Genomic DNA, 89159 nt, shown 5'->3' with positions numbered 1-89159 from the left:
GTAGCTCGTCAGGCTCATAACCTGAAGGTCAGAGGTTCAAATCCTCTCCCCGCTCCCAATAACTTCCACTCAAAATTGCTGTATCATCACGGACAATATCCTGTCGATCCCGTGTTGGCGCATCATCCTTGTTGCCGATCCTGCTTTTGCAGGCCAGTGGCTGATCCATGTGATCTGCCACTTTGGAACCGAAAAAGTCTTTTATACATGAAACCGTGAAAAAATGCGTCCTGTATGGCAATCTTGGCAAACAACATGGCCACCTAGCGCTCTTTATTCCCGAGGCCGGCGTATCACTTGAAAATATCATGAATTGTTGCAAACACTAACCTGCAAAACCAACATGAAATCCAGCGCCAAGTCCCTCCCATCCCTCTTATGCAAAAAATGAATAAACCACTTGTGAATATCGCATGCCCACCTCTCATATACCGTAAAAAAACAAATAAATATCATAACTTAATAAATATAAAAATTTTTTATAGAATAATTAATGTTGGAAACAAAATATAAGCAATATATTTGGTTCTGTATTTTTTTGTTTTTATATCAAAAATATTTTGTTTATTAAAAATTTAAAAAAAAATATTTAATATCATTTTCTGTATTTAGTAAATAATTCAAAATGAAGTGTATTATAAAATACACAAATTTAAAGATTTTAACCAATTTTTCATTTTTTATCTAAGGTAACAATAAATTTATATTTTAATATATTAATCTAATGATTAACTAATATTGAAATTTTCAATTTAGAGAAAATATATCCTCTGATTGAATGTACTTTATGAGGAAAGGTTAAGTTATGGATAGTCTAATTGCTTTTTATAGTCCTATAAATTTCCTGAAAAAGTATATTATATTGGGTTTAAACGTAATGATTTTGCTTATGCCAATTAACAAATTAATGGCGCTTGATCTTTCCAATAATGGTAAACCTCCTCAAAATATTGATGATGCTTCAGTACCAGAGACGAATCGGAATGTTGCACTTGGTGAGATGAATAAATTCAATACACGTGAAGTAAACCCGTCCAGTCTTGATCCAACAAAAAGTATTTTTTCTAAACCGATAAATGACTATCTTGATAAATATGGTATTCAGCTTGGATTAAACTGGGTGACAGAAACAGCTGGTGTGGTTCATGGTGGACGGAGAAACGGTGCTGATTTTACACAACAAATAACATTTTCAGTTGATATGGATTGGGAAAAAATCGCCGGCTTAAAGGGATTTTCAACTCATATGATTGTTATGAATCGTTCAGGTCGTAATGCCAGTGCTGATTATGTTGGGGATACGCAGATTCAGGCCCAGGAAGTATACGGGGGTGGCTATTCTCGCTTATTTCATATTTATGATGTTTATGGTGAACAAAAATTATGGAATGGTCGGGTCGATATTAAAGTCGGTCGTATGAGTGTAGGAGATGATTTTGCCCATAGTCCCATGGCATGTCAATTTATGATTCTTTCAACTTGTGGCCATCCAAGAAGTACTCAGTCTCAACAGGGATTTTCAGATTGGCCTGGTGCAGTTTGGGGGGGAAGAATTCTTGTTAATATGACACCTAATAGTTATTTTGAAGTGGGTGCATATCAAAGTACACCTTGGCCACAAGGAGGAGCAACTGGATTTTATTGGGGAACCAAGGGAACAACTGGTGCTTTCGTTCCTGTTGAATTTGGTTATAATCCTGATATCGGAAAACATCATTTAGTGGGTAGCATTCATATTGGTGCAGGTATAGATAGCAGTCATTTTCAAACCTGGTCTTCACAAGTTTTAAATAACAATAAAAAAGATTACCGTACCCAATTCTGGATTCAATCCTACCAAATGATTTATCGTCATGATGCAATTGATGATCATGGATTATTTGTTTTGGCAAATTATGGGCATGATTCTACAACAACATCAACATTTAAGGACTTTTACAATTTCGGGTTTTTGGATCGTGGATTTTGGAAAGGCAGAGCCTATGATCAAATTGGGGTGATGTTTACATATTATACGATTCCTCATACTCTTCGGCATGCACAGCAATTTCAAGTTGCACATGGAGCACCATTAAATGGTAATGGAGTTTTCGCTCTATTGAATGGTGCCCCTGGAGTTCAGGGAGATTCAATTTTATTTGAAGCTAATTATGGTTTTGCTGCCTATCGTGGAATCATGATTATGCCAGTATTTGAATATTTTCATCATGTTGCCGCGACGAAGGCCTATAAAGATGCAACGATTGTTGGTTTGAAAACCAACGTAACTTTTTAAAAAACTATATTGCTTGTCACTGTAAAAAGAATAAATTAACGATAATAGCTATTCTCATTATAATCAAAAATCTTATTAAAGATTTCAGGGTTGAATACAGTGATAAACTATAAATCGATTTTAATTTTATTTACTGGATTACTGCTTAATGCCTGTAATCCAGAAATGGGGCGTTTACCCTTGGAAAGTGATGTTGGCTGCCTACGTAAAGAATTATCTTCTCCTGATCATCCTTCATTTCATATGGCGGCCAATTTTTGTCAAAAGACAAAGAATCATATATTACAACCCTTGAATTTAAAAAATGCCCCTGATCTGCAAAAAAAAGCTGAAAAAGCAGGAATTGCTCATTGTTCATAGTTGAAAAATAATTTTTTTAGAATTTATAATAGCTTTATTGAAGTCAATAAAACAATTTTTTGTTTTATGACATTATAAAAACAAAATTTATAATGTGTTTTTAAGCGGATTTAGCTTTATATTATTGTCTACTATAACGTCAGATTATTAAGTCAAGTCGGATCACGTTAAATTATATTTAGAAAATGATTTTATTATGTTCATGGTGCCGACACTCGGAATTGAACCGAGGGCCTACTGATTACGAATCAGTTGCTCTACCCCTGAGCTATGTCGGCATGGTTTTTGTTTTATATAGGAGCTTTATTTATTCTTCAAGAGTGGAGGGTGAAATTTATTAAGAAATATGAAAATGAAGCTTATTATAGAAATTTTTTGGATATAAGATTTGTTTTATTAGGCTTATTGATCAATCACTATTATAAAAAAAGAGATTTTGTCTCAATGGATCTTGTTTAAGTTTTATGAAAAAAAATCAGAATTTAGTAAAAATGGTTCTGAATATTTGGATAAGTCAATAAGGATGCAAAAAATGATAATGGGAAACGAAAAGCTGTTTTATATTGTTTTGCATCCAGTATTTAAGGGACTAAAGTTTTTCTACCTGATTATATTCCAGATCAACAGGTGTAGAACGTCCAAAAATGGAAACACTGACTTTTAGTCGACCTTTTTCAGTATCTATTTCTTCAATAACACCATTAAATGAAGTGAATGGCCCGTCGGAAACGCGAATTTGCTCGCCAACCTCAAAGTCTACAGAAGGACGCGGACTATTTGCACCTTCTTTGGCTTGATTAATGATATATTCGGCCTCTGCATTGGAAATTGGGGATGGATGCATTCTGTTTCCAAGAAAACCCGTAACCTTGGGAGTATCCTTGATTAAATGCCATGCCTCATCAGTCATCTCCATTTTGACCAGAACATAACCGGGGAAGAATTTACGTTCTGTTTGGACTTTCTGGCCACGTTTAACCTCTATGACTTCTTCTGAAGGGACAAGGATTTCTTCCACTTGGTCAGTTAAACCTTTTTGTTCAATCTGTTCTTTAATCTGTTGAACAACCTTTTTTTCAAAACCAGAATAGACATGAATGACGTACCACCGTTTTGCCATAACTGGTTTACCCTCCTAGGCCAAATAAAATCCGTATTCCAAAGCCGATAGCCTGGTCCACGATGAAAAAGAATGCAGAAGCACCCGCAGCCATTGCCAGAACAGCGGCGGTTGTGACTAATGTTGTACGACGTGAAGGCCAAGTTACCTTTTTGGCTTCAGCACGAACCTCATTTAGAAATTTCGTGGGATTGACCGGCACGAAATACCTTCCCTACATAAAATGATCCTAAAATACTATGTTAAATTTTTATAATATATCAGGATGGGTTGAAAACAAAATGAATGTTTGTCATTCATATTTAATTTGGCAGGGGTGGAGGGTCTCGAACCCGCAACCTCCGGTTTTGGAGACCGGCACTCTAGCCAATTGAGCTACACCCCTGCAAAAAATTTGATATGAATAGATCAGAACCATCATATCTATTGATACAAGAAAAAGCAATGGAATGGACAGAAAGTCAAGTAAAAAATGAATAAAAATTATTTTTTATAAAAATGATAAAAAAAAGCTTGATTTGGGAAGAAAAATCATTAAAAGTTTTTTTCAGACTCAATCGAGCATTATCAAGCGGGCGTAGCATAGTGGTAATGCAGTAGCCTTCCAAGCTACCGAGGAGGGTTCGATTCCCTTCGCCCGCTCCATTTTCAAATTTCCAGAATTTTACTGAATTTAGCTGCATTCAACCGTATCATTATGTGCTCACATCTAAAATTGGTTGGGAAATGTAAAATGAATTCATTTTCGAGGATTTTCCTCTGCGACTGGTAATTGTTACCGGCTTCTGGATGGTTATTGATAGACATAAGCTGGCTGTGAGTGATACTGAGACGATAATTGGGTTATATCGCTACTTTACTGTCATGCTCATTATCTGGACATTCAAAATAAAATCAGCGTTAAAAACTTATGCTCAAATGAGTTTAATTTAAACTGAAAATGAATCCATTCTGCATATTTATTTTTGGTATTATATTGTATATTGCAATAACGGTATGGAATCAGAGCTATAAAAATTAATATTATTCATAGTCAGAAAATAGCTGGATATGATGCTAGAATTTTTTGGAGGTTCAATATCCTACGTTCCAGGCGGTTTGCGAACCTGATCCTTTGATTGCAGCATTAGATGCGCTTTGCGCATACGCATTTCTAATAACATTTTTTGGGGTGTCGTATTAGATAAATAACTAAATTCTTTTCTGAATTTCGTCTTACGATAGTTTCTTTTCGGCTGCGGGGATTAATGACAATTAGTTCGGATAAAAGGCAAAGGCTATGGATATGCAAAATTAATTGGTCTATACCAGCTGAAGAAGAATTGAGATGGCGTATTAATTAATATCGAGGTGTGAGACAGACTGGCGTGTGATGTTTTCTGATGCAGCAGCTGATTTAATTGTTCATTTCCTAACAGTGAGTTGGTGCCTTTTTCGCCGAGATATACTGGTACATGTGCTAATAATAATCCGTAAAATCAAGTTTCAGAGCAATAAAGCAGATTTCAATCTGTGGTGAGATGACCTTGGCACTTCAAGTGTTGAGCATCATGATTTATATACAGTTGACTTGAGTATAGTGAATAATTGTGAGGTGTTCTTAACAACGTTAAACTTGATGAAAGTGAATGAATAGGTGAAGAAGGACGTGGTTTTATCCAGATGATGAAAAATTTGATCCTGACCGTTTGGTAGTTGTCATTTTTATTTAGTTCACTAGATAAAAATTCAACGGGCTTAATTAATTGTGCGGGGATTTTTAATGCCAACGTATGAATATATGGAAAATAATATAGCATAGAAAATGTTTTTATTATAAATATAGCCAGATTTTGTATTATCGGACTTATTATTTTCACACTGGTTATGATGACACGGTGATTATCGTGATAGCAGATAAAACCGAATAGCAATTTGAGTATTATCTTATATTCTCGTAGTATGGCGTGTTAAATACAGAGGTTTAATAATAGCTGATAACTATTTTGTTTAGCGGTAATCACCATCTAGTGCCTGTGACGATTAAAGATTGCGGCAGTGTTTAGGTAGAATGTTCCCGCATTACGATTTGTTTCTCTTATCCCGTTCAGGCCCTATGAAAAGCTTATCGGAGTATTTATCGAAACGCGCATGTTCTGCCAATTTGGATGCATTATCCGATCAGTCGGGATTGAGCGGGTCAAGATCAGTTGTAATTTTATCGTGCTGCCCTGTGTCCAAACTGGCTGAGACAATAATGTTTATCGGAACAGGCTTTTATTCGTCGGCATTGCATAGACTTGCCAATAACGGGTAAGAAAGTGATTTACTTATATCTTTGTCGACGCACCAAAATTGATATCCAATAATTGTTATTTTTCCTTAAATAAAAATATTTTTTACTAAAAATTATATTAAATCGAATTGATCGTTTGAATGATTGTCGGTATAACAATCATTCTGTATGACTTGAGACAAATTTATTTTTTAAAAATATTTTTGTTTTTATTATTGATTTACTTTAAAATATAGGCTTTTAATAATATCATTTTGGACTGTAAAACCTTTGCTGAAGAGGTAAAATGAAGCGGGTGAAATTTCAATTGCATTTTAGTGAACGATGAGAGAACAAGCGAAGTGAATACCGATGCAACACATGCTGCGCTTGCAGCTTCCGCCTTTACGGCAAATAATCTTAAGGGGCGATATGCTACCGCGTTATATGAATTTGCTGAGGAACAGCATGCTTTAAATGAGGTGATTGCAGAGGCCGAGGGTTTGTTAAAAATTATTTCTGAAAATGAAACATTGAGAAATGTTTTAAATAACCCTTCTTTGGATACTGTACAAAGCAAAGCAATAATGGCTGAGTTAATGAATCATTGTGGATTCAGTCAGATTTTGCAGAATTTTGTAGGTGTGGTTGCAAATAATCGAAGACTTGCTGATTTAAAATCTTTTTTAATGGCATTTTTTGCTTTGGTTAATCTTCGTCGTGGCATTACTGCTGCTGAAGTCATTACAGCTTCTCCTTTAACGGATATGCAACGTGCCCAATTAAAGGATCGTTTTTCCCAAGCAGGGTACAATAAAGTAGATATTCAAGAGCGTATTGATTCAAAGATACTAGGTGGAATTATCGTGCGTATTGGGTCAAAGCTCTACGATGCTAGTCTTCAATCACGTCTTAATCGCCTATACAATGTTATGAAGGGAGCCGCGTGATGGAAATCCGTCCCGCAGAAATTTCGGACATCCTTAAAAAACAAATTGCGTCCTTTGATAAAGAATCTGACATTGAGGAAACAGGAATTGTTCTGTCTGTTGGTGACGGTATTGCATTGGTTTATGGCCTGCAAAACGTTATGGCGGGGGAATTGGTTTCTTTTGTCAACAGCAATTTGACCGGGATGGTTTTAAATCTGTCAATCGACCATGTTGGTGTTGTTATTTTTGGTGACGACAGTCAAGTTCGTGAAGGGGACAACGTTACTCGTACAAATCGGGTTGTGGATGTGCCTGTTGGTAAGGGATTGTTGGGTCGTGTCGTTGACGGATTGGGAAATCCGATTGATGGAAAGGGGCCCTTGAAAGATGTCGAACGTCGTTTGGCAGATGTTAAGGCTCCCGGAATTATTCCGCGTCAATCCGTATGTGAATCAATGTTGACCGGGATCAAGGCTATTGATGCTCTGGTTCCAATCGGGCGTGGACAGCGTGAATTAATCATCGGTGACCGTCAAACTGGCAAATCAACAATCTTGGTTGATACGATGATTGCCCAAAAAACCATGAATGCTTTAAAGGATCCTAAGCAGACTCTTTATTGTATATATGTGGCTATCGGTCAAAAACGCTCCACCGTTGCACAGGTTGTTCGCACGTTGGAGGAACAGGGTGTAATGGATTACTGCATTGTGGTGGCCGCAACCGCTTCAGATGCTGCGCCAATGCAATATATTGCACCTTATGCCGCCACGGCAATGGGTGAATATTTTCGTGACAATGGTATGCATGCATTGATTAGTTATGATGATCTGTCAAAACAGGCTGTAGCTTATCGTCAAATGTCCCTTTTATTGCGTCGTCCTCCTGGACGTGAGGCTTATCCTGGCGATGTATTCTATTTGCATTCTCGTCTCTTGGAACGTTCTGCAAAAATGTCCGATGAACGTGGTGCAGGTTCATTAACTGCCTTGCCTGTTATTGAAACACAGGCTGGTGATGTTTCTGCATATATTCCTACCAACGTTATTTCCATTACAGATGGTCAGGTTTTCTTGGAAACAGAATTATTTTATCGCGGTATTCGTCCTGCGGTTAATGTGGGGACTTCAGTTTCCCGTGTTGGATCTGCGGCACAAAGCAAAGCAATGAAACAGGTTGCCGGCAGTATTAAGCTGGAGCTTGCCCAATATCGTGAAATGGAAGCGTTTTCTCAATTTGCTTCCGATCTTGATGCATCGACCCGTAAGTTGCTTGAACGTGGCTCAAGATTAACAGAATTGTTAAAACAGCCCCAAAATTCTCCCTATACCATGGAAGAAGAGGTCGTTGTTTTATATGCGGGTACCCGTGGTTACACTGATGAAATTCCAGTAAACAAGATTCAGGAATTTGAGCATCAATATATTGAATCCATGCGTTCTACCGGTATCGAAATTCTTAATGGAATTCGTGATGCACGCCAGATCACTAAGGAATTGGAAGAAAAATTGGCAGCATTCCTGAAAAATTTTGTTGCACAATTCAAACAGGCTTAGGGAACTTTGTGAATGGCTTCTTTAAAAGAATTGCGTGCTCGTATAAATAGTGTCAAATCGACAAAAAAAATAACGAGTGCTATGAAAATGGTTGCGGCAGCCAAAATGCATCGTGCTGAGCGACGTTCTCGTCAGGCTCAGCCTTTCGCTATGGCGATGCAGCGTATTCTGGTTAGTTTGAAGCAGTCTTTGGATGGTCGTCCTGGTTTGCCTGCATTGTTAACAGGTACTGGTAAAGACAAGGTTCATCTTATTATTCCAATGAGCAGTGATCGGGGTTTGGCAGGTGGATTTAACAGTAATATAAATCGTACATTACGCAATATGGTCAAACGTCTACAAGAACAGGGAAAGACTGTTAAGATTTTTCCTGTTGGCTTGAAAACGTATGTATATTGCCGTAGTGAGTTTCCCAATCTTATTATTGGACCTGAACATGTCGATTATCGTTTGGGTAACGTTGAATATCAGTCCGCAGACCAGATCGCTGCCTATATCGAGTCTTTATTAGAAGAACAGCGATTTGATGTTTGTACTGTCATTTACAATAAATTTAAAAATGTGATGGTTCAAACACCAACGGAGTTGCAGCTTATTCCATTGGAGCTTGCCGTAAAGGATACGGACCGTAAAGACGGTGCTGATCAAAAAAACAGTTCAGGATTGCAAGATCAGGCAGATTATCTGTTTGAGCCTGAGGCGGAAGATGTATTGCATCGTTTGCTTCCGGAAAATTTGAGAGTTCAGATTTTTGCGGCAATGCTTGAAACAAATGCTGGTGAACAGGGCGCTCGAATGACTGCAATGGACAGTGCGACACGCAATGCCGGAAAGGCTATTGATAAGTTGAGTTTATATTATAATCGGACGCGTCAGGCTAATATTACTAATGAACTTACTGAAGTTATATCGGGTGCGAATGCTGCCTGATTGTTATTATAAATTATACTATACTGCTAGGAGCTGATCTTATTATGTCGGATACAGCAATTAATGAAAGTAATGCAACAATGGGTGATTCAGAAGCGGGGAATCAAGAAAATCAGGCATCTAAAAGTAATTCTGTGGGAAAAGTTACAGAAATCAAGGGTGCTGTTGTTGATGTGCAGTTTACAGGGGAGCTTCCTTATATTTTAAATGCGTTAACATGTAAGGTCGGGGATCGTACGCTTGTATTGGAAGTTGCACAGGAAATCGGTGATAACCAGGTGCGCTGTATCGCCATGGATTCAACAGATGGTATGGTTCGTGGAATGGAAGTGATTAATACGGGTAGCCAGATTTCCGTTCCTGTCGGGCCTGAAACACTGGGTCGTATTTTGAATGTTATTGGTGAACCGATTGATGAAATGGGTCCTGTTCATTCTGCCAAGCGGATGCCAATTCATCGCCAGGCCCCTTCATTCGAGGAACAGGGTGTAACAACTGAAATCCTGCAAACCGGTATCAAGGTTGTTGACCTTCTTTGCCCTTATTTACGGGGTGGTAAAATTGGTCTGTTCGGGGGTGCCGGTGTTGGTAAAACTGTTTTGATTCAGGAATTGATCAATAATATTGCGATGGGTCACGGTGGTGTTTCAGTTTTTGCTGGCGTTGGTGAACGAACCCGTGAAGGAAATGACCTGTATCATGAAATGATTGATGCAGGTGTTATCAAGATTAATGAGGGTAAAACTGACGGCTCAAAAGTTGCTCTTGTTTATGGCCAGATGAATGAGCCACCTGGAGCCCGTGCGCGTGTGGCGTTATCCGGTCTGACGGTTGCAGAATATTTTCGTGATGAAGCTGGACAGGACGTATTATTCTTTGTTGATAATATTTTCCGTTTTACCCAGGCTGGTTCTGAAGTGTCTGCCTTGTTGGGTCGTATTCCTTCCGCCGTGGGGTATCAACCGACATTGGCAACTGAAATGGGTGCATTGCAAGAACGCATTACCTCTACGCAAAAAGGTTCTATCACTTCTGTTCAGGCTATCTACGTGCCTGCGGATGACTTGACGGATCCTGCGCCAGCAACAACATTTGCTCACTTGGATGCGACAACAGTTTTAAACCGCTCAATTGCTGAATTGGGTATTTATCCTGCTGTAGATCCTCTGGATTCAACTTCACGTTCCTTGGATCCTCGTATCGTTGGTGAAGAACACTATGAGGTTGCGCGACGGGTACAGGAAATTCTGCAAAACTATAAATCTTTACAGGATATTATTGCAATTCTTGGTATGGATGAGCTTTCCGAAGAAGACAAAAAGATTGTTGCACGGGCACGACGTATTCAACGTTTTCTGTCTCAGCCTTTTCATGTTGCTGAAATCTTTACCGGAATGCCAGGTAAATTGGTGGCAGTAAAGGATACAGTTCGTTCCTTTAAAGAAATTGTCGATGGAAAACATGATGATTTGCCAGAAGCTGCTTTTTATATGGTAGGCACTATTGAAGAGGCAGTTGCAAAAGCTGAAAAAATGAAACAAGAAGAAAAATAAACGGTTAAAAGCCATAAAGGAAAATAATAATGTCAATCAAACTTGAAATTATTAGTCCCGAGAAAGTTGTTCTTTCTCAGGCAGTGGATATGGCTGTTTTACCTGCTTTAGAGGGGGATATTGCCGCAATGGAAGGTCATGTCCCAATGATTTTTCTTCTTCGTGCTGGAGTGATTGATCTTTATCAGGACAATAAGGTTATCCATCGTCTGTTTGTTGAAGACGGGTTTGCCGAAATGCAAGAAAATTGTTGTACTGTTCTTGCCAAACAAGTCAGAAAATTGAATGAACTTTCTGAAGAGGAAGGGATCAAGCGTTTGGCAAAATTGCAGGAAGAGTATAATAGGGTTTCAGGTACCAATGATACTGATAAGCAACGTGAGTTGATTGACAGAATGCAGGGAGCCAATGCTATTATTGATTTGGCTGTTTCAGATAAACATAACCAAACCCTTTAGTAATGAAAGATATTATCTGCCACGATAGGCAGGAACATCTTGTGAAGGAATCCATACATTTTCGGGAGGTGTGCTGGTTTGCCAAAAAACATCTATAGGCATTCCTCCTCTTGGATACCAATATCCACCAATTCGTAACCATATTGGGTCAAGTAATTTTGTCAGTGTGGTTGCGATTTCAACTGTACAAGCTTCATGAAAAGCTCTATGGTTTCTAAAACTTGCCAAATATAATTTTAGTGATTTGCTTTCGACAATCCATTTATCTGGAATATAGTCGATTACAAGATGAGCAAAATCTGGCTGTCCGGTAATTGGGCATAATGATGTGAATTCTGGTGCGGTAAAACGAATAGTATAATCATATTCCGGATAAGGGGCAGGCACTTTTTCAAGTTTTGCTTCGGATGGAGATTGAGGTAAAGAGGTATTTGCCCCAAGCTGGGTCAGGTAGTTTTTAAGTTCTTTGGTATTATTCATTGTTTTACCTTTTACTGTAAGGTTGAATATAACATTTTTGAATTCATAATATCGATTAAGTTTATATTGGATTTACTTTAATCATATTTTATGAAAACGGAAACAGGATTTAGTGACGTTGGTATTACAATAGGATAGAAAAAACAAGATGTTTACAGAGGAAGAAAAACAGGCGGCAAAATTTAAAATATTGTTACACGCCAATGTCGGAATTGCCAAAATATTTGAAAGCCCAATATTTTAATATAGTTGATGATCAGAATGGCGTTCAGGCAGATCAAAATTGCCTGTGGAAAAAAGATTATATTTTTTGGCGCGATTATCATTTGCAAGCCAACATGGGGGAATCTGTTCAGAAAATAAACAAAATGCAATAACGATTACGTGGTTACTTTTTTTGATTTTGATCAATCTTATGATTTTATAAAGCAATATTATCTTTTTGAATTTGCTAATTTATTTCAGGGTTGCTGTATTTATCCAGTAATGCAATCAGACATTTTTCGTTTCTGTTATCTATTGCAAATATATTGATGTTGAAATTGATTGTTATGCAAATCTGGATAATATTTTTGTATTTTTGTCTATCAGGAATTTGATTGTTTTTTATTATATGTTCAGGGAAATGATTCCTATATTGAAAATGGTTTGATCGTATCAAAAATGGAAAATAAAATAAAAAATCTGACTGAAACCAAAGCATTTGCCAATATAGGGGAAGCGTACTGGACCAGGTCTCTTATCAACGAGTGTTTTGGAATTGTTAATGGATACAATTTTGTTAAATTAATCTTTTTTGTCTATTGATACTTTGAGATTAATGTCAAATTATTTTATAAATCGTGCTTATAATCATGCAGAGTTATCTTGTAAAAACACAGAAATAGGAAATTGGAGGAAATTTAAATTACCTTGAAAATCATATTATTTATAACGATTTTCAGTGTAACTAATTTAATTGTTTATGAAATCATTTAAGGAATTTCCTGCTCCTCAATTAATATCAGACAGTCATTCTCTGAGACAAATGGTTGATTCATTGTTGGTAGAAAACTATGTAACAATGGACACTGAGTTTGTAAGAGAATCGACTTATTGGCCGGAATTATGTTTAATTCAAATTGCAGGTAGTTATCAGGTTTATTTGGTTGACGCTCTTTCCAAGACAATTGATTTATCCTTATTAACCCCTCTATTGCTTGAACCAAAGATTGTTAAGGTTTTTCACGCCGCTCAGCAGGATTTGGAAATTTTTTTGCATTTATTTGGCTTTTTGCCTGTGTCGATATTTGATACGCAGATTGCTGCAATGGTTGCAGGGTTTGGAAATCAAATCGGTTATGGTTCATTGATTGAATCGTTACTGAACCATAAGGTTGATAAATCCTATCGGTTTAGTGACTGGTCAATACGTCCCTTAACAAAAGCACAACAGGATTATGCAGTTGCAGATGTAACCTATCTGTGGAGTGCTTTTCCAATTTTATATGAAAAATTACGATTGGATAATCGCTTAAGTTGGGTTGCTTCTGAAATGGAACTTTTGTCCAATCCGGATTTTTATTTACCTCCTATTGAAAAAATCTGTAAAAAATTAGGGGCAAAAATTCGTAATGGTCGATCATTGGCCTGTTTATCTTATTTAATACAATGGCGTGAAGAGAAAGCTCAAAAGGTGAATATCCCAAGGCATCATTTCATTAGGGATGAAAGTCTTATTGCTATTGCCGTGGCTTTACCCGATACTGTAAAAACCTTGGAAAAAATAAGAGGTATTAATAGAGATTTTGCCAACGGCCAAGATGGTCAATCTGTCTTAGAAATTATAAAAAAAACGAAAACGATTGATTCTGAATCATTGCCAACCCCTTTTATCTATAAAAATCCTGTAGAAAAACCATCAGAAGCTCTGGTTTCGTTGTTAAAGGTAATGTTATTGGCCAAATGTGAAATTTATAAAGTGGCCCCTAAGCTGGTTGCCAGTAGTAAGGATATTGAAAAAATAGCTTTGGGTTATCGAGATTTGGAAATATTTACAGGTTGGCGTCATGAGGTTTTTGGAAAAGATGCCATTGATCTATGTGAAGGGAAACTCATGATATCCGTTCAAGATAAAACATTAAAATTTGTAAAAGTTTGAATTTTGTTTTTAAAAAATTATTTGTTATTTATAAAGTGAAGTAATTAAGGTGAAAATGTATGGAATGGACTGATGAAATCGTTGCCCGCCTACGGGAATTATGGGCACAAGGTCTTTCAACAGCGGAAATTGGCAGACAGCTTAATGTAACGAAAAACGCTGTTGTTGGTAAAGCGCATCGATTGGGACTTGAGGGAAGACCTTCCCCGATTCGCAAGGCGAGTGTAACAAAAGATAAAGTGGGTGAAACAAAATCTCAAAAAAATGCTATATCAAAAAAGGATGAGTCTAAAAAAAATAAAACCGTTACACAGACTGTTATAGAATCAAAAGAGATTAATGCTGTCAAAGATGAATCAGTTAAAGAGAAGCTTGAGGTTAGGACTAAAAAACCTAAAAAGCTTGAATTTATATCACCAAAAGAGCTGCCTTCTTATCGAAAATCAAATTCAGAATGCTGTTGGCCGATAGGTGATCCAGGCGAAAAAGACTTTCATTTTTGCAAGGCGCCGATCGTTCCGGGTAAACCCTATTGTTTGGAACATGTTCAGATCGCCTATGTAAAATTGAAAGATCGTAAGAATAACGTTGCCTAATAAATCTATCTTTTCTCATAAAATTAAATTTTGATGAGAGAAGATATGGTTATATAAATATTTGTTTATTATTTCGACTAAGTTGCTGAAGATTTAACTTCTTCTGTCACCACTTCCTCTTTATCGTTGCTATAATCGACAGCTGACGTTTGTTTCAGTTTGTCCGTGGTAATCATTTCAACCTGTCCGGTGATTTGTCCACCATCTTCAACTTTAAGGCGTCGGCATTTCGCCTTGCCAAGGAGCTTGCCACTTGCAGTGACTGTAAGATTCCCTTGAGCGGTAATATTGCCTTCCAGTATACCGGTTATTTCAATATCCTGGGATTCAACAGTTCCACGGAAAACTCCAGATTGCTGAATGACAAGTTTTTTCAACTTGATTGAAGAGGTTTCAATCGTTCCTTCAACTATGAGTGTTTCAACGTCATTAAACGTACCTTGTATGTGTATACCCTGACCAACGACAAGAGCCCTGCGATTTAGGGATGCGTCATTTGAATATGTATGTTCTGTATTGTTTAAAAGCGTATTTCGGTTAATAAGTTTTTTTTCAAGAATAGGGGTTAGATTATTCATTGTAAGATAAGACTTTCGTTTAAAGAACAAAGTAAAATTGGGTAACGTTGGGTTACGGGTTATTTTTGTTGTTTAATAATGGCTTCTTGTATAGTTTGTAAAGCAAAGTATAACAGACCTGCTAGGGAAAAATGACATTTAGTCAAAACAGATTGAAGATTTTTGAAAAATTAGTAAATGTTTTAAATATATTAATTACTTTTTAAGTATGCTGGCAAGAAAAAGAAATAACATCATTTAAGATTAGTGAATATAATTTTTATAATTATATGGAAAGGAAATAGTTTTTTATGCGTGGTTTTAAAAATTTACTTGGTCGGAAGAAAGAGGATGATGTTGAATTTGATATTGCAGGAATAGGGAATGCCATTGTTGATATATTGACACGAGTTAATGATGATTTTCTCGAAAAACAGGAAATGATACCCGGAAGTATGAGTTTGATTGATGCAAAACGGGTCAAGGCCTTGAAAAGCCTGATAAAGCCGGAAAAACAAATGAGTGGGGGATCAGTGGCAAATACCTGTTTTGTTGCGGCCCTGATGGGGGCAAAAACGGCTTATTTGGGAAAAGTTGCGGATGACACCGTCGGAAAACGCTTTGCAGAAGATATTCAGCAGGGTGGTGTTTATTTTCCATCGACCCCTTTAAAATCATCCCTGCATCCAAATCTATATACAGCTCGGTCAATTATTTTTGTAACGCCCGATGGACAAAGAACCATGAATACTTATTTGGGGGCTTGCACTCAATTTACACCAGATGATGTTGATGAAGAGGTCATAAGTCATGCCAAAATAACTTTATTGGAGGGATATTTATTTGATGGTGAACTTGCACAAAAGGCATTCTATCAGGCTGCAGATATTTCGCACAAAGCAGGAAGGAAAATCGCGTTGAGTTTGTCCGATCCTTTTTGTGTAAAGCGACATCTGGTACAGTTTAAGGATTTTGTATCAAATCACGTGGATATGGTTTTCGCAAACCAATTTGAAATTTGTGCACTATACGAAACGGAAGATTTGGAAAAAGCCATTCACAATGCTTCGCAGGATATTCCAATCGCTGTTATAACCTGTGGTGAAAAGGGCAGTGTTATTCTTGCCAATTCAGAGCGGATAGAGGTTGCCAGTGTTCCAACGGTTGTTGTGGATACGACAGGGGCAGGTGATGCTTATGTCGCTGGATTTTTGGCTGGCTGGACTACTGACAGGACTTATGCCGAATGTGGTCGCCTGGGAAGTGTTGTGGCTGCGGAAGTTATTTCCCATGTGGGTGCCAGACCATTACCGGAATTGAAAGAAGTCATGAATTTCTAATTTTTTGGCTTTTTTGATAAAAATAACTTTTGTTATTAATTTACGTAACTATTGAAAAGAAGAATAATATGTATGTTTTGTAGATAATGCGAAACATACATATTTTGTATTGTTGGAGAATGAAAAACATCATGGAGATCCGAAATATTGCCATCATTGCACATGTTGACCATGGCAAGACAACGTTGGTTGATCAGTTATTACAACAGTCCGGAACTTTTCGTGAAAATCAGCATGTGGTTGAACGTGCAATGGATAGTAATGATTTGGAACGTGAACGAGGAATTACGATTCTTGCCAAATGTACCTCTGTTGTATGGAATAATGTAAGAATTAATATTATTGACACCCCAGGTCATGCGGATTTTGGGGGGGAGGTTGAACGTATCTTATCAATGGTTGATGGGGCGGTTGTCTTGGTTGATGCAGCCGAGGGAGCTTTGCCACAAACTAAATTCGTAGTTGGAAAAGCTTTGAATCGTGGTTTGCGCCCCATTGTTGTGGTGAACAAGGTTGACCGTTCAGATTCTCGTGCGGATGAAGTGCATAATGAAATTTTTGACCTGTTTGCAGCGATGGGTGCCAATGATGAGCAGCTGGATTTTCCAATGCTTTATGCGTCAGGGCGTCAGGGATGGGCTGATTATACAATTGAAAACCATAAAGAGGATTTAAGTGCGTTGTTTGATCTTATCGTCAAACATGTTCCTGCACCAACGGTTAACCTTGATGCGCCTTTTGCAATGGTTGCTTCTATCCTTGAATATGACAATTTCCTTGGACGTATATTAACCGGACGGGTAGAACAGGGAACGGCAAGGGTAAATATGCCTGTTCGTGTTTTGCAACATGATGGTAAAATTATTGAGACAGGCCGTCTAACAAAATTGCTAGCCTTCAGAGGCCTGGAACGTGTTCCTGTTGAGGAGGTCCAGGCTGGTGATATCGTGGCTGTGGCAGGTTTATCCAATACAACGGTTTCAGAAACCATTGCTTCTCCAGAAATAACGGAACCCTTACATGCTACCCCGATTGATCCTCCAACCCTATCTATGACCTTTCGCATTAATGACGGTCCTTTGGGTGGACGTGAAGGAAAAAAGGTGACCTCTCGTCAAATTCGTGAACGCCTGTATCGCGAGGTTGAGGGTAATGTTGCTATTCGTGTTACGGATAGTGCTGAAAATGATGCTTTTGAAGTGGCTGGACGTGGAGAGCTACAGCTCGGTGTTTTGATTGAAACGATGCGTCGGGAAGGATTTGAACTGACTATTGGCCGTCCAAAAGTTCTAACCCGCATTAACGAGGAAACAAGTGAAAAAGAAGAACCCTATGAAGAGGTTCTTATTGATGTTGATGAACCTTATTCTGGGGTTGTTGTTGAAAAAATGTCCCTACGAAAAGGTATAATGCAGGATATGAATCCATCTGGTGGCGGAAAAGTGAGATTGACTTTCTCAATTCCTTCCCGGGGTTTGATTGGATATCATAGCGAGTTCTTGACGGATACGCGGGGAACCGGGATCATGAACCGACTTTTTTCAGGTTATGGTCCCTGGGCTGGACCCATTGCTGGGCGTCGTAATGGTTCGTTGATTTCTGCCGAAAATGGTGTTGCCGTTCAATATTCCCTTTTCTCTTTACAGGATCGAGGGGTTTTGTTTGTAGAACCTTCTGACAAGGTTTATGTCGGAATGATTATTGGTGAACATTCTCGTGAAAATGATCTGGATGTTAATCCAATTAAAGAAAAAAAATTAACCAATATGCGTGCTGCGGGTAAAGATGAGGCACTTTTATTGACTCCGGCAAGAAAAATGTCATTGGAACAGGCTATTGCTTATATTGAGGATGATGAATTGGTGGAAGTTACACCGTCAGCCATTCGTCTTCGCAAATTATATCTTGATCCACATGAGCGGAAACGTCACGTCAGACAAAGAGCTGAAAGCTGATTATACATAAATTTATACAGGATTATAATAGGATATGATCCTGTATGTAACAATTTGTAACTTGATTTTAAAACAGGTCATTTTATAATTAACACGATTGCAAGGATTGCTGATTTTCTGTTTTCTTTTAAGAAATAAAATAAGACCAAATTAAGGCATAATTGTAAAAAATAGCAAAAATAATGCAATTATAATGTAAGACAAACCCATCAGGTTATGCTAACTTTTTCACATATCGGATATAGATTTTCGATACGATTTTAATTGATAATTTTGATTGGGAATAAAATGAAATTATTAGCTCGTCGTCTTTCTTTCGCTCTATCAACAGCAGCTGTATTAGGTTTTGCAGCTCCAGCTTTCGCTCAAGAAGCTGCACCAGCATCTCCTGCTCCTGCCGCTGTTGCACCAGCAGCTCAAACACCAGCATCTGCTCCAGCAGCAGCTTCTGAAGCTCCAGCAACAGACGCAGCAGCTCCAGCTACTCATCATGGTAAAAGAGCGCATCACGGTAAAAAAGCGCATCATGGTAAAAAAGCACACCATGCTAAAAAAGCAGCAGCTTCTGAAGCTCCAGCAACAGACGCAGCAGCTCCAGCTGCTAACTAATTATTCCGTTTAATTAGTTGTTCAAGACAGGGTTGTATCGTACCACCCTGTCTTTTTTATTTAATTGTAAATACGCCGATAACGGTTTCCCAAGGCAGTAAGAATTTCGTAACCAATTGTATCTGCTGCGTTGGCTATTGTTTCAATTGGACAGTTGAGGCCAATAATTTCTATTTCATCGTCAATCATAACTTTTTTGTTGGCAAGGGGTGATATATTGATACATAAACAATCCATCGAAATTCGCCCAATTACGGGCAAGGGAATGTCAGGGTGATCAATATGTTTGACGCAGATTTTATTGCTGAGCGATCGAAAAAAACCATCTGCATAGCCCGTTGAAACGATAGCCAGTTTTAACGCTTTGTCTGCCGTGAACGTTGCACCATAACCGACAGTGGCCCCTTTGGGAATTTGCCTCAATTGTAAGATTTTACTTCGTAATGTCACAACAGGATACATGGGATTCTTGTGTCCAGGAACAGGGTTGATCCCATATAATGCCCCTCCTGGACGTGTTAGATCGAAATGCCAATCTTCACCTAGAAAAATACCACTTGAAGCGGATAAACTGGCCGGTACGGAAGGAAAGTGATGGATAAAAGCCTTAAACCGTTGCAATTGAATAAGATTTAATGAATGATTTGGATCATCGGCACAGGCTAGATGGCTGATGGTCAGGGTAGGAATGAAAGGTGATATAGATTCATCCTGGATGATTCTTAAATCGTTTATGTCAAGACCGAAACGAGACATGCCTGTATCAAATTGCAAGGCAGCAGGATAATTAAAATTGGCATCTTTACATATTTGTACCCATAACTTTACCTGTTTTAGGTCATTTAGAACTGGGGTCAGATTGTAATTGATAAATGTTTTGGCATCATATGGATAAAAACCGTTCAGGACATAGATTGCGTATTCATTTCCCAATATTGATCTAAGTGCAATTCCTTCATCTAGATAAGCAACAAAAAAATTCTTGCATTCTGTTTTTTGTAATGCCCTTGCCACCGGTAACATTCCCAGTCCATAAGCATTTGCCTTGACGACAGCCCCACATCGTGCCATTTTTGTTTTGTTATTGAGCAAATCATAATTTTTTATAATCGCATTTAAATCAATAGATAAAGTTGCCCCCGCATTTTTGGTAAAAAGATCAGGGTTTATGGAAATATAGGGTTGCATCATTATAAAGACCTTGGAAACTGGGATCTATGGCTTTACTGGAATTCCGTGTGTTGTTGAGTGTTCAAAATGCAGTGGTGTTTCTGGATTAACAATATTATATAACGCATAAGCAGCCATAGAGGCCTCGCTGAATCCTTGTAATATAAGTTTTAATTTTCCTGGATAAAAAGCGATATCTCCGATGGCAAATGTTCCTTCCAGACTTGTTTCACAGGTCGATGGAGTTACCGGAATTCTCCCTTGAATAATGTCAATATCCCAGGATTGTAAAGGGCCAAGATCAGTGGTCAGGCCAAAAAAGGCCAGTAAATGATCGGCTGGAAGAGATCTAATCTGTTTGTCTAGTGAAATAACATCAACTGATTCTAGAAAGCCTTGTTTTCCATGCAGCTTATGAAGCTGGTAGGGGACAAGTTTATTGATTTTTTTTTCTGAAATTGCCGTTTCAAGACGTGCAAGACTTTCCGGTGAAGCCCGGAAACGGTCTCTTCTATGAATCAAAGTGATGGATTTGGCCTTATCTTTTAAAGCCAGTGCCCAGTCAACCGCTGAATCTCCACCACCGGCAATTACAATATTTTTGTCTATAAATAAATCACTTTTTCGGATGTAATAATGAACGGTTTTGGTCTGTTCATAAGCTTCTATGTTTTCCAACGGTGGACGATTCGGACCGAAAGACCCTGCACCAATGGCAATGATTATGCCTTTGGCATGAATGATATTGTTTTTATCGGTTTTTAAAGTGAAATTTCCTTTCTGACCTTCCATTTCTACAACCTTGTTTGATAAAAGGCGTGGAATATCAAAAGGTTCAATTTGTTTTTCTAGAGAATCAATAAGAGATTGTGCGGTAATACTTGGATGAGCGGGAATATCATAAATTGGTTTTTCTGGATATAGGGCTGAACACTGTCCCCCCACTATATTCAGTGTGTCAATCAAGATAGACTTCATTTTTAGCATACTGCATTCAAAAGCGGCAAATAAGCCGGCCGGACCCGAACCAATTATGGCAATATCAGTCGTGATAGAGGTTCCAATCATTATATTGACCTTTAATATAAGAAAAAAATAGAATTATAAGGATGATTGCAAAGAGTTTACATATTAAAATAAGCATAAAATAATAGTTTGAAAAAAAATTGTTATAAAATGAATTTTATTGAATATATTTATTATCAAGACATATCTGTAATCTAGAAATGTTAACTTTCTGTAAGTTATTATTAAATCGTTTTATTACCAGTTAAGTTTTATGTAATCATGATTATAAAAATGTATGATTTACCAAATTTGCAAGCAACAAATGATTTGGCTGTAAAAATTTCCCGTTTAATACAGACAGGTGACGCCATTTTATTATCAGGTCCTTTGGGTATTGGTAAAACTGCTTTTGCTCGGTCATTCTTGCGATCTATTTGTGATGATTCTGAAATGGAAGTTCCCAGTCCCTCTTTTACCTTGGTACAACATTATGAAAGCCCAAAATTTCATTTATATCACTATGATTTGTGGCGGTTGGAAAATGAACAGGATTTAATCGAGTTGGATTGGGATGATGCAATGGAGGGTGTTGTCTTGGTCGAATGGCCAGAGCGTTTGCAGAATTTTGTTCCTGACGGGGCTTTGCATATTGATTTTTTCCTACATTCTGATTCCGGGCGTCGTGTTGTCCTTTCAGGCTGGGATGAACGGCTAAACTTGTTTGAATAATAAAATGACCTTCATGATTATTTGAAAATGTCTAAATATATCACGATCCCCTTTAATGCAGTATTTTTGGATACGATTGCTCAAAAATGGATGGAGGAGATGCATTCTCAAGGGAGTTACCCGTGTGGAATGGTTATTGTTCCCAATCAGAGAACCGTAAAAGCGTTAATTAATAGTTTTATTAAAGTTAATAAAGGGAAACCGCTGCTTTTACCCAAAATTATTTCCATTGGCACTATAGATGAGGCAGGATTATCTTTTAATAGCAAAGAGGAACTGACACTTTTTCCCGCAGTTCATCCTGTAAAAAGATTATCAATTCTGACATCGTTAATTATACAAATGAATCATGAGCTTGGTAATCAAATTCAGGCTGGTGAAGCTTGGAATTTGGCCAAATCCCTGGCTGATTTAATGGATGAGGCGGAATGGATTGGATGCGATTTAAAGACAGCTTTATCAAAAGCGGTTGAGGATGAATATGCACAGCACTGGCAAAATATTCTAAAATTTCTATCAATTATAACCGAGATATGGCCTCAATGGTTACAGGATAATCAATTGATGAATCCCGTAGCAAGGGTAATAGCTCTTTTAAAAGCCCAGGCTAAAAGTTGGCGGAATTCTGGGTGCCAGGATCCAGTTTGGGTGGTCGGATTTGCAGATGCAAGACCCGTTATTGTTGAATTTCTGTCCACAGTTGTTCAATTGCCACGCGGACGTTTGATTGTTTCCGGGTTACAGGAGGATTTGTCAGAGGAAAGCTGGAATGCTTTGCCTATCACGCATCCTTATGCCGAACTTGTCAAAATGTTTTCGGCATTAGGTATTAAGCGTTCTGATTTTCAATACTGGGATTATACATGTGTTCAACCAATTGGTAAGGAGCGTGTATCAGCATTTCAGCAAATTTTATTACCTGCGGACCGTTTGGAAAGCTGGTTAATAAATCGGCGTCCTGTACAATTGGATCAATGTTTTTTAATTGAACCGCTCAATCAACAGCAAGAGGCAATAGCCATTGCGTTAATGATTCGAGATGCTTTGGAAATTCCACAGAAAAGAATTGCACTTGTTACGCCTGATCGTAATTTGGCAATGCGTGTTTCTCTGGAACTGGGACGGTGGGGGGTTATCGCGGATGATAGTGCTGGTGAACCACTTTATAAAACGGCCGGCGCAGTCTTTTTAAATTTGATTTTGCAAACTTGTGTCGAGGATTTTACCCCTTTATCTTTATTATCCTTACTTAAACATCCATTTGCTTGTTGTGGATTGCCTGCCAGTTTATGCCGTGATTATAGCCGTTTGCTGGAGATCTTTATTCTAAGACAATTTGCAGCCTCTGGTTTATCAGTCATTCAAGCGGCATTGAAGCGGAAAATCGAAGAAATTAAGCTGTTGGATAAGGATACCCTAAGAACCGATATCGCATATTTTTTTTTCAACTCATCTGAATTGGTCAGCTTGCTGGATCGATTGAAACAGAATGTGCAAACTTTGTTGGGAAAAACTACAAAATATACGGTTGGCGAATGGGTGACGTATTTGGCAAGAGCTGCGGAACAGCTTGCCTCTAATCAAGAACAGAATGGAGAGGATATTCTATGGAAAGCTGAAGAAGGAAATGCACTTGCCGAGCATTTAAGAGATCTTATTGTTGAAACTGAATATATAAAGGTGGTTACTTTATCTGAATTTGCCAGTATTTTCAGGGCATCATTTCAAGGATTAATTGTTCATACGCGCCGTGCCCTACAAGGGAGAGAAGTTAGACAGCTTCATCCAAGGGTATATATCTGGGGATTGCTTGAAGCACGGTTGCAGAATGTTGATATGGTAATTTTAGGGGGATTATCCGAAGGGGTATGGCCACCCTCCATTGATTCTGGTTCTTGGCTAAGCCGCCCGATGCGTGAAAAAATGGGGATGGGATTGCCGGATATTGAAATAGGTCGTACAGCATATGCTTTTATGGCTTTGTGTTGTTCGATACCAGAAGTGATTTTGTCTTCACCGTTAAGACAGGAAAATGCGCCAGTTGTGCAATCGCGTTGGATTGTCCGTCTTAAGGCGTGGTTGAAGGGGCGTAAGAGTGTAATTCAGCAGCATCCGGCTTTGTTGTGGACAAAATATCTTGATCAACCAGATGGATCTCCAACCCCAATGGAATGTCCTTCTCCGAAACCTTTGCCAGCGTTGCGTCCAAAATCCATTTCCATAACTGATGTTGAGCGATGGATAAAGGATCCTTATGAGATTTATGCGAAAAAAATACTTAATTTAAGAAAAATTGTTGGTTTGGAAGAAGATCGATCAACCAGTATTTTTGGGTTGATAGTTCATGAAGGGTTAAAGAATGTTTATGAAAATTATAGCAAACAATGGACGCTAAGCGGAATAGAGCAGACTCTTTTGGATGTACTGGATAAACGTCAGGATATCTTAATTTCTTATAAGAAATGGTGGCATGCACGGTTATTAAAAATTGCCCATTGGGTTTACCAACAGGAAAAGTCACGTCGTAATAGTCGAATGCTTCCTCAGTTTTATCTTGAAAAAGAAGGCCATCATTATTTTCAGTTGTCCGCAGGAATTGACTTTACCTTACGGGGTGTTGCGGATCGAATACAGCTAAACACGGATGGAACTGTAGAAATATATGATTACAAAACAGGTGTTACCCCTGCGTGTATAAATGTGAAGAACGGATTGTTTCCACAGTTACCCTTGGAAGCGGCAATGGCTTATTATGGCGGGTTTGATAAAAGTCTGGCTGAACATGAAATTTCAAAATTTACATATTGGGAGTTAAAGGGGGGAATAGAGGAAGGTAAGGAAATCCATATAGATAATATTCAAAAAGAAGGGGATGCCACAAATTTAAGCGAAAGATACTGGCAAGTTCTTCAAAAGCTGATTATTGCCTATTGTGACCAGGAACAGCCTTATTTATCCCGTCCACGTCCTCATTTAATAAAAGAATATGTACAAACCCTGCCTGTTTTTGGAGATTATAAGCATTTGGCTCGTTTTCTTGAATGGGGATTGGGAACTGGGGGATCATGATGCAGCGGCAGTTTTCTTTTTCAGATCCTGTTGAAGAAGCGAACAGGCAACAAAGAGATGCCTCTAATCCGCATTATTCAGTTTTTGTATCCGCATCGGCAGGAAGCGGTAAAACAAAACTTCTTGTTGATCGTTTATTACGGTTAATGATGCCCTGGACTGATAAAAAGGGTAAAATTCATCCCGGTATACAACCGCAGCGGATCCAATGTTTAACCTATTCCAAATCCGCGGCTGCCGAAATGGCAATTCGGTTGCAAAAAAAATTAAGTGAATGGGTTGGCTATACGAATCAAGAACTGGATAGGGCTTTGCTCGATTTACAAATCAATCCGTGCGATAAGATGCGCAAAGCGGCTCGGGCATTGTTTGCAGAAATTTTGGATTTACCAGGGGGTATGCGGATTGAAACTAATCATGCATTTTGTCAATCTATCCTGCAGCGTTTCCCTTTGGAGGCCAGAATTATTCCTCAGTTCAAGGTTATTGAGGAGGGTGATAATTTATTAACCTTCAAAAGGGCTTTTAACGAAAAAATTGATGAAATTTCTGATCATGATATTCAGGTCTTAAGCCCATTAATCAATAATAATCATTTTTTGGAGCTTTTACAGGAACTACAACAAAATCAGCAATATTTACAGCCAGTTTTACGTTTGATTCAACAGCGACAATTTTCCGCTTATTTACGGTCATGTTTAAAGCTGGATTTTTCCAATAAACAGGATTATTTAGCTCGTGTATGTGAAATCTGGCCAGCAGAAAAGGACATTAGAAAATGTCTGGAACTGAATCGGGATATTAAAAATAAAAAATCTAGAGCGGCAATAGAATCCTGTATTCGATGGTTTGATCTTTCGAGCGATCAACGAATTGTCCAATGGAATATAATGCAGGAGACCTTGCTTAAAAAAAATGGTCAAGTTAAAAATTTTACTGTCAATAAGGGGGAAAATAACGCGATTGCAGTTTTGTTGAATGAACAGGCTGACTATATGTATCAGATTGCTGAAACAATCAATCGCTATGACATTTATGAATATACAGGGGCTCTTTTGAATGTCTTTTCATTAATTTGGCAACATTATCAAGATATTAAACGTGCCCAAGGGGTTTTGCATTACAGTGATTTGATTAATTACACTTTGGATTTGCTTGATAATCCTGGTGCCGCTTGGGTTTTGTTCAAGCTCGATGGCGGTTTGGAACATATTTTGTTGGATGAAGTACAGGATAATTCGGCTGAACAATGGCGGATTGCAGATAATATTTCGTCTGAATTTTTTGCGGGATTGGGTAAGGATCCTGTTTCGTATCATTCCAGAACGATTTTTGCCGTTGGAGATTACAAACAATCCATCTATTCTTTTCAGGGGGCAAAGCCACAGGAATTTTTTAATTTTCGTGAAAAAATATCAAAAAAGGTAAAAGAGGCAGGTGAATTATGGGCGGATCCCCAATTACGGGTTTCCTTTCGTTCCAGTCAGATTATTCTTGATTTCGTAGATCAGGTCTTTTCGCCTGAAAATGGATTAACAGGCGTCTGGGATAATTTATCAATGGATCAGTTTCGCCAGCATCGTTCGGCGAAGATATTTGCTCCCGGGCGGGTTGATATATGGCCATTAGCGATGATGGATGATATGGAAAAGGAGGATTTGGAAACCTTATGGAAACCATTGAGGAAAAATCAGTATCATTCAACACCTGACATGGTTTTGGCTGAATGTCTTGCCGATTGGATTAAGGGACAGATCGGCAGGGTACCACCTTATGGTGGGCGTCCCATCAGGGCAGGTGATATTCTTATTTTAATCCGGAAACGATCTGATTTTTCACGGGCCTTGATCCGGGCTCTGAAAATGAAAAATATTCCATTGGTCAATCTGGTTAAAACACAATTGCTTGATCAAATAGCCGTACAGGATCTATTGGTACTTTGTGAGGTGCTTTTATTGCCGCAGGATGATTTGACCTTGGCATGTGTCTTAAAATCACCTTTGGGGGGATTGGATGAAGAAAGTCTTATGGAGCTTGCCGGATCAAGAATAAAAGGCCAGACTTTGTGGAATGCCTTGTTTATTCGGCATTTGGAAAGGAAAGACTGGCAGGAGGCATGGTTAATGCTCTCAAAATTGTTTGCCAGAGTGGATTATGTTACGCCCTATGCCTTGTTGGTTGAGATTTTGGGGGAACATCGTGGACGGGAAAGATTTCTCGCCCGTTTGGGGGAAGAGGCACTTGAGGCGATTGATGAATTACTTTTCCAGGCAATGCAATATGAAGATAATCATATCCCATCTTTACAGGGTTTTTTATATTGGTTGAAACAATCCGAACGTACCATAAAAAACGAGGCGGAAGCAGACCTTGATATGGTTAGGATTATGACGGTACATGGTGCGAAAGGACTGCAGGGGCGTTTAGTCATTTTACCTGATACCGTGAATCCCGCATCTAAACAGGGCGGATTTCAATCTGATCAGGTTCTGGTTTGGAAAGAGGATGCGGAAAAGAATATCAAAATCCCATTATATGTTCCAAATAAAAATTGCGATATTAGGGAAAGTAAAGAATATAGGTCATTTAAATTGCAATTGGATACCGAAGAAAGCAATCGTCTGCTTTATGTTGCTTTAACGCGTGCAAGTGAATGGTTATTGGTTTGTGGCTGGCAAAAATCCAAAAATAAAAAAACTGAAAACACTTGGTATGATTATTGTGAAAAGGCGATGAAGCAGTTGCCTGATTTGCAGGCCTGTTTTTTCCAAGAAATTTGGGAAGGAACACATTATTTTATAGAAAATAAAAGTAATTCCCTTTCATACAATACGAATTGTTCACCGGATGATTTTGGAAATCAATCCAGCAAATCAATAATTTTGCCCAAATGGTTGCAACAAAAAGGAAAGGCTGTTGCGTTACCTGATGAAAATGTCATATTACCCCATTATATTCCAAGTCGACCAGACGGGATAATATTTGGTGAGGTTCCTTCTAAAATATCACCGGTTAAAACAAGAAAGAAAAAAGATCCTTTTTATCGTGGTCGAATCATTCATGCCTTATTACAATATTTGCCAAATTACCCTTGTGAAAAGCGTTATGACTTGGCATATCAATGGTTCAAGCGAGAAAATGTTAAACTATCCGGTCAGGAATTGGATAAAATTGTTCATCAAGTTATCCAGTTGATTAATAATCCAGAATTACAAAAATTGTTTGATTCTGATAGTTTGGTTGAACAACCTGTAACAGGTATTGTCAATGATCTTGTCATTACGGGTCAGATTGATCGTATGCGTATTTTACCGGATAAAATTTTACTATGTGATTTTAAATCCGGTCAAAAAGTGCCGGATACTGTTGAAATGGTATCCAAAATTTATTTAAGGCAGATGGCATCTTATTGGATCTTATTAAAGGAAATTTATCCATATCATCAAATTGAGTCGTTACTGATTTGGACAGATGCTCTAAAAATAATGAAATTGCCCATTGCTTTACTTGAAAAATATTTGCCGGCACAGATATAGACAATCTTAATAATATTTGACATCAAGGACAGTCATCTATTTAGTAGATATGAAGATTATTTTAAAAGTTGTGAGGTAGAAATGAGCGAATTTACTAAAAAAGTAACAGATCAAAGTTTTGAACAGGATGTATTGAAATCCGATCAAATCGTCCTGGTTGATTTTTGGGCGGAATGGTGCGGACCTTGCAAAATGATTTCTCCAGTTTTGGAAGAATTAGCAAAGGAAATGCAGGGTAAATTAGTTGTTGCCAAGGTTAATGTCGAGGAAAACCCTGAGGTGCCAACAAATTATGGAGTTAGGGGAATTCCAACCCTTATCTTGTTCAAAGATGGACAGCCTTTATCAACCAAGGTAGGAGCCTTACCAAAAGAAAAATTGAAAGGCTGGATTGAAACAGCTATCCGTTGAGATATTTTAAATGTTTTTCCAAGTAATTAGATGAATGCCATGTTCCTGAAGCAGCTTGGGGAAGTCTGGGTGACAGAGGGTCTCCAGCTCCATTTCAGGTTCATATTGAGGCATAAGTTGATTATATAATCCCGTTTTTGTGGTTGCAGGATGGAAAAACAATTCAGAATTACCTTGTGGTAGGGACGGGATTAATTTCTGGATACGGTCAAATGTCATATGTCCACACCAGGATAAGCCAAAGCACCAATCAAAATATTTCATCCCGGCTTTTTTGATCTGTTCTTCAAGAAGTTTGCACCAATAATAAACCAGCAAGTTATTTGTATTATTTAGATTGGTTGTCTGATCAATGGATCTGAGAATCTTAACGGGTTCTTTGGGAAGTCTTATTCGTTGCAACCGATAATCATGACTGATTTTTATAATAAGCTGAGCAATGGTTGGGTGAAGATGCATATGTTTATGCACATCGACATGATCAAGAGCCAGTCCTGTTTTTCTAAAGGTTTCAAATTGAGCCCTGATTTCCTTTTCCAGTTGTCTACGGATGTGTTGATTGAAAAAGTAGTTGATTCCCATTTTAAGTTGTTGTGAGGGGAAAAGACGATTTTCATCGACAAGAAGTGGAATTTCACTTTTTGGCAAAATCGATTTTCCCTCAATGACAACAACATGTAATCCAACCTGCAAATTTGGCATTCTTTTGGCTCTTATGATTGCATCCTCAGCTGCATCGCCTGCAATCATAAGATTCGCAGTACTCAGGACTCCTTGCCGATGTGCAATTTCAATTGCCTCATTGACCTCGACAGATAAACCGAAATCATCTGCTGAAATAAGAATTTTTCTTGTCACAAAATTTCTTTATCGTTTATTATGATGTATGGCGATCTCGTAGAAATTGGAAAAATTCGACGCCTTCACGTAAGCGACGTTTCATCATTTGTGGGCTGGTGATCATCTCTCCTACAATAGATGCTATTTTGGGAGCGCGAAAGTAAAATTTCTTGTAAAATGTTTCAACGCTATCAAAAATTTCCGTATGAGATAAATGAGGATAATGCAAAGGGGCGATCTGAACGCCATGTTCATCAATCAATTCCGCATTATTTTCATCCAGCCATCCATTTTCAAGTGCCTGCTGATGCAGAAATGTTCCTGGATATGGAGCGGCTAGGGAAACCTGTAAAGTATGAGGGTTGATTTCAGTGGCGAATTTGATTGTTTCCTGGATTGTTTCCTTGGTCTCTCCTGGTAAACCGAGAATAAAGGTGCCGTGGATTTTAATTCCAAGTTCATGACAGTTTTTTGTGAATTCACGTGCAACCTCGATTCGCATTCCCTTTTTAATGTTATGCAGGATTTGCTGATTTCCGCTTTCATAACCAACCAGCAATAGGCGCAACCCATTATCCTTTAACACTTTCAAGGTGCTACGGGGAACATTTGCCTTGGCGTTACAGGACCAGGTCACCCCTAATTTTCCTAATTCACGAGCGATTGCCTCCGCACGAGGAAGATCATCTGTAAATGTATCATCATCAAAGAAAAATTCTTTAACTTGTGGAAAATATTGTTGAGCCAAACGAATTTCTGCCGCGACATGTTCTGGACTTCGTGTACGATAACGATGTCCACCTACTGTTTGTGGCCACAGGCAGAACGTGCAGCGTGATTTGCATCCACGGCCAGTATATAGGGAAAGATATGGATGTTTTAAATATCCAATGAAATAATCTTCAATATGAAGATCTCTTTTGTAAACCTCGGTAACAAAAGGCAAGGAATCCATATTTTCAATTATTGCCCTGTTTTTATTATGAACAATTTTGCCATTTGCATCCCGCCAGGATATGCCGTCAATATCTTTGAAATCGCGACCTTCTGCGACTTCTTTCAATGTAAAGTCAAATTCATTCCGGGCTACAAAATCAATAACATCGCTCTTTTCGAGACTTTCCTGGGGTTGAACAGCAACCTTTGCACCGACCATGCCAATTTTGAGGGAAGGATTTGCATCCTTGAGCATTTTTGCAACCTTGACATCCGATGAAAAGGATGGGGTAGAAGTATGCATGATCACCAGATCACGGTTTTTCACATCAGCAAGAATGGGTTCCATCGTCATTCTTGCAGGGGGTGCATCAATCAGGCGACTGTTCGGGATAAGGGCTGCCGGTTGGGCCAACCAAGTTGGATACCAGAATGATTTAATTTCGCGCTTGGCTTGGTAGCGGGAACCTGCACCTCCATCAAAACCTTCAAAGGAGGGAGGTTGTAGAAACAGAGTCTTCATCATAATGGAACTAATCCTTTGATTTTTTCTATTTTATTATGGTTGTTTAAAAATACTTAATTGGTTCAATTATCTATCACTATCGTTTAACTATTGGAACCTTGGTTTTTTTTAAAAGTCATTTTTTGTCCACGCCATTCAATATCTTCTTTGAAAATACTTCTCATCATAATAGAAGCCGAGGTCCAGTCCCTTAAGGGTAACAGGAAAGGAATTAACTTAAGGTCAAGTTTAATCTTTTTATTGATTACTAAACAACAAATAGATTGAAAAATCCAGCAGCTTAAAAAATTAATCCATGATTTTTTTTTCAGAGGGTTCAGTAAAACAGCAAGAGAAATCCAGAATAGGGGAAGCTGGATGAAAGAGCATGTAAAACCAAGGGGTTCCACCGTAAAAACGGTACGATTCCAGCGCAACTCATGTTTATATAAAGCTTGAAAAGTATTTTCAGAAACAGTTGTCTTAACGATGGAAGGTGAAAGAACAACCTCTAAATTTTGTTTTCTGATAAGCTCTCCAAGTTTTGCATCGTCTGCAATATAGGGTAATAGAGCTTTTAATCCGCCAATTTTCATAAGTATGGATCGTTTGATTGCAACACAGGCACCAAAACAATCCTGACGGCCCAGATAGCGTGAAAGTATCACGCCCGGCATAAAGTTATAATTGATATGAGCACTGGCCAGCATTTGGACAATAGAGGATTCATAAGGTAATCCACTATATAAAGAGGTTATCAGTCCAGCATTGTCATTATCCAATAAGGGAATGGTTTCTCTTAAATAATTCTGATGCGGTGTGTGAATATCGGAATCTGAAATAAGCAGACAGTCATGGATTGCGTAGGCAAACATGTTTATTAAATTTGATACTTTGCGGTTTACCCCGTGAATCTCTGGATTGATAACCAGTTTAATATCACGATTGGGATATTGATTCTGTAGATGATGAACAATTTCAATTGCAGGGTCTTTTCTATCTTGAACGCCAAAAATTAATTGAAAATCTGGATAATCCTGTTCGCAGAAACTTTGTAAAGCCTCATAAAGGAGGGGTTCTGCATTAGCCAAAGGCTTTAAGATTGTTACTGGGGGAAGGGAAGAGGGGGCTGTATATTTTTTTTGTTTTTTGATTTTTTTTTTAAAGAAATAGATAAGCAGACAGCTGATTCCAGATTGAATGCACCCCAGTAATGTACAAATGGATAAAATTCGTGTTAATTTAATTTTCGTTTGTAAGGACCAAAACATATAGACTGTTAGATTAGGAGTTGTTTTTTGACATGAAGGATTGTGTTTTCTTGTTTAACATTTCAATCAATCCTTGACTGCCACCTTTTGCCAGCGTCGAACTAAAGTCACCATGTTGAATGGCGATTTGACTGATATGACCATTCAGCAACACATCGACAATTTTCCATCCTTGTGGGGTTTTACGCAACAGATAGTTGATTTCTGTTGCTGATCCCATATCACTTGCGTCCCCAACCCTGGTTTTAATAATTTTATCATCGTTTGTCATTGCATTTTTAACATTTGGTAAAATTTTAAATCCCGTACCTTTTTCTTTGGCAAAACTGGAATAATACCGTGCAACTGTATAATTAGTGAAAGCTTGCAAAAGCTGCTCTTTTTCAGCTTCGGAATATGAATCGTAACGATAGCCAACCGTACTGCTTAAAATTGAAGAGAAATCATAGGAATCATTTAAAACTTTTCTAAGAGCGGTCATGCCTTTTTCAGCAGGGGTTTGCTTGGACTGTTGAAGTTGGCTTAGGATGCGATACAGATTGACAACAGGTGTTTTAATGGAATTTTCTGTATCAGATCCGGTTACAGAAACAGGACGGACGGCAGTATCATTTGCATGAATTGCGATTGGAGAATTAAAGCCTATAAAGGCTGTAACACTGCATAACAGGATATAACGATGAAATTTCATAGTTGAATCTACCTAAACTTTTTATATTTAAATTTCTAAAGGTACATCTAAAGCTTTTAAAGCGGTTTTGACAATAGATGGAGCATCTAAACCTGCCTCAATATATTGCGCGGTTTGGTTATTATGGTTAATGAAATAATCAGGTAGAACCATTGGCCTGAACCTTACATGATCTAAAAGACCGTTCTGGGCAAGATGTTGCATGACAAATGCTCCAAATCCGCCTGTTGATCCCTCTTCAATAGTGATAAGAACCTTATGGTTTCTAGCCAGCTGATCAATTAATCCTTTGTCAAGAGGCTTAGCAAAACGAGCGTCGACAATTGTAGGGGGCAATCCATATTGTTTAAGGGTTTCGGCAGCTTTTAAACATTCTGCCAAACGGGCTCCGAAAGACAAGATGGCAATTCCCCCCTTTTCATCACCGGTCTGCTCTCCCATTTCCTGAATGATTTTTCCTTTACCAATTGGAAGAATTTGACTTTTTGCCGGTAAAGAAAGACCAATACCAGGACCACGCGGATATCTGAAAGCGATTGGACCTTCATCAAAAGCTGCTGCGGTTGCTGTCATATGAGCTAATTCAACTTCATTGCTGGGAGCCATGATAACAATATTTGGTAGACATCCCAAATATGCAATATCAAAGGTACCAGCGTGGGTTGCCCCATCAGCTCCAACCAGTCCAGCGCGATCAATGGCGAAACGAACAGGTAAATTCTGCAGGACAACGTCATGCATGACTTGATCATAGGCACGTTGCAGAAAAGAGGAATATATAGCACAGAAAGGTCTTAATCCCTCGGTTGCCAGACCTGCGGCAAATGTAACCGCATGTTGTTCAGCAATGCCGACGTCAAAATAACGTTCAGGAAATTTCTGTTCAAATTTGTCTAATCCTGTACCAGATGGCATCGCAGCGGTTATGGCAATAATTTTGTCATCTTTTTCAGCGCATTTTAGCAGTTCATTACTGAAAACTGAGGTATACGATGGTGGTCCGGGCGGTCCTTTATTCTGTTTTCCTGTTATGACATTGAATTTGGAGACAGCATGATATTTATCGCCTGAAGATTCAGCCGGTTTATATCCATGTCCCTTTTGGGTTACGACATGTAAAAGTACTGGACCGATATGTTCGGCATCGCGCAGATTTCTTAAGACAGGAACCAGTTGTTGTAAATTATGTCCATCAATTGGTCCCACATAATAGAAACCTAGTTCCTCAAATAATGTCCCGCCCGTCATTAAAGCGCGGGCATATTCTTCGGCCCGTTTTGCCTTTTTTTCAAGACTCTCGGGTAATTTGCTGGCAACTCTGGCGGCAAGATCTCTTAGCCCCAAGAAATGACGTGACGAGAGAAGCTGCGATAGATAAACGGACATTGAACCGACAGGTGGAGCAATGGACATTTCATTATCGTTCAGGATGACAATTAATCGTTCTGCACCTGGCCCAGCAACGGCAGCATTATTCATAGCTTCGTAGGCCATACCAGCTGAAATGGATCCGTCACCGATTACTGCTATAACACTGCGTTCATCATATGTTGGATCTTTTTTGGCCTTAAAATGGTTTGCAACAGCTATACCCAATCCTGCCGAGATCGAGGTTGAGGAATGGGCGGCTCCGAAAGGGTCGTATATACTTTCTGAACGTTTTGTAAAGCCTGATAATCCTCCAGGTTGACGTAATGTACGAATAAATTCACGACGACCAGTTAATATTTTGTGGGGATAAGCTTGATGACCAACATCCCATATTAGTGAATCATTTGGTGTATCAAAAACGGCATGTAATGCAACAGTAAGTTCAACCACACCCAAAGAGGCCCCTAAATGTCCACCTGTTGTGGAAACGACATCAATTGTTTCGGCACGTAATTCCTTGGCTAATTGTTCTAGCTGTTCAATGGAAAGGTTTTTGAGATCTGTTGGGGTATGAACGCGGTCTAATAAAGGGAAACGTCCATAAGTAGGAATGGATTTTAAATGATTAGCCGATTCATTTTCCATAAGATTTTCTTTGTTCTTAGGCGTTTCGGTTTGTTCATCCATGTTATATTTCGTCCGTAACTGTTACATAATAGCTTAATATAAATGTTAAGTTTTTTAGCTTATACTCGAGTTTAGATGATATTCAAATACACGTTATGTAAAATCTATCACCTTTCATGAATAAAAAAGGATAAAAAGCGAACAATATATTACACTTTATTTATTAAGCTTTTATGGCTGATTTTATCTTTTTTTTCAAATGAGATATTAAATTTGTTGCTTGAGGAACACATCTATAAAGTAAATTGTTAATTTACAGAAGGAAAAAGAGAGACGACAAGGCTTTTGAAATTTAAAATAAAACGTTTTTGTCGTAAAGTACATTTTTTACTAATAATATTTTTTTCTTGTTGTTAAGGGTCATTTATCTTATGAATGACGCATTTATTATATGTTAATATCGGTTAAACCGGTTTGGGAGCTTAGATAAATGGCTGTTCCTCTGATGCAGGCAGTACGAGTCGGTAGCTACGTTGTTAAACAACATCTAAAAAGACGTGAAAAATATCCACTCGTTTTGATGTTGGAGCCTTTATTACGTTGTAACTTGGCCTGTTCTGGTTGCGGAAAGATTGATTATCCTGCTGAGATATTGAATCAGCGATTGAGTGTGCAGGAATGTTTGGATGCTGATGCTGAATGTGGCGCCCCTGTCGTGGCAGTTGCAGGGGGTGAACCCTTGTTGCATAAGGAAATGCCACAGATTATTGAGGGATTGATCGCTCGTAAACGGTATGTATATCTGTGTACTAATGGATTGTTGCTTGAAAAAAAGATTGACGATTATAAACCATCTCCATTCTTTTCATGGGATATTCATTTGGATGGTGACAAGTCCATGCATGACGCTTCTGTCTGTCAGCAGGGTGTTTACGATCGTGCCGTTTCAGCAATAAAACTTGCCAAGTCTAAAGGGTTCAGGGTTTCAATCAACTGCACCCTGTTTGATAATGCCGATCCATATCGTGTAGCGGCATTTTTTGACAGTGTTATGGAGTTGGGGGTTGATGGTATTATGACTGCTCCTGGCTATGCCTATGAAAGGGCGCCAGATCAAGAACATTTCCTGAACCGTCAAAATACCAAAAAATTATTTCGTGAAATTTTCAGATTGGGAAAGGGACATAAATGGCGTTTCACGCAATCTCCATTATTCCTGAATTTTCTGGCTGGAAATGAGCAATATCACTGTACTCCTTGGGGTAAGCCTTTAAGAACAGTTTTTGGATGGCAACGTCCATGCTATCTGTTGGGAGAAGGCTATGCACCGACGTTTGAAGCATTGATGAATGAAACTCAATGGGATCAGTACGGTACGGGCAATTACGAAAAATGCGCCAATTGCATGGTTCATTCCGGATATGAAGCTACCGCTGTTAAGGATGCGATCAAACGTCCATGGCATATTGCTCAGGTTGCTTTAACAGGACCCAAGGTTGAAGGTGTGATGGCACCCGAAATAGATTTGTCACAACAGAGACAGGCAAAATATGATTATAATGAACAGGTGGCGGAATTAATGAAGAAACTGCCTAAGGATTCAGTTAAAAAACGGACAGCAGTTCGTCGTGTTAAAAAGGTGGCTGTTCAGGAAGCCTGATTATACATTGGTATCTTTTGTGGAATAAAAGGAAAGGCAAGCTTAGTTTTTCAAGCTTGCCTTTTTTAATAGTTGTGTAAGGAACAAATTTATTACAGAAATAAAAATAAAAATGTTAAATCATACTCAAAGTAAAAATAAGTATAACAGATTTATTATTTTTTATTAGTAACAATTTTGTTAGATTATTTTTGTAATTTCTGTTTTTTATTATGATTACATTTATTGGATTTAAGTAAATGCTTGTTTCAATTATTGTTATTTTATGCTTGATTTTTTTGAATGGTATTTTCGCTATGGGCGAACTTGCTTTAATATCAAGCCGAAAAGCCCGGCTGGTTGCGATGCAACATCAAGGGGTGAAGGGTGTTGAAGGGGCTTTACGATTAATTGATAAACCACAAAGTTTTTTACCCACTATTCAGGTTGGTATTACGCTTGTTTCAATATTTGAGGGAGCCTTTGGGGGATCCCGTATTGAAAATTGTCTAAGGCATTGGCTTGAACAATTTTCGTTAATCAAAATCTGGGCAGATGACTTATCGATTCTTATCGTTGTTTTGGTTATTACTTTTTTTATGCTAATTTTTGGGGAACTGGTTCCAAAGCAGTTGGCGTTACTAGAGCCTGAGGTCATTGCTGTCCGCCTGTCCTGGCTATTTATAATTATATCAAAGATTGCCTCTCCTGCAGTTTGGGTCCTCAGTAAATCCTCTGAATGCGTTTTGAAATTACTAAGAAGACATAATAAAGTTTCTGTCTCTGTAACAGAAGAGGAATTAAGGGCCTACATTGCCGAGGGGGCCAAGGTTGGTGTGCTGGAAGTTGAAGAACGGGATATGATTGAACGTTTGCTACGACTGGCTGACCGACCTGTCAGGGCTGTTATGCGTCCAAGGAATGAAATTATATGGATTGATCGTTCTATTTCAGGGGACAAATTGAAACAGGCTTTGTACAATATTTCACATACACGATTGGTTGTTTGTGAAAATGGAATTGATAATCCTGTTGGTGTGGTTTTGGTTAATGATTTGTTCAGCCAGCTTTTACATAAAAACAGCTTGTCAATTAATGCCTGTTTACAGCGTCCTCTTGTTGTTCCGGATAGTATGTCTGCCTTGGACGCTCTGGAACGATTGCGGGGTGATTTATTAGGAATATTACTGGTTCTTGATGAATATGGCTCATTTGAGGGAATTGTAACGGTTTCGGATATTTTTAAAATAATTGTAGGTGAAATCAATCAGTCTCTGGATGCCCCCCGTCTTGAGTCAGGGATAAGTAATGAATATTTACTGGAAGGGACGACCCAGGTCGATGAAGTCAGGGATCAGCTGGATTTAGGAGATTTACCTGCGGAAGGAAGTTATCATACGGTCGCCGGATTGATTTTGGCACTTTTACGAAGAGTCCCGGTTACAGGTGACAAGGTTGTTTTTTCAGGTTGGCTTTTTGAGGTTTTGGAGATGGAAAATCGTCGGGTTACTCGTGTAAAGGCAAGCCGACAACCTGTGGCAAAAAACTAGTAGGTATTTAAAAAGCCCTTTTCTTAAAAAAAGAAAAGGGCTTTTTTTAATGTAATGTAATGACTTGGGCCAATTTTACTTCATTTGTAAATTTAGGCCATTTGTTTTGAGCCAGAGCCTTTAAGGAAGGAGAAGGTAAATCAAGCTTATCAGAATAAATCCAAAGAAAAGTCAGTGCTTTATGCAAATAGTTTTTTGTTTCCTTGATGGGAATTGTTTCCATGAACAGTAATGGATCTTGGTTATTCTCAGCTGAATTCAACCATTTTGATGTTATTACAGGTCCGGCATTATAACTGGCCAGCATATGAATAAGGCTTCCCCCTTTTGGAAGCATATCATAGTTTTTCTTGTTATAAAGTCCTGATAAATGGATAAGGTATAATTGACCGATTTCCAAATTTAAAGCGGAATTTTGCAGTTCATCCAAACGATGAATCGATACGTTATTTTTTTGCTTTGCAATATATTTTGCTGTCATAGGCATGATTTGCATTAAGCCACGTGCCCCTGTATTCGAAACAGCCTTGCTATTGAAATTTGATTCTAAACGGATCAAGGCATAGATAAGGGCCGGATTAATTTTGTAGCCATTCCTTGGATGTAAATTGGGTAAGGGTAAGCTTTTATTGTGGTCGAGAAGATTTTCATTTTGTGCAATTATCTCAACAAGCTGTTTAGATAAATCGTTTGCGCCTATGGTTTTTGCAATCAATTGAATGGAATGCAAAAGGGCAAGATTCTTTCTATTTTTTATCCATATCTGTTTTAAAATAATCTCAGCCCGTTTTTTTTCGTCCACTTGTAGTAAGGCAAAAAACCTTTTTCCCTCAGCAGTGGCTTCAATAGTGTTGATATCCACTTGAGAAAGTGTTGTAGAAGAAAATTTAAGGAAATTTAGTAAAGGATGAAAATCAGTCTTCTCTGTTGAAGTATCATGATCGTTTTCTTTTAGAATCTGGTTGGCCAAAATACCATAAAAGGTATGCACAAACGAAGCCGATCTGCGCAACCAGATAATATATTCCTGTTTATTTTCCTTTCTTAGACATGAACGTGCAGCCCAGAAATAAGTACCTGCTCTAACATTGGTAGTGATAATATCTGCCTTTGAAGCCTGTGCAAAAAATTTCAAGGATTGATCAATATCATTATTTTTCCAGGCAATTAATCCAGCGACATATCCAGCCAAACCAATGCGGTAATTGGATGATTTAAACGCATTTTTAGCCAGTTGATAGGCATGATCTGAATAATTCATTGCAAAGAGCTGTTGAGCTATTTCTGCCTGTAATTGTGCGGCATATAGATTATTCATTCCGCGTGTCTGTTGAATAAGCTGCAAGGCACTTTTCGCTCCTTGCCAACCTAATGCGCTGCGTTCACGAACAGTTTGATCCAACAAAGGATTTCTTTTGAAGGAATTGGTTTCGAAATTAAGATGATCAAGGCTTTGCAAATAAGCCATGACATTATTGTTGTTATCAATAGGTAGATTCTGATTGACGGGAATTGATACTTTAATAGCGCCAAGATTGTTCAGACGCTTTTGAATATCAGGTGAATCAGGATAAGATGCAAAATTTTTCAGCCATAACTTTAATTGTCCTGTATTTGGTAAAAAATGTGGGTTTAGGTAACGCTCGGCAAGAATATCGCCGAGCAACAAATTGTCTGAAATCTGAATTGTTTCAGATTGAGCCGTTGTGAAATCCCCTTTGCGTTGTAGATCAAATATATAGCGAATACGCTGTTCATCCATTGAATTTAACGGACGAGGAAAGCTGACACGACCATTACCATTTCGAATAATATTTCTAGCTTGTGTAATGATTGTTTCTTCACGCTGATCTAACTGTTTTGGCGTAGTTGCCCGTATGGATACAGTTGATACGCCTGCAAACAAGGCTGCGCTTGCCAATAAAGCCCGGACAGCCAAAGGGGAAAGAATGTTTGTCCCTTGCATAATACATATTAATTAGGAAAGAGTGTCATGTAATTCAAGAGTTATTTATTTTAGGTAATTAAATATTATCGCTGAAATATATATAATGTTTCAATCAAGTGTTTTTATCTATGGTGGCACGAATGTAAAGGAGATTTTTCCAGGTTACCTGGCGAATCTTGGCATTAATGTTAATTTGGGAAAGATGGTGTAATGGAAAAAGTTGGATGGGGTTAGGAATTCCAGAGTATGTGAATGAATGCCATTGATTTTTTAGCTGGTTAAAATTGACTGGGGTTTTTAGTAAGGTCTTAGCAGGTAATTGTCCAATTGTCAGGATATATCTGGGTTGATACAGGATTAGTAATTTATATAAAAAAGGTAGGCAAAGTTCTAATTCATTCGTTGATATTTGTCGTCCACCTGGGGGGCGCCATGGAACAAGCGGAATACGAAAACAAGCATCAAGAGAAATATCGATGTTATCAAGCATCTGTTCAAGCCAGAAATTTCCCGTATCTGCGAAAACCCTTCCGCTACGATCTTCATCGGCATCGGGAACATCCCCGATAATGTAAATATGGGATTTTGGATCTCCAACAGAAAGTATTGTATTCATGGCTGTGTTTTTAAGCGAACAGTCTTTGAATTCCAGGATAGCCTGGTTTATTTCTTGTAAACTATTGGTTTGAAAAGCGGAGTGTCGATTTGTTTTTGTTATAATTTTCGTTGAAACAGATTGTTTTTTAGGTAAAGGAAGAGTAGGAATAGGTTTTCTATTTTCTAAATGGTTGATACTTACTGAAGTTAAATTTTCATCTATACCCCATTCAGAATATAGCTGTAACAATGATAAATGGTCATACATTTTAGATTACGATGAATATAATGATGGTTAACGAAACCTTATATACTAAGATTTCAGTTTATTGAGAAGATAGTGATTATGCAATGCCCACGCTTTCTACGCACCATGCTTTTATCTTTTTCTCTAATTGCTGGGATGAGCTCGATATCTAAAGCGTCCGTAATTGTAAAGGATCCAGAGCCTGTTGTTCCCCTGGTGCATCAAAGGGGCGGGTACGGGGATTATCTGTCTGCCTATTATGCGGCGCAGACCGATGATAATGTGACCGCTGCAAAATTTTATAATAATGTGTTTAATCATGATCTAAAAAACACGGATGCACGTGAAAGGGCATTTTACTATAGTGTGATCGCCGGCAATCCAGCCGCAGTAAATTTGGCAAAACAAGAAGATAAAGATCCAATTTCCGCCCTGGTATTAAGAAATGATGCAATTGTTAAGGGAAACTGGAAAGAGGCATTAAAATATTTTACTTCTCCTCCTGGTGATCCATTGGGTCAGATGACGTTTTTATTGTTGCAAGCATGGTGCCTATATGGTGCTGGTCAGATTGATCAGGCAAACGCTCTGTTTGAAAAAGGAATTAATACGCCTATTAGTGGGGTCTTTCTAATTCATTATGGCGTTGCGGAAACTTTATCACATCATGATAAAAAAGCTGGCATTTTATTTGAAAAAGCCTATCGGGTTTTTCCCGGGGCGGATCTGCTGTTAATGCGGGCTTATGGAAATTGGCTTTATCAGCATCATCGGGCTGGAAAAGCGGAGGCAATGGTCGATAATTTGACTGATATTTTGCCTTTTTTATCCATTTCAAAAAATAATTTACGTCGCAATCTTTCTCAGTTTCCAGTGCATGATGCTCAAGAAGCGGTTGCTCAGGTTTACTTGGCAATGGCCTCCCTGATTCAGCAGGATTTGGCCAATCAGACTGTTGATGAAAATGACAGGGAGGCTAAAATTTCGTATAAGGTTGCCCTTCATACTGAACAGATATTTTTACGGTTTGCTTTACAGTTCAATCCAAATCTTTCTGAAGCCAAAATTATGTTATCGGGCATTCTTGCGGAACAAAAACACCCTGAACAGGCCCGTAAAATCTTATTTCCTGTTAATCCGGATGATCCGTTAAAGACCAATATACAGTTACAACTTGCCCGTTATGATGCATTATTAAAACATTATTCTCGGGCGGAAAAATCCTTGGAAGAATTGTTAAAGGATTACCCGCAAGAAATTAGTTTATGGCAAACGTTGGGTGATATTTATTTTGATCAGAAAAATTATCCAAAAACCATTCAAATCTACAGTAAAGTCATTCAGTTAAAGAAAAACAAAACTAAATATGATTGGACAATGTTTTTCATAAGAGGGGTTGCTTATGAAAAACAAAAACAATGGCTAAAAGCTGAACAGGATCTACAAATGGCATTAAAATTGGCACCAAATGAGCCAATTTTATTGAATTATCTGGGTTATTCATGGGCACTAAGACATAAAAACTTGCAGAAAGCCCAGATAATGCTACAGAAAGCCATTGATATTGCACCGGATGAAGGGGCAATCCGTGATAGTTTAGGCTGGATTATGGTTTTGAATAATCAAACAGCTTTAGCCATACAACAGTTGGAGCTGGCTGCTGAGACCATTCCACAGGATCCTGAATTAAATTACCATCTAGGGGTTGCCTACTGGAAGGTTGGACGCTATCAAGAGGCGATTAATCAATGGAATGTAGCCTTGACTTGCAATCCAAATCCTGAAAATAGAAATTTAATATTGAATGCATTACAAAAAGCCAAAAAAAATAAATTCTTGTCCTCTCACCACTAGGTAATTTCACTATTTGAAAAAAGATTCAATGTTTATAGAAAAAGCGTACGCCAAAATAAACCTTTTTTTGCATGTGACGGACAAACGTCCTGATGGATATCATATTCTGGATAGTCTGGTTGTTTTTCCTGATGTAGGGGATGAATTGATCCTGTTTCCAGTTTCAGGTAAAGAGGACAGACTTGTCGAGCTTGAAATAACGGGGCAATTTGTATCGCAGTTATCTCAGGAAAATCAGGACGATAACCTGATTGTTAAAGCAGCCTATAAACTTGCAGCATGTACAAAACAACCTTTAAAGCCTGTTAAAATCCAACTGATTAAAAATCTTCCTGTCGCCTCAGGAATTGGTGGTGGATCTTCAGATGCAGCGGCTACTTTACGGTTATTGATGCGTTATTGGAATCTTGTAATTGACAATGATTCATTACAGAAGATTGCATTACAATTGGGGGCAGATGTTCCCGTTTGTCTTAATCCGGTCACACAACGCATGCAGGGAATTGGTGAAGTCATTTCAAGGGATATAGAAATTCCCTCTTTTGGCATGATTTTAGTGAATCATGGAGAAGGGGTGTCAACGGCGGAAGTGTTTAAGAAGCGTCAATCTTCTTTTTTTGACAAAGTTAATTTGAAAAATAGTTTCGATAATGTTAATTCATTTATTCATGATATAACGACCTATGATAATAATTTACAGGAGCCTGCTATTTTACTAAATTCTAAAATTGAAAAAGTTTTGGAAGAAATTAAGATGTTACCCCACTGTCGCTTGGCACGAATGAGTGGATCGGGTGCAACTTGTTTTGGATTATTTGAAACGGTTGAGCAAGCACAAAAAGCGGCGGAGATTTTATCCTCAAAATATTCTTGGTGGATATGGGGGGGGAAAGCTATTCATTAATTTAAATTTTATAGATATAAAATATTTTAGAGGGATAAAGAGGTTACAAATGGCTATTGATGTGAATATACGGATTACGGAAGACCGTAAAAAAACAATTTTAACTTTTTCACCTGATAGTGGCGTAACCGGTCAATTAGAATTAAATCAGCTGGAACTGGACAATCTTATCCAAGCTTTGGGATCTGTTCGATGGATGATGGCAGAAGGTCAAAAAATAGCTGAAATAACCGGGGCGCAGATCAAACCTGCATATCAAACCAAATGGGCAATTCAGAAGAATATTGAAAAAGCAGAAACTTTGCTTGCTTTTCAACATCCAGGGTTTGGTCCACTTGGGTTTGTTTTATCTGACCAACAAGTTAAGGAATATGTCAAGGCATTACAAAAAGGTCTGAAAATTAAGAAATAAATGTTATAGTTAGATATATTTAAAAGCGATGATACCCGATATAAGCAATAAGCAGATAAAACTGGTTACCCATATTAATCGCTTTTCAATAAAATCCTGAATAGATGACCCAAAAAAATAAAGTAGAACAGCTTCCAGGAAAAAACGGGAGCCTCGGGTAATTAAACTTGCGAGCAGGAAGGGTATCAGGGCAAAATGTGCCGCACCGGCAGTAATGGTGATGAATTTATAGGGGATCGGTGTTAATCCTTTGATTAGAATAATCCATACGCCATATGTATTGAATTTATCCTGCAAATTGATGAGTTGCTGTTCTGCGTGATAGAAATGAATGATGGGCATTGCAAGATAATGAAGTAAAAAAGCACCTATTATCCATCCCAATAACCCTCCGACAACACTACTTAAAGTTGTAACTATTGCATATAGCCATGCTTTGCATCGTTTAGCGAGAATCATTGGACAAAGGAGAATATCCGGCGGTATTGGGAAAAAGCTTGCCTCGGAAAACGCGGTTAGCATAAGCCAGAATATCGCGTACTGACTTGCGGCGAGTTGTAAGGCGCGTGCATAAAGATGTTTGAGCATAAAATAAATAAATGTTTTATATTTGTATAGATTGAGGTTAATGTAACGAAATTCGTTTCGGGAAAGTTATTCTATAAGCATAACGACTGCACATAATCCATGAGGAATACGATTATGTAAAGTAATATCTCCACCTTGTCCGCGAATAATATTTCTTGCGATTGAAAGTCCCAGCCCAGTTCCTCCTGTAGAACGGTTGCGGCTTGTTTCCATACGGACAAAGGGTTCAAAAACATATTCAAGATTTTCCTGTTTTAATCCGGGTCCATCATCTTCGATCAATATGAAGATATGTTTGTCTTTCTGGTTATAAAGTGATGGGAAGGGAGGTTTTGAGGTTAGCGATACAGTAACATTCCCTCCATAATTAAGCGCATTATTCATTAGGTTTTGTAGGGCTCTTTTTAGGTTGATCGGACGAGCCTTGATTGTATAACTGGGTAAGGGATGGTGAAGACGGATTTGATCAATTTTATCCGGATGGGTTTCCTGTAATTCATGGATAAGGGTTTCAATCAGGCTTGTTAAATCAAGATTGATAACAGGTTCATGATGCGTATTGTCACGTCCGAATGCCAGGGTCGCATCAATCATTTTTTCAAGTTCATCAAGATCTGAGATAAATTTTTTTTGTAAATGTTTATCATTGATAAATTCAGATCTTAATTTCAATCGTGTAATCGGTGTGCGCAGATCATGACCAATTGCCAAAAGAAGTTGTGTACGATCATTTACAAAACGATTTATACGCCGTGCCATATCGTTAAATGCCCGTGCGGCTTGGGCAACTTCTTCTGGTCCAGATTCAACAAGAGGAGTGGCATTGACATCTTGTCCCAGCCTTCCCGCTGCTGCGGCTAATGTACTGACAGGGGCAATTAATCGTCGAACACTCCACAAAGTAAGCAGGCTTGTTGCTGTTGCCATGATAAAAAAGCTGATCGGAAACGTTGCTGATTTGAAAGGGTTTGGTGTGGTTAATTCATATATGATGTTTAACCATTGTTTATCATCTGGTAACTGAAATGCGATTGCATTTTTATGTTTGTCTGGATCAGAGGTGGCAATAATTTTGGTTGGACGTAATTCGGGTGGAAACAAGATTGTTGTAAGAAGGTGGGAAACAGTTTGTTCCAATTTAGGGGAAGGGAGATTGACATTTTTAAGATTGGGTTCGTTTGAAAGAAAAATGGTAAATCCATGTATTGGATCTAGATCATTAATCTCATCGGACCGATCCTTGCTATCGACTTCCGAAATATCACGATAAATAGCTGTTGCGCGATTTACAGCTTCCTGTTCTTGGGTGAGGCGATTGAAATCTAGCCGATCCAAAGTATTGATTAACAAGCCACATGCCTCGATCAAACCCATCCCAATGATTAAGATCAAGGCTGTACGAGCTGCTAGAGAATAGGGCCATAAATGCCACTTTCTTGGTTTATGTTGTGACATAGTGAATGGGTAGGGCCAACAAATAGCCCCCTCGGTGAACGGTTTTAATTATTTTTGGCTGGCGGCTGTCATCTTGCAGTTTTCGACGCAATCGGCTTAATGTAACGTCAATTGTACGATCGGTGGAAGGAAGCTGATGCCCATATAGAATTTCGGATAAAGTTTCCCGGGTAACAATTTCTGGGGCATGTTCGATTAAAGCAATTAACAGGTCATATTCCTTGCTTGTCAGGGAAACCTCAACATTTTGAGGATTCAGTAGCTGTCTGTGAAGTAAATTGACCTTCCAGTCTCCAAACTGGATGATTTTCTGTATGTAGGGGTTGTGAGCAAATTGTTTACGTTGTGAACGATGCAAAACGGCATGGATACGGGCCAGTAATTCTCTTGGGTTGAAAGGTTTTGCCATATAATCGTCGGCACCTAGTTCTAGCCCGATAATCCGATCTGCTTCGTCTCCCATAGCGGTTAACATAATGATAGGAATATCAGCTTTTTTTCTTAACCAATGGGCTATCTCGAAACCACTTTCCTGAGGTAGCATAAGGTCGAGAATCACAAGGTCAAAATGATTGTTTTTCCAAATTTGGCGCACTTGCTCCCCATTATATGCATAGGAAACCTTGAAATGATGTTTTTGCAAGAATTGAGAGAGCAGATCTACAATTTCGTGATCATCATCAATTATTAAAAGATGTATAGTTTGTTCCATAAGATATCAAAAACAAGAAAAGTTAAAATCTGGTCAGAATAGATAACGTGATTAAAGGCAAATATTATTTATTAACAAAACTTTGAGTAATGATGTTTTTTCTTTTAGAAACCATTTTATAGTGAAAATCAATTAAATTAAAGTAAAGGATAGATTATCATGATACCAGAAATAAAGCCTAAAGAGGCTTGGGATTTGTTAAAAAAGGATGGGCAGGCTCTGTTAATTGATGTCAGAACGCCGGAGGAGTGGGAACAGGTCGGCTATCCAGAGTTATCATCTCTAGGCAAGGAAGTTATCAAGATTAGCCTACAAGACAGGATGGGAAATAGAAATGTGAATTTTATACGGGAGTTGAAAAAAACTGTAACGCAATTAGATCGGCCTTTATTATTCCTATGTCTTATGGGAGGACGAAGTCGAATCGCTGCAATCTTGGCAAAAGATGAAGGCTATAAAAATGTTTATAATATAAAAGAAGGTTTTGAAGGGCCAGCAAATGTCAATGGAGTAAGGGGGACAATTGCTGGTTGGCTAGCAGATAATTTACCTTTCACGAAAAAATCTTAAATAATTTTCACATATTTGTAGAAGGGCTTGCCTCTGCATCATATACGATTTCAATGACAATACACCAGGGATAACGATAGTCATAGCTTGCACCATTTGCATTGGATATCATGCCCTGAGTGTCAACAGGTACATGGGTCAATGCAACGGAATCATTTACGTTGCCGCCAATAATACTGATTTCCTTGCCAAAAGGTTGCATGTTCTGGTTTGTCATAACGACAATACCGCAATGTGCAGGAAATCCGTATGTTGTGGGAAGTGTATTAAAACGGATAGTGTTCCGGCTTTTACCTCTGGCGGTACAAATCATGTCACCCAGTTTTGGTGCATAAGTGGCTGGATCATGCCCCCTTAAGACAGGAGATGTTCCAGAAGCGGCCGCATTGATATAGGTTGAATGATTGGGTGAATAGGGGAAACGGTCATTTGCACCTGCAATTCTCATGATATAAGAGATAAAAGCCGCGGACCAGGCATAATTTCCATCGTTGATAAAGTTGAAAACGGTTCCATTACTATTATGTTTTCCAGTATAACTTCCTTCTTTCATGCCGGGATCCATACCGATCCACCAATATTCACCCACCCGTTGCCATAAACCGGATGAACGTTCAGCCTTTACATCCGGACTTGTTGGTTCAGGACGCTGAAGGGGATCTTCATCGGCAATGGGTTGGTTAAATACGCGCCATTCGCGTAAGGTTAACGCTACTACTTCCTGGCGGGAAAAAGGTTCATAATTTCTAACTGCAAAATCTGGAACACGGTCATTATAATAATATCCGACCGGTTTTTGCGATGATGCTGTTTGTTGAGTTGGTGTTATACGGGGGTTATTTGGTGGTCCACCACAGGCGACAAGAAACGTAAGGAAAAAAACCGAGATAATTTTACGGATCATTTTAATAAATCATCTTGAATGTTAAAAAGATTAAGAAATGAATATATTATCTCTGATAATTAGTCTTTTTGAAATGATTTTTCTTTCGTAAATAATGTTATTCAAAACAAACTGTGGCTTTAAAACATCTTCATTTTACGATAAGGAAAGGAATCGTTGTTATCCTGACTAAACTGTCATGAATTTTAAAATTATTATTAAAAAACGTATTACATAAATATACCAGGGAAATAGGGGAAGATATGATTATTACCCATGATTTGAACGAGTTTTTAAGGGAGAGAGGGCATTTGGACATGATTGATGTATCCTTTGTTCCAACGATGGGAGCTTTACATGAGGGTCATCTTGCTTTGGTAAAGAAAGCCAAGAAAATAGCCAAACATTGCATTGTAAGTGTTTTTGTCAATCCTTTACAATTTGATCAGAAAGAGGATTTTCTTCGATATCCTAAACTTGAAAAAGAGGATGTTCATTTGCTTGAACAAAATCAGGTCGATATAGTGTGGTTTCCAAAAGTCGAGGATATCTATCCAAAAGGTTTTGACACGCGTATTGAGATAGGTGGACCAGCTTTACAATGGGAAGGTGCATTGCGTAAAGGTCATTTTTCAGGCGTTGCAACCGTTGTTTATCGATTGTTTTCTTTAGTCAGACCTAAATTTGCCTGCTTTGGGGAAAAGGATTGGCAACAAATTCAGGTGATTCACAGAATGGTAAAGGATTTGCTTTTACCTGTTACTTTGGTGAATGTGCCAATCGTGCGTGAAAAAGATGGTCTTGCAAAATCATCCAGGAATCGTTTTCTTACGAGTGAAGAGCGTTCGCGAGCACCGTTTTTGTATAAAATATTACAAGAGGCTTATCTAAAGTTAAAAAGTGGAGGTAATATTTCATTTATTTTATCAAACGCAATAGAGGCATTGGAAAAAAAAGAGTTTAAAGTGGATTATTTTTGTGCGGTTGATGGAAATTCTCTACAGAAAATAACCAAGTGGAATGATAATGCACGTCTTATTGCAGCGGTAAAACTGGGAAGTGTACGATTATTGGATAATATATGAAATTTATTTTCCATTCATTTAATTGAAATGGAAAATAAGTCATGGTTTAGTCAATTGGTTGGTCATCACGATAAACGCGTTCCTTTCTCTCATGCTGTTCTTGAGCTTCAATGGAAAGAGTGGCGATGGGGCGGGCCTCTAGCCGCTTCAAACTGATGGGTTCTCCTGTTACCTCACAATAGCCATAAGAACCATCTTCAATTTTCTGAAGTGCGTTATTGATTTTTGCAAGCAATTTTCTGGCCCGGTCATGAGTACGCAGCTCAATTGCGCGGTCTGTTTCAGAACTGGCCCGGTCATTGAGATCAATATCAACATTTTTGTCTTCTGAGAGATGATTAAGGGCCTCAGTTGAATTTTGCAAAAGAGAATCCCGCCAATCTTCCAATTTCTTTTTAAAATATGCAAGCTGACGAGGATTCATGAATTCCTCATCTTCAGAAGGGCGATAGTTTTTATCAAGCGGTAACGTATTCATTATGCACCTGCTATAGATATGGAATAATAAAGTAGCCTAAATTACTTTTATTAGAGCTTTATAATAGCGAGTAACTATTTCGCCAAGTAAAAAAAATAAATTTTAAAAAATAGTGGGTAAATTAATAAAAACAAGATTTTGAGTCTAAAAATGTAAAAAAAATATTTTTTTGAAAAAATATAAAAAAAAACTTGAGATTCGTCAGTGAAGGGGTCATATACTAACCTAAATATAACGGTGGTCGTTATTTCGCGGAATATATGATATATTATTGATTAGGACAAATTCTGTTTGATTACTAGAACAGGGTTCGTTTCTGATTGAAGTTTATGTATGTTCTAGTTTCACTTTATTCTTTGGCCCAAGGGGGCATATTGCCCAACAGGCCGTCTACTGGTTTAGGGGTACGTGATGAACGGACTTGCTCAACTGGGGATGGTCTCGGAAACTCCGAGAAATAACCAGGTTTCAATTGATTTTTCAGAAAATATGGAAGATCGTAAAGATTATTTTATTGTTAAAGATGGTATGCGTTTTGCAGGAACGCATCTTCTTGTTGATTTGTGGGATGCAACCAATCTGGATAATCCAGAAGAGATTGATCGCATCTTGTGTGAAGCTGCTGTTGTAGCTGGGGCCACGATATTACACAGTCATTTTCATCATTTTTCACCGAATGGTGGAGTTTCTGGTGTTGTTGTTTTGGCGGAAAGCCATATTTCCATTCATACCTGGCCAGAACGGAATTTTGCTGCTCTGGACATTTTCATGTGTGGTTCTTGTGATCCATATCTTGCCATTCCTGTTTTACAACATTTCTTTAAACCTGAAAGAATTGTACTGGACGAACAGAGGCGTGGGAAAGAAAATTTATAGAAAAACGATATTTCTATAGCAGTAACAAACACTGGACAAAAGAATATTGTCCAGTTTTTTTGTCATTCAATAAAAGGTGAAAGCAGAATTTAATGTCTTTTAAATGGGTTGATGAAACGTTGTATCCGGCCTGGAAACAGAGCTTCCGTGCTGATAGGGAAATCGTGCATAAAAAATCTTTATTTCAGGATATACGCATTATTGAAAATGAAGAATATGGCAAGGTTTTATTCCTGGATGGCGTGACCCAGATTACTGAAAAAGATGAATTTGTATATCAGGAAATGCTTGTTCATGTTCCCTTGTTGACACATGGCAATGCAAAGCGTGTTTTGATTATTGGTGCTGGAGATGGTGGGGTTTTACGTCGGGTTTTACAGCATCAAACAGTTGAAAAGGCGGTTATGGTGGAGATTGATGGGGATGTTGTCGCTCTGTCCAAGGAATTTCTGCCTGAAATTTCAAAAGATTGCTGGAATGATCCACGTGCGGAAGTGGTTATTGGGGATGGTATCCAGTATGTTGCCGATGTGCCAAAGGAAAGTTTTGATGTTATAATTGTGGATAGCACTGATCCAATTGGTGTTGGTGAAGTTTTATTTACGGATGAATTTTATCGAAATGCAGCCAGAATTTTAACCGGAGACGGCCTGATTGTGAATCAATGTGGTGTTCCGTTTATGCAAGCCGAGGAATTGCGGGAAACCAGTTTGCGTCGTAAAAAATTCTTTTCATATGTATCGGCTTATGTCGCTGCGGTTCCAACCTATGTGGGTGGATTTATGACGCTAGGGATTGCAGGAAAAAAAGAAAATCAAACCAATCAAACAGTTGATATAATTAAGCAACGAGCAAAGGTGGCAAAACTTGAAGGATTGACACGGTACTGGTCTCCAGATGTTCATATGGCATCTTTTTGTCTCCCGCCATATATTAAGGAAAATTTACCGTAATAACAATGTGGTTTGAAAATTAAGAATTCTATTTCATGTAAAAAAAACGTATAGTTTACAAACGGTCGGATTTTATGACAATCTGGATTATAGTTTAAAGAATAGAATACATTAATTTTTTTATAAAATTTTCTGATAGCAGGTTGGTAAGAAAGGAAAAGAATATGGCGGCAGCAATTATTTTCTTATCAACCTGTATTGTTTTACTGGTAATGTATTCCATAATCTGTGCGTTATGGGATGTGATATTGGGGCGTTGGAGCAGAGAAGAACAGAAAAAAAATTTTCAACAGGATCTTAATGATTTTGATGAATGAAAGGACAGGTTGATTCATTATTATGAGCATAAATGATCATTTCCAGATTGGTTTAATGCGTCATCCACCTGTTCAGGTTCCTGCTGGCATGTGTTACGGGCATTCAGATATACCTTTACGAAATGGATGGGAACAATATGTTTCGATTCCAGAAGGGTTTGCAATTGATCAGATTTATACCTCCCCTTTGTCACGTTGTCTCAAGTTGGCCCGTGCCATTGCATTGCAATATCAGATCCCATATCAGGAAGATAGGCGCTTGATCGAATTGAATTTCGGTTTATGGGAAGGAAAAAAATGGGATGAAATTCCCAAGGAATTCATTGATGCATGGGCAGAAAATCCTTGGGATTGGCAGATTCCGGAAGGAGAAACAGGTCGGTTACTTCTTGCTAGGGTTATTGAAATTTGGCATGAAATTAAAAAAAAGGGTCAAAATATTTTGATTGTCTCACATGGTGGCCCTTTACGGCTTTTAAGGCAGATTGCGTTAGAAAAATCAATTGAACTGTTAGGTCCATTACCAGATTTTGGTCGAATTGAATTATTTACCTTTTCAAAACATTATTTAGATAAACAACAAATTGCTTGTAACGAGTAAAGCGGTTGTGGATAATACCTGAACAGCGCCCAGGCAATCCCCGTTATATCCTTTAATATGGTTGTTGATAATCAAGCTGGATAAAAAACCGGTTATAAAGGAAACCAAAAGATACAAGATTGTAAATTTCCAGTTTAAGAAATAAAGACATATGCTTATCGTTATGGTGAAATGAATGAAACTGGAAATAAATGGAATATGATCAAGCTGACTGGCCATACTTTTTGATTGAACAGGGGAAAGGATAAAAACGGGGATCAACATGGATGATCTGGATAAAATCGCAATGGCTGTTAAAAGCGGAATAATTTTCTGATGAAGTGTCATTAGAGAGATCAAGGAGGTGATCTGTATTCCGAGTACAATAAATAATGTTAGAACCCCGTATGTGCCTAAACGGCTATCTTTCATAATGGTCAATTTTTGATCAATACTATGTCCGCCACCAAATCCATCTGCACAATCTGCCAATCCATCCTCGTGTAAACAACCGGTTAGCAATAGATGAAATCCTAATGCTGAAAAGGCGATAATTGACGAAGATAGAGTGGTGAAAGAAAGGGTATAAATAAAACATCCTTCAAGCCCACCGATAAAAGCGGAAATAAATGGCCAAATCCATATGGATCTGGCAAATGAAAAGAAATGAAAATCATTATAAATATAATGAATTGGCAATCGTGAAAAAAAGGAAAGACTACTGAAAAAATCAGTTATGACTTTCCTTATGAAAAGAAAAATCATTTAGGATACGGTAATCCGGCCTCATCATAGGTGGACATACCTCTATAACAGGCTAGGGCACCTTGAAGAATTGGAATGGTTATTGCGCATCCGCTGCCTTCTCCCAATCGCATATTAAAGGCTATCAAAGGATATTGGTTCAGGTTTCCGGCCAATAACAAATGCCCTTTTTCTGCAGAAAGATGGCTGATTTTTGCATGATCAAGACCTGACGGGTTTAGCTTTTGCAATGCTGCTACAGCGCTGGTGCAAACAAAACCATCTAATAAAACCGGAATATTGAGATAACGAGCAGCCAAAGTGGCCCCCAACAAAGCCGCTTCTTCATATCCACCAAAGTGGCGGCAAATTTCAAGTGGGTCATCGAGAATATCCTGATGTTTGGCTAGAGCCTCATCAACAACACGTTGTTTGTTCTGGATATATTCAGGCGATTGACTTGTGCCTTTGCTGACCCATTGGGCACCATTTCCACCAAACAGGGCGGCACTCAAAGCGGCAGCTATTGTTGTATTGCCAATTCCAACTTCCCCTAAACAAAGCAGATTGATATTGGGTGTTACGGCATTATATCCCGTCTCGACCGCCTTAAGGAAATCATGTTCTGACATGGCCGCTTCATGACAGAAATTTTTGGTTTTCTCAAAATGATTTAGAGGGATAATACGCAGTTCTGCTCCCGCAGTTTTTGCCAGCTGGTTAATGGCTGCATGTCCCTGTTCGATCTGGGTGACCATCAATTCCGTAACGACAGCATTGTAGGGTGTGACACTTTCGTCGGTAATGCCATGGTTTCCAGCAAAAATCATGATACATACCTTATCGAGGCTGGGCATTTCTTTTTTTTGCCAGGATGCTAGCCATGCAACCAGATTTTCAAGCTCTCCTAAACTGCCAGGAGGTTTTAAAAGGTTATTCTGGCGGGTAAAAGTGGCCTGTTCAGCTTTTTTATCCTTTTCGGGCAGTACAAGGCACAATTTTCTTAATTCGGTAATAGACTTAAAGTGTTTCATGATTTTAATGCAATACTATGGAAAAAACAGCCTGTAACTTTATTACGTCTTCCACCTTCCGGGCCAAGATAATTGTCTGTTCCATCGCTCAGTAAGGCATATGGCTGGTCAGATCCTGGATCTGAAAGGGTTGCGTAATGAAATTCATGACCATATATTGTAAGATCCCCGTTTTGGTTAGGTAACCTCGCTATACGATATCCTAAATGAATTTTAGGTTTTGCATAACTGCAGCTATGGCTGAGCAGCCCACTCATTCTATGTGCTTGCCCGTTTTTGTCAATGAGGCTTTTCCCCATAACCATATATCCCCCGCATTCACCATGCACAGTTTTAGTTTGGGCAAAGTTTTGTAAACCCTGTAAAAACTGATTGGCATTGGCAATTTTTTCCGCATATAGCTCTGGATATCCTCCTGGTAGCCAGCAACTATCACATTTTTCTGATGGTGCCTCATCTTGCAGTGGAGAAAAAAAATGGATGGATGCTCCCTGCCGATGCCATCCATCAAGAATATGGGGATAAATGAAACTGAAAGCGAGATCTCTTGCAATTGCTATTCTTTGACCAAGGGGTGGTAGGGCAATAATTGAATTGTCTGATGGGATGGAAAGCTGAGGAATATATGACAATAATTTATCCAGATCTATATTTTCTTCAATAAAATCAGCCAGAAAATCAAGGTGATTATCCAGATCCTCATGTTCTTCGGCTTGAATTAATCCCAGATGTCTTGTCGGTAAATGAAGTTTTGAATTACGGGGAACACTGCCCAATATCGGAATATTAATCCGGTCAAAGGCAGCTTTGGTATTTTGATAATGACGGGGAGATGCCACATTATTTAAAATTACACCGAGAATCTTGAATTTCGGGTTTATATTGGCGAAACCATAGGCAATAGCAGCGGCCGATTGCGCCTGACCAGTAATATCCAGAACCAATATGATTGGAATCTTGTAGCGTATTGCCAGATCGGCTCCACATCCTCTTTTGCCTTCTTCATTTTCGATGCCGTCCAAAAACCCCATTGAGGATTCAATGATGAATAATTCTGCGCTTTTTGTTGAGGCATTAAATAAATGGTCAAGTAAAGGAAAAGGCATGGCCCAGCTATCTAAATTAAAGGATGTGTTTTGCGTTGCGATGGCGTGAAAGGCGGGATCGATATAATCTGGTCCTGATTTTGCCGCACGAACATGTATGTTTTTACGGCGTAAAGCATTTAATAATCCTAGGGTGATGGTTGTTTTTCCACTTGCCGATTTGGGAGCGGCGATCATAATTGCTTTGATAGAATGCGGTTGATTGTTCATATAAATATTTGAACTTGAATAAAAAAAAGTTTATTGATGATTGAAATAACCTGTAAAATACAAGCCATTTGAAGAATAGCAATCATAGATCAATTTTCCCTGATTTAGAATTAAATTAAAAAAATTACTATTTCGTGAAAAGGAGGAATATTGGAACATGTCAAAAAATTAAAATATGGTTGGACAACGGGGGCTTGTGCGACAGCAGCTGCAAAAGCGGCTTATTTGGCTTTAAAACGTGGTTTTTTTTCGGATCGTGTTACAATTACTCTTCCACAGGGGAAAAGAGTTTCATTTAGGATTTTTAACCACAAAATTCTGGATCGGCACTGTGCCATTGCCTCGGTTATCAAAGATGCGGGGGATGATCCTGATGTTACCCACGGAGCGGAAATCCGTGTAAGAATAACAATCTTGTCCATTGATCGTGGAATTGTTTTCAAGGCAGGAAAAGGTGTGGGGACAATTACTAAACCGGGATTACAATTGCCTGTTGGTCAGCCTGCAATCAATCCAGTACCTCGTCAAATGATCCGGTATGCATTGAACGAGGTATCTTTTTCCCCTGATGTAGAGGTGGAAATAAGCGTTGTTAATGGAGAGGAGCTTGCAAAAAAAACGATGAATCCAAAATTGGGTATTATGGGTGGATTATCGATTTTAGGAACAACAGGCATTGTTGTACCGTTTTCTTGCGCAGCATGGATCGCGAGCATTCATCGCGGGATAGATGTGGCACGGGCTGCAAATTTGACGCATCTGATTGCCTCTGTCGGGAATGTATCTGAAGAAACGGCCAAAAAAATCTATACACTGCCCGAATCAGCCTTTATTGAAATGGGTGATTTTGTCGGGGGAGTTCTGAAATATCTAAAAACACATCCAGTTCAATGGCTAACCTTGGCAGGAGGCGTTGCTAAATTTACAAAATTGGCACAAGGTCATCTGGATCTTCATTCTGGTCGTTCACAGGTAGATTTTGCACAATTGGCAGAATGGGTTGCGGAATTGGGGGCGGAGGATAGTTTTGTTGAGAAGGTCAGGCTGGCTAATACTGCCCTGGGGGTTTTCAGGAACTGTCATGTAAAACGGTTGCCACTGGCTGATTTTATTGCAGAAAAGGCACTGGCAGTTGTAAAAGAAACGCTTGATCCCGTGATTTTTAAAATCGAAATTCTGATGGTTGATCGTAAGGGTAATTGTCTTGGGAGGGCGTTTGCATAATGTATTAATAATATCAAATATTGGATTTCTGATTAATTATTAGATTATCATATTTTATTAGAAAAGATTGCTAAAATAAGGTAAGTGTTTAGATCAATCATTAAATGAAAGCGGGTCCGATATTATATGCATGTTCTTCAAAATCTGCTTTTTAATAATCATTTATCAGATATTTCAGAAAAATTATATTTTGATATTCAAAAAGGCGGTATACAACCGTTATCGGAAAATGATGGAATTATTCTTGAAAAAAATAGCAGAATTTCTTTTGGAACATATTTCAATTATTTTTCCTTAAATACATGGCGTAAATATTGCCAACTCAAAGATCTTCATTTTCAGTTACAGGGAAAAGGTGAATTTGTATTGAGGTTCTGGCTGACAGACAAAAATTACCAGCCTTCTTCATCAAAGCGTGTTATTGAAAAACAAGTTTATTTAAATAAAGATCAAGATTGTTTTTGCATTGATTGCTCATTTTTATTGAAAAAACAAGGCATTCTTCATTTTACAATAGATACAAAGGGCGAATGTTTCATACAGGGTGGTTCTTTTTGCACCAAAACAGATCCTGTTAACTATGTAAAATTAGGAATAGTTATTACGCACTATAATCGTAAAAAATATCTGATCCCTGCCATTCGGCGGATAGAAACGCAGCTTTTATCCAATGAATCTTTTAAAAACAACATTGATCTTATTATTGTAGATAATTCTCGAGATGTTTCTTCAGAAGAGGCAGGGGAGGCGATTGTTATTTCTAATCTCAATTATGGAGGATCCGGGGGATTTACACGCGGATTACTGTATTTGAAAGATCATCATTATACACATTGTCTTTTTATGGATGATGATGCCAGTTGTGAAATTGAATCTATAATCAAGACTTTCAGATTATTGCAATATTCAGTCGTGGAGCGATTGGCAATAGCTGGAACCATGTTATATGAAAAAGAATCGACAATCATTCATGAGAAGGGTGCCCAGTATAAGCCCTTAAGCTTGATACAGCTATATTGTGGTCTTGATATATCAAAATTTGAAACTATTATAGCGACTGATTTAGATAAAAAGAAAATTGAATATGGTGCCTGGTGGCATTTTGCCTTTAAGATTGAAGATGTAAATTATTTTCCATTTCCTTTTTTTGTTAAGGGAGATGATATGCTTTTCGGATTAATGAATCATTTCAATATCATTACTGTGAATGGCATATGTGTTTTTGGAGAGGATTTCCGTTACAAGGATGGCCCCTTACCCCGATATTTAAGCGTAAGGGCCAATTTTGCTTTGGCTTTGATATATTCAGATTGTTCTTTATGGATTTATGTCTGGCGTTATATACGTTGGATATTTATTTCCATTTTAACCTATCGTTATGCTTCTGCCCGAGCTACTAGCATTGCTTTGCAACATGTTATGCGAGGTCCAGAATTCTGGACACGCTATTTATCCTTAACGGATATATATCCTGCCATTTCGAATGTATTGTCGGAAGAGAAAATGGATGATGTTGATATAGATCAACTAAAACCAATTATCAGGCAAGTTCGTTTTTCCATATTGAAAAAAATCATTATTATTATGACCTTCAATGGCTTTTTTCTTCCTGATTTTTTTATTAGAGACAGACTTATTCTGAGTAAAAAGGAAATAAAACATTTCCCATATGAAATATTTCTAGAGGGGAATATATTATATTATTCAAGTGAATATAATAAAGGTTATGTAGCGATATATAATAAAAAAAAATTTTTTTCCGAATTGTTTTTAGGTTTGAAATTGATGATTCAATTTGCTGCCAGATTCAAAAAATTAAAAAGAGAATATAGACAAGTGGTTCCAAAAATCATGACAGAAAAATTTTGGAGAAAGGTTTATCAATTCAAGAGATGATTGGTTAACTGGACATAGTCCAGTTTTATATCAAAGCTAAGAGTTTTTGCATAAAGCTTCATATTCCGCGGGAACCCCACAGAATGTTATGCAATCTTTATTAACAAGTTTATAGTGAATTTTTTTATTATTTTGAATTAAATAATTATATAAGGGCGCTATATATAATTCGGATGTAGAAGGCGTTTTTCTTTCTTGTTGAAGAGCATATAGGAAATCTCCAGATTTCTTGAAGTGATAAAGACCGTCACAACATAAATCGGATATTGGTTTTTTTTCTGCGGTTCTTAGAGCGATAGGCTCTTGACTTTCAGAATCTGGTTCCACGTAAGACCAGTTTTCACCATTACCCTTAAATACTTCTAGATATCCGTCAGAATGTTTAAACCATTCTTGTTGGGGAAAATGAAAATCCCTTCTAAAGGTATCAATATTGAATATTGTCAGTGCCATGTTATTTTCAAGTCCGGCTTTGTGAATTCCATATTCTACAGTTTCTGCCTGTCCAGCGGTAGGATGATCTAGAATGACTATATTTGCTTTTTTGATACCAAGCTTGTCAATTTCAGTTTGTATAAAATTTTTCGTATTCATAGTTGAACGGGCAATGAACAGAAATGGAGTATCTTGGAAATATGCTTTGAAACTTTCAACTGAATGGGCAAAAACTGTTTTTCCATTTAAAGGCAACATGTATTTAGGTTGCGTATACCCAGCTTTTGAAAAACGGCTGGACAGTCCCGCCATTGGAATAACTATCATTAATCTTTTCTTTCAAATATCGAATATAAACGTAAGGCATTTGCAATAAATGCTTTTTGTCGATCAGGGCGATCAGCATGTAAAGGTAACATCGACAAAAATAATGCTATAGTCATAGCTTGGATTTCTTTGCTTGAAACCGTAATATTTGCAATATTTATTTTATTAAAATATGTCTGTAGCCATTTATGGGAAGATGATAAATCAAATGTTAGTTCGAAATCATATTGATTATTGTTAATAAGATTATAGCGTCCTGTTATGATAAAGTCATATAACCCGTTAATTGAATGGGATAGCTTGGCCATATCATAACGTAAATCACCATAATTTTCCTTTATATGGGGAAATACATATCCTCTTGGATCAATCACTGTAATACGACGATTGCGTGAATTATATAAAATGTTACTGAAACAAAAATCGCCATGCATGATTGTACATAATTCTTCAGGATTTTTTGTAATAAAATCTGACAAATTATTTGCAATAGTTAATAATGATGGATATTTATTACCATTGAAAACGAGGTCGTGCATGATATTAAAACCTGTTTGATTTGAAAAGAATTCCAAACGTTCAAAGGTTTTGTTACCTACTAAATGTGCAGTGTAATCGTCCCGCTTTTTTTTACCTTTTTGTTTTGCGCATAAATTCAGGAAATCAGTACAAGAGGCCAGAATTTTGTTCCATGTAGCTTTTCCAATATCTGAAAATACGAATAATTCAGCTAGCGTTGGTGTGTATTGATATTCAGTGGAATAGAATGTTTTGTCATTATCTTGTCCGTATTCGAAAAGACGAGCGGTGTAGGGTTTTAGATTTGGTGGAGTTGATTCCAACCATTCTGCTTCAGCAAGCATCTTAAAAGAATCAGAAGAAATTTTTTTAACTGTATTTGAGGTAATTTGGAGTGAATTAAAGGCCCTTGCAGTTGTAACCAAACGTCTTGATTGAAAATAAGTCTGAATATGTCCAAAGTCATACCAGTTTTTAATAGCTTTTATTTTTAAGGGCTGATGTTTGTTATATAAGTTTATTCCCTCAATAAAATTCCCACGTGCTTGACATAAGGACTTGATCAGTTCATTCCCCTTTGAGAAAGAAAAATAGCCACAAGCTACTGGACGGTAATTATTTTCATCTTTGGTTGATTTGATGGTTTCAAGATTTTTAATATATTTATCATCAGCTTGATTGATTACTGCCCAAGAATAATCGTCACCATCAGGATAACTTGCAATAATATCCATTTCTTGAGGAATATCATCAAGAATTGTATCACCGTGTAAAATACGTATGTTTGAATTGTATGCATTGATGACATTAATCGTATATACTAGGGAATTTCCTAGAGACATGTCATCCGGGACAGAAACGATTACTACACCTTTTTCTTTTAAAGTATGTTTATCATAGGGAGTAACAATAAAGCTATCAGGCAAAGTCAGGTAGATTAGTGAATTTTCAATTAAGTTTTTTCTAAAATTTTTAACCTGTATTTCAAATAATCTTCCCGTTCCCAAAGGTAGAAAGGAAGGGGGAATTAAACCAAATTCGGCTGCCAGTTCTTGATTCACATATGCAGCAGAAGTGATAATATTTACGCAAGATGAAGTCATTTTTTTGTTTCAATTAATTTTGTAATTTCATCAAAAGACATTGAAATGAATTCAGACGGTCGTATGGCACGATCATCAATATAAAATCCCTCTTTTCCACACCATGGTTTTCCTACATAAATTTCATCATATGGAATTTCATGTTTTTTTAACCATTCAATGATAATTGGTAAAGTATTGGCATTAATCTTTCCAATATCACCGTTATAAGTATACATATTTCTGGCTGTTTGAATAATAATTTCAAATCCTTGTTTCTTGTATTCCCTTAATTTTTGAATAACTGGTAGATTCGGGAGTTTGTCAGCATAAGAAACACCCGAAGTGTTAATAGTTAAGGTATCATCAAGGTCGAAAACCAAACGTTTCATATAAATATTCAATTCATTATTAATATGTATAAAATTATATATAAATGTTAAAAAATTGACATTTCAACTTCAATTAAATTGTTTGAAATAATTGGGGTACCAATACATTGGCAATTAAGAAAATAGTAATCTATTTTATTTTCATTTTCTTCCTTTAAATCCCAATTTCTTACAAAATAATTATGAGGCCCTTCAATATTTGTATGTTCTACAAAACGTTCAAATAATTTTTGATAATGATGATAGTTATTCATCTTATTTTTATCGATTGAGATTTTTATTGATTTATTCTTTTGCTGTGATGATAAATACAAATATCCCTCCAATTCGGAAATATTAGAAACCAAAGTTTTTTTCTGGGCATCAAAGGAGAGACAAAAATAGCGTAAAATATTACAGGTATTTTTTTTCTCGATGAGAAAAAGGGATAAATCAACAAGGTGATTTGTATTTTCAAAAAATAAGTGTGCAGGTCCTGTTTCTGGATCTTCCGAATCTGTGAAGGACTGACCTATATCTAAATAAAATCTTTGTCGTTCCACTGGATAATTATTATAATTCCAGTGAAAATCTAAAGCCGATTTTTTTTTATCCAGTTTCCATTTTTCAGTCAGTGGCAATGTCTGTATTCTGGATTTAATGGCTTGCAAAAAATCATTAAGGATGATTGAAGCTTGTAATTTGTTAGGCAATCTTTCTTTTTTTTCTAGTCCAATTAATTGTCTTCCCCATGATGTACAAACAGCCAAGGTTGTTGATGCATAACAATCTCTCGGAAACCATTTAATGGATGAAATATGATCTGGTAATTGTGATCCTATAGATAAAATTTCCTTGATTTCTATTAAATAGTTAGGTTTTGTCCATAACATAAAACAGATATGAGTATAATATCCAGAGCCGAACTGGTTGAAAATGGAAATAGGAATGACTTCTTCAAGTGCAACGAAAAAATGAGAGGATAAAAAAGGTGCCAAGTTTTTTATCTCTTCAACTTTTTCAAGAATTAAAAACCAATCCTTTTTATGGGCAAATAATCCCTCGATTTGGGTTGCTGAAATACGGGTAAGTCCGATTTCATTAATGATATGTTCTTTTAATTGGGGAAGAGATTTATAGTGATGCCACATCCAAGTTCCATGATTAGTAGTGATTTCAGCGTCAAGATCAACATCATAATCGTAAGATCTTTGTGAGGCAATTGGAGTTAAAGCTTTTTGATTCAATTGATTTAGTATGGAGGATATTGTAAGGTGCCTTACAAAAAGACTATTTGAAGCCATTGTACAAAAGTAGTCAAAAACAAGATTATTTTTTGCGTAATCCAACGTTTCAAGATGTCCTAATAATAGAGTATTTCCCCATTTGTGTCTTTTAAACCCTCCATTAATGATGATAATACGGTCACTAATTGTTAAAGCAGCCTTAGGAATGGGTCTATTATGTGGAAAATTTAATATTAAAATAACATTTTCTGGTGTAAAAAAAAGAAAGTTATTAATATATAACATTAAATAATCATCAGATTCATTGAATAATGTACTAATAACTATCCTGCTATTAGCTGCCTCTTTTTTTGTTTTTTCTATAAAAGAGGAGATATTTATTATTTCTTCATTATTGTCGATGTGGTTATTGTCCAGTGTTATTTCCAATTTATCTAAATTGCCTTTAGAATTTAATTGAAATTTAATATACTGTGCTTGAACCTTTTTACTTAAATGAATATCAAATTCGGTTGGATTATCCCAATGATGACTGGGTTGTGTATAATAACATACCCAATCCTGGTTATTGTTAGATAAGAATATTGAAAATAAAGGTATACTGATATCATTGTTATTAAAGTTTTTGATATGAAGTGTATCAATTGTATTTTCTTTTCCTAAGTCAAAAACTTTAGAAGGAAACCATATTTTTTGCATCATTATTTTTAATGTCTTTAATTGTTAAACTGATGTAGAAATCTTATGAAAATTTAATATTTTGAACATATATGAAGATTTATATTTCGATACATTAACCTTAATTGATATTAAATAAAAGTTATATCAAAAAAAATAATTAATGATCATAAACAAATTCACTGTTGATTTAATGATAGATTGTAATCTAATTACAAATTAGAAATAAACTTCCTGACAGGATCACAAATATTTCTATTAATTCTTTTAACCCCATATAAATGGTTTTTATCATAAATTTGCCAAATATAATTGCCATCATTAAGGTATTCTTTTTTTTGAAGGAAATCTGTATCTTTATTTAGGAGAGATAGAACCGTTTTAATATTAATTTTGTAATCACCTTTTTTAAACAGTTTATTATTTAAGATTTTTTTTAATTTATTCTTAATGAATGGATTAAGAAATTTGTTATTGTCTATTTTTGTAAATTTACTCCATAGTATCCTATCAAAATCATGAACTTCTGAAAAAATATAGGGTAATCCGTTGGGTTGATATCCTATGCAATGAGCTAGCGTTGAAAAAAATATTTCTTCTTTAGTGTAGTGATAGTTAGTATCCAGCAAATTGTGTTTGTTAATAAGGGTTATAATTTCGAATAAAACATTTGTTTCATAAAAGGATCCTTCTATTTGTGATGCAAAGATAGCGCCTGAATTAAAAGAGTTAACAAAGTTAGTGAAAATCTTATCCTGTAAAACCATATGTGCAGGCCACCAATAAGATCCGGGTAAAACCAATCTTAAATTATAGGCAGATTTTGTGGTAGAAACGTAATTTTCAACTTTATTGGAAATAAGCATATCATTTGATGCATGAAATACGATAATGCCTCTCTCTTTCATATTTTTAATATATTCAATATTGGCAATATGCCCTGCTATTACATTTCCCCATGATGTGTCAGTTTGGTTATTATTGATAATAACATTTTTGATTTTTAAATTTTTTATTTTTTCATTTAAATTATTTGTTGTTATTTTCGAAATTTTGGAAATATGTATGATTATGATGCAGTTAGAATAAAATTTGTTTAAATTATCAATTTGATTAATGATTACATCAATATTTTCATGAACGAGCAAAGAAACATAAATCATTACTATATTAACCCTAATAATGTGTTTAAAAATATAAAAACAATAAATTTTTATATTGAGCTTAAAATTATTCTTATAAGAAAGTAAATTGATTTTTGATATTTTTTTAAATAATTATGATTTAAAAAGAAAGGAACAATTTTAATGGAAAAGCACATATTACATAATTTTTCTTGGGGCGTAGAAACTCCATATGTTGCAGAAAATGAAATTTTTTTCAGATGCCCAAAAGATGTTGTTATACAGGATGGTAATATTTATATTGATGCTTTTTCACATGTGTCTTTTAACACTTATTATAATATCTTTCCTTCCAAGCAATATGTTAAGTATACGAATATTAAAGATTTAAATGTTGGGGTGGTTGTAAAAGGTAAAGCAAAGATAGAAGTATATGGGATTAAACAAGAATTGGCACATTCCTATGAAGTTAACTTACTATCGCATTATTTTACTAATGAAGTGAATTTAACAATTGAAAACTGGTCAAAATATGATGCTGTTTATTGTCGATTGGCTTCATGTGAAGATGTTGTTGTTTTGAAAAAAATATTTTTTTATACCAAAGATGAACCGACACAGGATGTAAAATTAGGATGTTGTTTTTGTACGTATAATAGAGAAAATTATATAACAAAAAATGTTAAGAAAATTCATGAAGGTATTGTTAATTCACAAATAAATAGTTTAATTTTTATTTCTAATAATGGAAAAAAAATAAATATAAAAAATAATGATATAATTCATTTGGAAAATAGCGATAATTATGGTGGGGCGGGCGGTTTTACAAGAGCTGCATTAATGGCCTCTGAGATGGGCTGTACTCATATTATATTCATGGATGATGATATCGAGTTAAATTTTGAGTCCGTATTTAGAACTTATGCTTTTTATAGTTTTATAGCCAGTAAATATAAGAATATTTTTCTTTCTGGATCCATGTTTTCTTTAGATGAAAAATGGTTGCAATATGAAAGAAATACAATCATTGACAATTATGGCATGCATCATCAGGGTCATTGTCAAGACCTGCGTTTATATGGGGAAATTTTACAAAACGCGACTTGTGGATTGGTCAATGGTGTTGCTGGTTGGTGGTTTTGTGCATTTTCAACCCAGCATTTAAAAGATTATGGAATGCCGTTGCCTATTTTTATCCGTGGTGATGATATCGAATTTTCTCGACGTTGTAATGCAAAAATTTTGTCATTACCTGGAATTTGTGTTTGGCATGAGCCTTTTTATAAAAAATACTCTGAAATTATGGAAGATTACTATCTCCTGCGCAATGTATTGATTTTTTCATTTTCTACGCCCCAAAATTTAATCGAATTTGGCATGCGTTTTTTTCGTAACAAATTCATTAGAAATATTACGACTTGGAATTATGTAGCCTTAAAAATGAATATGATGGCTGTTGAGGATTTTATTTCAGGTAGATATGAAGCAAATCCATATGAAAATCATCAAAGAATTGTCAATGTTTATAATTCTGTTAAAAAGAATAGTAGTGTTGAAGGGTTTGTTTATTATGAAAATCAATATACTCATATCAGGTTAAGAAAAAAGATTTTGTTATTTTTATTAAATTTTATTCTTTCACCTTCTGAACAAGGTGTTTCACAAAAAGGATTTAATCGTAGACCTTCTGATTTTATAAGAAAACGTGAAGTAATTGTATATGATTTTCATAAACAATGTGGTGAGAAACATTTTTTTGAGAGAAAACATTTAATTTTTTATATTATGTTTTTTATTAAAAATTATTTATGTATCTTTTTGCAACAAAGTAAGTTTAGGGAACAAATGCTGCAATTTAGAAAAAAAACAACCACTAAAGAATATTGGAATACTTTATTGAAAAGAAAGGTAAAAATTTAGAACTAAATTTTATATCAAGTTAATTTCAAGAATAGGTAAAGATAAATTTTATATATTTGCTTTACCTAATTCTTAATAATTAATTAAAATAATTTTGACATGTGTTAAGGTTATTAGTCGTGTCTTGTTTATGTTATGCATTTTGATTAAGTGTTTTAGGATCGAAGGTGTTTAACTCAATTTTTCGTAAAGTATTGTATGGGAATGTGATCCAACGGAATATGTTGTTAGTTTGAGATAACATTAAATATTTTATTATTATGAATTTTTTTAGTTCCTGAATACGATTTCAGGGATAATATGAATCCAGATTGCTGGGTTAAATCTTGCAATTTCTTGTCACAAATTACTTTTGTATGAAAATAGGTTTGTATTTTAAAATTTTTTAAATGCATTTACTGTTCACAACAACTGGAATTAATGTTGGCAATGGTAAGAGATATGTTTTAAAAAATGGTTTCATTCTGAATGAATTGTTTTTTTATAATTACATGTGATAAAAATCAAAGGACTGAAAAATGATCGAAAAAGGTTTTAATATTTATTGAATAGAATAAATATTATTGATTTTTAAAACGACGTTGATAGTTAACATTATATAGGGCACTTTCCATATGGTTTTTACTACCCATAGCAGGACCAACCATAATTAACGCAGTACGTTGGATTGGATTGGCGTTTATTTTTTTTAAAATAGTGGCCAATGTTCCCTGTATAATTTTTTCATTTGGCCAGCTTACATGCGCAGCGATGACGATTGGACAATTTTCTCCATAAAAAGGAACCAAACGCTGAACAATTTCTTCAATACGATGAATGGCGAGATGAATGATCAGTGTAGTGCCAGTTTGTGCATAGGTTTCTAATTTTTCTTTTTCTGGCATTACTGATGCACGTCCAGAAATGCGTGTTAAAACAATGGATTGTGCTATTGTTGGAATAGTCAATTCTTTTTTTATGATTGCAGCAGCGGCTGCAAAAGCGGGGACACCGGGTGTAAGTGTATAGGGAATGGCGTGTTTTTCAAGTCGGCGGATTTGTTCGGCAACAGCACTATAAACAGAGAGATCCCCTGAATGTAAACGGGCAACATCTTTTCCTGCCTGATTTGCCTTTACAAATTCAGCTTCAATCTGATCCAAATTTAGTGGGGCCGAATCAATCAATTGTGTATCAAAAGAGCAAAATTTCAGAATATCTTTAGGAATAATAGATCCGGCGTAAAGACATACTGGACATTGTTCCAAAAGCTTTTTCCCACGTAATGTTATAAGGTCAGCAGCCCCTGGGCCTGCCCCGATAAAATGGACGGTCATGGTGTTGAGGATCCTTTATAGGCTAAAGATAAGGTAACTCCTTTATAAATCATCTTTCGCATCAGTAAATGATCTTTTTCGTGCATAATGGCTAAAAGACAGGCTTCTGAAACAGCACCAAAACCGGTTAGTTCATAAATTCTGTTTGAATAAGATTGACAGTGGGACTGAAGATTTTTGAGCGTGTCCAATGCAATGAATTGAATGGGTAGTTTATAATGATGTTGCAGGATTAGATAAGTGCTATCTTTTTGTTTAAAAGCAGGCGCAGCAATTAAATAAATAGAAGCCCGATAGTTTCGTTTAATTTCTTGCAGTGTACAATATATATGTTTGGCATTTGTTTTTTTTTGACTGCCCAGACCAATTAATAAAGTGTCAGGGGAGGCGCGTGACGCAATATTGGGTAATGGTACGGTCGGGTCTGAAACCATGATAATTCCCTAAAGATTCATAATGCTGGATTTGAAGGCGGCTGATTGTTCCGCCCAATTGCTGTTGAGTCTGAAAAAGAATTTGATCGCTTTCGGTCGTTACGGAATTAATAACCAGCCGTCCATAAGGATGAAGGTTTCTCCATACAGTTTTTAAAAGATCAGGTGCTGTTAATCCACCTCCGATAAAAACGGCATCAGGACGTGGCAGTTTATCTAAAACTTCGGGGGCCTTGCCTTCAATGATTTTCAGGGAGGGGACACCCAGACTATATGCGTTTTCCCTTGCTCTTACAGCCCGATCATGACGTGATTCAATGGCAATGGCCTTACAGCCGGGATGGGTTAACATCCATTCGATGGCAATGGAACCGGATCCCGCGCCAATATCCCATAACAAAGCGCCAGGAAAAGGTTGCAATGCTGATAAAGTTGCCGTGCGGATATATTGCTTTGTTAATTGACCATCATGTCGAAAATAGGAATCTTTTCGTCCATGGCAATAGGGAAGCCCTTCAAACCGGTCTAATTCAAGGGCAATCATGTTTAAAGGGTCAATTGTTCCGGGCAGGGATTCTTTTAATAAAAAAGAACGTATCCGTTCCCGCGGTCCACCAAGCGCTTCAAGAATATAAAATAATTTATATGGGATTTGCCATTTTTCCAGATATGCCTTGACGTTATGAGGTGTTGATTCATTTTCGGATAAAATAAGTGTTTTACGACCCGGTATTAAGGCTGGGCGCAAGGTTTCCAACGAGCGACCACATAAGGAGATTGTATCAATGGTTTGTCCTGACCAACCTAACCGGTTGCAGGCAAGGCTATAGGATGAAAGGGTGGGAAAACTTTGCCAATCATTGATAGCCAAGGATTGTACGGCTAAAGGACCAATCCCATACCAGAACGGGTCACCTGACGCAATAATTGCAACTGATTCAGGTTTAAGGTTATTGATTTTGTTTATGGATTCTTGAATGGGCGATGACCATATTTCTGTTTGACCTTGAATAAGGGTGTTTGCCAGTCTCAAATGACGCTTACCACCGAAAACGTAAGATGCGTTTTTTAGACATCTACGAGCCTGATCGGAAAGGGAGTTGATACCATCTTCGCCAATACCAATAATGCTAAGAAAAGGGTAAGTCATGTTATTTACAAAAACTACTTATTAATTCTATCAGGTAACGGAAATGAATTATAGCTGGGGTAATTGAAAAAATCATGTAATCTATTTATGTAATGACAAATTTTTATAGGTATCTTTAGTGGGACAAAAAAGAAAAAAGATTTTGCTTTTAGGTGGCACAAGTGAGGCTTCCCAATTAGTACACTGTCTGCAAAATAATGATTCCATAGAAGTTATTTTTTCTCTAGCGGGTGTGACAAAAAATCCTGTATTACCCAGAAATGTGATATCACGTGTGGGTGGGTTTGGTGGTGTCACCGGATTGATAATGTGGTTAAAGAATAATCAAATAGATTTCCTAATTGATGCAACACATCCTTTTGCCCTACAGATGACTAATAATGCCTGGAAGGCAGCGAAGATTTGCAGAATTCCCTTTTTGAATTTGCAACGTCCGGCATGGCAGAAGCGGGATGGTGATCATTGGTATGAGGTAAATTCAATTCCTGAAGCAGTAAAGGTTTTGGGTCATAGAACGTTAAGGGTATTTTTAACTATCGGTCGTAAAGATATATTATTATTTAAAGAGAATATTATCCAGCATCATTATTGGATAAGAAGTGTTGATAAGCCTGATGATACGGTTTTGCCAAGTCATGCCGAGGTCATTATTGCCAGAGGACCTTTTGATGTGCAAAGTGAATATGATTTTTTAAAACAATACCATATTGAATGTATTGTTACGAAAAACTCCGGTGGTCAGACTGTTTATGCAAAAATTGATGCGGCAAGGAAATTGTCAATTCCTGTGATCATGATTCAAAGACCTGTTATGCCCCAACTTCCTTCTGTTTCAACTATGGATAAGGCTTATCAATGGTTGATGAGTCATCTTCAGGGATAATTTATTCGGTTATAATCGAACGAGATGTGTAGAACCAGGGACGTATATTTTCCCGTGACTGGGGAATTAATTGACTATAACGGTTGCCAATCAAGACCAGGGTTTGCATATTTCCCATGGAACCTTTGGCATCGCCCAGGGTGGTTAGGTGAATATGTTCGTTTTTTCGGGAAATTGCCTGACAAAAAGCCACTGGAATATAGGGAGGTAAAATTTCCTTCAATAATTCAAAAGCTTTATCAAGTTGCCATGGTCTCGCTTTGGAAACGGCATTATAAAGGGCTATGACAAAATCAGCCTGAGCCGCAAGCCTTAAACGGTGCAGAATAAGTTTCCAAGGTTTCAGATTATCGGAAAGGGAAATGGCGCAAAAATCATGACCTAAAGGCGCCCCTAGTCTTGCAGCAGCCGCAAACATGGCGGAAATTCCTGGTAAGATAGTTATTTCAATCTCTTTCCATATTGGTTTTCCATGATCAATGGTTTCAAAAATAGCACTGGCCATGGCAAAAACGCCGGCATCTCCTGAAGAGACAACCCCAACCTTATAGCCTTTTCCGGCAAGTGTTAACGCATGTTCGGCACGATCGAGTTCTTCGCGATTATCTGATTTATGTTTTCGTAAAGATGGTCTATCAGGGATGCGATCAAGGTAAGGACCATAGCCAATTAGGTCTGTTAAGGTTGGCAAAATTTTTGATGCTTCAATCGTCAGTAAATCAGGATCTCCAGGACCAAGGCCTATGATGTATAGATGTCCCGTCATCTCAATTCTCCTTACCGGCGATAAGGATGAGTGAAAAATAGGGCGCTTTTTCATCCTGCATTTGTGATAATGGCAAGATACGTTCCTGGTTTTGGGTGCCACGTTCAATATAGGTTGCTTGTTCAAGCAAATGGGTCTGCTTTAAAGCGGTTTTAACCTTTGCAAGATTGCGGCCAATTTTCATGATGACGATGGATTCACACTGGTTCAATTTTACCAAAAGTTTGTCGAGGGGTAAAGTCGCGGACAAAATGGTTAAGGTTTGATCATTGCGAACAATCGGTAAATGTAATCGGCTCCAGCAACCATTCATTGCCATAACGCCTGGAATGGTCTCTATGGTATATTGTTCTTGTAATCTTTCCAATATATAAATTGCAGATCCATACAATAATGGATCGCCTTCACATAACAATCCTATATCTTGTCCTTCATCGAGTTTTTTTTGAATCTTAGAGGCACAGTGATCATAAAATGTTTCTAACGTTTCTTTATATTCAGGAGCATAATGAGGGATTTCTGTAGTCAAGGGGTATTCAAAACGTAATTCTGTTAATTCATGGATAAGGAATGGTGTGGCAATTTGACGTGCATGACCCATTTCACCTTTTTTACAGAAATAAGCGATAAAAGAAAGGGAATTTAGAATGCGTCCGGCTTTTTTTGTCACCAATTCAGGATCGCCCGGTCCCATACCCAATATAAATAATGTGCCTTTCATTTTATATTTCCTGTTTTTGGGCCAAAGCGTTCAATGCGGCAACACCCATGGCGCTTCCACCCTGTCTGCCCGTTATGATCATATATGGAATTTTTCCCCATTCTTGCAATGCCAGTTTTGATTCAGCCGCACCCACAAAACCTACAGGGACGCCGATAATTGCTGCAGGCTGGGGGATTTTCTTCTGGTCTAATAAATTGATCAAATGAAACAAGGCTGTTGGTGCATTACCAATGACCACAACCGCCTGTTTCAGGGTGTCCCCCCATAAATGGATGGCAGCAGCGGAACGCGTGTTTTTTATATCTTGGGCAATCTTGACTGTATCGGGATGGTTCAGGGTGCAAATAATTTTATTATTGGCGGGCAGTCTACGTCGAGTAATTCCATGCGCAACCATTTCTGAATCACAAAAAATCATGGAACCCATGAACAGGGCCTGTTCACTTTTTTCAATAAAATCGGGACTGAATACGATATTTTTTGTTATTTCGATCCGTCCACATGCATGGATAACCCTGACGGCAATTCTGGCTTCATCTTCTGTAAAATTAGATAGGTCAGCTTCTTTGCGAATGGTTGCGAAGGAATTTTGATAAATAATCTTGCCATCATGGATATAGTCATAAAGAGGCATGAATGTTTTTCCTATTTCATTTCAGAATATGTAATGAGTTTAGCGCTGATTTCTTCCAAATCTAGATTTTTGTAAAGGCTTTCATCATTTGCCCTGCCGTGTAAAATAAAATTATATCCCTTGGGGGTTGCACATAGGGTTAAAGGATTTTTCAGGGGAGATGCGCATCCTTTTGCACAGCCAGATATATGCAGTGTCTGTAGTTTGGAATGCCAGAAGCGTATAAGTTTTTGAACATCTTTCATCACGGGTTGCATTCCCTGAAGACAATAGGGTTTACCCGGACATAAGACGATATTTAAACGAGGATCCTGTTTATCGGTAATAAATGATTTCAAATGGGTATGAGCTGCGTTTGAACAATAGGGCAGGATAATTGTCCGATCGGGGGTGAGCTGCAGGGTGGAATTTCCATATTGATCAGAGATGTCTGCCAGTAGACTTAAATCTTGACTATGGAGCAATCCAAAGGGAATGCCGAGATGATAACCATGTGGAAATTGACCAATCGAAAGTTTTTCAATTGAAGTTGGATAGGTATAGGATTGTTTGGAACATGAATTTTCCCTTATAAATTGATCAGCATAGTCTTGATGAAGCAGGCGGAAATAATTGTGTTTATTGCAAAATTGCAAAATCTGTTTAAGCAGTTTGGCACAATTATCCAAGTTACAGGGTATTACCTGTTTTGCATGACCTAATTGCAAAATCCATTGGTCATGATGGATACGTAGATTAATATCGGCATGATGACGGGTTAAGGGGAATAATCCTCCCCCGTCAATAACGAAACTAAATTTGCCAGTCAGAAATTTTACAGTCTCATTTTCAATGATTTCATGTTGTATACACTGGGCATAGCGTATGGTATCTCGGTGGCAAGAAGGGTCGATACCGGCCAAGGGTGAAATAAGAATATTGCGTTTACCTTCTTCCAATGCATCGGGACTGCATAGATTTTCATTTTTGGCTAAAGGTATGAATTGTTGGATATGTTCCCGGGCAAATCCCCGTAGTTGCAGATTGGCCTTTTGTGATAAATTAATAAAGCCATTTCCCAAATCAGATGCTGCTCTTGCAATAAAACGGGCCTGTCGACTGGTTAATTTTGCAAAAGAAGGCTTAACTCGACATAACCATCCATCTCCTGTCTCCATAGGATGATAAAGCGATGGACACCATCCCCGACGTATATTATTCATCGCTTTCTTCCAGTTTCATGAAAACGCTGTTTGATTTTGGATGCCACAAGCCACGTTTAAGGGATTCATTGAAGCGATTTTGAATGGATTTTTTTGCCGCTGGATTGGAATTTTGTAAAAATCGGTTAACAGTATCATTTCCAAGCGTTGCTGCAAAGACGAGTTCAAACTGTTGATCAAAGCAATGGGAAAGCGTTGCTGAAAAACTGAAAAGTGCATCGACAGAACGGGCTATTTCCGCGGCTCCACGATAGGAATGGTTCATCATTGCCTTTATCCACATGGGATTGGCAACACGTCCACGCACTATACGGTTGACTTCCTCAACCAATAAACGGATTTTTGGATTTTCTGCTTTTGAAGTGTCACCGTGATATAAGTTGGGTGTATTGTCAAAGAGTTTTGCGGCTGCCGCAAAACCACCTTCATGGGCAGCGTAATCAGCGCTATCCAGAAGATCAATTTCGGCATGGTCTTGACTGTGAAAAAAAGCCTGTGTTGTTTTTAAACGTTCTGAAAGCCCTTGTCTATCGTAAATTCCATCTTGTCCGTTTCCATAACTATAAGCTGAATTTTCCAGCCATCTTTCGCCAAGTTCCGCTTGTTCCTGCCAATTTCCAGTATTCAAGGCGTATTCTATGCCCGTTCCATATGTGCGTTGGGCTGTACCATAAATGCGATTAAGCCGGGAATGATGGCTTCCGGGGGGGGTATTTTGAAAGAGATATGCCAAGTAATTCCAATCTTTATCTTCGGCACGTTGGGCAAGGGTTTTAACCGTTTGATCAAACAATGTGATCTGATCTTCAAACGCATCACGGAAAAACCCTGAAATGCGGAGTGTTACGTCGACGCGCGGTCGGTTCAATTTTGCCAATGGGATGATTTCAATTGAAGTAACACGATTTGAACTTGTATCCCAGATGGGTTTGACCCCCATGAGAATATAGGCTAGAGCCAGGTCCTCACCGCCTGTTCTAAGATTGGTGCTTCCCCATAAATCAATAACAATATGTCGCAGGTGATCACCATTTTCCTGTATAAATTTCAGCAAAAGCTGTCCTGCCATCTTTTCTGCCAGAAGATAGGCAGTACGAGTGGGAATACCACGTGGATCAACCGTATACAAATTACGTCCGGTTGGGAGAACATCCAGTTTTCCTCTTGTGGGTGCCCCAGCAGGGCCAGGCTGAATAAATTCTCCATTCAAAGCGTTTAAGAGCGATTGTTTTTCATGCTCGGCACATTGGTAAAGATTCGATTCAATCTCTGATATTTTATCGGGGGCATAATGTTTTATTGTTTCTAGAAGATGCTGGAATTGAATTGGAGGTTTACCAAAAATATGTAACCCTTTCCGTATTTGCAAATCCTTGACATCACATAAATAGGCATCCAGATGGTTCAGGGCGACCTCATCTCCGCTTTCCTTGCGGTTGATGCCTGTTTCAGCCAATAAACCGCAGGATTCTGCTTTATCCAGAATAGTCCCGAGAAGAAGTTTGCTGCGTCGATGGTCCAAACCATCAGCTTCAGCATAATCATCGATTAACCGTTCTAGTTCTGCGGCATCGCCGCTAAGGATTGTCTTATTGACAGGAGGCGTTAAGTGTCCGATGGTAACAGCACCGAGACGTCTTTTTGCGCAGGCTGCTTCACCTGGATTGTTAACAATAAAGGGATAGATGACGGGTAAGCCCCCCAGCAATACAGCAGGGGAACAATGATCGGAAATTGCGGCTGCCTTGCTTGGTAGCCATTCCAGTGTACCATGCGTTCCCAGATGAATGATGGCATCAATGGATTCATGATGGCGTAACCATAAATAGAAAGCGATATAACCATGGCATGGTGGAATATCTGGATCATGATAAGTGTTTTTATGATTTTTTGAATCAGCTCTTTCAGGCTGGATCGCGCAGATGATATGGCCTAATTGAATATATCGTATGGTAAAATTTTCTTTTTGCAGCGTTTCATCTTTTTCAAATTCTGGCCAGTATGCCAAAACCTTTTTTCTGAATGTCGTAGAAAGTGTGGAAAAATATTGTTTATAATCAGTCAGGGATAAAGTGGCCCTGGTACCTGACTGACATAAAATCTGGATTAAATTTTTACAGTCGGGAATTACGGATCCTGTTTGATATCCATTCTTTTTCAACCATTGTAAAATATGTTCAAGACTGGCAAAGCTGTCCAAACCGACGGCATGTCCTTCTTGTCCGTTGACACCCGGGTAATTTGAAAGAATAATAGCAATTTTCTTGTCATGATTGTTTTTTTTTCTTAAATTAACCCATCCGTTAACACGGTTTGTAACGAGATCTATTCCTTTTTGATAAGGTTCATATCGTGTTTGGTTATTTTTCTCTTTTTTAAATCCTATGGCAGTTGTCGAGATTTTACCGTCAAGTTCAGGTAAAACAACCTGGATGGCAAGATCGGTTTGGGATAGGCCACGAAAACTTTTTTTCCATAAATGTTTACTGTTACTAGGCTGAAGAATTTGCAGGACTGGCACATTAAATGTTCTAAAAAGAGAATGATTATAATCTTGCTGTATAGAAAAATATGTGGCGTTTAAAATTATTGTTGGGTGATTTTGGTAGAGATATTGCCCAACCCAATGGGAAATTTCTGGGTCTTTTAGAGAGGTTAGATAAACAGCCTTGATATTTATGCCTTTTCTGAATAAGGATTGTGCGAGGGAAAGAATAGGTTCGATATTGTTGGCCAGCAAATGAGAGCGGTAAAACAATATTACCGCTAGATTTTGATGGGCATGAAATGGATAAGGTAAAGGATATTCCCCAACCATCGGTAAAATGTAGGGGGTAATAGATTGCCCTATTTTATGGTCAAGATAATGGGCGGCAAGATTTAGGATGTAACTGTAATTTTCTCTTCCACCAGCCAGGAACAGTTCTTTGAATTGATTTAACAGGTCGGCGGGAATAGTGGAAAGATTATCAAGATGGGGATTTTCATAATTTTCACCAGAAATAATGGCCAGGGGAATGTGACGGGACTGACATAAGTTGTGGATTTCTTCCGTACCATAGCGCCATGCCTCAATTCCTCCTAATAATCTTAAAATTATGAATTTGGACTCGCTGATTGTCTGATCCAGATAGAGGTCGACAGACATTGGATGACGAAGACGGTTAAGAGAAACTAGCTGTATTGATGGAGAATTTTCAGGTTGCTGCGCTATGCAACTCGCCATCACATTCAGGTCATTATCGGAAAAGGACAGAAAGACAATATCGGCTGGTTCATGTTGCAAATCTTCAGCCGGTGCCTGTTCATCCAGACTTGTAATTTCTCGAACCAGGATATGCATTATTAAATTTGTGTTTCCAAGGCTGCCTGAATGGCCTTTTGATTGATGCTTTTCTGTCCAATGATGATTAATCGTCCTTGAGATTGTTCATCTTGATACCATGGACGGTCAAAATGATAACTAAAGCGTTCACCGACCCCGTGTATTTCAAGGCGCATCGGTTTATCGATAACCTGGATATAACCCTTAATGCGTAGTATATCGTGCAGGTTTGTTAGTTGAAGGAGTTTATTTTCCAAGGCTTTTGGACTCGAGACTGGAGGAATATCGACAACAAAACTTGTAAAGTCATCATGTTCATGATCTCCATCCACACCATCATGATGAGAGGGACGTGTCTGTAAATCATTTTCAGCCCCGGCGTGAATACCCAGGATCACTTCTGGCTCGATTTTTCCGTGTGAAAGAGGCAGAATTTTCACGGCTTTTGGAATTTGTTTTTTGATTTCATCAGTTAGATACCCAAGCTGTTCTGAGGTGATGAGATCCACCTTATTGAGAAGGACAAGATCTGCGGAATTAAGCTGATCTTCAAAAACTTCCTGCAGGGGATTGTCATGATCGAGTGAGGGATCAGCCTGACGTTGTTGAGCGATTTTTTCTGGGTCATCCGCGAAACGTCCAGCAATAACAGCGGGGGAATCCACAACAGTAACCACACCATCAACAGTCATTTTGGTTTTGATATCAGGCCAGTTAAACGCCTTGATCAAAGGTTTTGGTAATGCCAGCCCAGATGTCTCTATAATGATGTGTTGAGGTGGAGACGGACGGTTTAATAATGACTCCATTGTTGGCAGAAATTCATCCGCAACTGTGCAGCAGATACATCCATTTGCCAGTTCAACAATATTTTCCTCCTCACATCCTGGAACAGCACATTTTTTTAGGATCTCACCATCAATACCCAGAGCGCCGAATTCGTTAACTATAATGGCTATTCGCTTATTGGCGTTTTTTTTCATGATTGAACGCAATAGGGTTGTTTTTCCTGAACCAAGAAAGCCTGAAATAATGGTTGCCGGGATGCGAGAGGGTTGCATAAAAAGCCTTTAATCGGAAATTACATAAATTGTTGTGAAAGATTGAATTTACGATTTTTACAAAACCAAGGCAAGAGACGTTTGTTGAAATACAACGTCACGATATATTATTGAATATTATGAGATTCCTTGTTTTAATAGAATAGGTTGAAATGCAGTATAAAAGTGAGACACCATTGGAAGACTTAATCTTGCCTGTTTCTTACATAGAAAGGGCAAAGGCGCTTTGTGCAGAGGGAATGCGTAAAATTTTGGCCATCGCAGGTGCTCCAGGATCGGGAAAGTCAACGGTTGCCCGTCTTTTGCAGCAAGCCTTACCAGACTGTTCGGTTCTTGTTCCGATGGACGGTTTTCATTTGGCAAATAAAGAATTGGAAAGATTGGGTCGTAAAGAACGTAAAGGGGCACCGGATACATTTGATGTGAAAGGCTATCTTGCCTTACTTCAGAGACTGAGAAATCAAAAGCATGATGAAGTCATTTATGCCCCGGAATTTGATCGAACCATTGAAGAGGCAATTGCCGGTTCCATTCCCGTTTTTCCTGAAACAGAGTTGATCATTACCGAGGGTAATTATTTATGTTTGACACAAGGGGACTGGCAAAATCTGGCTGAACTGTTTGACGAGAAATGGTTTGTTATGGCACCTCAACAGGAACGGCAGCAGCGTTTAATCAATCGGCATTGCTATTTCGGTCGTACGCCTAAAGAGGCAAAGACCTGGGTTGAACAAACGGATGAACCGAATGCCCGGTTAATTGAAAATAATCGAACAGAGGTGGAATTGGTGATTGAGTGGATGGATGTGTCCAAGAGAAGTTGGGTGAAAAGGTATGGAGGTGTTGAGAAAAATATTTATTTGTAGAAAATGCCTAGCCAAACCTAAATGCTAACTTGAAAACAATTATGGGAAGAGGGATATCTTTCCTGATCCATTAAAGAACAGGGTCAGGAAAGAGTGAACATTAAATAGAGTTGAGTTACATGTTTTTGTATTTCTTCAATTTTTGAAAAATTGATTTTTAAAAATGCACTTCATCAGGGAGGTTTTCACCTTTAAAAAAACATTCCAGGGAATTTAGGATTTTTGCGCCGATACGTTTTGAGGTTTCATAAGTCGCGCCTGCTGAATGAGGGGTCATGATAACATTTTTTAACAAACGTAAGGTTTCTGGAACATGAGGTTCATGTTCAAAAACATCCAGTCCGGCTCCAGCTATTTTTTTGTTTTTCAGGCAGTCTATCAATGCATTTTCATCAATGATACTGCCGCGTCCGATATTAACGACGAACCCTCTTTCACCAAGTGCCTCAAGGATTTCGCGATTAACAGCGTGTCTGGATGAGGGACCGCCGCTGGCGGCAATTATTAGGATATCTGATATCTTGGCCAATTCGATCAAGGAGGGAATATATTTCCATTTTACTCCAGGACGCTGATGTCTTGCTGTGTAGGCAATTTCATTATCAAATGCATGTAAACGTTGGGCAATGGCCTGACCAATATGACCCATTCCCATGATTCCTATTTTCTTATTGGAAATGGAACTTCCTTGATAAGGATAGTTTCCTTTTTCCCATTCATTTTTGCGTATATATTGGTCACGCAGGGTTATTTGACGGGATACATCCAATAATAATGCGATTGCCATGTCTGCCACGTCCTGAGTTGGTGCATTTGTAGCAATACTTAGTTTGATTTGACGTTCTTTTAATTTCTGCAAGTCAACATTGTCATATCCCACCCCATGGACTGTCACGAGTTTTAGATTGGGAAGTTGATCAAGCATATCTGATGGAGCACCAACAACACCATTTGTAATTACAGCTTCGATTTTTTTGAGAATTTCAGGAGAATCAGGCAATTTATTAAGGCTAATATGATTGGTGAAGCGAGTATTGATTTGTTCCTGGAATTTTTTGCAGACAGGTACTAATTGGAGAATTTGAGGTTTCATAGTTTTTCCTTTTTACAAGGGTTTTAAGCAGGTGATATGTGTACGAATATGGTATATCTTTTTAGAAGAAAGGTATATTTATAAAAAGTAATGGAATCATGATTCATTTTGTATTGGGTGGGGCGAAATCGGGGAAAAGCAGATTTGCCGAAAATCAGGTTATGTTTTATCCGTCACCGTGGATTTATCTTGCAACGGCGCGTTGCATGGATCATGAAATGCAGGAAAAAATTGCCGTTCATCAGAAAAGAAGAGGACAGGGATGGCAAACCATAGAGGAATCCGTCAATCTTGCAGATATTATAAATACGAATAATGTTCATTCAATTCTGGTCGATTGCCTAACCTTATGGTTGACCAATCTATTAATGGATAACCGAAATATAAAAGAGGAGACTGATAAATTTCTTTCCGCATTAACGACATTTCATGGAAATATTATAATTGTCAGTAATGAGGTTGGACAGGGTATTGTTCCAGATAATGCGTTAGCGAGAAAATTTATTAACGAAGCGGGAATTTTACATCAGAAAATGGCAGCCATTGCTCATAAATTTACGATGGTTGTTGCCGGATGTCCCCTGAATATTAAAATTTAGTTGAAACAGGAAAATTGATATGAATGATGATGCGCTTCATCACAAACGAAAAATGCAAAAAAGGCAAGAATTGCAAAAAACCATTGTTGCCTCCAAGACAGAAGAGAAAGGGCTGTTGATGGTGCATACCGGAACGGGAAAAGGCAAGTCAACGGCTGCTTTCGGTCTTTTGTTTCGTCATTTGAGTTACGGATTTAAAAGTGTTGTTATTCAATTTATCAAAGCACCTGAGTGGAAAACGGGTGAGCAAAGAATGGTTGAATTTTTTCCTGATTTGCTTGAATGGCATACTTTAGGTAAAGGTTTTACCTGGAACACCCAAGATAAACAAAAGGATATTGAATCCTGTCAGGCGGCCTGGTCGTTGGCGTTGGACTATTTGAACCGTGAAAATATATCGTTGGTTGTCTTGGATGAATTGAATATAGCCCTACGTTACAATTATCTTGACCCTGACCAGATTATAAGGGATTTACAACAGCGCCCCAAAATGCAGCATGTTGTTATAACAGGTCGCAATGCTCCCCAAAAGCTTATTGATGCAGCAGATATGGTTACAGAAATGAAATTAATCAAACATCCGTTCAATGCGGGTATCAAGGCACAAAAAGGGATAGAGTACTAATGGCTAAAATCCTGATGTTTCAGGGAACAGGTTCAAGCGTGGGAAAATCTGTTCTGGTTGCTGGAATTGCAAGGGCCCTGACAAATAAAGGATATAATGTCTTACCTTTTAAACCACAGAATATGTCGAACAATGCGGCAGTGACGATAGACGGCGGTGAGATTGGACGGGCACAGGCTTTGCAAGCTTTTGCTTGTAGGGTTGATCCTGTTGTCCATATGAATCCGGTTTTGCTAAAGCCGCATAATGTTCAAGGGTCACAAATTATTGTTCAGGGCAAAATATGGGGGCAGGCATCGGCAAGGGAATATCAGGAAATAAAGCCGCAATTATTGGATTATGTTATTGAAAGCTTTAATTTATTAAAACAGAAAGCAGATATCATATTAATCGAGGGGGCTGGATCCGCCTCTGAAATAAATTTACGGAAAAATGATATTGCCAATATGGGGTTTGCTCAGGCTGTGAAAGCACCTGTTATATTAATTGGGGATATTGATCGCGGTGGTGTCATTGCCAGCTTGATTGGAACGCATAAAATTTTATCGCCAAATGATTTAAAATTGGTTAAAGGGTTTATCGTAAACAAAATGCGTGGAGATCCCTCCCTATTTACGGAAACAATGGAATGGATAAGCCATAAAACAGGGTGGGAAAATTGCGGTTTGTTGCCTTTTTTTGATGAATTGAGAAAATTTCCTGCTGAGGATGCCGCAGACTTAAAAGCAGATAAATCATCATATCAATATGGCAAGTTGCATATTTCTGTTTTATTGTTGCCAAATATTGCAAATTTTGATGATTTTGATCCTCTGAAAAATGAGCCGCATATTCTGCTTGAATTTATTTCTCCGGGATCAGTTGTTCCGGCTTTTACCAAAGTGATAATTATTCCCGGATCGAAAAATACTATTTCAGATTTGAATGCTCTATATCAAACTGGTTGGGATATCGATATCAAGGCGCATGTCAGGAGAGGGGGATATGTTTTTGGAATTTGTGGCGGCTATCAAATGTTGGGACAACAGATTCTCGATCCTTTAGGCATTGAAGAATCGAGTAATGATCGGATAATGGGGTTGGGTTTTTTTAAAAGTGACACGATTCTGTCCTCAGAAAAAAAATTAGAGGCGGTTACAGGTCATTTGGCTTTAAAAGATATTGACTGCGAAGGCTATGAAATGCATGTAGGGCAGACAAAACATCATGGCACCTACAAGCCTTTTGCCTATTTGGATGATTCTCGGGCTGAGGGAGCCATTTCTGACAATGGGCAAGTGATTGGAACCTATCTTCACGGAATTTTTCATTGTGATGAAGTAAGGGATTATTTATTGTCATATTTCGGTTCATCAGGAGATGGAATATTGTATGAACAACAGCTTGATTCGGTGATGAATAATTGGGCGAATTTCATAAATGATAATATTTTAGTTGACAATTTAATTTCGTTGTAATAATTATTATCGTATAAAAAGAACCTCCTCAAATATTTGAGAAGGTTAAGTATAAAGTTAAGTAGCTAGGTGGTTTGAGAGATTATAATAATCTCTGCAAGTAGGGTTTTATCGATTTAATAAATATAAAATATTAATATAATTATTTTTTCTAAAAAACCTGAACATTTATATCATATGTAATTATAATTTAGCAATATAAAATCCTTTATTATTTATTTAAAATACGTCATTATTTTGTATAATGCTATTAAAACAACTAATTTTATAAAACTTGCATAATAATAAATTTTACAGGCTTTACAAATATCCTCGGAATATAATTGACTACGTTCTCGGCCTATTCGTGGGGATTCAACAATATGGTCTTTATAGTGGCGTGGGCACAATAACTGAATATTAAGAGTGTAAGCCATGGCTGCTTCTGGCCATCCAGCGTTGGGTGAATTGTGTTTTCGCGCATCTTTACAAACGGGTTTTAGATTATGGAATAATTTTTTAGGATTTGTAAGTAAAATCAGAAGGGCGGATAGTCGTGCTGGAACAAGGTTCATGTAATCATCCATTTTGGCTGAAGCGTAGCCGAAATTCCGATATTGCTCTGTTAAATGCCCGATCATGCTATCTGCAGTATTAATTGATTTAAAAACAAGTAGCCCGGGTAATCCCCCAATATATCCCCAAAAAACAGGAGAGATTACACCATCCGAAAAATTTTCAGCCAAACTTTCAATGGTTGCACAACAGATTTCCGACATATTGAGATTATCTGTTTTTCTTCCAACAATGTGACTCAACGCAATACGAGCACCTGCCAGATCATTTTGATCAATTTTTTCCCTAACTGCGTGAACATGTTCGTAAAGTGAGCGATGTGCAATGAAAATACTGCCAAAAATCCCTGATAAAAAAGTTGCTAAAGACGGACGAAAAAAGGTAAATACAAATTTTTGGAAAAGATGGGCTATTAATCCCGGGACTAGAAAGTTAAAAAATAAAGTGATGAAACCATTTCTTTTTTGAATATTTGCATTTTCATTTTTTTTATTGAGTTTAAGTTCCAGAAAATGAATTAATTTTCCAACATAACATATTGGATGCGGAATTTTTTTATAAATTTTCTCTGGATCGCCCCATATCATGTCAATCATGAGCGCAATAATCATGATTTCAATATTACGTTTTCTGTAAAATATGTTTAAAATCTTTATCATTTAAATTGTCATAATCTGCCATGTGGATTTATTGATATTTTCATAATTTAGATGGTTTTAACTATAAATTAAATAAAGTGGATATAGATAAATATATGAATATTCAACATGGGGGGAACCTTGACCAAGCGAAAAAGCTTTTTCCGGAGGTTACGGGATCATGGCTGGATTTATCAACAGGAATTAACCCTTACAGCTATCCATTTTCCTCTTTAGATATATCTCTATATGAAAAATTGCCCTCTTATTCTCATGAAGAAAATTTGCGGCAGATTGCTGCAGACTATTATGGTTGCAAGAATAAATCTTGTGTTGCGCTTGCGCCTGGTACCCAAATCTTGATATCGTTAATGCCGACTGTGCTTAATGCAAAAGAGGTTTATGTTTTATATCCCACCTATGAAGAGTATATTTCATCTTGGTGGCAGGCTGAGGTAAAAGTAACACGGGTCGTTAATTTTGAAGATTTTGAGACGCTTTGCCTCCAAAAAAATGTAGTGGGGGTTATTTGTAATCCAAATAATCCAGATGGTCGGAAAATTGATATAGCCAGGTTAGAGTCCCTGATAAAAAAATGGAGTGCATCCGGTAATCATCTTATCCTTGATGAAGCTTATATGGATTTTTCAGGGCAGAGTATGGCTTATTTATTACCTTCACCGGGATTGTTGGTATTGCGATCTTTTGGAAAGACCTTTGGTTTGGCTGGGTTGAGGGTTGGATTTTTGCTGGCTTCACCTGAAATTGTTCAAAAAATACGATATATGCTTGGTTTATGGCCTGTAAATGGACCCGCCTTGCATATAGCCGCTGAGGCCTTACAAGATGGTTTGTGGAAAATTGAAACTGAAAAAAAATTGAGAATTCAACAAAAACGTCTGGATGCTTTTTTGCAAAGTCATTCCTTTAATCTTGTGGGTGGGACGCTTTTATTTCGCTTATTTTATCATCGGTCTGCGAATGATATATGGAAGCATTTGGCCTCTCATGGGATTTGGGTACGCAAATTTGATTATAATCCCAATTGGTTGCGTTTTGGATTGTTATACAGGCAGGTAGATTGGCAAAGGTTGGAAGCGGTTTTATTGTCAATTTCGTGAAATGACAATAAACATGTAACATCGGCCATGGATCAGTTTGATGGTATTTAATAACTTTTCATCCTTTCGTTTCATTCAGTTCAGGAGCTGTTTATGATATTTATTGTTACATTAATGCCTTAATATAGCCCGAATTTTGTTTTGATTTAAGATGATTAGATTCATAAAGAAGGAAAGAAAATGTTGTCAAAACGTTTAATTATCTCTGCAAGTTTTTTAAGTGTATTTATGATGGGGAATTTGGTCTCTCAGGTTCATGCTCAGGATGTAATACAGAATTTGCAACAAAAGGAAGATAATTTTCATAACCGTGTTACACAGCATAATCAGGCAATTCGCGATCGTATGCAGCAAAACCAGGAACGTATGGATCGTTATAGGGATTATCAAAGGGATCAGAGAGCACGCTGGGATCAACAAAGACAGGATTTCAAGGATCGTCTGAACGGACCCAAAAGAGAAGCGCAGGAACGTATGGATCGCTATAGGGATTATCAAAGGGATCAGAGAGCACGCTGGGATCAACAAAGACAGGATTTCAAGGATCGTCTGAATGGACCCAAAAGAGAAGCACAGGAACGTATGGACCGTTATAGGGATTATCAAAGGGATCAGAGAGCACGCTGGGATCAACAAAAGCAGGATTTCAAGGATCGTCTGAATGAACCCAGAAGAGAAATGAAATATCGTCAGGAACAAAGACGTCAGGAATGGAAAGATTTAAAAAATAATACAAAACAGGATATACATGATTTGACACATCCATTTTCAAATTAAATTTTTAATTTGTGACACGAATTTGGTAAAGGGGCATAAGCCCCTTTATTTATTTTTTGCGTTTTCTTGATGAAGATGATGGACCCGATTTATCTTTGTATTTAAAATCGGTTTTCTTTCTGGTTCTTGTTTTTTTTAAATCCGACCCATTTTTTCTTTTGCGCCTGTAATCCGGTTTTTTATCACCTTCCCCAATAGACGGGGCTGACGTTTGGTAAATGTTTACGGATTTGTCATTTGCAATATTTTTGTTAAAAATATCTTTTTTTTCCGAGGAAATCTCGAATTTTGTGGCGTTATCAAAAATACGAATATTTCCAATATCTTTTTTCTGGATATTACCAGATTTGCAAATGGTTGGAATAAGCCATTTAGGATCTGCTTTTTCATTTCGACCAACTGGAATTTCATACCAGACCCCGTTTGTAAATGCATATTTTTCTGATGATTTTTGTCTTCTATTTTCCTTATTGTAAGGGGCGGAGCGCTGTTTCTGCAGGGATATGTTTGTAATTTCCTCGGGATTAGGAATAATTGAACGATAAAATGAAATGACAGCATTCGCAAGTTCATTAAGATTGAACTGTTCAATCAACTGCTGAATCAAAGGTTGATCTTCTTCCATAATATCCTTGCTGCTTAAAAGTACAGGATTGGAAAGAAGACGCTGGTTATCCTTTTCACGGATGGCCATCATATCAGGCGGGTTTTCCCAACTTGCTGTTACTTTAGCGTGAGCCAATAGGCGTTCGGCACGATTGCGTTGATTTGAAGGAACAATTAACACGCACCGACCTTTTCTTCCGGCACGTCCAGTCCTTCCTGAACGATGCAATAAGGTGGCGGAATTGGTTGGAAGGCTAGCATGAATGACAAGATCCAGAGTGGGCAGATCCAAACCACGGGCAGCGACATCAGTGGCAACACAGACTCGTATTTGACCAGAACGAAGACTTTTAATGGCATGATTTCGTTCTTCCTGTCCAAGATCGCCAGAAAGGGCAACACATGAAAAGCCCCGTTCAATCAAAGTTGATTGCATATGACGAACGAGTTCTCGGGTGGCACAGAAAACCATTGCTGTGGGGCTGTCAATAAAACGTAAATAATTAATAACGGCGTTATCAACCTCCTTTGGGTGAATCAAAGAAGCGTGATATTCAATGTCTCTATGCTGATTGGTGGGAACTGTATTAATTCTCAATGCTTTTTTCTGATATCGTCGGGCCAGGTTTTCAATATCTTTGTCAATGGTTGCGGAAAAAAGCAGGGTTCTATGATTTGATGGACATGCGGATAATAATTCCTCCAGTTCATCACGAAAACCCAAGTCCAACATTTCATCTGCCTCATCAAGAACAATTGTGTCCAGGCCAGACAGATCAAGATGATTATGCCGTACGTGATCACAAAGTCGTCCGGGTGTTCCCACAACGATATGACAGCCTTTTTCCAGTGCATAAGCTTCTTTACGAACATTCATTCCGCCAATACAGGTTACAATCTTGGCCTTGGTATTTGTATATAGCCAGGATAATTCTTGGTGAACTTGTAACGCTAATTCGCGAGTGGGAGCGATAATCAGGGCTAGCGGTAATTTTGCAGCAGCAAACTGATCTTTATTAGCAAGTAATGTTGTTGCCATGGCAATTCCATAAGCCACGGTTTTACCTGAACCGGTTTGAGCAGATACAAGTAAATCTTGTTCATTATTCTGTTGTTCAAGAACAGCCTGTTGAACAGCAGTCAAGGCTGTATAGCCTTTATTTTCTATAGCTTTTGCAAGGGAGGAATGAATTTGAGTAAATGGCATATAGTAATCCGAAACGTAGGTTATAAATCTAAACAAAAAATCAACTATATAACAAAGTGGATTTTGTTAAATAAATGAAGGTTTTGTGGGAAATTGTAAAAACAGAATGAGTGAAATGGGGATATTATCAGATACATTCAAGGTTGATATAATATCATAAAGCGGTTTATCAATATTTATTGGGTTAAAACATATCTACAATATTTATAAAATATTCTAAATACAAATTTTTTCAAACTTAAAAATAAATATTCAAGGGTTTATTTTGTATTATCATGAAACAATTTTTATAAAAAAAGAAAATTAATGTCAGTATTATTTAATACTGTAGAATATGTTAAAAACTAAAGCATGATTAAGGGAATATTTTCTGTTTTGATAATAATCAACCAAATTGGTAAGCAGAAATTGGTTTATGTAAAATTATATCTTTAAATATACATTTTCCATGATCTTGTCTTGCTGCGCCAGAAACCGCCATCAAGGGTAGAAGATGTTCTGCACGTGGATGAGCCGAATGTGCGCCGGCGGTTTTTTCCCATTCAATCAATAATCTATCACGATCATCACAAGCGGGAAGGGAAATGACATCGGTTAACCAGTTATCAAAAGCATATGCCTCTCTGGTGCCTTGACCAGAAAATAAAAAGGGCAGGTTATGATAGCTCATCCCACTTCCCATAATTAAAATATTTTTATTGCGTAGCGGATAAAGGGCCCGACCGATATTAAAATGGTATGCCGGATCAAGGTTATTATGTAGCGATATTTCCACAATTGGAATACCGGCATCAGGAAACATGACTTTTAAGGGAATAAAAACACTATGATCCCATCCTCTTTTTTCTTCAAATTCACTTTGAATATGCTGTTCTGTTAAAAGGGTATGGATTTGTTCGGCAAGAAGCGGATATCCTGATGCTGGATATTGTAATTGATAAGTATGTTCGGGAAAGTCATAATAATCATAATACAAGGATGGATTTTGGTGATGGTGGATTTTGATCGGATCGCTTTCCCAATGAGCCGCAATGACAACGATGGCATCTGGTTTTTTAGGTAATGTTTTAGGGAATTTATGTAGAAAATCACCCATATTGGTCCATATATTATAAGGATCATCCATAAAAAAACACGGACCGCCCCCATGGGGAAGATAACAAGCAGGTTGACGCATTACAGATTTATTCCAATATGATTAGCATAAATTAAATTTTACTGGCAACAACACTATATATGCTGCTTTTCCAGAGAGGCTGATTATCGGGTGGGTGAA

80 protein-coding genes and 3 tRNA genes (1 of these 83 only partly in view) are annotated in these 89159 nt (G+C 37.6%); 40 read left to right on the top strand and 43 right to left on the bottom strand.

The window, feature by feature from the left end:
• Nucleotides 1-28 precede the first annotated feature (28 nt).
• A complete protein-coding gene (locus H3T46_RS04880) occupies nucleotides 29-310 on the bottom strand; it encodes a hypothetical protein (RefSeq protein ID WP_198197599.1) in 282 nt (93 codons plus the stop codon).
• A gap of 567 nt (nucleotides 311-877) precedes the next feature.
• Here H3T46_RS04880 and H3T46_RS04875 point away from each other — a divergent pair.
• Nucleotides 878-2275 carry a carbohydrate porin gene (locus H3T46_RS04875; RefSeq protein WP_230882874.1) on the top strand — a complete coding sequence of 466 codons (1398 nt, stop codon included), beginning with the start codon at nucleotides 878-880 and terminating at the stop codon, nucleotides 2273-2275.
• A 99-nt stretch (nucleotides 2276-2374) separates the two neighbouring features.
• Complete coding sequence (locus H3T46_RS04870) at nucleotides 2375-2635, top strand: hypothetical protein (RefSeq protein ID WP_198197597.1); 261 nt, start codon at nucleotides 2375-2377, stop codon at nucleotides 2633-2635.
• A gap of 203 nt (nucleotides 2636-2838) precedes the next feature.
• Here H3T46_RS04870 and H3T46_RS04865 read toward each other — a convergent pair.
• The 4 genes from H3T46_RS04865 to H3T46_RS04850 all read right to left on the bottom strand — a co-directional run bounded on the left by H3T46_RS04865 (nucleotide 2839) and on the right by H3T46_RS04850 (nucleotide 4140).
• Nucleotides 2839-2913, bottom strand: a tRNA-Thr gene (locus H3T46_RS04865).
• 311 nt (nucleotides 2914-3224) lie between these two features.
• Complete coding sequence (nusG, locus tag H3T46_RS04860; RefSeq protein WP_110438580.1) at nucleotides 3225-3755, bottom strand: transcription termination/antitermination protein NusG; 531 nt, start codon at nucleotides 3753-3755, stop codon at nucleotides 3225-3227.
• 7 nt (nucleotides 3756-3762) lie between these two features.
• The gene (gene secE, locus H3T46_RS04855; RefSeq protein ID WP_110438579.1) at nucleotides 3763-3957 is read right to left on the bottom strand and encodes a preprotein translocase subunit SecE; all 195 of its coding nucleotides are present in this window, start codon (nucleotides 3955-3957) and stop codon (nucleotides 3763-3765) included.
• 106 nt (nucleotides 3958-4063) lie between these two features.
• Nucleotides 4064-4140 (bottom strand) — tRNA-Trp (locus H3T46_RS04850).
• Nucleotides 4141-4326: 186 nt separating this feature from the next.
• On the opposite strand from H3T46_RS04850, the gene H3T46_RS04845 reads away from it, so the two are divergent.
• The 7 genes from H3T46_RS04845 to atpC all read left to right on the top strand — a co-directional run bounded on the left by H3T46_RS04845 (nucleotide 4327) and on the right by atpC (nucleotide 11438).
• A tRNA-Gly gene (locus tag H3T46_RS04845) sits at nucleotides 4327-4400 on the top strand.
• A gap of 1450 nt (nucleotides 4401-5850) precedes the next feature.
• Nucleotides 5851-6051 carry a hypothetical protein gene (locus H3T46_RS04840; RefSeq protein ID WP_198197595.1) on the top strand — a complete coding sequence of 67 codons (201 nt, stop codon included), beginning with the start codon at nucleotides 5851-5853 and terminating at the stop codon, nucleotides 6049-6051.
• Between the two features lie 320 nt (nucleotides 6052-6371).
• Nucleotides 6372-6959: an ATP synthase F1 subunit delta gene (gene atpH, locus H3T46_RS04835; RefSeq protein ID WP_122124050.1), complete on the top strand. Its 588-nt coding sequence runs from the start codon at nucleotides 6372-6374 to the stop codon at nucleotides 6957-6959.
• Nucleotides 6959-8497, top strand: a complete 1539-nt coding sequence (gene atpA, locus H3T46_RS04830) for a F0F1 ATP synthase subunit alpha (protein WP_122124049.1) — start codon at nucleotides 6959-6961, stop codon at nucleotides 8495-8497. Before atpH ends, atpA begins: the two co-directional genes overlap by 1 nt.
• A gap of 12 nt (nucleotides 8498-8509) precedes the next feature.
• The gene (locus H3T46_RS04825) at nucleotides 8510-9427 is read left to right on the top strand and encodes a F0F1 ATP synthase subunit gamma (protein WP_198197593.1); all 918 of its coding nucleotides are present in this window, start codon (nucleotides 8510-8512) and stop codon (nucleotides 9425-9427) included.
• Between the two features lie 80 nt (nucleotides 9428-9507).
• Nucleotides 9508-10980 carry a F0F1 ATP synthase subunit beta gene (atpD, locus tag H3T46_RS04820; RefSeq protein ID WP_110438630.1) on the top strand — a complete coding sequence of 491 codons (1473 nt, stop codon included), beginning with the start codon at nucleotides 9508-9510 and terminating at the stop codon, nucleotides 10978-10980.
• A gap of 29 nt (nucleotides 10981-11009) precedes the next feature.
• Nucleotides 11010-11438, top strand: a complete 429-nt coding sequence (atpC, locus tag H3T46_RS04815) for an ATP synthase F1 subunit epsilon (RefSeq protein ID WP_155580856.1) — start codon at nucleotides 11010-11012, stop codon at nucleotides 11436-11438.
• A gap of 12 nt (nucleotides 11439-11450) precedes the next feature.
• On the opposite strand, the gene queF is transcribed toward atpC, so the two are convergent.
• Nucleotides 11451-11918 (bottom strand): preQ(1) synthase, encoded by a 468-nt coding sequence (queF, locus tag H3T46_RS04810; RefSeq protein WP_155580855.1) that lies wholly within the window; start codon nucleotides 11916-11918, stop codon nucleotides 11451-11453.
• Between the two features lie 203 nt (nucleotides 11919-12121).
• Here queF and H3T46_RS04805 point away from each other — a divergent pair, with 203 nt between their 5' ends.
• The 3 genes from H3T46_RS04805 to H3T46_RS04795 all read left to right on the top strand — a co-directional run bounded on the left by H3T46_RS04805 (nucleotide 12122) and on the right by H3T46_RS04795 (nucleotide 14654).
• Nucleotides 12122-12295, top strand: a complete 174-nt coding sequence (locus tag H3T46_RS04805; protein WP_155580854.1) for a hypothetical protein — start codon at nucleotides 12122-12124, stop codon at nucleotides 12293-12295.
• Between the two features lie 587 nt (nucleotides 12296-12882).
• Nucleotides 12883-14058, top strand: coding sequence for a ribonuclease D (rnd, locus tag H3T46_RS04800; protein WP_155580853.1), 1176 nt, complete (start codon nucleotides 12883-12885; stop codon nucleotides 14056-14058).
• Between the two features lie 59 nt (nucleotides 14059-14117).
• Nucleotides 14118-14654, top strand: a complete 537-nt coding sequence (locus H3T46_RS04795; protein WP_110438570.1) for a GcrA family cell cycle regulator — start codon at nucleotides 14118-14120, stop codon at nucleotides 14652-14654.
• Nucleotides 14655-14731: 77 nt separating this feature from the next.
• Here H3T46_RS04795 and H3T46_RS04790 read toward each other — a convergent pair whose 3' ends face one another.
• Nucleotides 14732-15232 (bottom strand): polymer-forming cytoskeletal protein, encoded by a 501-nt coding sequence (locus H3T46_RS04790; protein ID WP_110438569.1) that lies wholly within the window; start codon nucleotides 15230-15232, stop codon nucleotides 14732-14734.
• Between the two features lie 290 nt (nucleotides 15233-15522).
• On the opposite strand from H3T46_RS04790, the gene H3T46_RS04785 reads away from it, so the two are divergent.
• The 3 genes from H3T46_RS04785 to H3T46_RS04775 all read left to right on the top strand — a co-directional run bounded on the left by H3T46_RS04785 (nucleotide 15523) and on the right by H3T46_RS04775 (nucleotide 19115).
• Nucleotides 15523-16551, top strand: a complete 1029-nt coding sequence (locus H3T46_RS04785) for an adenosine kinase (RefSeq protein ID WP_198197592.1) — start codon at nucleotides 15523-15525, stop codon at nucleotides 16549-16551.
• Nucleotides 16552-16682: 131 nt separating this feature from the next.
• Entirely contained in the window at nucleotides 16683-18506 is a 1824-nt protein-coding gene (typA, locus tag H3T46_RS04780; protein ID WP_122124041.1) for a translational GTPase TypA, read from the top strand.
• Between the two features lie 288 nt (nucleotides 18507-18794).
• The gene (locus tag H3T46_RS04775; protein WP_198197590.1) at nucleotides 18795-19115 is read left to right on the top strand and encodes a hypothetical protein; all 321 of its coding nucleotides are present in this window, start codon (nucleotides 18795-18797) and stop codon (nucleotides 19113-19115) included.
• Nucleotides 19116-19175: 60 nt separating this feature from the next.
• On the opposite strand, the gene alr is transcribed toward H3T46_RS04775, so the two are convergent.
• Nucleotides 19176-20306: an alanine racemase gene (gene alr / locus H3T46_RS04770; RefSeq protein WP_198197588.1), complete on the bottom strand. Its 1131-nt coding sequence runs from the start codon at nucleotides 20304-20306 to the stop codon at nucleotides 19176-19178.
• A gap of 24 nt (nucleotides 20307-20330) precedes the next feature.
• Complete coding sequence (locus H3T46_RS04765) at nucleotides 20331-21353, bottom strand: NAD(P)/FAD-dependent oxidoreductase (protein ID WP_198197586.1); 1023 nt, start codon at nucleotides 21351-21353, stop codon at nucleotides 20331-20333.
• A gap of 231 nt (nucleotides 21354-21584) precedes the next feature.
• Between H3T46_RS04765 and tsaE the strand changes: the two genes are divergently transcribed.
• From tsaE to trxA, 4 genes are all read left to right on the top strand, one after another.
• Complete coding sequence (gene tsaE / locus H3T46_RS04760) at nucleotides 21585-22022, top strand: tRNA (adenosine(37)-N6)-threonylcarbamoyltransferase complex ATPase subunit type 1 TsaE (RefSeq protein WP_232349928.1); 438 nt, start codon at nucleotides 21585-21587, stop codon at nucleotides 22020-22022.
• A gap of 27 nt (nucleotides 22023-22049) precedes the next feature.
• A complete protein-coding gene (gene addB, locus H3T46_RS04755; protein WP_198197582.1) occupies nucleotides 22050-25091 on the top strand; it encodes a double-strand break repair protein AddB in 3042 nt (1013 codons plus the stop codon).
• Nucleotides 25064-28627 (top strand): double-strand break repair helicase AddA, encoded by a 3564-nt coding sequence (gene addA, locus H3T46_RS04750; protein ID WP_198197580.1) that lies wholly within the window; start codon nucleotides 25064-25066, stop codon nucleotides 28625-28627. The genes addB and addA overlap by 28 nt, the downstream gene beginning before the upstream one ends.
• Before the next feature lie 81 nt (nucleotides 28628-28708).
• Entirely contained in the window at nucleotides 28709-29038 is a 330-nt protein-coding gene (trxA, locus tag H3T46_RS04745) for a thioredoxin TrxA (RefSeq protein WP_155580846.1), read from the top strand.
• Between the two features lie 6 nt (nucleotides 29039-29044).
• On the opposite strand, the gene hpnK is transcribed toward trxA, so the two are convergent.
• From hpnK to dxs, 5 genes are all read right to left on the bottom strand, one after another.
• Entirely contained in the window at nucleotides 29045-29896 is an 852-nt protein-coding gene (gene hpnK / locus H3T46_RS04740) for a hopanoid biosynthesis-associated protein HpnK (RefSeq protein WP_198197578.1), read from the bottom strand.
• 19 nt (nucleotides 29897-29915) lie between these two features.
• Complete coding sequence (gene hpnJ, locus H3T46_RS04735) at nucleotides 29916-31340, bottom strand: hopanoid biosynthesis associated radical SAM protein HpnJ (protein WP_110438558.1); 1425 nt, start codon at nucleotides 31338-31340, stop codon at nucleotides 29916-29918.
• Nucleotides 31341-31423: 83 nt separating this feature from the next.
• Nucleotides 31424-32590: a bacteriohopanetetrol glucosamine biosynthesis glycosyltransferase HpnI gene (gene hpnI, locus H3T46_RS04730; RefSeq protein WP_198197576.1), complete on the bottom strand. Its 1167-nt coding sequence runs from the start codon at nucleotides 32588-32590 to the stop codon at nucleotides 31424-31426.
• A 13-nt stretch (nucleotides 32591-32603) separates the two neighbouring features.
• Nucleotides 32604-33281, bottom strand: coding sequence for an ABC transporter substrate-binding protein (locus H3T46_RS04725; RefSeq protein WP_198192473.1), 678 nt, complete (start codon nucleotides 33279-33281; stop codon nucleotides 32604-32606).
• A 27-nt stretch (nucleotides 33282-33308) separates the two neighbouring features.
• A complete protein-coding gene (gene dxs / locus H3T46_RS04720; protein ID WP_232349975.1) occupies nucleotides 33309-35297 on the bottom strand; it encodes a 1-deoxy-D-xylulose-5-phosphate synthase in 1989 nt (662 codons plus the stop codon).
• Between the two features lie 472 nt (nucleotides 35298-35769).
• Between dxs and hpnH the strand changes: the two genes are divergently transcribed.
• Entirely contained in the window at nucleotides 35770-36939 is a 1170-nt protein-coding gene (hpnH, locus tag H3T46_RS04715) for an adenosyl-hopene transferase HpnH (RefSeq protein WP_155565910.1), read from the top strand.
• 239 nt (nucleotides 36940-37178) lie between these two features.
• Nucleotides 37179-38468, top strand: coding sequence for a hemolysin family protein (locus H3T46_RS04710; RefSeq protein ID WP_155565909.1), 1290 nt, complete (start codon nucleotides 37179-37181; stop codon nucleotides 38466-38468).
• 46 nt (nucleotides 38469-38514) lie between these two features.
• Here H3T46_RS04710 and H3T46_RS04705 read toward each other — a convergent pair whose 3' ends face one another.
• Both H3T46_RS04705 and H3T46_RS04700 read right to left on the bottom strand, forming a co-directional pair.
• The gene (locus H3T46_RS04705) at nucleotides 38515-40434 is read right to left on the bottom strand and encodes a lytic transglycosylase domain-containing protein (RefSeq protein ID WP_198197572.1); all 1920 of its coding nucleotides are present in this window, start codon (nucleotides 40432-40434) and stop codon (nucleotides 38515-38517) included.
• A gap of 94 nt (nucleotides 40435-40528) precedes the next feature.
• Nucleotides 40529-41281: a uracil-DNA glycosylase gene (locus H3T46_RS04700; RefSeq protein WP_155565907.1), complete on the bottom strand. Its 753-nt coding sequence runs from the start codon at nucleotides 41279-41281 to the stop codon at nucleotides 40529-40531.
• Between the two features lie 78 nt (nucleotides 41282-41359).
• Between H3T46_RS04700 and H3T46_RS04695 the strand changes: the two genes are divergently transcribed.
• The 3 genes from H3T46_RS04695 to H3T46_RS04685 are packed head-to-tail and all read left to right on the top strand — an operon-like array spanning nucleotide 41360 to nucleotide 44430.
• Entirely contained in the window at nucleotides 41360-43114 is a 1755-nt protein-coding gene (locus tag H3T46_RS04695; protein WP_232349976.1) for a lipopolysaccharide assembly protein LapB, read from the top strand.
• Between the two features lie 13 nt (nucleotides 43115-43127).
• A complete protein-coding gene (locus H3T46_RS04690) occupies nucleotides 43128-44018 on the top strand; it encodes a 4-(cytidine 5'-diphospho)-2-C-methyl-D-erythritol kinase (protein ID WP_232350052.1) in 891 nt (296 codons plus the stop codon).
• A 49-nt stretch (nucleotides 44019-44067) separates the two neighbouring features.
• On the top strand, nucleotides 44068-44430 hold the full coding sequence (locus H3T46_RS04685; RefSeq protein WP_110438549.1) for a hypothetical protein: 363 nt from the start codon (nucleotides 44068-44070) through the stop codon (nucleotides 44428-44430).
• A 9-nt stretch (nucleotides 44431-44439) separates the two neighbouring features.
• Here H3T46_RS04685 and H3T46_RS04680 read toward each other — a convergent pair whose 3' ends face one another.
• The 3 genes from H3T46_RS04680 to H3T46_RS04670 all read right to left on the bottom strand — a co-directional run bounded on the left by H3T46_RS04680 (nucleotide 44440) and on the right by H3T46_RS04670 (nucleotide 47185).
• Nucleotides 44440-45018 (bottom strand): YqaA family protein, encoded by a 579-nt coding sequence (locus H3T46_RS04680; RefSeq protein WP_155580841.1) that lies wholly within the window; start codon nucleotides 45016-45018, stop codon nucleotides 44440-44442.
• 66 nt (nucleotides 45019-45084) lie between these two features.
• On the bottom strand, nucleotides 45085-46473 hold the full coding sequence (locus tag H3T46_RS04675; protein WP_155565903.1) for an ATP-binding protein: 1389 nt from the start codon (nucleotides 46471-46473) through the stop codon (nucleotides 45085-45087).
• Entirely contained in the window at nucleotides 46460-47185 is a 726-nt protein-coding gene (locus H3T46_RS04670) for a response regulator (RefSeq protein WP_110438546.1), read from the bottom strand. Before H3T46_RS04670 ends, H3T46_RS04675 begins: the two co-directional genes overlap by 14 nt.
• 159 nt (nucleotides 47186-47344) lie before the next feature.
• Here H3T46_RS04670 and H3T46_RS04665 point away from each other — a divergent pair, with 159 nt between their 5' ends.
• Nucleotides 47345-47755: a rhodanese-like domain-containing protein gene (locus tag H3T46_RS04665; protein WP_155565902.1), complete on the top strand. Its 411-nt coding sequence runs from the start codon at nucleotides 47345-47347 to the stop codon at nucleotides 47753-47755.
• A 7-nt stretch (nucleotides 47756-47762) separates the two neighbouring features.
• Here the strand turns inward: H3T46_RS04665 and H3T46_RS04660 are convergent, their stop codons facing one another.
• A complete protein-coding gene (locus tag H3T46_RS04660) occupies nucleotides 47763-48659 on the bottom strand; it encodes a DUF2272 domain-containing protein (RefSeq protein WP_155568467.1) in 897 nt (298 codons plus the stop codon).
• 242 nt (nucleotides 48660-48901) lie between these two features.
• On the opposite strand from H3T46_RS04660, the gene panC reads away from it, so the two are divergent.
• Nucleotides 48902-49723: a pantoate--beta-alanine ligase gene (gene panC, locus H3T46_RS04655; protein WP_198197568.1), complete on the top strand. Its 822-nt coding sequence runs from the start codon at nucleotides 48902-48904 to the stop codon at nucleotides 49721-49723.
• Nucleotides 49724-49769: 46 nt separating this feature from the next.
• On the opposite strand, the gene dksA is transcribed toward panC, so the two are convergent.
• On the bottom strand, nucleotides 49770-50201 hold the full coding sequence (gene dksA / locus H3T46_RS04650; RefSeq protein ID WP_110438542.1) for an RNA polymerase-binding protein DksA: 432 nt from the start codon (nucleotides 50199-50201) through the stop codon (nucleotides 49770-49772).
• A gap of 411 nt (nucleotides 50202-50612) precedes the next feature.
• Between dksA and speD the strand changes: the two genes are divergently transcribed.
• The 4 genes from speD (at nucleotide 50613) to H3T46_RS04630 (ending at nucleotide 52948) form a co-directional block, all read left to right on the top strand.
• On the top strand, nucleotides 50613-51077 hold the full coding sequence (gene speD / locus H3T46_RS04645) for an adenosylmethionine decarboxylase (protein WP_110438541.1): 465 nt from the start codon (nucleotides 50613-50615) through the stop codon (nucleotides 51075-51077).
• A gap of 92 nt (nucleotides 51078-51169) precedes the next feature.
• Nucleotides 51170-52030, top strand: coding sequence for a polyamine aminopropyltransferase (gene speE / locus H3T46_RS04640; protein WP_198197566.1), 861 nt, complete (start codon nucleotides 51170-51172; stop codon nucleotides 52028-52030).
• 164 nt (nucleotides 52031-52194) lie between these two features.
• Nucleotides 52195-52347: a hypothetical protein gene (locus tag H3T46_RS04635; RefSeq protein WP_155565898.1), complete on the top strand. Its 153-nt coding sequence runs from the start codon at nucleotides 52195-52197 to the stop codon at nucleotides 52345-52347.
• A gap of 22 nt (nucleotides 52348-52369) precedes the next feature.
• The gene (locus tag H3T46_RS04630; protein ID WP_155565897.1) at nucleotides 52370-52948 is read left to right on the top strand and encodes a histidine phosphatase family protein; all 579 of its coding nucleotides are present in this window, start codon (nucleotides 52370-52372) and stop codon (nucleotides 52946-52948) included.
• Here the strand turns inward: H3T46_RS04630 and cobS are convergent.
• From cobS to H3T46_RS04615, 3 genes are read right to left on the bottom strand one after another with little or no spacing between them, the layout of a single operon-like run.
• Complete coding sequence (cobS, locus tag H3T46_RS04625) at nucleotides 52916-53692, bottom strand: adenosylcobinamide-GDP ribazoletransferase (RefSeq protein ID WP_198197564.1); 777 nt, start codon at nucleotides 53690-53692, stop codon at nucleotides 52916-52918. The two genes, H3T46_RS04630 and cobS, sit on opposite strands and share 33 nt — an antisense overlap.
• Nucleotides 53689-54705 (bottom strand): nicotinate-nucleotide--dimethylbenzimidazole phosphoribosyltransferase, encoded by a 1017-nt coding sequence (locus H3T46_RS04620; RefSeq protein ID WP_155565895.1) that lies wholly within the window; start codon nucleotides 54703-54705, stop codon nucleotides 53689-53691. Before H3T46_RS04620 ends, cobS begins: the two co-directional genes overlap by 4 nt.
• Complete coding sequence (locus H3T46_RS04615) at nucleotides 54702-56021, bottom strand: cobyrinate a,c-diamide synthase (RefSeq protein WP_232349929.1); 1320 nt, start codon at nucleotides 56019-56021, stop codon at nucleotides 54702-54704. Before H3T46_RS04615 ends, H3T46_RS04620 begins: the two co-directional genes overlap by 4 nt.
• 147 nt (nucleotides 56022-56168) lie before the next feature.
• Here H3T46_RS04615 and H3T46_RS04610 point away from each other — a divergent pair, with 147 nt between their 5' ends.
• Together H3T46_RS04610 and H3T46_RS04605 are read left to right on the top strand one after the other, a co-directional pair.
• On the top strand, nucleotides 56169-57245 hold the full coding sequence (locus tag H3T46_RS04610; protein ID WP_198197706.1) for a cobalt-precorrin-5B (C(1))-methyltransferase: 1077 nt from the start codon (nucleotides 56169-56171) through the stop codon (nucleotides 57243-57245).
• Between the two features lie 126 nt (nucleotides 57246-57371).
• A complete protein-coding gene (locus tag H3T46_RS04605) occupies nucleotides 57372-59141 on the top strand; it encodes a glycosyltransferase family 2 protein (RefSeq protein ID WP_198197562.1) in 1770 nt (589 codons plus the stop codon).
• A gap of 36 nt (nucleotides 59142-59177) precedes the next feature.
• Here H3T46_RS04605 and H3T46_RS04600 read toward each other — a convergent pair whose 3' ends face one another.
• The 5 genes from H3T46_RS04600 to H3T46_RS04580 form a co-directional block, all read right to left on the bottom strand.
• A complete protein-coding gene (locus H3T46_RS04600; RefSeq protein WP_198197560.1) occupies nucleotides 59178-59903 on the bottom strand; it encodes a glycosyltransferase family 2 protein in 726 nt (241 codons plus the stop codon).
• A complete protein-coding gene (locus H3T46_RS04595) occupies nucleotides 59903-61525 on the bottom strand; it encodes a capsular biosynthesis protein (RefSeq protein WP_198197558.1) in 1623 nt (540 codons plus the stop codon). Before H3T46_RS04595 ends, H3T46_RS04600 begins: the two co-directional genes overlap by 1 nt.
• On the bottom strand, nucleotides 61522-61896 hold the full coding sequence (locus tag H3T46_RS04590) for an HAD-IIIC family phosphatase (RefSeq protein ID WP_122124011.1): 375 nt from the start codon (nucleotides 61894-61896) through the stop codon (nucleotides 61522-61524). Before H3T46_RS04590 ends, H3T46_RS04595 begins: the two co-directional genes overlap by 4 nt.
• 47 nt (nucleotides 61897-61943) lie before the next feature.
• Nucleotides 61944-63824: a discoidin domain-containing protein gene (locus H3T46_RS04585; protein ID WP_198197556.1), complete on the bottom strand. Its 1881-nt coding sequence runs from the start codon at nucleotides 63822-63824 to the stop codon at nucleotides 61944-61946.
• A 188-nt stretch (nucleotides 63825-64012) separates the two neighbouring features.
• Nucleotides 64013-64963: a hypothetical protein gene (locus H3T46_RS04580; protein WP_155580832.1), complete on the bottom strand. Its 951-nt coding sequence runs from the start codon at nucleotides 64961-64963 to the stop codon at nucleotides 64013-64015.
• Between the two features lie 144 nt (nucleotides 64964-65107).
• Here H3T46_RS04580 and H3T46_RS04575 point away from each other — a divergent pair, with 144 nt between their 5' ends.
• Nucleotides 65108-66844: a glycosyltransferase family 2 protein gene (locus H3T46_RS04575; protein WP_198197554.1), complete on the top strand. Its 1737-nt coding sequence runs from the start codon at nucleotides 65108-65110 to the stop codon at nucleotides 66842-66844.
• A gap of 560 nt (nucleotides 66845-67404) precedes the next feature.
• On the opposite strand, the gene cobM is transcribed toward H3T46_RS04575, so the two are convergent.
• Genes cobM through cbiE form a run of 3 tightly spaced genes read right to left on the bottom strand, consistent with a single transcriptional unit; the run spans nucleotide 67405 to nucleotide 69744 of the window.
• Complete coding sequence (gene cobM, locus H3T46_RS04570; RefSeq protein WP_155565886.1) at nucleotides 67405-68160, bottom strand: precorrin-4 C(11)-methyltransferase; 756 nt, start codon at nucleotides 68158-68160, stop codon at nucleotides 67405-67407.
• Entirely contained in the window at nucleotides 68157-68594 is a 438-nt protein-coding gene (locus tag H3T46_RS04565) for a cobalamin biosynthesis protein (RefSeq protein ID WP_198197552.1), read from the bottom strand. The genes cobM and H3T46_RS04565 overlap by 4 nt, the downstream gene beginning before the upstream one ends.
• Nucleotides 68539-69744 (bottom strand): precorrin-6y C5,15-methyltransferase (decarboxylating) subunit CbiE, encoded by a 1206-nt coding sequence (cbiE, locus tag H3T46_RS04560; RefSeq protein WP_198197550.1) that lies wholly within the window; start codon nucleotides 69742-69744, stop codon nucleotides 68539-68541. Before cbiE ends, H3T46_RS04565 begins: the two co-directional genes overlap by 56 nt.
• Nucleotides 69745-69862: 118 nt before the next feature.
• On the opposite strand from cbiE, the gene H3T46_RS04555 reads away from it, so the two are divergent.
• Entirely contained in the window at nucleotides 69863-70627 is a 765-nt protein-coding gene (locus H3T46_RS04555; RefSeq protein ID WP_198197548.1) for a cobalt-precorrin-6A reductase, read from the top strand.
• A gap of 1 nt (nucleotide 70628) precedes the next feature.
• On the opposite strand, the gene cobJ is transcribed toward H3T46_RS04555, so the two are convergent.
• The 6 genes from cobJ to cobW are packed head-to-tail and all read right to left on the bottom strand — an operon-like array spanning nucleotide 70629 to nucleotide 78339.
• The gene (cobJ, locus tag H3T46_RS04550) at nucleotides 70629-71393 is read right to left on the bottom strand and encodes a precorrin-3B C(17)-methyltransferase (protein WP_198197546.1); all 765 of its coding nucleotides are present in this window, start codon (nucleotides 71391-71393) and stop codon (nucleotides 70629-70631) included.
• A 1-nt stretch (nucleotide 71394) separates the two neighbouring features.
• Nucleotides 71395-72114 carry a precorrin-2 C(20)-methyltransferase gene (gene cobI / locus H3T46_RS04545; protein ID WP_155580825.1) on the bottom strand — a complete coding sequence of 240 codons (720 nt, stop codon included), beginning with the start codon at nucleotides 72112-72114 and terminating at the stop codon, nucleotides 71395-71397.
• A gap of 1 nt (nucleotide 72115) precedes the next feature.
• Nucleotides 72116-72751 carry a precorrin-8X methylmutase gene (locus H3T46_RS04540; protein WP_110438521.1) on the bottom strand — a complete coding sequence of 212 codons (636 nt, stop codon included), beginning with the start codon at nucleotides 72749-72751 and terminating at the stop codon, nucleotides 72116-72118.
• 11 nt (nucleotides 72752-72762) lie between these two features.
• Nucleotides 72763-73953 carry a hypothetical protein gene (locus H3T46_RS04535; RefSeq protein ID WP_198197544.1) on the bottom strand — a complete coding sequence of 397 codons (1191 nt, stop codon included), beginning with the start codon at nucleotides 73951-73953 and terminating at the stop codon, nucleotides 72763-72765.
• The gene (gene cobN, locus H3T46_RS04530; protein WP_198197542.1) at nucleotides 73946-77296 is read right to left on the bottom strand and encodes a cobaltochelatase subunit CobN; all 3351 of its coding nucleotides are present in this window, start codon (nucleotides 77294-77296) and stop codon (nucleotides 73946-73948) included. Before cobN ends, H3T46_RS04535 begins: the two co-directional genes overlap by 8 nt.
• Nucleotides 77297-77298: 2 nt before the next feature.
• Nucleotides 77299-78339, bottom strand: coding sequence for a cobalamin biosynthesis protein CobW (gene cobW, locus H3T46_RS04525; protein ID WP_198197540.1), 1041 nt, complete (start codon nucleotides 78337-78339; stop codon nucleotides 77299-77301).
• A gap of 152 nt (nucleotides 78340-78491) precedes the next feature.
• Between cobW and H3T46_RS04520 the strand changes: the two genes are divergently transcribed.
• On the top strand, nucleotides 78492-79205 hold the full coding sequence (locus H3T46_RS04520) for a nucleoside/nucleotide kinase family protein (protein WP_155565876.1): 714 nt from the start codon (nucleotides 78492-78494) through the stop codon (nucleotides 79203-79205).
• A 157-nt stretch (nucleotides 79206-79362) separates the two neighbouring features.
• On the opposite strand, the gene H3T46_RS04515 is transcribed toward H3T46_RS04520, so the two are convergent.
• Entirely contained in the window at nucleotides 79363-80298 is a 936-nt protein-coding gene (locus H3T46_RS04515) for a 2-hydroxyacid dehydrogenase (RefSeq protein ID WP_122123998.1), read from the bottom strand.
• A gap of 98 nt (nucleotides 80299-80396) precedes the next feature.
• Here H3T46_RS04515 and cobU point away from each other — a divergent pair, with 98 nt between their 5' ends.
• From cobU to H3T46_RS04500, 3 genes are read left to right on the top strand one after another with little or no spacing between them, the layout of a single operon-like run.
• Nucleotides 80397-80897, top strand: coding sequence for a bifunctional adenosylcobinamide kinase/adenosylcobinamide-phosphate guanylyltransferase (gene cobU / locus H3T46_RS04510; RefSeq protein ID WP_155565874.1), 501 nt, complete (start codon nucleotides 80397-80399; stop codon nucleotides 80895-80897).
• 19 nt (nucleotides 80898-80916) lie between these two features.
• On the top strand, nucleotides 80917-81522 hold the full coding sequence (gene cobO, locus H3T46_RS04505; RefSeq protein ID WP_198197538.1) for a cob(I)yrinic acid a,c-diamide adenosyltransferase: 606 nt from the start codon (nucleotides 80917-80919) through the stop codon (nucleotides 81520-81522).
• A 14-nt stretch (nucleotides 81523-81536) separates the two neighbouring features.
• Nucleotides 81537-82979, top strand: coding sequence for a cobyric acid synthase (locus tag H3T46_RS04500; RefSeq protein ID WP_198197704.1), 1443 nt, complete (start codon nucleotides 81537-81539; stop codon nucleotides 82977-82979).
• 215 nt (nucleotides 82980-83194) lie between these two features.
• Here H3T46_RS04500 and cbiB read toward each other — a convergent pair whose 3' ends face one another.
• Nucleotides 83195-84193 (bottom strand): adenosylcobinamide-phosphate synthase CbiB, encoded by a 999-nt coding sequence (gene cbiB / locus H3T46_RS04495; RefSeq protein ID WP_198197536.1) that lies wholly within the window; start codon nucleotides 84191-84193, stop codon nucleotides 83195-83197.
• Nucleotides 84194-84288: 95 nt separating this feature from the next.
• On the opposite strand from cbiB, the gene cobD reads away from it, so the two are divergent.
• Complete coding sequence (cobD, locus tag H3T46_RS04490; RefSeq protein ID WP_198197534.1) at nucleotides 84289-85293, top strand: threonine-phosphate decarboxylase CobD; 1005 nt, start codon at nucleotides 84289-84291, stop codon at nucleotides 85291-85293.
• Between the two features lie 180 nt (nucleotides 85294-85473).
• The gene (locus H3T46_RS04485; protein WP_155569568.1) at nucleotides 85474-86070 is read left to right on the top strand and encodes a hypothetical protein; all 597 of its coding nucleotides are present in this window, start codon (nucleotides 85474-85476) and stop codon (nucleotides 86068-86070) included.
• Between the two features lie 49 nt (nucleotides 86071-86119).
• Here H3T46_RS04485 and H3T46_RS04480 read toward each other — a convergent pair whose 3' ends face one another.
• The 3 genes from H3T46_RS04480 to H3T46_RS04470 all read right to left on the bottom strand — a co-directional run.
• Nucleotides 86120-87883 carry a DEAD/DEAH box helicase gene (locus H3T46_RS04480; RefSeq protein ID WP_110438509.1) on the bottom strand — a complete coding sequence of 588 codons (1764 nt, stop codon included), beginning with the start codon at nucleotides 87881-87883 and terminating at the stop codon, nucleotides 86120-86122.
• Nucleotides 87884-88268: 385 nt separating this feature from the next.
• Complete coding sequence (locus H3T46_RS04475) at nucleotides 88269-89060, bottom strand: class III extradiol ring-cleavage dioxygenase (RefSeq protein ID WP_198197532.1); 792 nt, start codon at nucleotides 89058-89060, stop codon at nucleotides 88269-88271.
• A gap of 31 nt (nucleotides 89061-89091) precedes the next feature.
• Nucleotides 89092-89159, bottom strand: the end of a protein-coding gene (locus tag H3T46_RS04470; RefSeq protein ID WP_198197530.1) for a class I SAM-dependent methyltransferase. Its footprint extends 568 nt past the window's final position; 68 of the gene's 636 nt are visible here — the last part of the coding sequence; its start codon lies beyond the right edge, outside the window; its stop codon occupies nucleotides 89092-89094.

The organism is Commensalibacter sp. M0133 (assembly GCF_016101485.1).
GTDB classification, from domain to species: Bacteria; Pseudomonadota; Alphaproteobacteria; order Acetobacterales; family Acetobacteraceae; genus Commensalibacter; species Commensalibacter melissae.
This window is presented reverse-complemented; position numbering and strand designations above follow the sequence as displayed.

Bases quoted from the DNA above. Each gene is read 5' to 3' on its own strand.
- cobS (WP_198197564.1), bottom strand. From the start codon at position 53,692: ATGATTTTTCTTTTCATAAGGAAAGTCATAACTGATTTTTTCAGTAGT.
- H3T46_RS04705 (WP_198197572.1), bottom strand. From the start codon at position 40,434: ATGCAAGGGACAAACATTCTTTCCCCTTTGGCTGTCCGGGCTTTATTG.
- speE (WP_198197566.1), top strand. From the start codon at position 51,170: ATGTCTTTTAAATGGGTTGATGAAACGTTGTATCCGGCCTGGAAACAG.
- H3T46_RS04675 (WP_155565903.1), bottom strand. From the start codon at position 46,473: ATGTCACAACATAAACCAAGAAAGTGGCATTTATGGCCCTATTCTCTA.
- cbiB (WP_198197536.1), bottom strand. From the start codon at position 84,193: ATGATAAAGATTTTAAACATATTTTACAGAAAACGTAATATTGAAATC.
- cobW (WP_198197540.1), bottom strand. From the start codon at position 78,339: ATGCAACCCTCTCGCATCCCGGCAACCATTATTTCAGGCTTTCTTGGT.
- cobO (WP_198197538.1), top strand. From the start codon at position 80,917: ATGAATGATGATGCGCTTCATCACAAACGAAAAATGCAAAAAAGGCAA.
- hpnI (WP_198197576.1), bottom strand. From the start codon at position 32,590: ATGTTTTGGTCCTTACAAACGAAAATTAAATTAACACGAATTTTATCC.
- cobI (WP_155580825.1), bottom strand. From the start codon at position 72,114: ATGAAAGGCACATTATTTATATTGGGTATGGGACCGGGCGATCCTGAA.
- H3T46_RS04765 (WP_198197586.1), bottom strand. From the start codon at position 21,353: ATGATTGGAACCTCTATCACGACTGATATTGCCATAATTGGTTCGGGT.
- H3T46_RS04575 (WP_198197554.1), top strand. From the start codon at position 65,108: ATGGAAAAGCACATATTACATAATTTTTCTTGGGGCGTAGAAACTCCA.
- H3T46_RS04635 (WP_155565898.1), top strand. From the start codon at position 52,195: ATGGCGGCAGCAATTATTTTCTTATCAACCTGTATTGTTTTACTGGTA.
- H3T46_RS04665 (WP_155565902.1), top strand. From the start codon at position 47,345: ATGATACCAGAAATAAAGCCTAAAGAGGCTTGGGATTTGTTAAAAAAG.
- H3T46_RS04710 (WP_155565909.1), top strand. From the start codon at position 37,179: ATGCTTGTTTCAATTATTGTTATTTTATGCTTGATTTTTTTGAATGGT.
- addA (WP_198197580.1), top strand. From the start codon at position 25,064: ATGGGGATTGGGAACTGGGGGATCATGATGCAGCGGCAGTTTTCTTTT.
- H3T46_RS04535 (WP_198197544.1), bottom strand. From the start codon at position 73,953: ATGAATAATATACGTCGGGGATGGTGTCCATCGCTTTATCATCCTATG.
- H3T46_RS04480 (WP_110438509.1), bottom strand. From the start codon at position 87,883: ATGCCATTTACTCAAATTCATTCCTCCCTTGCAAAAGCTATAGAAAAT.
- H3T46_RS04685 (WP_110438549.1), top strand. From the start codon at position 44,068: ATGGCTATTGATGTGAATATACGGATTACGGAAGACCGTAAAAAAACA.
- H3T46_RS04880 (WP_198197599.1), bottom strand. From the start codon at position 310: ATGATATTTTCAAGTGATACGCCGGCCTCGGGAATAAAGAGCGCTAGG.
- H3T46_RS04595 (WP_198197558.1), bottom strand. From the start codon at position 61,525: ATGACTTCATCTTGCGTAAATATTATCACTTCTGCTGCATATGTGAAT.
- H3T46_RS04700 (WP_155565907.1), bottom strand. From the start codon at position 41,281: ATGTATGACCATTTATCATTGTTACAGCTATATTCTGAATGGGGTATA.
- H3T46_RS04500 (WP_198197704.1), top strand. From the start codon at position 81,537: ATGTTTCAGGGAACAGGTTCAAGCGTGGGAAAATCTGTTCTGGTTGCT.
- H3T46_RS04825 (WP_198197593.1), top strand. From the start codon at position 8,510: ATGGCTTCTTTAAAAGAATTGCGTGCTCGTATAAATAGTGTCAAATCG.
- H3T46_RS04565 (WP_198197552.1), bottom strand. From the start codon at position 68,594: ATGGTTTCAGACCCGACCGTACCATTACCCAATATTGCGTCACGCGCC.
- H3T46_RS04840 (WP_198197595.1), top strand. From the start codon at position 5,851: ATGAAAAGCTTATCGGAGTATTTATCGAAACGCGCATGTTCTGCCAAT.
- H3T46_RS04580 (WP_155580832.1), bottom strand. From the start codon at position 64,963: ATGATTTATGTTTCTTTGCTCGTTCATGAAAATATTGATGTAATCATT.
- atpA (WP_122124049.1), top strand. From the start codon at position 6,959: ATGGAAATCCGTCCCGCAGAAATTTCGGACATCCTTAAAAAACAAATT.
- atpC (WP_155580856.1), top strand. From the start codon at position 11,010: ATGTCAATCAAACTTGAAATTATTAGTCCCGAGAAAGTTGTTCTTTCT.
- trxA (WP_155580846.1), top strand. From the start codon at position 28,709: ATGAGCGAATTTACTAAAAAAGTAACAGATCAAAGTTTTGAACAGGAT.
- H3T46_RS04775 (WP_198197590.1), top strand. From the start codon at position 18,795: ATGAAATTATTAGCTCGTCGTCTTTCTTTCGCTCTATCAACAGCAGCT.
- H3T46_RS04600 (WP_198197560.1), bottom strand. From the start codon at position 59,903: ATGATAGTTATTCCAATGGCGGGACTGTCCAGCCGTTTTTCAAAAGCT.
- nusG (WP_110438580.1), bottom strand. From the start codon at position 3,755: ATGGCAAAACGGTGGTACGTCATTCATGTCTATTCTGGTTTTGAAAAA.
- rnd (WP_155580853.1), top strand. From the start codon at position 12,883: ATGAAATCATTTAAGGAATTTCCTGCTCCTCAATTAATATCAGACAGT.
- H3T46_RS04695 (WP_232349976.1), top strand. From the start codon at position 41,360: ATGCAATGCCCACGCTTTCTACGCACCATGCTTTTATCTTTTTCTCTA.
- dxs (WP_232349975.1), bottom strand. From the start codon at position 35,297: ATGGAAAATGAATCGGCTAATCATTTAAAATCCATTCCTACTTATGGA.
- H3T46_RS04515 (WP_122123998.1), bottom strand. From the start codon at position 80,298: ATGAAACCTCAAATTCTCCAATTAGTACCTGTCTGCAAAAAATTCCAG.
- H3T46_RS04805 (WP_155580854.1), top strand. From the start codon at position 12,122: ATGTCGGAATTGCCAAAATATTTGAAAGCCCAATATTTTAATATAGTT.
- H3T46_RS04475 (WP_198197532.1), bottom strand. From the start codon at position 89,060: ATGCGTCAACCTGCTTGTTATCTTCCCCATGGGGGCGGTCCGTGTTTT.
- addB (WP_198197582.1), top strand. From the start codon at position 22,050: ATGTCTAAATATATCACGATCCCCTTTAATGCAGTATTTTTGGATACG.
- H3T46_RS04520 (WP_155565876.1), top strand. From the start codon at position 78,492: ATGCAGTATAAAAGTGAGACACCATTGGAAGACTTAATCTTGCCTGTT.
- cobN (WP_198197542.1), bottom strand. From the start codon at position 77,296: ATGCATATCCTGGTTCGAGAAATTACAAGTCTGGATGAACAGGCACCG.
- cobM (WP_155565886.1), bottom strand. From the start codon at position 68,160: ATGACCGTCCATTTTATCGGGGCAGGCCCAGGGGCTGCTGACCTTATA.
- H3T46_RS04790 (WP_110438569.1), bottom strand. From the start codon at position 15,232: ATGAATAATCTAACCCCTATTCTTGAAAAAAAACTTATTAACCGAAAT.
- H3T46_RS04630 (WP_155565897.1), top strand. From the start codon at position 52,370: ATGAGCATAAATGATCATTTCCAGATTGGTTTAATGCGTCATCCACCT.
- H3T46_RS04725 (WP_198192473.1), bottom strand. From the start codon at position 33,281: ATGAAATTTCATCGTTATATCCTGTTATGCAGTGTTACAGCCTTTATA.
- H3T46_RS04540 (WP_110438521.1), bottom strand. From the start codon at position 72,751: ATGCCTCTTTATGACTATATCCATGATGGCAAGATTATTTATCAAAAT.
- typA (WP_122124041.1), top strand. From the start codon at position 16,683: ATGGAGATCCGAAATATTGCCATCATTGCACATGTTGACCATGGCAAG.
- hpnH (WP_155565910.1), top strand. From the start codon at position 35,770: ATGGCTGTTCCTCTGATGCAGGCAGTACGAGTCGGTAGCTACGTTGTT.
- cobJ (WP_198197546.1), bottom strand. From the start codon at position 71,393: ATGACGGGACATCTATACATCATAGGCCTTGGTCCTGGAGATCCTGAT.
- H3T46_RS04660 (WP_155568467.1), bottom strand. From the start codon at position 48,659: ATGATCCGTAAAATTATCTCGGTTTTTTTCCTTACGTTTCTTGTCGCC.
- hpnJ (WP_110438558.1), bottom strand. From the start codon at position 31,340: ATGATGAAGACTCTGTTTCTACAACCTCCCTCCTTTGAAGGTTTTGAT.
- alr (WP_198197588.1), bottom strand. From the start codon at position 20,306: ATGATGCAACCCTATATTTCCATAAACCCTGATCTTTTTACCAAAAAT.
- H3T46_RS04670 (WP_110438546.1), bottom strand. From the start codon at position 47,185: ATGGAACAAACTATACATCTTTTAATAATTGATGATGATCACGAAATT.
- H3T46_RS04795 (WP_110438570.1), top strand. From the start codon at position 14,118: ATGGAATGGACTGATGAAATCGTTGCCCGCCTACGGGAATTATGGGCA.
- H3T46_RS04875 (WP_230882874.1), top strand. From the start codon at position 878: ATGATTTTGCTTATGCCAATTAACAAATTAATGGCGCTTGATCTTTCC.
- cobU (WP_155565874.1), top strand. From the start codon at position 80,397: ATGATTCATTTTGTATTGGGTGGGGCGAAATCGGGGAAAAGCAGATTT.
- H3T46_RS04620 (WP_155565895.1), bottom strand. From the start codon at position 54,705: ATGAAACACTTTAAGTCTATTACCGAATTAAGAAAATTGTGCCTTGTA.
- H3T46_RS04615 (WP_232349929.1), bottom strand. From the start codon at position 56,021: ATGAACAATCAACCGCATTCTATCAAAGCAATTATGATCGCCGCTCCC.
- cbiE (WP_198197550.1), bottom strand. From the start codon at position 69,744: ATGACTTACCCTTTTCTTAGCATTATTGGTATTGGCGAAGATGGTATC.
- panC (WP_198197568.1), top strand. From the start codon at position 48,902: ATGATTATTACCCATGATTTGAACGAGTTTTTAAGGGAGAGAGGGCAT.
- tsaE (WP_232349928.1), top strand. From the start codon at position 21,585: ATGTATGATTTACCAAATTTGCAAGCAACAAATGATTTGGCTGTAAAA.
- cobD (WP_198197534.1), top strand. From the start codon at position 84,289: ATGAATATTCAACATGGGGGGAACCTTGACCAAGCGAAAAAGCTTTTT.
- H3T46_RS04590 (WP_122124011.1), bottom strand. From the start codon at position 61,896: ATGAAACGTTTGGTTTTCGACCTTGATGATACCTTAACTATTAACACT.
- queF (WP_155580855.1), bottom strand. From the start codon at position 11,918: ATGAATAATACCAAAGAACTTAAAAACTACCTGACCCAGCTTGGGGCA.
- dksA (WP_110438542.1), bottom strand. From the start codon at position 50,201: ATGAATACGTTACCGCTTGATAAAAACTATCGCCCTTCTGAAGATGAG.
- H3T46_RS04680 (WP_155580841.1), bottom strand. From the start codon at position 45,018: ATGCTCAAACATCTTTATGCACGCGCCTTACAACTCGCCGCAAGTCAG.
- H3T46_RS04485 (WP_155569568.1), top strand. From the start codon at position 85,474: ATGTTGTCAAAACGTTTAATTATCTCTGCAAGTTTTTTAAGTGTATTT.
- H3T46_RS04785 (WP_198197592.1), top strand. From the start codon at position 15,523: ATGCGTGGTTTTAAAAATTTACTTGGTCGGAAGAAAGAGGATGATGTT.
- atpD (WP_110438630.1), top strand. From the start codon at position 9,508: ATGGGTGATTCAGAAGCGGGGAATCAAGAAAATCAGGCATCTAAAAGT.
- H3T46_RS04605 (WP_198197562.1), top strand. From the start codon at position 57,372: ATGCATGTTCTTCAAAATCTGCTTTTTAATAATCATTTATCAGATATT.
- speD (WP_110438541.1), top strand. From the start codon at position 50,613: ATGAACGGACTTGCTCAACTGGGGATGGTCTCGGAAACTCCGAGAAAT.
- H3T46_RS04585 (WP_198197556.1), bottom strand. From the start codon at position 63,824: ATGATGCAAAAAATATGGTTTCCTTCTAAAGTTTTTGACTTAGGAAAA.